Consider the following 102,138-nt stretch of genomic DNA (forward strand, 5'->3'; position numbering starts at 1 on the left):
TGGCCAGAAAGAATGGTGCGCCCGGCAAGGCTGCTTACTACTCGCTCATCCTCTACCACCCACCGCTTGATGCAGCCGACCCGCTTGCCAAGGGCGAAGACGCCATCTTCGTTGGCCCGACATTGCCCATGCAGCAGGACGCGGCCCCGTTATGGGAGTACATCCGCCGCTACATGGAATGCGGTCCTGGCCAGGAGGGCATCCCCGAACGAATAGAGCAGCAACACACTACCTATTGCGGCAAGCCCAGTCCCAGCCAGTACAGACTGGAACAACGTCCGGGCGTGATGGAAACCATGTATCACATGCTCAGTCAGGTGACCTGCTCGTGGCCCAGATTTCCGAAGGAATGGGAAAGCGACAGTGGAATGGGAGAACCTGAAGAGAAGCCCGTGCAAACGGGCGCCGTGATGACGGCGTTCGTCCATCGGGCCCAAGGCAAGCTGAGCAAGGCCGATGAGATCGAGTTCTTGCAGCGATGGGGAACGGCCGAAGCGGTACAGGAAGCAATGCCAAACAGGAAGTGAAGCAACTGCGAGCAGTTGCACATAGGCACGTCCTCGGTGCGAATCACCCTCGCTTGCTCACCACATGCTCCCGCCGAAAGTTGCGCGGCGTACTCCCCACCCACTGACGAAAGCGCCGGTTGAAATACGCCTCGTCGGTAAACCCGCACTGGTGCGCAATCTCCCGCACCAGCAGCGAGGTGGAGGACAGCAATTCTTTCGCCCGCTCGATGCGCCGCTCGGTAACCAGGTCGGTGAATGTGCGATCGGTTTCCTTGCGCAGCAGGTTGGCGAGGTAGTTGGGCGAGAGAAACGCAGCGGCCGCGGCATCGGTCAGCGACAGTGGCTTGTCGAGGTTGTCGCGCACGTAGCGCACCACGCGTTGCAACGCGTCCCGCTGCGAGGTTTTCCCGTTGTGCTGCAGCGAAAGGCGCATCAGCGCCTGCTCCTGCCGCATGCAGGCCAGGGCGATGATCTGCTGCACGATGCCACGCATCGCGATCTTGGCACCGAAGCTGCGGCCCGCGTTCAGCGCGTGCAGCTCGTCGAGCCAGCCGCGCACGCGGGCGAAGTCGGCCTCGTCGAAGGCGAAGTCGACGTACTCCTGGAACAGGAAGGGCGCGAGATCGGGGTAGCGCGCGAGCGACACGTCGTCGAGGTCGAGCGCGTCGACCTCGAGTTCGGGCCACAGGAAGCGCTGGTCGAAGTTGACGATGCAGTACAGCGCATCGGGCGGATGCGGAATCACGTGCACCCGGTACGGCAGCACGAAGCTCAGGTGGCGCGGGCCGAAGGGGCGCACCTCGCCGCCGATGGCCTGCTGCGAGCTGCCCTCGATGCCGATCTGGATCTGGAAGTACGCGTGCCGGTGCGGCAGCGTGAGCTCGTTGCGCGCACCCTGGAAGCGGATGTCGAAGTCGAGGTGGTCGGCACGCTCGTGCATGCCGTAGGTGCGGACGGACGTGGGGGGAGGAGAGGTGCGCATCGGAGAACGGGCGGGTCGGCAGGCGTCTGCCCGCGAGGGTACGCCAACTCGCGGTCCGGAAGGCCGGCCCGGCTCGATGCGCAGGCCGTCCTCAAGCTCAGACGACCGCGACGTCCAGCGCGCCCACGCCCGCCACCGTGCCGCGCATGCGGTCGCCCCGCTGCACGGCGGCGACGCCGGCCGGGGTGCCCGTGAAGATCAGGTCTCCGGGCTGCAGCGTGAACAGTGTCGACAGGTAGGCGATGGTGTCGGGCACGTTCCAGATCATGTCGGCAAGGTCGCCGACCTGGCGTTGCGTGCCGTTGACTTCGAGGCGGATCTCGCCGGTCGCGGGGTGGCCGGCATTGGCCACGGGCACGAGTTCGCCGCAGGGCGCGGAGCCGTCGAAGGCCTTGCCGGTGTCCCAGGGGCGGCCCATTTTCTTGGCCTCGCCCTGCAGGTCGCGGCGGGTCATGTCGAGGCCGACGGCGTAGCCATACACATGGCCGAGTGCGGCCGAGGCGGCGATGTTCGACCCGCCGGTCTTGAGCGCGACCACGAGTTCGATCTCGTGGTGCACGTCGTTCGACAGCGTCGGGTACGCGAACTCGTTGCCATCGGCCACGATGGCGCTGGCCGGCTTCATGAAAAAGAACGGCGGTTCGCGGTCGGGGTTGTGGCCCATCTCGCGGGCGTGCTCGGAGTAGTTGCGGCCCACGCAGAAGATGCGGTTGACCGGGAAGCGCGCGCGTTCGCCCTGGATGGGCAGCGAATGAACGGGCGCGGGGGGAATGGCGTAAAGAGTGTCGGTAGTCATTCGACGACTCTAGCCAGCACCGCCCTACGCCTTGGGGACGCATCTATGCGAGTCTTGGACTCAGCTACGGTTTCATCTCGGTTTTTTCCGGGGTGCGTGCACAGGCCACCGGGTACTCCCCTCCGCGAATGTCCCCCGGCCTGCGGCCTCCTCCTTTATTTCGCTGCGGGGAGCACCCGGTGCCCTGCGCACAGGGCACGCTCTGGGTGCACCGCTGATCAACGACCGCTCTGTCCAACGATCACGCCGATGGGGTGCCTTGCGCAGCGAAATAAAGGAGGAGCCCGAAGGGCGGGGACATTCGCGGAGCAAGGTGCCCCGTCGGCGGGATCGCGCCCTGAACAGCTACTGCACGATTTGCTACCCAGCCGCACCGAACCCCGTATCGAAGGTCCCCTTCACGTCGAGCGGCTGCTTGATAAGCCCGAACTGCCGGTAAAAGTCCGCCGTGCCCTGCTGGTCGGCGATGACCTGCGCGTCGATGGCCACCCACTTCTGCTGGCGGCGTTCGAACTGCAGCTTCGCCGCCTCGGGCGGAATGCCGACGATGCGCGCCAGCGAGGCCGAGTAGGCGTCGACGTTGCGGTACGACCAGAGCTGCGCCTTCACCACGCGCTGCAGAAAGTCCTGCAGCACGGGCCGCTTCGACACGATGGCGCTGTCGGTGGCCGCGAGATAGCTGAGCCCCGGCAGCAGGCCGCGCCCGCTGACGAGCACGCGCGCATGATGGCTGACCTCGGCCAATGCGGTGTACGGCTCCCACGTGGCCCAGGCGTCGACCGAGCCCTGCGTCAGTGCGAGCTTGGCGTCGGCGGGCGCGAGGAACCGGATGTTCACGTCCTCGGGCTTGAGGCCGGCCGAGGTGATGGCCTTCAGCGTGACGTAGTGGCCGATGGAGCCGCGGTTCGTCGCGATGCTCTTGCCCTTGAGGTCGGCGGCGGTCTTCAGCGGTGAGTCGGGCCGCACCAGCACGGCCGTGCCGTAGGAGTCGGAGCGGTTCGCGCCTATGGCCTTGACGCGCGTGCCCGCCGCCAGCGCGAAGATCAGCGGCGCGTCGCCGATGGGGCCCGAATCGACCGCAGCGGCATTGAGTGCTTCGGCCAACGGCGCCGCGGCCGGGAACTCCGACCACTGGATGTCGTAACCGAGGCCTTCGAGCCCGCCCGCCGCTTCGAGCAGCGCGCGCAGGCCGCCCTTCTGGTCGCCGGCCTTGAGCACCGGACGACCCTGTGCGGCAACCGCTCCCGGCAGAGCGACAGCGGCGGCAATCGATGCCCCCTGGACGAGAAACCGGCGGCGGGAACCGCGGACAATGGATGTGCTGAAGTTCATGGCATTGCCCGTCGTCACAGCAGGAGTTCGGGCTCGGCTTCGAGCAGGCCTTCGTAAAGGCTGTCGAAGGAATGGATCGCACCGTCGGGTCCGCCGATCTGGCTGTGCGTGTGGCGCGCGGTTTCTTCGTCGATGGGCTGCGGCTTGCCGGCGGCTTCGGCGAGCAGTTGCGTGTGGCAGGCGTTGTCGAGCGCGATGTACCACCACGCAGCGGCTTCCACCGTAGGCCCGGCCGTCAGGATGCCGTGGTTCCTGAGGATGGCCCCCTTGCGGTCGCCCAGCGCCTGGGCGATGCGGTCGCCCTCGCTGGTGTCGACCACCATGCCGGTGAAATCGTCGAACAGCGCCACGTCATCGTGGAACACGCAGCTGTCCTGCGTGAGGGTGTCGAGCTTGCGGCCCAGCGTGGACCAGGCCTTGCCGTAGGTCGAATGCGTGTGGGCAGCCGCAACGATCTTCGGGTTGTGCTCGTGGATCGCGGCGTGGATGGCAAAGGCGGCCTTGTTGAGCGGCCTGTCGCCAATGACGGTCTCGCCCTTCGAATTGACGAGCAGCAGGTCGGACACCTTGATGCGCGAGAAATGAACGCCGAGCGGGTTGACCCAGAAGTGGTCGCTCAGCTCGGGGTCGCGCGCGGTGATGTGGCCGGCCAGGCCCTGCGCAAAGCCGAAGCGCGCGAACAGGCGGAAGGCGCCGGCCAGGCGCTCCTGCCGATGGCGGCGCTCGGCCTGGACGGTGGGGCGCGCAGGGATGGGGTCGAACCAGTATTTCTGCTGCGGGTTCGGGTTGAGCTTCAGCGACGCGTGGCGGTCGATGGAAAGAACGGCACTCATGGGAGATTCCTTGGTGTTCGGTTTTGCTCCTTCCCCCTCTGGGGGAAGGTTGGGATGGGGGCTCGACGGCTTCGAAGCCATGACGGTGTTGAACGCCGCTTGCCCCCACCCCTGCCCTCCCCCAGGGGGGCGGGAGAAAGAAGAGTCAGGCGGCCTTGCGGGCGGAAGCCGAGCGCTGCGCCACCAACTCCCGCGTGCGCGGAATCAGCTCGCGCCCATAGTCCAGCGCATCCTCCAGCGGATCGAAGCCGCGGATCAGGAAGGTCGTCACGCCCAGGTCGTAGTAGTCGAGCAGCGCATCAGCCACCTGCTCCGGCGTGCCGACCAGCGCTGTGCTGTTCGAGCGGCCGCCGATCTCCTGTGCCACTGCGGTCCATAGCCGCTTGTCGAGCCGCGAGCCTTTCTCGGCCGCGGCCAGCAAACGCTTCGCGCCTTCGCTCTGCTGCGGACCGCCTCGGTTGTAGCCCTGCACCACGCGCAGGCGCTTGGTCTCCGCCAGGATGTTCTCCGCGCGCGCCCACGCGGCCTCTTCGGTCTGCGCCAGGATCGGACGGAACGACACCGAGAAGCGCACGCCGCGCCCATGCTTCGCCGCCTCGGCGCGCACGCGCGTGGTGAGCTCGCGCGCCTGGTCGAGCGACTCGCCCCACAGCGCGTACACGTCGGCGTACTTGCCCGCGACCGGAATCGCGGCCTCGGAAGCCCCGCCGAAATACACCGGCACGTGCGGCTTGCCGCTGCGCGTCTGCACCGGCTTGACTTCGGAGAAGGCGTTCTGGAAGCGGTAGTGCGCGCCCTCGTGGTCGAAGGGCTTGTCGGCCGTCCATACCTTGTGCAGCACCTCGAGGTATTCGTCGGTGCGGGCGTAGCGCTGGTCGTGATCGAGCCAGTCGCCGTCGCGGCGCTGTTCCTCATCGGAGCCGCCCGAGATGTAGTGCACGCCAAGCCGACCGCCGCTGAACTGGTCGAGCGAGGCAAACTGCCGCGCGGCCAGCGTGGGCGCGACGAAGCCGGGGCGGTGCGCGAGCATGAAGTGGATGCGCTCCGTGACCGAGGCGGCGTAAGCCACCGTGAGCGTGGCGTCGGGGCTGGTCGAGTGGTGCGGCACGAGCACGCGGTCGAAGCCGGCCTTCTCGTGGGCCTGCGCGAAGGCGCGCACGTAGTCGCGGTCGAGCGACGGTCCGTTGGCGGCGTGGATCTCCGAGACCTTCTGTCCCTGGATCATGCCGATGAATTCGACGCCGTCCTGGTGTTGCTGGCTCATGGTTCTTGTCCTCGTGAATGGAAAGTGGATGTCAGGCGGCGGGCAGGCGCAGCACGCTCTCGAAGCTGCGGTCCCACAGCGGTTTGACGTCGGCCGGACCGTCGAGCACGCCGATCTTCAGGAAGGTGTCGGCCACGTCCTGGTGGCTGCGCACGACCGCATCGCTGACGGGGCCGAGGCTGTACTCACCGCTGCGGCGGTTGAAGAGCTCGACGATGTCGCCCACGGGCACGCGCGTTTCGGCCGACTGCGCGCGGGCGTAGGCCAGGAAGTTGCCGTTGATCCACGCGAACGAGCGTTGCAGTCGCTGCAGCAGGTCGCCCAGCGCGGCACGGCGCAATGCATCGTCGAGCGCGCGCGGATTGGCGTAGATGGGGAAGTTGCCCGAGAGATACCCCACGCCGGTCTTGATGACCCGCGCGCCGTACTGCGTGCGTGCCAACTGGCCGTTGTAGCCATAGATGGCCCAGGCATCGAGGTCACCGCGCGCGAAGGCCGAGAGGCCGTCCGACGGCGTGAGACTCACGGCCTGGATGTCGCTGAACGACAGGCCCGCTTCGGCCAGTTGCCTGGCGAGGTAGTAGTGCGAAGTGGTGGCGCGCACGTAGCCTACGCGCTTGCCCTTGAAGTCGGCGATGCTGCGGATGGGTGCATCCTTGCGCGCCAGCGTGGCCTGGTTGTTCAGGTCTTCGTGCGTCACGGCCACCAGCTTCACGCTGGACTTCTGCCGCGCCGCGAACACCGGCGGAATCTCGCTGCCCGAGCCCAGGTCGAGTGCATCGCCGTTGATGGCCTCGATGTGCAGCACGCCGTTGTTGAGCTCGCGCCAATCGATCTTGTAGGGCGTGTCGGCCTGGCCCGAAGCGGTGAGCAGCGGCCGCCAGAGGCCCTTGTAGGTGCCCACGCGCAGCGTGACGCCCGACAGGTCGCGCGACGGCGACGCAGCCTGGGCCAGGCCCGCTGCTCCGGCGGTTGCAGCCGTGCCCCACGCGGCGGCGGCTTGCAGCAGGCGGCGCCGGTCGAAAAGGAAGTCTGTTTTCATCCACCGAACCGTAACCAGGCGGGCAGCGGAAGCGAACGCAGAAAAACGAGTTTGCATATGCGGGATGCGTCGTTTCCCGGCGGCAGGCGGCCCGCTAACGTCTGGGCACCATGAGTGCACTCCCCTTGCGCCGCGCGCCGGCCACGCCTGAAGAACCATCGCCTCCCCCACCCGCCACCGTCGATGCCGCGGTCCTGGCGCGGCTGTCGGCGCAGTTCGCCGCCACCGCGGCCGACCATGATCGCAGTGGCGCCTTTCCGCGCGAGAACTTCGCGGCGCTGCAGGCGCAGGGGCTCATCGGGCTCGTCGCCCCCGCCGAACACGGCGGCGGTGGCGCCACGCTGGCAACGGCACGGCGGGTGATCGCGGCCGTGGCGCGCGGCGAGCCAGCCACGGCGCTGATCCTCACGATGACCTATCTGCAGCACCACGCGCTGACGCGCACCGACAGCCGTTGGCCGCCGCAGCTGCGCGAACGCGTGGCGCGCGATGCGGTGGCGCACGGCGCGCTGATCAATGCGCTGCGGGTTGAGCCCGTACTGGGTTCGCCCGCCCGCGGCGGCTTGCCGGCCACGGTCGCGCGGCGCGAGGGCAGCGGCTGGAAAATCGATGGCCACAAGCTCTATACGACAGGCATCGAGGGCCTGAGCTGGCTCGCGGTGTGGGCCCGCACCGACGAGGCCACGCCGCGCACCGGCGTGTTCCTGGTGCCGCGCGAAGCACCCGGCGTGCGCGTGATTCCCAGCTGGGACCACCTGGGCCTGCGCGCCTCGGGCAGCCACGAGGTGGTGTTCGAGAACGTCGCCATCGGCCTCGACCATGCAGCAGACCTGCGCGCGCCGACCGACTGGGCGCCCGACGCGGGCAGCCAGACCGACATCGACGCCCATGCCACGCAACAGGCATGGATGACGGTGCTGCTCGGCAGCCTCTACGACGCGGTAGCGACGGCCGCGCGCGACTGGCTGGTGGGCTTCCTGAACCAGCGCGCGCCCGGCAGCCTCGGCGCGCCGCTGGCGAGCCTGCCGCGCGTGCAGGAGCACGTGGGCGAAATCGAGGCGCTGCTGCGAACCAACCGCGTGCTGCTCGACGACGCGGCCGCCGCTGTCGATCATGGCCATCCACCGACGGCCGCCGACAGCGGCCTGCTCAAGTACACGGTGACGGGCAACGCGGTCCGCGCGGTCGAGCTGGCCCTGCAGCTCAGCGGCAACCACGGCCTCACGCGGCAGAACCCGCTGGAGCGGCACTACCGCGACGTGCTGTGCAGCCGCATCCACACGCCGCAGAACGACGCAATCCTGGTCGCGGCGGGCAAGCGTGCGCTGCTGTCGCCGGGAGTCGCCGCATGACATCCCTGCCCTTCCCGAAAGCTTCGCGCCGCGATTGGTTCAAGCAAGGCGCCGCCCTCTCATTGGCTGCAGCCGGTTCGCTGCGCGCCCTCGCACAACCACAGACCACGCTGGTGCTCGGCGACCAGGCCGGCGGCCTGCGCTCGCTGTTCGAGGCCTCGCGCACGCTCGAAGGCGCACCCTTCGCCTACCGCTGGGCCAACTTCCAGGGCGCGGCGCCGCTGTTCGAGGCGCAGCGCAGCGCGGCGGTCGACACGGCCATGGCCGGCGACCTGCCCGTGCTGGCCGCGGCCGTCGGAAAGACGCCGCTGAAGATCGTCGCCACGCGCGTCGGCAAGGCCGACTCGCTGGGCATCGTGGTGCAGCCTGATTCGCCGCTGCGCAGCGTGGCCGACTTGCGCGGCAAGACGGTGATCGTCTCCTCGGCGCGCGGCAGCATCTCGCAGTACCAGCTGTACGGTGCGCTCGAAGAAGCCGGCGTGCCGCGCAGCGAGGTGACGGTGAAGTTCGTGCTGCCGACCGATGCGGCATCCGCCTTCGCGTCGAAGCAGATCGATGCGTGGGCCATCTTCGATCCGTACTACGCGATCGCCTTGCAGCAGGGCGGGCGCATCCTGCGCGACGGGCGCGGCATCAATACCGCCCTGGGCTTCATCACCGCGAGCGAACATTCGCTGGCAGACCCCGCCCGGCGCGCGGCCATCGTGCAGTTTCTGGACCGGCTGGCCCGCGCGGGCGACTGGGCGCTGGCCAACCCCGAGGCCTACGCGCAGGCCTACAGCCAGCTCACGCGGCTTCCGATCGAGTCCTCTCGCATCATCACGGCGCGGGCGTCCGTGGCGGGCCGGCCGGTGAGCGAGGCGGACATCGTCGCGCTGCAGGCTGTGGCCGACCGCTCGGCGCGCGACGGCATCCTGCCGGTGCGCGTCGACGTTCGCGCGATCACGGACACCAGCGTCTGGAAGCGCACGGCGTGATCGCGCCGCTGCGCGAATTCGTCGGTGCCTTCGGCCGGCTGCTCGACAGCGCGCCCGACGAGCCCCGCATTCTTTCGGAAGGCGGCACGCTGCTGCGCACGCTGGTGGCGCGCGACGACTGGCTGCCCGAGGCCTTTGCACAACCCGACCCGGTGCGCTACCAGCAATTCCTGCTGCACGCGGACAGCACCGAGCGCTTCTCGGTCGTGAGTTTCGTGTGGGGACCAGGGCAGGCCACGCCGGTGCACGACCACACGGTGTGGGGACTGATCGGCATGCTGCGCGGCGCGGAGTACAGCCAGGGCCATGCGCTCGACGCGCAGGGCCGTGCGCAGCCGCAAGGCGAAGCGGTGCGGCTCGATGCCGGTGACGTGGAAGCCGTGTCGCCCACCGTCGGCGACCTGCACCGCGTTCACAACGCGCATGCGGACCGCGTATCGATCAGCATCCACGTCTACGGCGCGAACATCGGCGCCGTGCGGCGGCATACTTACCCGGCGCAGGGCGGCCGCAAGCCCTTCGTCTCCGGATACTCCAATGCGCTGCTGCCCAACCTGTGGGACCGCTGCGCCGAACTCGGATCTTCTTCGACAACCGCATGACGACTGCCTCCTTTCCCACCCTTCCCTTCGCCGCCGTGCGCGCGCGGCTCATCGCACGCGAAGAAATCGCCCTGCTCGACGTGCGCGAGGAAGATCCGTTCGCACAGGAACACCCGCTGTGGGCTGCGAACCTGCCGCTCTCGCGCGTCGAGATAGAGGCCTGGCGGCGCATTCCGCGGCTCGACACGCTGATCGTGCTGTACGGCGAGCACGGCGGCGCCGACCTTGCCCCGCCGGCCGCGAACACGCTGGCCGCGCTGGGCTACACGAACGTGCACCTGCTCGAAGGCGGCCTCGAAGGCTGGCGCAAGGCGGGCGGCGAGCTGTATCGCGACGTGAACGTGCCGAGCAAGTCATTCGGCGAGCTGGTCGAGCACGAGCGGCACACGCCCTCGCTCTCTGCGCCCGAGGTGAAAGCGCTGGTCGATGCGAAGGCCAACGTGGTGGTGCTCGACGCGCGCCGCTTCGACGAATACCGGACGATGAGCATTCCCTCGGCCACCAGCGTGCCGGGCGCGGAGCTGGTGCTGCGCGTGCGCGAGCTGGCACCCGATCCGGCCACGCAGGTGATCGTGAATTGCGCGGGGCGCACGCGCAGCATCATCGGCACGCAGTCGCTGGTGAATGCGGGCATTCCGAACCCGGTGGCGGCGCTTCGCAATGGCACGATCGGATGGAAGCTCGCGGGACAGGTGCTGGACCATGGCGCGGACCGGCAGGCGCCCGTTGCGGTGTCGCCGGCGCATCGCGCGCAGGCGCAGGCCGATGCAAGGCGCGTGGCCGATCTGGCCGGCGTGCGCCGCATTGCACTCGACGCCCTGCAAACGCTCGAAACGCCCGGACGCACCGTGTACCGCTTCGACGTGCGCACGCCTGAGGAATATGCGGCGGGCCACCTGCCCGGCTTTGCCAGCGCACCCGGCGGACAACTGGTGCAGGAAACGGATCACCAGGTGCCGGTGCGCGGCGCGCGCATCGTGCTGGCGGACGACGATGGCGTGCGCGCTTCGATGAGCGCCTCATGGCTCGCGCAGATGGGGTGGGAGGCCTACGTGCCGGAAGTGGTGCCGACGGCTGCGGCGTTCACCGAAACAGCGGCACCGGCGAGCGCCTATCCAGCTGTCGCCGCTGCCGTGGGCGAGATCGCACCGAAGGAACTCGCGGTGTTGCTGCAGCAGCAAACCGGCACGGCGGTGATCGACGTGACCACCAGCGCGAACTACGTGAAGCGCCACATTCCGGGCGCCTGGTACGCGATCCGCGCACAACTCGCGCGGGCGCTCGACGCCGTCATTCCACCCGCCCAGCGCTACGTGCTGACCTGCGGCAGCAGCCTGCTCGCCCGCTATGCCGCAGCCGACCTGCGCGCCCTGCTCGACGCGCGCGGCGAGGGCGACGTCGAGGTGCGCGTGTTGGAGGGTGGCAACGCGGCCTGGTTCGCAGCAGGCCTCGAAGCGGAGACCGGCGAGACGCGCCTCGCGACCGCACGCACCGACCGCTATCGCCGCCCCTATGAGGGCACTGACGCCTCCGCCGAAGCGATGCAGGCCTACCTCGATTGGGAGTACGGCCTGGTCGCACAGCTGGGACGCGATGGCTCGCATCACTTCAACGTGATCTGACCCGCGAAAGAAAGCATTTTGAAAGGATTTCGACACGCCGGTGACACTGTGTCGCCAGGGTAAAGGCCGTCATCCGGCTAAGCGGCAAGGCGTTGGAGATTCATATCGACAACAACTCGTCCCAGGAGCTTTGCCATGAGATTTCCTGTTCTTGCCCTGTCCGCTGCCGCGCTGGCAGCCACCCTGACCGGCTGCGTGGTTGCGCCGGCTCAACCCGTCTATGCGGCGCCTCCGGGCGTGGCCTACGTCGCTCCGACGTACGTGTCGCCCGGCGTCGGGTTCACATGGGCCTACCACCCGCGCTACGGCTGGGGCTGGCGCCACCCGCAATACGGCTGGCACCGCGGATGGCGCTGAGCTGCGGCGGCTGACGCCGCTGCGCAGCCAGGCCAGCTAGCTCGGCTCGGCGCTCTTGAACAGCGCCGCGACCTTTCGCTTGGACTTGATGTTGCTGGAGATGCCGCGCGCGGGCGTGGCTGCCTTGGCGGCAGCTTCCCAGGCGGGCGTGGCGTCCGGCTCGCCGGGCTCGTAGGGCTTGTCGAAGAACGGATCGCGCGGCGCCGACGGCGCGCGGTGCGGGCGTCCACCGCCGCGGCGGGCTTCGGCTTCGCGGCGTTCGCGCGGCTGGTCGAGCACATCTCGTGCGTCGCCGGCTTCGCCTTCTTCGCGCCAGTGGCGGCGTCCGTCGTTGATGCGGCCGCGCGGGCGGTCTTCCTCGAATTCGACCGGCTCGAGTTCGATCTTCTTCTTGATCAGTTTCTCGATGTCGGCCACCAGGCGCGCATCGTTGCCACCGCTGGCAAAGCTCACGGCGAGGCCCGAAGCGCCGGCACGGCCGGTGCGGCCGATGCGGTGCACGTAGTCTTCGGCGTTGAACGGCACGTCGAAGTTGAAGACCGCCGGCACGTCCTTGATGTCGAGGCCGCGTGCCGCGACGTCGGTGCACACCAGCAGATCGACTTCGCCGGCCTTGAACGCGGCGAGGGCCTTCAGGCGTTCGTCCTGGCTCTTGTCGCCGTGCAGTGCGGTGGTGCGCAGGCCATCGCGCTCCAGCGAGCGTGCGAGGCGCGCGCAGCCGAGCTTGCTGTTGACGAACACGAAGGCCTGCGTGATGCCGCGCTGCTTCACGATCTGCTTGAGCGCACGGCGCTTGTCGTCGTCGCCCACGCTGTAGAAATGCTGCTCGACGGTGGAAGCCGTTTCGTTCGGCCGAGCCACTTCGATGGTGACGGGGTTCTGCAGGTAGCTGCTGGCGAGGCGCTTGATTTCAGGCGAGAACGTCGCCGAGAACAGCAGTGTGGTGCGCTGCTTGGGCAGGTAGCTCAGGATGCGCTGCAGGTCGGGCAGGAAGCCGATGTCGAGCATGCGGTCGGCTTCGTCGAGCACGACGTATTCGACCTGGTTGAGCACCGCGTTCTTGGCTTCGATGTGATCGAGCAGCCGGCCCGGCGTGGCCACCAGCACTTCGACGCCCTTCTTCAGTTCCAGCGTCTGCGGCTTCATGTCGATGCCGCCGAACACGACCGTGCTGCGCAGGTTGGTGTACTTGGCGTACAGCTTGACCTGTTGCGCGACCTGGTCCGCCAGTTCGCGCGTGGGCAGCAGCACGAGGGCCCGGACCGGGTGCCGCGCCGGAGAGGTCGAGGCGTTTTCATGCTTGAGCATGCGCTGCAGCAGCGGGAGCGAAAACGCCGCCGTCTTGCCGGTGCCTGTCTGGGCGGCGCCCATCACATCCTGGCCCGAGAGCACGACCGGAATGGCCTGCTCCTGGATCGGTGTCATGGTCTCGTAGCCCATTTCGGCCACGGCGCGCGCCAGCGGTTCCGCCAGCATCAAATTGGAGAAGGAGCTTGTCATTGAGCCCGCTATTGTCGCATTGCCGCAAAAAACGGCAGTGACTTCGGCATGACAACGCCCGCGCCCATGGAGTTGCTATTTATTCAATAGCAATCCAGCCAGCATCGACGGGGTATTCGGGGACATGCAACTCAAAGGCTGCGTGCATTGAAAGTGTCGCAGGTCTTGATGTCGCCGCTTTGATAGCCCGAGCCGAACCACCGTTGGCGCTGCGCGCTCGATCCGTGGGTGAAGCTGTCGGGCACCACCGCACGGCCCGCGGAACGCTGCAAAGCGTCGTCGCCGATCTTCTGCGCAGCATTCATCGCGGCCTCGATGTCGCCCGGGTCGAGCCATTTCTTCGACTCCTGCGAATGGTGGGCCCACACGCCCGCGAAGCAGTCGGCCTGCAGCTCGACGCGCACGCTCATCGCGTTGTTCTGCGTCTGGCTGAGTCGGCCGCGCATGCCGTCGACCTTGGCGGTGATGCCGAGTTCGTCCTGCACGTGATGGCCGACCTCGTGCGCAATGACGTACGCCTGCGCGAACTCGCCCGGCGCGCCGAGCTGGTTCTTCAGCGTGTCGTAGAAGCCGAGGTCGATGTAGACCTTCTGGTCGCCCGGGCAGTAGAACGGCCCCATCGCCGACTGCCCCGTGCCGCAGGCCGTGGGCGTGGCATCGCGGAACAGCACGAGGCGCGGTGCGTGGTAGGTGCCGCCGTTCTGCCGGAATACGGCCGTCCACACGACCTCGGTGTTCTTGAGCACCGTCGAGACGAACGCCGCTTCGCGGTCGCCGGACGGCGGCTTGGGCGCGGGTCCCTGCTGTTGTTGCTGCACCTGGGCCGGACCGCCACCGCCGCTGAGCAGGCTCAGTACCGTGAGCGGGTTGATGCCGAAGACCCAGCCCGCGATCAGCGCGACCGCGATGGTCCCGATGCCGATGCTGCGCCCGCCAATGAAGCCGCCCCCACCGCCGCCACCTTCACCGCGGCGGTCTTCGACGTTGTCCGATTGTTCGTTGCCTTCCCATCTCATCGCAGTCTCCTTGCCGGCCATTGCAGGAGGATTTGCCGGCGTTCGCAGGATGGTACTTGTCCCGGCGACCCCCAGGGTAACCGGCCGTCAGCGGCCGGCCGGCAATACGTCAGGTTTTTGGCAGAGTGACGCCGCGCTGGCCCTGGTACTTGCCGCCACGGTCCTTGTAGCTGGTCTCGCAGACCTCGTCGCTCTCGAAGAACAGCACCTGCGCGCAGCCCTCGCCCGCGTAGATCTTGGCGGGCAGCGGCGTGGTGTTGCTGAATTCGAGCGTCACGTAGCCTTCCCATTCGGGCTCGAACGGCGTGACGTTGACGATGATCCCGCAGCGCGCGTACGTGCTTTTGCCCAGGCAGATGGTCAGCACGTTGCGCGGGATGCGGAAGTACTCGACGGTGCGCGCCAGCGCGAAGCTGTTGGGCGGGATGATGCAGTAGTCGCCGTGCATGTCGACGAAGCTCTTCTCGTCGAAGTTCTTCGGGTCTACCACGGTGCTGTGGATGTTGGTGAAGACCTTGAATTCAGGCGCGCACCGGATGTCGTAGCCATAGCTCGAGGTGCCGTAGCTGATGATCTTGTGGCCTGCGGCCTCGCGCACCTGGCCGGGCTCGAAGGGCTCGATCATGCCGTTCTGCTCGGCCATGCGCCGGATCCATTTGTCGCTCTTAATAGACATTGAAAACACCCCAGTCTTCGCGCACTTCGTGTCGCTACGCCAACCCCTCAAGGGGCAACACCAGCGGCCCGGCAAAGCCGGTTCCGCGGTGTTCCTGGAAAAGGTTTCGCCGCGCTCGCTGGGTCGGCGATTGTGGCATGGGCGGGTTCGCCCTCTCAGGCCTCAGCCAGCCTGCGAAATCACCGTGCGCTCGACCAACCGGTCGTCGCCCAGCACGATCATCGCGAAGAGCATTTCTTCCAGCGTGTTCGCCAGCTTCGTCTTGCGCGCCAGCAGCGGCGTGGCCGCCGGATTGAGCACCAGGAAGTCGGCTTCGCAGCCCGGCTGCAGGTTGCCGACCACGCCGTCGAGCCCCAGCGCGCGCGCCGCGCCGCCGGTGTGGCGCCACCAGAGTTCCGAGGGCGCGATGCTCAGGCCGGCCTTGGTCTGGCCTTCACGGCCGACGTAGTAGGCCGCCATCATGGTGTGGAAGGGGCTGAAGCTGGTGCCGCCGCCCACGTCGCTGGCCAGGCCATAGGGATAGTCCACGCGGTCGGCCGCGCCGAAGTCGAAGAAGCCGCTGCCGAGGAACAGGTTGCTGGTCGGGCTCACGGCCGCGGCCGTCTTCGTCTCGCGCAGCAGCTCGCGGTCGGCCTCGTCGAGGTAGATGCAGTGCGCGTACACGGCGCGCTCGCGCATCAGGCCGAAGCCGGCGTACACGTCGAGGTAGGAACGCGCCTTCGGATACAGCTCGCGCACCCATTTCACTTCGTCGCGGTTCTCCGCCACGTGCGACTGAATCCAGGTGTCGGCGTACTTCGCGGCCAGTTCGCCCGCGCCGCGCAACTGGGCTTCGGTGCTCGCGGGCGCGAAGCGCGGCGTGATGGCATAGCCCAGGCGGTCGACGTTGTGCCACTTGCGGATCAGTGCCTCGGTATCGATCAGGCTCTGCTCGGTTTCGTCGCGCACGCCGTCGGGCGAGTTGCGGTCCTGCAGCACCTTGCCGGTGATCATGCGCAGGCCGCGGCGCTGGGCGCCTTCGAAGAAGGCGTCGACCGAGGCCACGTGCGAGGTCGCGAAGGTCAGCGAGGTGGTGACGCCGTTGCGCAGCAGTTCGTCGAAGAACACGTCGGCCACTTCGTTCGAATGTGCAGGGTCGGCGAATTTGCTTTCGGCCGGGAAGGTGTAGTTCTCGAGCCAGGGCAGCAACCCCGGCGAGGGCGAACCGATGATGTCGGTCTGCGGGAAGTGGATGTGCATGTCCACGAACCCCGGCGCGAGGATGCGCCCGGGCAGGTGGGTCGTGTGCGCATCGGGATGGCGCGGCTCGACGGCGGCATGGCTGCCGGCATCGAGCACGCGCTGGCGGCCGGTGCCGTCGGGGGCGACGACCAGCAGCCCGTCTTCATCGAAAACGGGCTGGCCGGCGGCATCGAATCGCAGGAGGGAGGCGCGGTAGGCTTTTTTCATCGTGGGTAGGGAGGGTAATCCAGCCCCGCCGGCCCACGATTTCCACGCGCGTATGAGTGCTATATGCGGAATGCACTCAGCGTGCTGGCAGTGCACGCGACTGGATGTCGAAGGGCACGCCGGTCGGCACAGGCCCGTCGCCGTCCTTGCGCTTGGTCAGCAGCGAATACTTCGACTCGATGAAATAGACGCGGTTGCCCCATACCGCGCCGGACGACGGGTCGTTGAGCCCCGCCACCACCGTCTGCAGGCCGAGCCTTGCACCGTCGACGCGCGCCACGGTGACCTGGCCGCCATAGGGGCCCTCGCCGAAGGCATTGCTTTCGAACAGCACGAGCCGGCCCGGCTTCCAGGCGCGGATCGCGTCGACGTTCTTCAGCACGCGCGGAGCTTCGATGCGCGTGACCTCCCCCGCATTGCCGTCGGCGCCCAGGCCGATGCGCAGCACGTAGGACGCCGCGGCCACGAGACTCACGTAGACATCGCGCCCGCCGTCGATGGCGATGCCGTTCAGCCCCTTGTAGGGCCCCGGGCCGGCCAGCGCCGGGTCTTCCTTCCAGACCGCGAGCGCGGCGGCGCCCGGCGCGAGCTTCAGCACGCGCGGGTGAAAGGAGTCGGTCACGTAGAGGTTGCCGCGCGCGTCCTGGGCGAGGTCGTTGCAGTAGCCGTTGTCGGGCATCGCATAGCTGGCATGCGGTGCGCCGGTGGCCAAGTCGTAGCGCTTGAGCGCGCTCGGCGTCTGCGGCACTGTGGTGAAGCCGCTGTTGCCAGAGCAGATCCACAACGCCCGCCGCTTCGCATCGACCAGCACGCCCTGCCCGTTCGCAAGCCCGTTGGCGCCGGGCTGCACCAGCACTTCGGCCTTCGGGGCGACGCCCGGCTTCAGCCGCGCGACCGCGCCCTCGCGCCAGCTGCCGACGTAGAACGCACCGTCGGGGCCGATGGCGACGCTTTCCGGATACCAGTCGTCGGGCAGGGCCTGTACGGCGGGCGGGGCGGCCGAGGCCGTCGCCGCGACGTACGCAAGCAACGCCCCGAGCAGCAGTGTGCGCGCCCGCGTCATTGCCACACGCGATATACGCGTCCCGTCTGCGGCCCTTCGACACTGCGGATGTAGGCCTGCGCAGCCTTCGCCGCCGACACCGACTCGAAACCCGGAAAGAACGACCCGTACAGCGGCAGCGACTCGGCCAGCACCGTCGGGCTCACCACGTTGATGCGGATGCCGCGCGGCAGTTCGATGGCAGCGCCGCGCACGAAGCCTTCAACCGCCGAGTTGACCGCCGTGGCATTCGCGCCGTGGCGGATCGGCTCGTCCGCCACGATGCCCGTGGTCAGCGTGATCGAGCCGCCGTCGGTCAGCACATGCTGGCCCAGCAGCGCGAGCCGCACCTGGCCGAGCAGCTTGTCCTGCAGGCCGACGTTGAAGTCGGCCGGCCGCATCTCGTTCAGCGGCCCGAAGAACAGCCCGCCCGCCGCCGACACGATGGCATCGACCCGACCGACCGCCGCATACAGCGCCTCGACGCTCGCGTCGCTCGTGATGTCGACCTGGTGATCGCCACGCGTGCGGCCTGCGCGAATCACCTCGTGGTGGCGCTCGGCCAGTGCCTGCACCACCGCACTGCCGATGGCGCCTGTCGCGCCCACAACCAGAACTCTCATGAAAACCTCGCCGGATTGAATGAACAGGCGGCCATTGTTTTGCGAACCATCAATTTGATAAATTGCCGTCCGGTTCGGTCATTCGAAACTTTAGGTTTTCAATATGGACAAGCTGCGCGCCATGGAAGTCTTCGTCGCCACGGTGGATGCCGGCAGCTTCGCTGCGGCCGCGGAGGCGCTCGACCTGTCGGCCGTGATGGTCGGCAAGCACATCCGCGCGCTCGAAGAACAGCTCGGCGCGCGCCTGCTGGAGCGCACCACGCGCCGCCATTCGCTCACGGAAATCGGCGCCGCCTATCTCGAGCGCTGCCGCGACGTGCTCTCCAGCGTGCACATCGCCGACGGCGTGGCCGAGTCGCTGCGCGCCATGCCGCAGGGCGTGCTGCGCGTGACCGCGCCGGTGGCGTATGGCGCGCACCGGCTCACGCCCGTGATCGGCGAGTACATCGCCGCCTATCCGCAGGTGAAGGTGGAGCTGAGCCTCAACGACCGCGTGGTCGATCTCGCGGAGGAAGGCTTCGACTGCGGCATCCGCTCGGGCGCCGCGGTCGACGAACGGCTCATTGCAAGGCCGCTGGCGCTGTCGCGCATGTACGCGGTGGCCAGCCCCGAATGGGTCGCACGCCACGGGCAACCCAAGCACCCATCCGACCTGGAGGCATTTCCGCTACTGGGCTTCGCAACCTGGGGGCCGGACCATGCATGGCGCTTCACGCGCAAGGGCAAGACGGTGCATGTGCCCGTGCGCGGCCCGCTCACCACCAACAACGGCCAGGCCCTGCTGGCCGCAGCCATGGCCGGCGTAGGCGTGATCGTGCAGGCCGACGCGCTGCTCGGGCCCGCCATCGCCTCGGGCCAGGTGGTGCGGCTGTTGCCCGGATGGGAACTGCCCACGCGGCAGGTGCACATCATGCGGCTGCCGGAAGCGCGGCCGAGTGCCAAGCTGCGGACCTTCGTGGACTTTGTGGTCGAGCGGCTGGGCTGAAGATCCGCGTTCTACTGATAAATGACGTCAGCGGTGACACCTGCGCCGCTTCGCCAGCGCATCAAGACCCTGTTGCGCCGAAGCTCCATCGCCACGGGCAACGCCGTCGGCCCGCAAGCCCGTTAACGGGCCACCCGCCCCTGCACACCCTCGACCAGCCAGTTCATCTTCAGGATCTGCTCGTCATTGAGCTGCGCGCCCTTGGCAACCACGACGTGGCCCTCGTTGTCGCGCACGTCGGCGGCCACCGCACGAAACGGCTGCAGCTTGCCGGCCGCGATGTCCTTCTGCCGCGCCAGCACCTCGTCCTGCACGGCCTTGGGCACCTTGGTGCCGAAGTCGCCGACGCGGATCATTCCTTCCCTCACGCCGCCCCAGAGGTTGCCGCTCTTCCAACTGCCTTCGAGCACGGCCTTCGCGCGCTGCGTGTAGTAGCCGCCCCACTGGTGCGTGACCGCGACGATCTGCGCGTCGGGCGCGATCTTGCGCATGTCGGAGTGATAGGCAACGGCCATCCTGCCGCGCTCCTGCGCCGCGGCCATCACGGCGGTGGAGCCGGTGTGGAAGGCCACCACGTCGGCGTTCCGGTCGAACAGCGCCATCGCGGCGTCGCGCTCCTTCGGCGGATCGAACCACTCGTTGAGCCACACCACGTGGACCTTCGCAGCCGGATTCACCGAGCGCATGCCGAGCGCGAAGGCGTTGATGCCCTGCAGCACCTCGGGAATCGGGAAGCCCGCGACGTAGCCGGCGATGTTGGTCTTCGTCATGCGGCCGGCCGCGATGCCCGCGAGGTAGCGGCCCTCGTAGTAGCGCGCATTGGCGGTCGCGACGTTGGGCGCGGTCTTGTAGCCGGTGATCGATTCGAACTTCACCTCGGGGAAGTCCTTCGCCACCTTCAGCGTCGGCTCCATGTAGCCGAAGCTCGGCGTGAAGATGAGCGTGTTGCCCTGTTGCGCGAGGTCGCGGATCACGCGCTCGGCGTCGGCGCCTTCGGCCACGTTCTCGACGTAGGTGGTCTGGACCTTGCCGCCCAGCGCCGCATCGACGGCCTTGCGGCCTTCCTCGTGCTGGCGCACCCAGCCGGCATCGGTGACGGGCGTGACGTAGACGAAGCCGATCTTCAGCGGCGCTTTGGGCGACTGCGTCTGCGAAAAGGCGGGAGAAAAGAAAAAACAGGCGGCAGCGCACGCCAGAACGGCGCGGCCAACGAGGTTTTTGTACATGGTGTTCCTCTACATGGCCCCGGAAAAGCACAACCCGCAGCCGGCCGGGACGCCCGGCTGCGGGGTTCGGATTTTAGTGCGGCCTTCGCGCGGCCGTTTTTCTACTCGAGCTGCACATGCTGGCGCACAGCCTCCAGCAACAGCGTGGCCAGCCGGCTCGCCGGGGCCTCGGAGTGGGCCTGCGCACGATAGAGCACGAGCGATATCTGCGGCAGCGCCGGCAGGGACAGCGTCGCGCGATCGATGGCGCGTACGTGCGAGGGCAGCCCGAAAGGCGTGCGCACCGTAAGACCCAGTCCGGCCGATGCGGCAGCCCACAGCGCCGCGAGGCTGGCACTGCCGAAAGCCCGGCGCCACGGCACGCCGGCGCGGTCGAGCGCGGTGATCACGATCTCGCGCAACGGGCACGGGGCGTCGAGCATGATCAGCGGCAGCGGCTCCTTGCTCCTGGCCTGGCGCGTACCGGCGCCGCGGCTCTCGCGCTCCGTCCACCAGGGTGCTTCGACCCTGTCGGGCGTCTTCGGGCCGATCCACAACAGCGGCAGGCGGGCGACGCGTTCGGCGTAGGGCGACAGGGGCTGGTCGCCCGCGTCCCACGCCAGTGCCAGGTCGAGCTGGCCGAGTTCGAGCCGCTCGCGCAGTTCGCCGCTGCGCGCCACGCAGGCCTCGATGCGCACCTTGGGATGTGCGCGCGCGAAGCGGCCAAGCACGGCGGGCAGCAGCGTCTCGCCGAAGTCTTCCTGCAGGCCCAGGCGCACCCAGCCCTGCAGGTCGGTGCCGCGCATGGCGGCGCCGGCTTCTTCATTCAGTTCGAGCATGCGGTGGGCATAGGTCAGCAGCGTCTCGCCTGCATCGGTGAGCTCCAACCCGCGGCCGGCCTTGCGGAACAGCACGGTGCCGGCCTGCGACTCCAGCTTCTTCAGCTGCGCGCTCACCGCCGAGGTCGAACGGCCCAGCCGGTCGGCCGCGCGCGCATAGCTGCCGAGCGCGATGCCGGTGGAGAAGGTGCGCAGCACGTCGAGATCGAACATCACCTGGCTCATGTCGGGTCCTTTTCTTATAGTCCTGATTTTTGGGACGATGGGCTCATTATTTTCTGATTTTCAAAACCTTTGCAGCGGCCGACACTGCCCTGCAACATGACCCCTTCACCCCACTCCTCTTCGTTTTCCCCACGCCACCGCTGGAAAGTGCTGGCTGCAGGCGTGGCCGCCAACGCGGCCTTTTCCGTGGCCTTCAGCGGCATTCCCATGACCGCCGTGCTGATGCGCACCGGCTACCAGCTCGACAACGCCACGCTCGGGCTGGTGCTGGGCCTCATGGGGCTGGGCATTGCCGTGAGCGAGCTGCCGTGGGGCCTGTTGACCGACCGCTGGGGCGACCGGCCCGTGCTGCTGACGGGCCTGGGCAGCACGGCCGTCGCGCTGGTGGCGATGGCGCTGTGGGCCGCGCCGGGCGCAGGGCACATTTCCGGCCTCGGCTGGCTCGGCGCCGGGCTGCTGCTGGTCGGCCTGCTGGGCGGCAGCGTCAACGGTGCCAGCGGCCGTGCGGTGATGACATGGTTCGACGCCGGCGAGCGCGGCCTCGCGATGAGCATCCGCCAGACGGCCGTGCCGATGGGCGGCGGCATCGGCGCGCTGGTGCTGCCCTTCGTCGCTCTGCACTTCGGCTTTGCCGCGCTCTACGGCCTGCTGGCCTTGCTGTGTGCGTTGAGCGCGGCCATGAGCTGGGCCTGGGTGCACGAGCCGCCTGTCGCGCCCCGTACCAAGGCCACGGCCGAAGCGCGTGCCGTGTCCAAGAGCGGCCCGCTACGCGACGCTCGCGTGTGGCGCATCGTGCTGGGCATCGGCATTCTCTGCGCGCCGCAGTTCGCGGTGCTGTCCTTCGGCACTGTGTTCCTGCACGACTTCGGACATGCGGGCCTGGCGACGATCACCGCTACGATGGTCTTCACGCAGGTCGGTGCGATGGTGATGCGCGTGTGGAGCGGCCGCTGGACCGACCGCCGCCGCAACCGGCCGGCCTACCTGCGCGCCTGCGGCGCGCTCAGCGTGCTGCTGTTCGCTGCACTCGCGGTGCTGGTGATGGCCGCCGGTACACATGTCGCCGATTCATTGGCGCTGCGGATCGCGCTGGTCGTGCTGCTGGGTGTGAGCGGTGTCTGCGTGTCGGCATGGCACGGCGTGGCCTACACCGAGCTCGCCACGCTGGCCGGCGCATCGCGTGCCGGCACGGCGCTGGGCATGGCGAACACCAGCGTGTTCCTGGTGTGCTTCATCACGCCCTTCTCTATTCCCCACCTGCTGGCGCTGCAGGGCTGGCCGCTGGTGTGGCTCGCGGCCAGCGCCTGTGCGCTGGTGGCAATGCCACTGCTGGTGCCGCGGCCCGATACCGCAGCCACTGCCAATCAGAAGGTCGCGAAGACCGCGTTGAGCCGGTCGACGTAAGCGCGCTTTGCGGCCGCGTCGATGAAGCTCCCCTCGAAGCTGTTCGCCGCGAGTTGCCAGGCCTGCTGCGCGTTGAGCCCGGTGGCCGCGAAGGTCTGCGTGAAGTTCTGGTTCATGTAGCCGCCGAAGTAGGCTGGGTCGTCCGAGTTGACAGTGGCGACCAGGCCCGCATCGAGCAGCGCGCCCAGGTTGTGCTGCGACAGGTCGGGGAACACGCAGAGCTTGAGGTTCGACAGCGGGCACACGGTGAGCGGGATGCGGTCTTGTGCGAGCCGCTTCATCAGCGCAGGGTCTTTGGTGCTTTGCACGCCGTGGTCGACGCGCTCGACCTTGAGCACGTCGAGCGCACTCCACACGTACTCGGGCGGGCCTTCTTCGCCCGCGTGCGCGACGAGGTGAAAACCCAATTCGCGGCAGCGCGCGAACACGCGCGCGAACTTTTCCGGTGGGTGGCCGACTTCACTCGAATCGAGCCCCACGCCGATGAACTTGTCCCGAAACGGCAGCGCCTGCTCCAGGGTCTCGAAAGCCTCTTCCTCGCTCAGGTGACGCAGGAAGCACAGGATGAGAGCCGCGCTCACGCCGAGCAACGGCTGCGCATCGACGCATGCGCGGTGCAGGCCGTTGACCACCGTTTCCATCGCCACGCCGCGCGCGGTGTGCGTCTGCGGGTCGAAGAACATCTCGGTGTGCACCACGTTGTCGGCCGCGGCGCGCTCCAGGTAGGCCCAGGCCATGTCGTAGAAATCTTGTTCCTTGAGCAGCACGCTGGCGCCGGCGTAGTAGATGTCCAGGAAGCTCTGCAGGTTGGTGAAGGCGTAGGCACGGCGCAGTTCCTCGACGCTGGCGTACGGAATGGACACGCCGTTGCGCTGTGCGAGCGCGAAGATGAGTTCGGGTTCGAGCGAGCCCTCGATGTGCATGTGCAGCTCGGCCTTGGGCATGGCGCGCAGCAGCGCAGGCAGGCGCTCGGCGGCGATGCGGTCGAAGCTCTTGTCGTAGGTGGGGCGGAAATCGGTCATGGTGGGTGCGAACTGCTGCTGCGTTGTGATCCCGCACAGCATAAGGGCACCCACCTGCCGGCGCGATGTCTGAAACCGTATAGGTGTCAGTCGATGCTGCGCGCCGAACTGGTGAGCGAGCGCGCGCAAAGCAGCAGCGTGGGCGCCAGCTTGCGCACCGCCTCCTCCAGCGTCCAGCGGCTGGTCGGCGCGACGATGTGCACCGATGCCACCGGCCTCCCCTGAGCGCCCAGCACGGGCGCGGCGATGGTCATGTCGCCGAGGAAAAGCTCCTCGGCATTGGTGGCGAAGCCCTGCTGCCGCGCCTGGCGCAGCTCCTGCAGGATCTCGTCCACGCCGGTGCGGGTGTGCATGGTGTGGGCCACGCGGTCGGAGGCTTCGATGAGCGCGCGCGCCTCGTCCTCGGGCAGCGCGCTCAGGAAGGCGCGCCCCGAAGCCGTGCAGTACATGGGAATGCGGCTGCCGATGGGCATGTGCACCGGCACGAACTGCGCGCTGACGAAGCGCGCCACGTAGACCATGTCCAGCCCGTCGGGCTCGGTGAGGCACGAGGTCTCGGTCGTCACCTTGGTGAGTTCCGACAGGAAGGGGTTGGCCACGTCGATCAGCGAATGGGCCGCGAGGTAGTTGAAGCCGATCTCCATGACCCTGGGCGTGAGCTGGTAGCGCCGCGTCTTCGGGTGCTTGCGCACGTAGCCCAGCTTCTCGAGCGTGAAGACCATGCGCTGCGCCGAACTCTTGGTGATATCGGTGGCCTCGGCCACGTCGGCCAGCGTCATGGTTCGGCGCCGGGCGCTGAAGGCGCGCAGCACGGCCAGGCCCTTCTCCAGCGACTGATTGAAAAGCAGGCTCTGGCCGTCTTCGGGGGCTGTGTCGGGTGTGGCGTCCATGGCGGTGGAGTATATCCACATTCCTTTGAAATATCGAATATCGATATTTTAGACTCGACTAGTGGTTTCTATTTATTGTTTAGAGATTCAAAAGAATCGATTATTGGCACGCATGTTGCATCGCGGGTGCCGCGCATCTTTTCCTTCCCTGTCTCTCTTTTCTTTCTTCTTCCTTCAACTTCCCTTGCTTCGAGGAGTGCTTCCATGAATCGCATCGTTCGCCGCCTTCATCGCCTGGCCCTGGGTCTTTGCATCGCCGGCGGCGCCTCGCTCGCGGCCGCGCAGGGCGCCGCGCCCACCTTCAACGTGGGCGCCACCGCCACGGGCGTACCCTTCACCTTCCTCGACGTGAAGACCAACAGCATCCAGGGAATGATGGTCGACACCGTCACCGCCGTGGGCAAGGCCGGCGGCTTCGGCGTCAACGTGCAGCAGACGGTGTTCTCGGCGTTGATCCCCTCGCTCACCGCACGCAAGATCGACATCGTCTCGGCCGCCATGCTCAAGACGCCGGCACGCCAGGAGGTGGTCGACTTCAGCGACCCGGTCTACTCGTACGGTGAAGGCCTGATCGTCAAGGCCGACGACGCCCGCGCATACGTCTCGCTCGACGAGCTCAAGGGCGAGGTGGTGGGCGCGCAGGTCGGCACGGTGTTCCTCGACATGCTGAACAAGAAGGGCATCTTCAAGGAGGTGCGCAGCTACGACTCGGTGGCCGACATGACGCGCGACCTCTCGCTCGGGCGCATCAAGGCGGGCCTCGGCGACCAGCCCATCATGGCCTACCAGATCCGCCAGAACACCTTCCCCGGCGTGAAGCTGGTCGACAGCTACAAGCCCGTGAACGTGGGCGACGTGTGCCTGGTGGTGCGCAAGGGCGACACCGAGACGCTGGCACGCATCAACAAGGCGATCGCGGCGATCAAGGCCGATGGCACGCTCGCCAAGATCGTCCAGAAGTGGGGGATCTGATGCACACCCCCAGGCTTCGCGCACTTCGTGTCGCTGCGCCACCCCCCTTGCAGGGGGCAACACCTGCGGCCCGGCAAAGCCGGTTCCGCGGTGTTCCCCGAATGGGCCTGACTACGTCGGCCGGTCGATTCGACGTGCCGCGCACCGCGCAACAGGACTGATGCAGATGGCTGCTTCCTCCTTCCTCCAGCACGCGCAGGACTTCCTGCCGATCCTCCTGCAGGGTGCCGTGGTCACCGTGCAGGTGACGGTGCTCTCCTTCCTGCTGAGCAGCGTGCTTGGCCTGGCGCTGGCGCTGATGAAGCTCTCGCCGGTGCGCGCGCTCTCGTGGGCCGCCACGGTGATCGTCAACGTGATCCGCGGGCTGCCGATCATCGTGCAGCTCTTCTACATCTACTTCGTGCTGCCGGAGTTCGGCGTGCAGCTCACGGCCTTCCAGGCCGGCGTGATCGGGCTGGGCATCGCCTACTCGGCCTACCAGGCCGAGAACTTCCGCGCCGGCATCGAGGCGGTCGACCCCGGCCAGCGCGAGGCGGCGCAGGCCATGGGCATGCGCTCGGCGCTGATCATGCGGCGGGTGATATTGCCGCAGGCCTTCCGCATCGCGCTGCCGCCCTACGGCAACACGCTGGTGATGATGCTGAAGGACTCCTCGCTGGTCTCGACCATCACCGTGGCCGAGATGACGCGCGCGGGCCAGCTCATCGCCTCGTCGACCTTCCAGAACATGACGGTCTATACGCTGGTCGCCCTGCTCTACCTGCTGATGAGCCTGCCGCTGGTCTGGGGCCTGCGTCGGCTCGAGAAGCGCTTCGCCGCAGGAAGGAAGCAGCCATGATCCACGTCGAGGGACTCGAAAAGCGCTTCGGCGCGCACCGCGTGCTGCAGGGCGTGAGCCTGCACGTGGACAAGGCCGAGGTGGTGTGCCTGATCGGCCCGTCGGGCTCGGGCAAGTCGACCGTGCTTCGCTGCATCAACGCGCTGGAGTCGTACGAGGGTGGCGAGATCCGCGCCTTCGGCGAGCGCGTGGACCGCAACGCGCCCGGCATCCACCGGCTGCGCAGCCGCATGGGCATGGTGTTCCAGCGCTTCAACCTGTTCCCGCACCGCACCGTGCTGGAGAACGTGATGGAAGGCCCCGTCTACGTGCTGCGCCAGAACGCCGCGCGGGCGCGCGAGGAAGCGATGGCGCTGCTGGCCAAGGTCGGGCTGGCCGAGAAGGCGCAGGCCTGGCCGGCACAGCTCTCGGGCGGGCAGCAGCAGCGCGTGGCGATCGCCCGCGCGCTCGCGATGAAGCCCGAGGCCATGCTGTTCGACGAGCCGACCTCGGCGCTCGACCCCGAGCTGGTCGGCGACGTGCTCGGCGTGATGCGTGCGCTGGCCGACGAGGGCATGACGATGATCGTGGTCACGCACGAGATGGGCTTCGCCCGCGAGGTGGCCGACCGCGTGTGCTTCCTGCACAGCGGCAGCATCGTCGAGGAAGGTCCGTCCGCGCAGGTGCTGGGCGCGCCGCGCCATGCGCGTACGCAGGACTTCCTGCGGCGCGTGCTGCATCCTTCCGGTGCGGCCGGCTCCGGGGAGGTGCGCGCATGAGCGTAGCCAGTGCCATGCCGCCATCGCTCTGGGCCGCCACCGCGCCGCCCGCCGCGCCGACGCCGCCGCTCGCCGAATCGCGCAAGGCCGACGTGCTGATCGTGGGCGGCGGCTTCACCGGCCTGTCTGCCGCGCTGCACCTGGCCGAGGCTGGCGTGCAGGTCTGCGTGCTCGAGGCACATGAGCCCGGCTGGGGTGCCTCGGGGCGCAACGGCGGGCAGGTGAACCCGACGCTCAAGCACGACCCCGACGAGCTCGTGCGGCTGTACGGCGCCGAGCGCGCCGAGCCGCTGATCGACGCGGTTTCGAACTCGGCCGACCTGGTGTTCGACCTGATCGCGCGCCACGGCATCGACTGCCAGCCGGTGCGTAACGGCTGGCTGCAGGTTTCCTACGCGGCGAAGGACGTGGTCGGCCTGCATGCGCGCGCCGAGCAATGGGCCAGGCGCGGCGTGAATACGCTGCCGCTCGACCGCGCGGCCGTCGCGGCACGGCTGGGCACCGATACCTTCGCCGGCGGCTGGCTCGACGGCCGCGCCGGCGGCATCCAGCCGCTGGCCTACACGCGCGGGCTGGTGCGCGCCGCGCAGGGCCTGGGCGTTGCCGTGCACGGCGGCACCGAGGTCACGGCGCTGGAGCGGCGCGGCTCGCACTGGCATGCGAGCACGTTGACGGGCGCCAGCGTCACCGCGGAGCAAGTCGTCATAGCGACCAACGGCTACACGGGCGCGCTATGGCCCGGGCTGAAGCGCACGGTGCTGGCGGCCAACAGCTTCATCGTGGCCACCGAGCCGCTGAAGGGCGCGGCGGCCGACGCGATCCTGCCGCGCGGCGAAACCGCCTCGACCTCGCAGCGCCTGCTGCTCTATTTCCGCAAGGACGCGCAGGGCCGCCTGCTGATGGGCGGGCGCGGCCATTTCGCCGACCCGGGCGGTCCCGCGGATTTCGCGCACCTGGAGCGCTCGCTGGAGCTGCTGTTCCCGCAGCTCGGGCCGCTGCGCTACGAGTACCGCTGGGCCGGCCGAATCGCCGTCACGCGCGACTTCATGCCGCACGTGCACACGCCGGCGCCGGGCATGACGATCGCGCTGGGCTACAACGGCCGGGGCATCGCGCTGGCCACGAGCATGGGCAAGCACTTGGCTGCGCGGCTGGTGGATGCGGGCGCGGATTTTCCGTACCCGGTGACGCCGATCCAGCCGATCCCGCTGCATGGCCTGCAGCGCTTCTACGTGGCCGGGGGCGTGGCCTGGTACAGCCTGCTCGACCGGCTGGCCTGACGAGTCGCCCAGGTGCCCGGGATGTCTTGCCATGTCGCACGCCTGTGCGTCAAATGCCGGGCATCCTACTCACCTCTTCAGCAGACACATGCCGATCGACACCCTCGCCACCTGGCACCGGCTCGTCAAGGAACGCGATGTGGCGGGGCTCGATGCCCTGCTCGACGACGAGGCCGTCTTCCATTCGCCGGTGGTGCACACGCCCCAGGTGGGCAAACGCATCACGCAGAAGTACCTGGCGGCGGCATTCCAGGTGTTCTTCAACGAGAGCTTCCGCTATGTGCGCGAGCTCAGGTCAGAGCACGATGCGGTGCTCGAATTCGCGCTCGAGCTGGACGGCATCCAGATCAATGGCGTCGACATGATGAAGTGGAACGACGCAGGCAGGATCACCGAGTTCAAGGTGATGCTGCGCCCGCTGAAGGCCGTGAACCTGATCCACCAGAAGATGGCGGCGCAGCTCCAGCCCCCGCAATCCTGACAGCGCCAATGCGCCCGGCACGCCACGGCGTTCGAACCGGCGCGCCCCCTTCGCGAGACACCGCGGAACCGGCTCCGCCGGGCCGCAGGTGTAGCCCCCCGGCGAGGGGGTTGGCGCAGCGACACGAAGTGCGCGTAGCCTGGGGGAGTATTTATTCAGCGACGACGTGCAGGCTGCCCTGCACGCTGTACGCCCGCACGCACATCCGGGTCAACTGCACGAGAAACCGAAACACGGCCGGCTCGCTCAGGCAATCCGGGGTGATCGCCATGATGTCCTTGCGGAACTCCATCAGCCCGTTGCCGGACATCGCCATCTCGGCGGAGGTGCCGTAGTAGTGCTTCCAGAAGTCCTGCAGCGGGCCGCGCTTCACCTCGTCGATCACCAGCGTATAGCCGCGCTCCCAGACCTCCTCGTCCATGGCCAGGCAATCGACGTTGGGGTCCTGCAGACGGGCGCCTGGGGGCACCAGGAACACGCGCCGCGTCGCTACCCGCTCAACGGCGGCTTGCTGTGGGCGCATTGCCTGACTCCGCAAGCTCGATTGAAGCGGCTGGCGAGGTGCAAGAATCGGTGAAGGTATGTTCTGCAGCATGGCGTGTGCTTCTCATGATGGGTGTCCTCGAGGAAACCAGGAGGTGTGACAGCTGAAAATTCAAACCGCGAGCAGCCGCAGGCGGCTCGCGTTGGAATGGGCCAGGCTCTTTGGCGGGTCCCAGGTTCCATTGGCGTTCAATGTGGTGGTCAGCGCGTAGACGCCGGCCGGATACGGCAACTCGAGTGGGTTGTTGATCGTGCTGACGTCGATCACATCGCCTTCCTCGTAGTCGCCATAGGCGATGAAGTAGCGGGGGCGCGGCGAGAAGGCCAGGTTCTGGTTGGGGCGTGCCTGCGCCGCATACACCGTGCTGCCTCCCATGGTCACGCCCACGGCAGCCGCGGACCTGCCCGGGACGCTGGCCGACTCGGCGAGATAGAACCGCGACCGATCGGGTCCCGGGATCGGGTTCACGAACCGGTAGGCACGGTCGTAGTCGAGCGTGATCTTGTTGTTCAGGCCGGTCGCGTCGTAGGTTTCCGTGGCGGTGAACTGGGTGCCGGGCTGCAGTTCGCCAGTTTCAGCCCAGGAGAAGCCGGTGTCGACGCTCCACTGGAACTTGACGCGCGAACTCGGGCCCGGGTTCGAGAACTCGGCGAACCAGGCCAGCGACAGCGCATTCGGCGCCCATTGCGTCGGGTCGTTCTGGAACACCATGAAATAAGCCGAATGACTCGCATGGTTGTTGACCGTGACTGAATAGATCATCCCCATGGCAACTCTCTTCCGGAAGTGATGGATCAGGCGGTTGGTGCCGCAACGGCACCGAGCTGGACCTCACTCTAGGGATCGCGAGTGGAGAATGAAATTACAGGCGATTACACGCGCTGTGCGCCACCCTGGATCTCGAAGGGATAGTTGCCGAGGCGCACGTTCCCGCGCCGTCGCTCGACCAGCGGCGGCTCGGCCAGCCGGGGCGCCAATGCATTGAGGATCTGGTGCTTCGCCCTGAAGATCTGGATGTTCACGTATGAGGGCTCCACGCCCAGCATGCGCGAGAGTTCGTCCAGCCCGATCCAGCCCTGGCTCTGCGGCGCAACGCCTTTTTGCGCGTCCTGCTGCCGCACGCGGGCGAGCGTGACGAGGGTGTAGTGATGAATGCGTTCGCCGAGCGACACCGATTTGCCGTTCGCCACCAGGCTCAGGCTCGTGTGCTCCTCGTTTTGGCTGACGTTGAAGTGCAGCGAAACCTCCGCCGAGGCCGGCGCCGAGGCTGCGATCGGGTTCTCGGAAGTGGACGCCAGGTCGTCGCCCAGCACGAACTCCCACGTGCTGCCCGAGGTGCGGACCACGACGCCATCGTTGAGGTACTCGATGCCGCCGATGTGCTCGAGCATCCATTTGCCTTCGTGGAAATACACGTTCACTTCAGGCTGCTGCTCGTCCGGCAGCAGGTTTTCGCGAAGGTTCAGCACCACGGCGGCGCCGCGCCCCTCGCTCGGAAAAAGGCAGGTGGCCGGCGGCGCGAGGTCGTCCGCGATCCAGACCGTTTCATCGCCCACGCCCATGCGGACTTCGGCGCCCGCGGGCAAGACGGTCCAGCGGCCGCCCGGCAGGCGCTCGCCGTTCAACGTGGTGCCGTTGCGGCTCTGGTCGACGATCTCCCATGCGCGGCTGTTCCATCGGACAAGCGCATGGACCTGTGACACGTCCGGCGCCTTCAGCACCGTCTGGCATGCCGAGGCGCGGCGGCCGAAGGCATGCACGGGCCGCAGCATGGTGGCGCGCCCGTCGAGCTTGTTCCTGAAAATAGCCATCGGTGCATTCTCTCTCGCGAGGTCAGACGTAGAGCGCCTGTGGATTGAGGTCGCCCTCGCTCATCGGAGTGTCGCGCCATCCCATGGCGACGGGCACCCTGTACAGGCGCGGGTTGCCCAGCTCCGGCCAGATGTGGCACAGGCCGGGCACGATCACCTTCACCGTGCACAGCGGGATGTCGGGGCGCGTGTGGTCGAGGACGATGGTCTCCATGCCGAGGGCAGCGGCAATGCCGACGCAGCGCTTGATTTCTTCCGCGATATCCGTCTGTGCGGCCGGCGCCGTCACGGCGTCGCTCACCTTCGACGGCATGAGAAAGCCGGCGCGCTGCATTGCAAAGGTCTTGCCGGCCACGATCAGCTGGCTCATTTCCGTGAGCGCGCGTTCGCAGGCCAGCGCGCGGTCGGTGCTGCAGCCGAAGCCGATGGCCCACTCGCCCGTTTGCCCGTGCCGGCCGACGGCAACCGCCACCGGGATGCCGAAGTCATGGGTGATGTCGAGCACCCAGCGCTCCCACTCAGGGCCGCAGGTGCGCTCGATGCGCAGGCGGATTTCGGCGCACAGGCCACCGAGGTCGATGGCCGGCCTGCGGATTTCGCCGTACCACCAGATGGCTGCGGCATCGCGCTCCACCAGTTCGAGAAAGCCCTGCAGAATGGCTTCCTCGCGCGTGTTCCCGGCGGCGCATCCGTTCGATGTCCAGCTGACGTGGCACTGGCTTGGCACCGGCGCATTCGCGAAGCAGAAAGCCAGCGGGAGGTAGCAGCGGGCATCGGAAGTCAGCGACCAGGCGGGCGTCCACCATGCGGGCTGACCCGGGGCTGCGGACGAGGTCGCCACGGCGTGCGGTGGCTTCTCCGTGTCGAACCGCGCGCGTTGCCGATCGCTGAACAGCGCCAGCGCCTGCGGCTGGACGCAGCGCGCGTCGAGGTCGGCGGCGAGCGCGACGACCGAGGCCTCGTCGCCCTGGTAGAAGGCGGCGTGGCGTTCGACCGCCTCGCACAAAGCGCTGGCACGGGACTGCGCCATCGACATGCCTTTGCCGAGGCAGACCTGGGTCAGCGGGCCGGGCAGCGCATCGCCGCCGGCCGGTGCAGTCCTGAAGATCTCGCTGCGATAGACCGTCAGCGCATCGTCGGATTCGGCGTTGAGCGGCCGCACCTGCGCGATCGCGCCGCACAGCGGACTGACGTGGCGCGCGAGCCGCTCCACCGTGGCCGAGGCAGGCACAGTGCGCCAGCCGCCATCGCGCCGGGCGGCGGGCAGGCCCGGCGCCAGCGCGATGCGTTCGCGTTGCCGCTGCGCCATGAGCCCCGGCGTTCCGCACTGCGGGCACTGGGGACGGCCGAAGACGAAATGCGGCTGCGGCGAATCCAGCGTGCGCACCTGCGCATCAGGGTGCGCGGCGAGTTGCCTGGCGATGGGGAGCAGTCGATCGAGGCGTTCGCCGACAAGCCCGTCGCCGGCGCGCACGGGCGGGCCGATGGCCATGCCGCCGTGGCGGTCCTGCCACCAGGCGCGCGCCGGCCGGTTCCCGAGCCAGCGGTGCGCGAGGCAATGCCAGCAGGGGCCGGCCGGCTTCCCGCGCGGCCTGAAGACCGGGCCGGCCATGGCCTGTTCGCCGGTCGGCTTGACCAGCAGCCATGGACGCCCCGAAGCGCGCTGCTGCGCATCGATCACGCCGAGCCGCGGGTCCAGGCAGTCGTCGCAGAACACGAGGGTGAGGCCAGCGCCGCCCGCCTCGGCGATCGCCAGCCCCCAGCGCCGTGCCGCGCCGTCGTTCACGGCCTGCGACAGCAGGACGAAATCGACGTGATCGGAGACGGCCGCACGCGCGGGTTCCACCGAGAAATCGGGCACGAGGTACGGCTCGCCGCCGTCCGTCGCGGCGGGTCGCACGAGCCCCTGGCGTGCCAATGCTTCGAGCGCATGCAGCATTTCCGCGAGCGGCGCGGCCGCGCCTTCGCTGCGGCAATAAGCCGCGAGGCTGACACGCTCGCGCAGCACGCGCTCGAGGGCCATGACGCCCGGCGAGCCGAGCACGAGAAGCTCGTTCTCGCTCAACAGCAGCAGGTTGTCCTTCAGCACGACCGGCGGCAGGTGCTTCTCGTGCCACCGGAAAACGTCGCCGAAGAAATCCGGTGCCGCGGCGCTACGCATCGTCTTGCGGGCCCAGCGCAAGGCGCACGACGGCATAGGGCCAGGCGCCTGTCGCGGCCTGGAACGCCGCTTCGAACAGCCGATGCTGTTCGGAGAATTGCGCATAGATGTGGTCTTCGGACAGCACCCGCATCGACGGATGCAGACGCGCGATCTGCACGGCGTCTTCGAAGCCCGACACCACCGGCAGCCGCATGCCGCCCACCGCCATGGGCTGGCGCGCGAGCACCGGGTGCACATGGTCGAGCACGACGGTGCACGGCGTCGCGCCGTGCTCGAAGCGCCCGGCCAAGCGGCACAGCAGGGCCTCCAGCGGCGCCTGCGGCAGGTAGGGGCAGACGCCCTCCAGCATCGCGAGCACGGGCCGCTCGCCGGGCAGGCTGGCGGCGTCGAGCCACGCGTCGTCGAGGATCGAGCAGGCGAGGTCGGTCTCGCCTTCGCCGCGCGCCATGTGCTGCGCCCGCAGGCCGATGGCGTCCGGCAGGTCGATGTTCAGCCAGCGGGAACCTGCCGCCACGGCCGCCCCGAGCCGGCTGCGCCGCGTGCAAAGGCCCGCGCCCAGCGTGATGCACAGGCCCCCCGGATGGATTGCGAGGAATTCGGCCGCGAAACGGTCGAACAGTGTGGCGCGCAGGACCACGCTCCTGACGAATGCCGCGTCCATTGCATAGGCCGAGAGGTCGAAGGGCAACGAGGCCGCGATGCGCTGCGCCTCGGGGTCGGAGAACGCCTGCGCATCGCCGCGCAGGCGGCTGGCCTCGGCGCGCGCGGCCAGTGTCAGCAGGAGCGTGGCCGTGGCGCCTTGCAGCGCGCCAGCGGCCAGCCCCCGATCGACCGCGGACTCAGCAGGTGAAGGGATAGGGGTCGCCCGTGTTGTTGTACGAGGTGAGCGCGATCGCCCGCATGCCCTCTTCCACCGGCGCGTTCGGGTAGTTGAGGAGGAGGCCGTTCTTGATCGGCGAGCCGTCGGCATTCTCCAGGTTCCATTCGCCGCGCGCCGTGTCCCACGTGAAGGCGGAATTGGTCGTGAACAGGATCTTGAAATTGAACGGATTGTTGTAGCCCAGCCATTGGCTCAGCACCGGCGCCTTGTCGGTGTCGGGGTCGCGCGTCAGGTCGAAAAGGAACTCCGGCGATTGCCATGCGAGCGCGATCGCGCGCAGCACCAGGCCACCGAACGCCAGCAGAGAACCTTCGCCGCCGCCGGGGATGCCAAGGCCCGTGGGCAGCGCGGCTTTCATCAGGCCGGCGGTGGACGCTTCGGGCGCCTCGAAGGCGACGGCGCCGCCCATGAAGTTCGGGAACACCTGGTAGTAGGCGGCCAGCGCCTCCGCGGCATGCGAGGAAGGCGCCTGCGGCAGCACGATGATGAAGGAATCGTCGGGGCCGACCCAGCCAGAAGTCAGCATCGGCTTCCATTCGGCGCGCATGTCCGGATCCGGATTCTGGAAGAGCCTGATGTCGACTTGCGGCCACATCGTCGGCAGGCCGAAGTCGCGGCGCAGCATGGGCTGAATGTCCTGCTGGTCGAGCAGTTCGCGGCGGTAGGCATCGTCCTGCCACGATCGGGCAACGCCTCGAAGATAGGCAAGGCGGAATTCGAGCAGCGGTTCGGCGCTTTGGCGTTGAGGGGTCATGGTCACTTCATCCTTGGTTCAAGAAACAAATGCATGCAGGGGCATGCGTGCAGACAACTCCGATCGCAGGCCGGCCAGCTCCTCCAGGCGTGCGGCCACGTCGCGGCCTTCAGGCGCCAGTGCCTGCAACGCCGCCAGGGCCTCGTACTCGGTCCTGTGCTTGGCCCCCTCGCGCGCCACTTCGGCGGCCTGCGCGAAGCAGGCGGCCACCGCCGCGCGCTCACCGCCGGCGGCCTGCAGGTAGCGGGCCTTCTGCAGATGGAGCTCGGACCTGTAGAGCCCTTCCTTGAGCTCGTCCGCCATGCGCAGGCACTCGTCGATGCGCTCGAGCGCTTCGCTCCAGCGCTGGTTGGCGGCCAGCGTGTCCGCGGCGAAGGCACGGTAGTAGGTCTGGCAATAGCGGCAGCCCATGCCCCACAGCGCCTGCACCCAGGCGTCGGCTTGCGCGATGCTGTCGACGTCACCGGTGGCCCAGCAGCGGATGATTTCCGCATACCCCTGGAACGCCGGCAGGCCATAGCGCGCGGTGATGCCGAGCAGTTCGCCCGTGCTGACCAGCGCCCGCGCCTTGTCGTTGCGGGCCTGGTGGCCCAGGCTCTGGTACAGCAGGGCCATGCTCAGCGACGGAATGTGCGACATCTCCCGCGCCCACCGGACGGCATTCGCGGCGTCGGTGCGGGCGGCCGCGTCGTGGCCCGCGAACCAGCGCACCAGCGCGCGCCCCGTGGTGGCCCATACGCGGGTGTCGAAGCCGAAGTCGGCAGCATGGTGCGCGTGCGCTTCGGGGCTGTAGCGCTCGATGGCGTCGGTCAGCGACTGCTCGCCGAGTTCGAACTGGCCGTCGGAATAGTGCGCGAGCCCAAGATAAGTCTGTGCCGCCACGAACACGCCCTGGTCCTGCTGCTGCACGGCATGGTCGAGCAACCGCTGGCTCAGCCGCTGCACCTCGGCGCGGTTGCTCGCGACGTGGTGGAAGGTGATCAGCGTCCACAGGTGCTGCACCTGCTTCTCGCGGGGCACGCTGTCGTCGAGCAGTTCCTGCGACAGGGCGATGCGGTCCACCACCTGCGCATGCGCCCAGCCGTACTTGTTCATCATCGCCTGCGTGACGTAGCTGTTCACGTCGAGGCGCGCCTCGCGCTGCGCAGCGCCATCCAGGCGCGCCATCCAGCCGTCGATGTGCTGGGCGTAGGAAATGGTTTCGTCGTTCAGCGAGCGATGCTGGGTAATGCGCAGCTGCTGCACCGCCAGCGCCATGGCCTGCGCGTGCTCGCCGGCATCCGCCCAGTGCTGGGCCACGCTGCCTGGCTCGTCCGCCACGCGCTGCGGCTGGCTGTCCAGCAGCGTCTGCGCCACGTTGCGGTGCTGCTGCTGGCGCTGCGCGACGAGCATGCACTCGTAGGCGGTGTCGCGGATCAGCGCGTGGCGGAAGATGAAGGCGCCCGGCGGCCCGGCCGGCGCCACGAGCCCCGCGTCGAGCAGCACGGCCATGTCCTTGTCCATGGCTTCGGGGAGCTTGCCCGAACAGGCGCACAGCAGCTCGGCATCGAATTGCCGCCCGATGGTGGCGGCCAGCTGCAGCAGGCCCTTGACGGGGCCCAGCCGGTCGAAGCGACTGACCAGCGAGTCGCGCAGCGTGACCGGAATGGCCGCTGGCTGCGCGGTGTCCTTGAAGACCCAGACGCCGTCCTTCTCCACCAGGTAGGCGTCGAGCAGCATGCGCGCCATTTCCTGGATGAACAGCGGCACGCCGTCGGTGCGCGCGACCACGTTGTGGATCACCTGCGGCGCGGCGATTCTCGGCGCCAGCGCCTGCCGGGCCAGTTCGGCCGCCTGCGCGTCTTCCAGACGGCGCACCTCGATGCACGCCGCCTGCAGTTCCGGCGGCTTCTCCCATTCCGGCCGCGCGGTCAGCACCAGCAGCACGCGCCGCTGCGGCAGCTGCGCGACCAGCTGCTCGAGAAACTCGATGCTCGTGGGGTCGGCCCAATGCACGTCCTCGAGCAGGAGCAGCAGCGGCGCCGCCTCGGCCATGTGCAACAGCCACTGCGCGATCGACTGCAGCAACAGCGCCTTCTGCATCGGGGGAGACATCTGGCTGGGCGCGCTGTCGCCCAGCGGCAGGGAAAGCCATGCGCAGAAGATCGGCAGCACCGCCTCGCCGTCGCAGCCGGCCGCATGCAGGGCCTCGCGCAACCGCTCGCGCCGGGCGTCTGGCGTGGCGGCGTCGGGCGCGGCGTCGAGCCGCTGGCGCAGCAGCGCCAGGAACGGCGTCAGCGCGTTGTTCTGGCTTTCGGGCTGGCACTGCGCACTGACGGTCTGCCACCCTTCCTGCGCCACCTGCTCGCGCAGCATGTCGGCGAGACACGACTTGCCGATGCCGGGCTCGCCGCGAATCCACACCGCGCCGCCTTGGCCTTGCCGGGCCTGGGCCCACGCCGCGCGCAGCTGTTGCAGTTCCGGCTCGCGGCCAATGCACGCCTCGTGCAGTGCCTGTTCCGCCGACTCGTGCAGCATGGACGCCTGCCGCTTGCTGCTGAGGCAATAGGTCTGGATGCCGCCGGACTGCCCCGGCAGGGCCACGCTGCCGGCCTTGTCGAAGCGCGCATGGCGCCCCAGCAGCCGGTAGCTGCTTTCGCTTGCCAGCAGCGTCCCGGTTTCGGCAACGCCCTCGAGTCGCACCGCGACATTGACGGCATGGCCCGACGGGATTTCTCCGGCGGCCACCACCGCCATGCCGGTGTGCATGCCCATGCGGATACCCAGATGAACGCCGTGCGCCTGCTCGATGGCGGCCGAGCGCTGGCGGCTCAACGCAATCAGCTCCAGCGCCGTCATGCCGGCCTGCCGCGCGTCGGTGTCGCTGGCATGCGGATAGCCGAACAGCACGATCATCCGGTCGCCCAGCGTGCCCGCCAGCAATCCGCCGCGCCGCGTGGCGGTCTCCGCGAACAGGGAGAGCTCGTTGCGCTGCAGCAGTTCCAGTTTTTCGATGTCCGAGGGCAAGGCATCGTCGGCACCCTCGGCGTCGGCGTCCGGCCAGACCGAGACGCTGCAGCACAGCACCGTGAGCTGGCGCTTCTCGGAGAAGCCGCGCGTCGTCACCACGGTATGGGCCAGCGCCTCGTCCTGCGCCTGCTTGGCCGAGCGCAGCACGCCCACGAGGTCGTCCAGCCGCAGGCGCCCGAGTTCGGCCAGCAGCGTGGCCGCGGAATCGCAGCGGTCGGCGGCCTTCTTCCTCAATGCCTGCCGCAGCACGGACGCCACCGGATGGCTGGCGATTTCCGAGGGCAGCGGCACTTCCTGCGGGCTCAGTTGCTGATGAAGAATCTCCGCCGCCGATGCGCCGCGGATGGCGGGCACGCCGGTCAGGCATTCGATGAACATCAGGCCCCAGGCATACAGATCGGACTTGACGCCGGGTGGCTCGCCGCGCAGCTGCTCGGGTGCGCTGTAGGCCGGCGTGCCCAGGGACTCTTCCGTCATCGTGAGCGTCAGGAATTCGGCGCCCCTGTTCGTGGGTATGACGGTGCTGATGCCGAAGTCCAGCACCTTCGCATGCGGGACGGCGCCGGTGAACGTGACCATCACGTTGTCCGGCTTCAGGTCGCGATGCACGATGCCCGCGGCATGCGCGCAGTCCAGCGCATCCAGCACTTCCGCCATGAGGTGGGCGGTTTCGGGGGCCGTCAAAGCGCCCTTGCGCCGGATCAGGCTGGTGAGCGTTTCTCCCGGCACGTACTCGAAGACGCCATAGACGCAGGCGCCCTGCTCGCCCTTGTCGAGCAGCTGAACGATGTGCGGATGGTGCAGCGCGGCGCAGAGCTTGGTCTCGCGGTGGAAACGCGCAACGCGCTGGCTGCCGACCTGCAGCTTGACGACCTTGATGGCGACCACGGTGCCCGTGCGCTGCTGCAGCGCACGATAGACGGTGCCGTAGCCGCCTGCGCCCAGTTCCTCCAGCAGGTCGTAGCCCGGAATCTCCAGCGATTCCGGCCATTGCGGTTGCAACGCTGTGTACGTGGGGTTGGTGGCGGCATCCTGCATTTCAGCCTCGTCGTGATGGAACGTTGATGGTCCTCCGGGACTTGCCTCGGCCGCGTCCCGCGCTGCGACGGTACGCAATAGTGACACTAATTGTTACTGTAGCGGACACAAGGACTTTTCAGGTAGGCAACACTCCAAAAAAAGAAAACCCGCAACAAGTGCGGGTTGTTAGAACTTTTCGGTGTATATGCTGCCGCCCGGCGCAGCCCGGGCTCCTTCGCGAACACCGCGGAACCGGCTTTGCCGGGCCGCTGGTGTTGCCCTCGGTAGGGGGAAGGCGTAGCGACACGAAGTGCGCGCAGCCTGGGTGCGAGCTTATTTCTTCTCGCCGCCCGGCACCTTGCCTTCGACGCCCTTGACGTAGAAGTTCACGCCCGAGAGGAACTTGTCGTCGGCCACCGCGTCCTTCGCGACCAGTTCCTTGCCGTCCTGGCCGAGGATCGGGCCCTTCCAGATCACGAAGCTGCCGTCCTTCAGGCCCTTCTTCACTGCCTCGACCTTGGCCTTGGTTTCGGCCGACACGTCATCGGCGATCGACACGAGGTCGATGGCACCTTCCTTCACGCCCCACCAGCTCTGGCCGGTGGTCCACTTGCCGTCCAGGGCTTCCTGGGTGGCCTTGATGTAGTACGGGGCCCAGTTGATGGTGGCCGAGGCCAGGTGGGCCTTGGGACCGTAGGCGGTCATGTCGGAGTCCCAGCCGAAGGCGCGCTTGCCTTTCTCTTGCGCGGTCTTGAGCACGGCCGGCGAGTCGGTGTTCTGGAACAGCACGTCGGCGCCGCCGTTGATGAGGGCGGTGGCGGCTTCGGTTTCCTTGGGCGGGCTGAACCACTCGTTGACCCACACGACCTTGGTCGTGATCTTCGGGTTGACCGACTGCGCGCCCAGCGTGAAGCTGTTGATGTTGCGCAGCACTTCGGGGATCGGCACCGAGCCGACCACGCCCAGCGTGTTGCTCTTGGTCATGGCGCCCGCGATCACGCCGGCCATGTACGCGCCCTCGTACGTGCGGCTGTCGTAGGTGCGCATGTTGTCGGAGGTCTTGTAGCCGGTCGCGTGCTCGAACTTCACGTCCTTGCTGTCTGCCGCGACCTTGAGCATGGGCTCCATGTAGCCGAAGGTGGTGCCGAAGATCAGCTTGTTGCCCTGGCTCACCATGTCGCGGAACACGCGCTCGGCGTCGGCGCCCTCGGGCACGCTTTCGACGAAGGTGGTCTTGATCTTGTCGCCGAATTCCTTTTCGAGCGCCTTGCGCGCGTTGTCGTGCGCAAAGGTCCAGCCGCCGTCGCCCACGGGTCCGACGTAGGCGAATGCGATGTTCAGCGGCGCTGCCGGAGCCGGTGCGGCAGCGGCGGGTGCCGGGGCCGGCGCGGGCGCCGCGGCCGGTGCTGCCGCTTCTTCTTTCTTGCCGCAGCCGATCAGGGCCGCCGAAGCGACCGCCGTGAGGGCGGCCAGCTTGAGCAGGGAGCGCTTGTTCAGATCATTCATTGTCGGAAATCCTCAAAAAGGACAGGTTGGCGGAAAAACGAAACACGATTATGAGCCGGGGTAGAACGGTTTCCCGATGGAGGCCGGCATGTTGGCGCGGATGAACGCCGGGTTGCGCGAGATCAGCGCCAGCACCACGATGGGCGCGATGTACTGCAGCATGCTGAGGAACTGCGCCGGCACGTCGACGCCGCTGCTCTGCAGGTGAAAGCCCAGCATCGACACGCCGCCGAACAGGTACGCGCCCAGCAGCACGCGCACCGGCCGCCAGGTGGCGAAGGTGGTGAGCGCCAGCGCGATCCAGCCGCGCCCAGCCACCATGCCCTCGACCCATAGCGGCGTGTACACGGTCGACAGATACGCGCCCGCCAGCCCGCACAACGCGCCGCCCGCGATCACCGCCATGAAGCGGATGCGCCGCACCGGGTAGCCCAGCGCATGCGCCGACTCGGGCGACTCGCCGACCGAGCGCAGCACCAGGCCGGCACGCGTGCGGTAGAGAAACCAGATCAGCGCGACGGTCAGCACCACCGCGAAGTACACCATCGGGTGGTGGCGGAACAGCGCCGGGCCGACGAGCGGGATGTCGCCCAGCACGGGGATGGCGTAGCTCACGCTCGCGGGCAGCTTGGCCTGCACGAAGTTGATGCCGGCAAAGGCCGAGAAGCCAACGCCGAACAGGCTGAGCGCGAGGCCGGTCGCGTACTGGTTGGTGTTGAGCCAGATCACCAGCACGCCGAAGAAGGCCGAGAGCAGCGCCCCGGCCGCCATGCCGGCGAGGAAGCCGAGCCAGGGGTTGTGCGTGGTGACCACCGTCGCGAAGCCCGCGATGGCGGCGCAGAGCATCAGGCCCTCGGCGCCGAGGTTGACGACGCCGGCCTTCTCGTTGATCAACAGGCCCAGCGCCGCGATGGCGAGGACCGTTCCGGCGCTCAGGGTGGAGCCCAGGAGGAGTGCGTAACTGTCCATTCAATTGCTCCGGCGCGGGTTGCTTGTGTTCGAGGGCTGATGTTCGGGGCGCTGTCGCTCAGGGCGCGTGCGCAGGACACCGGGTACTCCCCTGCGCGAATGTCCCCCGCCGGCGTGAGCGCCCCACGACACACGCGGCACTCGAATCGAAGCGAAGGCCTTCATTCAAAGTGCTCCTTCGTTCGGTCGCGCGACAGGCGCAGTGAGCGGTGTGCTCGCCTGCAGCGAACTCGTCGTCAAGCCCGCAGCCTTGACAGCCGCCTTGCGGCGAATGCGATAGGCAATGAGCGTGTCGCAGGCCAGCAGCGTGAACAGCAGCAGGCCCTGGAACACACCGGTGAGCGACTTGGGCAAGCCGAGACGCGACTGCGCCAGTTCACCGCCGATGTAGAACATGCTCATCAGGAGGGCCGAGAAGATCATGCCCACCGGATGCAGCCGCCCGACGAAGGCCACGATGATCGCCGCGAAGCCATAGCCCGCCGGCACGTAGGGCGTGAGCTGGCCGAGCGGCCCCGCCACTTCGAGCGCACCGGCGAGGCCGGCCGCGCCGCCCGAGGTCAGCAGCGCGATCCACACCGCGCGCCGCGCCGAGAAGCCCGCGTAGCGCGAGGCCGCCGGCGCCAGCCCGCCGACCTGCTGCGCAAAGCCCGCGCGCGTGCGGAACAGGAACACCCACAGCGCCCCCGCGCCCACCAGCGCGATGACCAGCCCGATGCTCACGCGCGAGCCCTTGAACAGGCGCGGGATCTGCGTGACCGCCTCGAAGGTCTTGGTCTGCGGGAAGTTGTAGCCGTTCGGATCCTTCCACGGCCCGTAGACCATGTAGCCCAGCAGCAGCGTCGCCACGTAGACCAGCATCAGGCTCACCAGGATCTCGTTGGCGTTGCACTTGTCGCGCAGGAACGCGACGATGCCCGCCCACACCATGCCGCCGAGGACACCCGCGACCAGGATGGCGGCCACGATCCACTGCCCCGTGCTCTTGTCGGCCAGCAGCGCCACGCCACCGGCCGCAATGGCGCCGAACACGAACTGCCCTTCGGCGCCGATGTTCCACACGTTCGAGCGGAAGCACACGGCCAGCCCCAGCGCAATGATCAGCAGCGGCGTGGCCTTGACCATCAGCTCGCCGATGGCATAGCCGCTCTTGATGGGTTCGTAGAAGAACACCAGCAGGCCCTTGACCGGGTCCTTGCCGAGCGCCGCGAACAGCGCCACGCCGATCAGCACGGTGATCGCCAGCGCCAATATCGGCGAGGCATAGCTCCAGAAGCGCGAAAGCTCCGGACGGGGTTCGAGCTTAAACATGGGCCGCCTCCTTCTTCCACAGGCCGCTCATCCATTCGCCGATCTGCGGCAGCGTCGCGGCCGCGCGGTCGATGGAGGGCGACAGCCGGCCCTTGGCGATCACGTGCAGCCGGTCGCAGATGTTGAACAGCTCGTCGAGCTCCTCGCTGATCACCAGCACCGCACAGCCGGCATCGCGCAGCGCGAGGATCTCGGCATGGATCAGCGCGGCCGCGCCCACGTCCACGCCCCAGGTCGGCTGCGAGACGATGAAGAGCTTCGGGTTGGCGTCGATCTCGCGCCCGACGATGAATTTCTGCAGGTTGCCGCCCGACAGCGACCGCGCCGCCGCGCGAGGGCCTCCTGCCTTGACCTTGAAGCGCTCGATGATGGCTTTCGCCTGCCGCTCGAGCGCGCCGGTGCGGATCCATCCGCCCCGGCCCACCGCATCGCCGCGCGTGAGCAGCAGGTTGTGCGCGAGCCCCAGCGTGGGCACCGCCCCGCGGCCCAGCCGTTCCTCGGGCACGAAGTGCAGGCCAAGCGCGCGGCGCGCGCGCGGGCGCAGCCGGCCGGCGGGCTGGTCGAACACCCGGACCATCGGCGCCTCGGCGCGCACGTCCTCGCCCGACAGCGTGTAGAGCAGCTCCTTCTGGCCGTTACCGGAGACACCGGCGATGCCGACCACTTCACCCGCGCGAACCTCGAACGAAATGCCCTCGAGGTCCATGCCGAACTGGTCTTCGCGCGCCAGCGTCAGCCCCTGCACGCGCAGCGCCACCGCGCCCGCATGCACCGGCCGGTGCTGCAGCGGCGGCGGCTCGCTGCCGATCATCAGCCGCGACAGCGACTGGGTGCTTTCGTTCTGCGGATTGCACACGCCCGTGACCTTGCCGCCGCGCAGCACGGTGCAGGCGCTGCACAGCTCCTGGATCTCGTGCAGCTTGTGGCTGATGTAGAGAATGCTGCAGCCCTCGGAGGCCAGCTTGTTCAGCACGTGGAAGAGCTTGACCACCGCCTGCGGCGTCAGCACCGAGGTCGGCTCGTCGAGGATCAGCAGCTTGGGGTTGGTGAGCAGCGCGCGGATGATTTCGACCCGCTGCATCTCGCCCACCGACAGCGTGTGCACCGGCCGCGCCGGGTCGATGTCGAGCCCGTATTCGCCCGCCTTGGCCGTGATGCTGCGCGCCACCTCGGCCAGTTGCAGCGACTTGTCGAGTCCCAGCCAGACGTTCTCGGCCACCGTGAGCGTGTCGAACAGGCTGAAGTGCTGGAACACCATGCTGATGCCCAGCGCCCTCGCCTGTTGCGGGTTGCGCAGGTTCACGGCCTGGCCGTCGAACATGACGGTTCCTTCGTCGGGCTTGACCGAGCCGTAGATGATCTTCATCAGGGTCGATTTGCCGGCGCCGTTCTCGCCGAGCACGGCGTGGATCTCGCCGGGCTGCACGGCCAGGGAAATGTCGCTGTTGGCGACCACCGCGGGATATCGTTTGGTGATGTTCGCCAGTTGGAGTCTTGGGGTTGTCATGCCGGGTTTCGTGGATTTTTGTCTCGTCAACAGCAACAAAGCGGAAACGGCTATCAGTTTAATAACGTCCCCGCGACCATCGGCGCCCGACGGCGCTTTGCTCAGTTCAAGTCAGTGTCCGCCGATATAGGCGAACTTGAACAGGAACACGGCGGCGATGACCCAGACCATCGCATGCACTTCCCGTGCCCGGCCGGTGCAGAGCTTCAGCACGGCGTATGTGATGAAGCCGAAGGCCAAGCCGTTGGCGATGGAGTAGGTGAAGGGCATCGTGAGCGCGGTGACGGCGGCCGGGATCACCTCGGTCGTGTCTTCCCAGTCGAGCTCGACCAGGTCGCGCAGCATCAGGCAGCCCACGAAGAGCAGCGCCGGCGCGGTGGCGTAGGCCGGCACAGATCCCGCGAGCGGCGAGATCATCAGGCAGGCCAGGAACAGCAGCGCCACCACCACGGCCGTGAGGCCGGTGCGTCCGCCCGCCTGCACGCCGGCCGCGCTCTCCACATAGGCCGTGGTGCTCGAGGTGCCGAGCAACGAGCCCGCGAAGATCGCGCCGCTGTCGGCCAGCAGCGCCTTGTTCATGCGCTCCATCTTGCCCGGCACCAGCAGGCCGGCGCGCTTGGCCACGCCCATCAGCGTGCCGGTGGCGTCGAACATCTCGACCAGGAAGAACACCAGCACCACGTTCAGGATGCCGCCCTTGAGCGCGCCCAGGATGTCGAGCTGCATGAAGGTGGGCGCGATGGACGGCGGCGCGTCGAACACGCCGTGGAACTTGTTGCCGCCGAAGAAGAACGAGAGCACCGTCACCGTGACGATCCCGATCAGGATCGCGCCGCGCACCTTGAGCTTGTCGAGCGCCACGATGATGAGGAAGCCCAGCGTGGCCAGGATCACCGGCGCCGAGTGCAGGTCGCCCAGCGTGACGAAGGTGGCCGGCGAAGCCGCGACGACGCCAGCGCTCTTCAATGCGATGAGCGCCAGGAACATGCCGATGCCCACCGTGATCGCCGTTCGCAGCGACTGCGGTATGCCCTGTATGAACAGCTCCCGCAACCCCGTGACCGTGACGATCAGGAACAGGCAGCCCGAGATGAACACCGCGCCCAGCGCAACCTGCCACGTGTAGCCCATGCCGAGCACCACCACGTAGGCGAAGTAGGCGTTCAGCCCCATGCCCGGCGCCATGGCGATCGGGTAGTTGGCGTACAGGCCCATGATCAGCGTGCCCAGCGCCGCAATGAGGCAGGTGGCCACGAAGACCGAGCCCTTCGGCATGCCCGCGTCACCCAGGATCGAGGGGTTCACGAAGATGATGTAGGCCATCGTCAGGAAGGTGGTCAGCCCCGCGATGACTTCGGTGCGCACCGTGGTGTTGTGCGCGCTGAGCTTGAACACGCGTTCAAGCAGGCCCGGGCCGCTTGCACCGCTCACGGCCGCACGCGCACGCGCGGACTCGACATGCCCCGGCGTGCGGGGATCGGCGCCCTGCGGCGCCTGTTCGAACGTACTCATTTCGCTTGTCTCCAGCTGTTGTAGTGGCGGTTGCTTCATCGTTGCCCCGCTCACGACGCCGGCGCGAACGGGGATCTCTCAGGGATCGAAGGTTTCAGGCGCGGCGGGCAGGCGCGTTGCGGCGCCGGATACACCGGACAGGGCGGAAACCGTTGGACGCAGCGACGCCGCCACGTCCTTGATGCATTCGCGCAGCCAGCGCGCCGAGCTCGACGAATGGGTGCGTTCGTGCCAGAGCTGGTAGTACATGAGGCGCGGCAGCGCCACGGGGCAATCGAGAATTTTCAGCGGCAGCCGCGACGCGAAGCGCTCGCAGTACTGGCGCCCGGTGGTCAACACCAGCAGGCTCGAGGCCACCATGTCCGGGATGAGGCTGAAGTGCGCGCAGCGCGCCGTGATGTTGCGCTGCCGCCCCAGCTCGTCGAGCATCTGGTCGATGATGCCGCGCCCGCCCGGATGCATGGGCGTGGGCGCGATGTGCTCGGCCGCGAGCCAGGTCTCCAGGTCCCAGCCGCGGCGCACCGCCGGATGGTCCTTGTTGACCAGGGACACCACCTCGTCGCCGAAGAGCCGCGCCATGTGCAGGTCTTCCGGCGGCTTGAGCCAGTTGCCGATGACGAGGTCGACCTGGCCGAGCGCGAGGTGGCCGTGGTAGTCCGAGTCGGGTGTGAGCGCGTGGATCTCGATCTGGCACAGCGGTGCCTCGCGCTTCACGTGCGCCACCAGCATCGGCAGGAACAGCGGGTCCATGTAGTCGCTGGCCGCGATGCGGAAGGTGGTGGCCGCCGACTGCGGCTCGAAGCCGCGCGCGTCGGAGAACAGCATCTCGGCCGCACGCAGGATGCTGGCGGCCGGCTCGATCATGCGCAGCCCCGCATCGGTCGGCACCATGCCCGAGCCCGAGCGCACCAGCAGCGGGTCGCCCGACAGCTCGCGCAGGCGCTTCAGCGCGGCCGACACGGCCGGCTGGTACATGCCCAGCCGGATGGCGGCGCGCGAGACGCTGCGGTCGGTCAGCACGGTGTGAAGCACCCGGATCAGGTGGAGATCGATCTTGTCGAAAAGTGCCTGGTCACGCATGTGACGTCCCCCCAGTCTTCGCGCACTTCGTGTCGCTTCGCCAACCCCCTGCCGGGGGCAACACCAGCGGCCCGGCAAAGCCGGTTCCGCGGTGTTTCGCGAAGGGGATCAGGAGGTAGGGCATTGGGAGAACTTTGGACATGCGCCAAAGTCTACGAGTGACTATGCGGACTGGACAGCGGTAATGGCACGAAGGATCGACTCGCTCGTGGCCGGCGCCTTCAGCGGCGGATCGATGCGGTGGCCGCCCGCGGCAGACACCGCATCGCGGATCGCGAAGAACACCGAGAACGGCAGCAAGAGCGGCGGCTCGCCCACGGCCTTGCTGCGGTGGATCGAGTCCTCGAAGTTCTGGCCTTCGAACAGGCGCACGTTGAACACCGGCGGGCAGTCGTTGGCCGTCGGAATCTTGTAGGTGCTGGGCGCGTGCGTGGTGAGCATGCCGCTTTGCGGGTGCCACACCAGCTCCTCGGTGGTGAGCCAGCCCATGCCCTGGATGAAGGCGCCCTCGACCTGGCCGATGTCCACCGCCGGGTTCAGCGACTTGCCCGCGTCGTGCAGGATGTCGGCGCGCAATAACTTCCACTCGCCGGTGAGCGTGTCGACGATCACCTCGCTCACGGCCGCACCGTAGGCGTAGTAGTAGAACGGGCGGCCCTGCATCCTGTCCTTGTCCCAGCTCAGGCCGGGCGTGGCGTAGAAACCATCGGACCACAGCTGCTTGCGGTCGAGGTACGCCTCGCCCACCACGGTGCTGAAGGCCAGCGAGCGGCCATTGACCTCGACCTTGTCGTTCGCAAAGCGTACCTCGCCGGCCTTGCCGCCGTGGCGCTCGGCCGCGCATTCGGCAAGGCGCTCGCGGATCTGGCGCGCCGCGTCCTGCGCGGCCTTGCCGTTCAGGTCGGCGCCGGTCGATGCTGCCGTGGCCGAGGTGTTCGCCACCTTGGTGGTGTCGGTGGCGGTGACCCGCACGCGCTCGAAGCTCACGCCCAGCTCGTGCGCCACCACCTGCGCCACCTTGGTGTTCAGGCCCTGCCCCATCTCGGTGCCGCCGTGGTTCACGAGGATCGAGCCGTCGGTGTACACGTGCACCAGCGCGCCGGCCTGGTTGAAGTGCTTCACGTTGAACGAGATGCCGAACTTCAGCGGCGCCAGCGCGAGGCCGCGCTTGAGCACCACGCTCGCCTTGTTGAAGGCCGCGATGTCTTCGCGCCGCGCGCGGTRGCCGCTGCTGGCTTCCAGCTCGGCCACGAGTTCATGGACGATGTTGTCGGTCACGGTCTGGCGGTACGGCGTGACGTTGTTGTCGGTCTTGCCGTAGAAGTTGACGCGCCGCACGTCGAGCGGGTCGCGCTTCAGTTCGCGCGCCACCGAGTCCATGATGTTCTCGATGGCGATGGCGCCCTGCGGACCGCCGAAGCCGCGGAACGCCGTGTTGCTCTGCGTGTTGGTCTTGCCCGAGAAGCCGTGCATGGCCACGTTGGGCAGCCAATAGGCGTTGTCGAAGTGGCACAGCGCGCGCGTCATCACCGGACCCGACAGGTCGGCCGAGTGGCCGGCGCGCGAGACCATGGTGATCTCGGCGCCGAGGATGCGGCCCTCGTCGTCGTAGCCCACCTCGTACTCGTACCAGAAGCAGTGGCGCCGGCCGGTGATCATGAAGTCGTCGTCGCGATCGAGCCGCAGCTTGACCGGGCGCTGCAACTGGCGCGCCGCGATGGCCGCCACGCAGGCGAACAGCGCCGACTGCGATTCCTTGCCGCCGAAGCCGCCGCCCATGCGCCGGCATTCGACATGCACTTCGTTCGACTGCAGGTGCAGCGCATGCGCCACCAGGTGCTGCATTTCGCTCGGGTGCTGCGTCGAGCAGTGGATGTGCAGCGCGCCGCCTTCCTTCGGAATGGCATAGCTGATCTGGCCTTCCAGGTAGAACTGCTCCTGCCCGCCCACGTCGAGCGTGGCTTTGTGGCGATGCGGCGCCTTGGCGATGGCGGCGCGCACTGCGGCCTCGTCGCCCTCGTTGGCGCTGCCTCCGCTGCGCACGATGTGCATCGGCGGCACCACGTACTGGCCGCGCGCATGGGCGTCCTGCGGTGTGATCACCGGCGGCTGCGCGTCGATGGTCAACGCGTCCTTGGCTTTCGCAGCGGCGCGGCGCGCTGCATCGCGCGTCTCGGCGATCACGGCGAATACGGGTTGTCCGAGGTAGCGGATCTCGCCGCCGTGGTTCACGGGCAGCAGGATCGGGTCGTCGTGAATGATCGAACCGCAGTCGTTGCTGCCGGGAATGTCGTCGGCCGTGAGCACCGCGACCACGCCGGGCATCGCACGGATCGCGTCGAGCGACAGCGCCGTGACGCGGCCGTTGGCGGCCGGCGACAGGCCCAGCGCGCAGTGCAGCGTGCCGGCGAGTTCGGGAATGTCGTCGATGTAGGTCGCTTCGCCGGCCACGTGCAGGTGGGCCGACTCGTGCGGCCGGCTGATGCCGACACGCGCGCCAAGATCGTGCGCGAGCGCTTCGGCACCGACGTCGATGCGCGCGGCGGTGTTGGCCAGGTAATCGGCAAAGGCCTCGGCGGGCTGCAGCAGGCGGGCGTCGATGGGCTTGTTCATGGTCAGACTCCTTCGGCGGCGGCCTTGGTGGCATGGGGCATCACGCTCCATACGCTGGTTTCTTCCAGCGACAGGGCGTCTTCGGCGCGGGTCTCGAGCCAGAGCCGCTGGATCAGGTTCTGCGCCACCTGCAGCCGGTAGTCGGCCGAAGCGCGCATATCCGACAGCGGCTTGAAGTCCTGTGCCAGCGCGAGCTTGGCGGTGGCAACGCTGGCCTGCGTCCATGGCTTGCCGACCAGCGCCGCCTCCGCGTTCGCGGCGCGCTTGACGATGGCGGCCATGCCGCCGAAGGCCAGGCGCGCGGCCTTGACCGTGTCGCTGCCGGCTTCGAGTTCGATGGCGAAGCCCGCGCACAGCGCCGAGATGTCGCAGTCGAAGCGCTTGCTGATCTTGTAGGCGCGCACCTGGCGGCGCAGCGCAGCGTGCGGAACGGCCAGCCCCTGGACGAACTCGCCCGGCTGCAGCTGGTTCTTCATGTAGTCGAGATAGAACTCGGACAGCGGCATGCGGCGCACCGCATCGCCGCGGCGCAACTCGATCTGTGCATCAAGCGACATCAGCACCGGCGGCGAATCGCCGATGGGCGAGCCGTTGGCGACGTTGCCGCCCATGGTGCCGGCATGGCGGATCGGCGGCGAGGCGAAGCGCAGCCATACGTCGGAGAGGCTCGGCACGCGCTGGACCAGCGCGGCAAAGGCGGATTCGAGCGAGGCGCCGGCGCCGATGTAGAGCTCCTCCTTGCGGTCTTCGATGGTCTTCATTTCGGCCACGTCGCCCACGTAGATGATGTCGCCCAGGTCGCGGAACTGCTTGTTGACCCAAAGGCCGACGTCGGTCGAACCGGCCAGCAGCTGGGCGCGTGGCTTCTGCTCGCGCAGCGCGGCGAGCTGCGCCAGGGTCTTCGGCGCATGGAAGTGGTCGACGCGGGCGCCGAGCGGGGCGGCATAGTCAAGGCCGTCGTTCTGCAGCGCGGTGAGGGCCGCGACCACCGGTTTCGTGTCGAGCCGCACGGCCGGCAGGTCGAACATGCGCTGCCCGGCATCGAGGATCGGGCGGTAGCCGGTGCAGCGGCACAGGTTGCCCGAGAGTTCGTCGGCCAGCTGCTGGCGGGTGGGTTGCGTGCCTTCGGCCTGGTGGTGCTCGTAGGTGGACCACAGCGACATCACGAAGCCGGGCGTGCAGAAACCGCACTGGGAGCCGTGGCAGTCGACCAGCGCCTGCTGGACAGGGTGCAGCGTGTGCACGGCATGCTGCTTCTTTTCAGCGGCCTCCCGGGTCTTGCATTGGCTCTTCAGGTCCTCGACCATGAACAGCGCCTTGCCATGCAGCGTGGGAAGAAACTGGATGCAGGCATTCACGGTCTGCAGGTTCAACCCGTCGATGGTGCCTTCGGCATCGGGGTCGGTGGCGAGTTCGCCGATGACGACGGTGCAGGCGCCGCAGTCACCCTCGTTGCAACCTTCCTTGGTGCCGGTGCAGCGGGCGTCCTCGCGCAGCCAGTCGAGCACGGAGCGGGTCGGGTGGACGCCGGTGACGTCGACGATCCTTCCGCGATGGAAGAAGCGGATCGGTTGAATCTGGCTGCTGGTGCTGCTGTCGGTGCTCATGCTTTTGGGCTCGTGGGAGACCCGTCGTGGGTCAGTCATGGACGTTAGCGGCTTGTCCGGGGTCTTGCATACGGGGGCGCCCATAACGCGTATGTGGGGGTCGGTATGCCACGTACGGGGAAACCCTTGCGCGCATGCTGCAATTCCCGGGCCACGCGAAGGCCCCGTCGGCGGTCAGCTGTGCGCGATGGCCACCCACGCCGTGGCGACCAGCGTGCAACCCGCCGCCGCGAGCAGGCCGCCGACCAGCCATTTGAGCGTGCGCGGCTGCAGCCTGTTCGGCAGCCGGTGGTGCAGCCGCGTCGCGCCGTAGACGACCGGCATCGCGCAGCCGGCCAGCAGCGCCGCGCGCCACGAGAAATGCCCCGTCGGCACCACGATGACGAGCCGCACCAGCGAGTTGAACGCGAACATCAGCAGCAGCGCGCGGCGCGCCAGCTCGCGGTCCAGCGGCTGGCGGTACATGTGGAAGACGATCGGCGGCCCCGAGCTCGAGAACAGCCCGCCCAGGACGCCCGACAACCCGCCGACGACGGCGAAGCTCGCGCGGCCCGACACCGCCGGCAGCGGTCTGGCCTGCAGCACCAGCAGCACCGCGCAGCCCAGGATCGACACGCCCAGCAACCCGCGCAGCCAGTCGACCGCGTCGCCGCTGAGCCAGTTCAGCAGCACGAGCCCGACAATCACGCCGACCGTACTGCCATTGAGCGCCGGCTTCATGAGCTGCCAGGGCACCACGCCGGGCCGGGCGCGGAAGTACGTCCATGCGTTGATCAGGCTCAGCACCGTGGCGGCGTTGGCCGTGTCGCTCACGCTGGCGACGTGGAACACCGACACCAGCCCGAGCAGGATCAGGCTGAATGCGAAGCCCGTGAGGTTCTGCGCATAGGTGGCGAGCGCGACGCAGGCCATGAAGACCAGCACCGGGCCGGCCTCGGAAAGAATCGCTTGCACGGGTCCGGTCTCAGCGCACCATGTCCCAGCCCATCATCAGGGCCGCGAATCCCATCAGGGCGGTGCCGCCCCAGCCGAGCCACCGGGTCCGGCGCCCGGAGGTGAACACGCCCATCACCTTCTCCCGCGTCACGAGAACCATCATGGCCGCCATGATCGGAACCGCGACCACCCCGTTGATGACCGCGCTCCAATAAAGCGCCTTCATGGGGTCGATGGGCGTGAAGTCCAGCGCCGTGCCGACCAGCGTGGCCACGGCGATGATCCCGTAGAACTCCTTGGCCTCCCGCCAGTGCCGCTCCAGTCCTTCTTCCCAGCCGAAGGCCTCGGCCACCGCATAAGCCGCGGAAGACGCGAGCACGGGCACGGCCAGCAGGCCGGTGGCGATGATGCCGCCGGCAAACAGCCAGAAGGCGAAATCGCCGGCCAGCGGGCGCAGCGCCTCGGCCGCCTGCGCCGCGGAGGTCACGTCGTGCACCCCGGCCGTGTACAGCACCGATGCGCCCACCACCATCACGAAGAAGGCGATGAGGTTGGAGAAGGTCATGCCCACCCAGGTGTCCAGGCGCACGCGCCGCAGGTCGTGCTGCACCTGCTCGTCCGTCCCGCGCCGCCCGCCCTTGAGCCGGAGCTCCTCGACTTCCTGCGACGCCTGCCAGAAGAACAGGTAGGGCGAGATCGTGGTGCCCAGGAGCGCCACGATCATCATCCAGTAGTCGCCGCTCCATTGCAGCCTGGGCACCACGAGGTCGTGCAGCACCCGCCCCCATTCCACCTGCACCGCGAGCACCGCAGCAACGTAGGCGAACAGCGTGAGCGTCAGCCACTTGAGGATATGGGCCAGCTTGCGGTAGGGCACGAATACCTGCAGCAGCACCGTCACCACGCCGAAGGCCAGCGCATGGAAATGCGCCCCGCCACCCACCACCAACTGCAGCGCCTCCCCCATCGCCGCAATGTCAGCCGCGATGTTGATGGTGTTCGCCACCACCAGCAGAAAAACCAGCGCGACCAGGAAGCTGCGCGGCATGTGCTCGCGCAGGTTGGCCGCCACGCCCTTGCCGGTCACGCGCCCGATGCGCGCCGACACCAGCTGGATCGCCACCATGAACGGCAGCGACAGGAACACCGTCCACAGCAGCCCGGTGCCGAACTGCGCGCCGGCCTGGGTGTAGGTCGCGATGCCCGACGGATCGTCGTCGGCCGCGCCGGTGACGACGCCCGGGCCGACGTGGCGCAGGAAGGAGGGAATGCGTTTTTTCATGTTCGCCCGATGGTGGCATGCCGAGCCTGACCAGTACATGAACCGCGCGCAGGCCCATGGCTTCTCATGACGCCTTCTCCGAGAACAGCGCCGTAATGACCTGCCGCAGCCAGCGGTTGCCCGGGTCGGCCTCGAAGCGCTTGCTCCAGTGCAGCGACACCGTGAAGTCGCGCAGCGGAAACGGCGGCTCGACGATGGCATGGCCGCCCTCCCCGGCAAAGCCGCGCGCGATGTTGCGCGGCATCACCACCGCCAGGTCGGTCGCGCGCACGATGGCCGGCAGCACCATGAAGTGCTCGGTCGTCAGCCGCACCCGGTCCTCGAGGTTCAGCAGTTGCAGGATGCGCAGGGTGTCGGCGTGTGTGCGCACGGCCACGTAGTCGAGCTCCTGCAGCGCATCGAGCAATGCCTGGCCGCTGCGCCGGCGCTTCAGGAAGGGATGGTCCTTGCGCAACAGCACGATGTAGCGGTCCTTCAGCAGCTGCGTGCGCTGCGTGTCCTTCACGCGGGGCAAAAAACCGAAGGCGAAGTCGACCTTGCCGCTGTCCAGCGCAGTGGTGATCTCGCCCGCCGCCAGCGGCATGGTCTCGACCCGCAGGCCCGGCGCCAGCTCGCGCAGCCGCGCCATCAGCGGCGGCAGGAAGCGCCCCTCGCCGATGTCGCTCATGTGGATTCGGAACAGCTTGCGGGAGGCCGCCGGGTCGAAGCGCTCGGGCTCGCTCAGCGCCTGCTGCAGGGTGGCCAGCGCCGACTGCACCGACACCGCCAGCCGCTCGGCGCGCGGCGTCGGCGCCACGCCGCCGGGGGTGCGTGTGAAGAGTGCGTCGCCCAGCAGCAGGCGCAGCCGGGTCAGGCCGTGGCTGGCGGCCGGCTGCGTCAGGCCCAGGGCCTCGGCCGCGCGGCTCACGTTGCGGGTCCGGTAGACCGCATCGAAGAGCCGCAGCAGGTTGAGGTCCACCTCATCGATATGCACTGAGTTCATATTGGATAGCTGGATTATTTTATTGAAGTATGGCGCCGCAACCACCACACTGCCGCGTTCCCCCTCACGACCAGAACACGGCGAGACACGATGGAAGTTTCATTCAGCAAGGAAGTGGAAATGCTGCGCCTCGGCGCAGGCGACACCTTCCACGGCGAGGGCATCCTCGCGATCACCAAGGGCCTGCTGCAGTCGGGCGTGGCCTACGTCGGCGGCTACCAGGGGGCGCCGGTGTCGCACCTGCTCGACGTCATGGTCCAGGGCAAGGCCTACATGGACGAGCTGGGCGTGCACGTGGAGGCCTGTTCGAACGAGGCCTCGGCCGCCGCGATGCTCGGCGCGTCCATTCACTACCCGCTGCGCGGCGCGGTCACCTGGAAGTCGATAGTCGGCACCAACGTGGCGGCCGATGCGCTCTCCAACCTCTCTTCGCCGGGCGTCACGGGCGGCGTACTGGTAGTGGTGGGCGAGGACTACGGCGAAGGCGCCAGCGTGATCCAGGAGCGCACGCATGCCTATGCGCTCAAGTCGAGCATGTGCCTGCTCGACCCGCGGCCCGACCTCGGCGTGATGGTGCGCATGGTGGAAGAAGGCTTCCGCCTGTCCGAGAGCTCGAACATGCCCTGCCTGATGGAGCTGCGCATCCGCACCTGCCACGTGCGCGGCAGCTTCGAGTGCAAGGACAACATCGCGCCTGCCGTATCGACCCGCGCGCTGATGACCGAGCCCGCGGGCTTCGACTACATGCGGCTCGCGCACCCGCCCGTCACCTTCCGCCACGAGAAGCTCAAGGGCGACGAACGCATGCCGGCGGCGCGCCGCTACATCGTCGAGCACGGCCTCAACGAGCTGATGCCCGGCGGGCGCCACGCGGACCTCGGCATCGTGGTGCAGGGCGGCCTCTACAACGCGCTGATCCGCAGCCTGCAGCAGCAGGGGCTGGCCGATGCCTTCGGCGAGACGGACATTCCGATCCTCGTGCTCAACGTGACCTATCCGCTGGTGCCGGAGCAGGTCGCCGACTTCTGCGTGGGCAAGCGCGCGGTGCTGGTGGTGGAGGAAGGCCAGCCCGAGTACATCGAGCAGGACATCGCCACGCTGCTGCGCCGGCGCGACATCCAGACGCCGCTGCACGGCAAGGACATGCTGCCGTCGGCGGGCGAGTACGGCGTCGAAGTGCTGTCGGGCGGCATCGGCGCCTTTGCCGCGAAGTACGTCGCGGCGAGCGAGGCCTTGTCTTCAGCGCAGGCCTGGCTGGCCGGCAATCGCGAACGCCGCGAAGCGGTGGCGCGGCAACTGGCCACACCGCTGCCCAACCGGCCGCCAAGCTTCTGCATCGGCTGCCCGGAGCGGCCCGTGTTCTCGGCCCTCAAGCTCGCGCAGCAGGAAACAGGGCCGGTACACATCGCGGCCGACATCGGCTGCCATGCCTTCGGCACCTTCGAGCCCTTCTCGATGGGCCACTCGATCCTGGGCTACGGCATGAGCCTCGCGAGCCGTGCGGGCGTGGCGCCGATGATGAACCGCCGCACGCTCTCGATCATGGGCGACGGCGGCTTCTGGCACAACGGCCTGCTCACCGGCGTGCAGAGCGCGCTGTTCAACGGCGACGACGCGGTGCTGCTGATCTTCAAGAACGGCTACACCTCGGCCACCGGCACGCAGGACATCATCTCCACGCCCGACAACGAGACGAAAGAGCGCGCCGTCGACAAGCAGCAGAGCCTGGTCGACAAGAACCAGACCATCGAGGACACGCTCAAGGGCCTGGGCGTGAAATGGATGCGCACCGTCACCACCTACGACGTGGAGCGCATGCGCAAGACGCTCACCGAAGCGCTCACCAGCGACTTCAACGGCCTGAAGGTGGTGATCGCCGAGGGCGAATGCCAGCTCGAGCGCCAGCGCCGCATCAAGCCGTGGCTCGCCGGCCTGCTTCAGCGCGGCGAACGCGTGGTGCGCGTGAAGTACGGCGTCGACGAGGACGTGTGCAACGGCGACCACGCCTGCATCCGCCTGTCGGGCTGCCCGACGCTCACGCTCAAGGACAACCCCGATCCGCTCAAGGTCGACCCCGTGGCCACCGTGATCGACGGCTGCGTGGGCTGCGGGCTGTGCGGCGCGAATGCGCACGCGGCCACGCTGTGCCCGAGCTTCTACCGCGCCGAGGTGGTGCAGAACCCGAGGTGGCATGAACGCCTGCTGCACGGGTTGCGCGGCGCGGTCGTTCGCGCGCTTCAACCGGCATGAGGAGCGAAGTCATGGAGAACAACCGCCCCATCACCCTGCTCGTCTGCGCCCTCGGCGGCGAAGGCGGCGGCGTGCTCACCGAATGGCTGGTCGACATCGCGCGCCACGCCGGCTACGCCGCGCAGAGCACGTCGATCCCCGGCGTGGCACAGCGCACCGGCGCCACCACCTACTACATCGAGGTGTTCCCCGTGCCGCTCGCGCAGCTCGGCGGCAGGCGCCCGGTGTTCAGCCTGAGCCCGGTGCCGGGCACGCTCGATGCGATCGTGTCGTCGGAGCTGCTCGAGACCGCGCGCCAGATCGGCAACGGCATGAGCGCGCCGCTGCGCACGCTGGTCATCAGTTCGTCGGCGCGCATCCTCACGACGGCCGAACGCATGGAGCCCGGCGACGGCCGCGCCGATGCGCAGCGCCTCGTCGACGTGGTAAAGGCCTTCAGCCGCGAGCACCATGTGTTCGACATGAATGCCATCGCGCGCGACAGTGGCACGGTGGTCAGCGCGGTGATGCTCGGCGCCATCGCGGGCAGCGGGTTGTTCCCGTTCCCACGTGAAGCCTATGAACACGTGGTGCGCGGCGGCGATACCAGCGCACCCGGCAAGCTCGGCAAGATGGCGGCCGCCAGCCTGCGCGGCTTTGCGGCGGCTTTCGACGCGGTGAGTGCGCCGCGCGTGCAGGCCGCGTTCGTCAGCAGCGTGCTCGCCGGCGACACCAACGACGCGCCACCGCCGGCCAGCGCCCTGCCCGCCGACCTCGCAGGGCGCTTCCCGCCCGCCGTGCACGACATGCTCGCGCTCGGCCATGCCCGCGTGCTCGACTACCAGGACGCCGCCTACGCCGCGCTCTACGCCGACCGGCTGGCCCGCGTGCTCGACGCCGAGCGCGCCGCCGACCCGGCCGGCACGCAGGGCTTCGCCATCACCCGGGAGATGGCGCGCTGGCTCGCGCTGTGGATGGCCTTCGACGACATCGTGCGCGTGGCCGCACTCAAGGGCCGTGCGAGCCGCGCACAGCGGGTGCGGCAAGAGGTGCGGGCCGGCGACGACGACATCGTGAAGGTCTACGACCACTTCAAGCCCGGCGCCGCCGAGTTCGCGGCGCTGCTGCCTCCTTCGCTGTCACGCCGCGTGACAACCTGGGACCGGGGCCGGCAGGCGCGCGGCCTCGCGCCGTGGGCGCTGCCGCTGAAAGTGGGCAGCCATTCGGTGTTCGGCATGGCCTCGCTGCGGCTGCTGGCTTCGCTGCGCTGGCTGCGCCGCCGCGGCAGCCGCTTTGCCGAGGAGCAGGCGTTGATCGAACGCTGGCTCGCCGCCGTGGAGGCGGGCACGCGCGAAGCGTGGGCCCTGGGCCACGAGCTGGCGCTGTGCGGGCGGCTCATCAAGGGTTACGGCAGCACCAACGAACGCGGCAAGGAGAACCTGCTGCACATGACGGACCACCTCGCCGCACAGTCCGGCATTGCGCCGGCCGAGCGAACGCGGGCCGTCGCCGCCGCGCGCACGGCCGCACTGGCCGACGACGCAGGCAAGGCACTCGATGCGGCGCTGGTGGAACACGGCGCGCCCGCCCGCCCCGTCAAGGCGCAGCCCATCCGCTGGATGAAGCGCAAGCCCGTCGGCGGCGCCTGAGACAGAAAGAAGAAGGCACCTGCGATGGCACTGCTGCTCAATGTCGAGGACTACCGGCGCCGTGCCCGGCGCGTTCTGCCGCGCCTGGTGTTCGACTATGTCGACGGCGGCGCGGAAGACGAACGCTGCCTCCGGCGCAACCGCGATGCGCTGGAGGCATTGCCGCTGATCCCGGAGTGTCTGCGCGACACGAGCATGTTGGACATCGGCATCGAACTCTTCGGCAGCCGCTGGCGCGCCCCCTTCGCGGTCGCACCCATCGGGCTGGCCGGCATCGTGCGCCCGCATGCCGATGCGTTGCTGGCCCGCGCCGCACAGGCCGCGCGCGTGCCCTTCATCCTCTCGACGGCATCGAACACCCGCATCGAGGACGTTCGCACCGCCGCCCCCAATGCCACGCTGTGGATGCAGCTCTACGTGATGGGCGAGCGGGCCATCGCCGAGCGCATCGTGCACCGTGCGCGCGCCGCCGGCTTCGAGGCATTGGTGCTCACGGTGGACGTGCCCGTCGGCGGCCTGCGCGAACGCGACCTGCGCCACGGCTTCCGCGTGCCGATGCGGCTCACGCCCGGCACGGTGCTTGACATGGCGAGGCGCCCCGCATGGCTGCTGCGGCTCGCGCGCAGTGGCATGCCGCGGTTCGCCAACCTGCTGCCCGACGACGACGGCGCCCCCATCTCCCCGCAAGCCCAGGCCGCGCTGCTCTCGCGCACCATGGACCGCACGCTGACCTGGGAAAGCCTGGCGTGGCTGCGCCGGCTCTGGGACGGCCCGCTGCTCGTCAAGGGCCTGCTGGGCGCGGAAGACGCCCGGCGTGCCGTGCGGCACGGCGCGGACGGCATCGTGGTCTCGAACCACGGCGGACGCCAGCTCGACGCGGCACCGGCCAGCATCGCAGCGCTTCCCGCCATTGCCGATGCGGTCGGCGGCCGCATTCCCGTGCTCGTGGATGGCGGCATCCGGCGCGGCAGCGACGTCGCGAAGGCGCTCGCACTGGGCGCTTGCGCGGTCCTCCTTGGCCGTGCGCCGCTCTATGGACTGGCCTGCGACGGCGGGCAGGGCGCGCTGTCGGTGCTGCAGTTGCTGGCGCAGGAGACCGAACGCACGATGACGCTGCTCGGCGCGGCGCATCCGCGCGAACTCGGGCCGCGCCACGTCGACCAGCCCGCACCGCGTTCGCCCGACGCACAGAACGGCTTCGCGCAACAGCCTCTGGAAGGCACGCGCGGGAAACCCTCCATTTACCCCGCACGCGCGCCTGCCTAGGCTCGCCCCAGCTCGACGATTCACGCCATCCATAACGAAGGAGACCATGAAAGCCAATCGCCATTCCCGCCGCCGCGGCACGCGTCCGCAACGCATCGCCCGCATCCGCCCCCTCGCCCTGCTCGCAGCCTGCGCCGCGCTCGTCGCGGGCACGCCCGCCGTGCAGGCGCAAGACAAGCCGGTGCAGCTCAAGCTGTCGAGCTGGGTGCCCGCGCAACACCCGCTCAACCCCGCGCTGCAGGCCTGGGCCGACGACATCAAGAAGGAATCGGGCGGCACCATCACCGCGATCCTGTTTCCGTCGGAACAGCTCGGCAAGGCCTTCGACCACTACGACATGGCGCGCGACGGCATCGCGGACTTCTCGTACGTGAACCCCGGCTACCAGCCCGGCCGCTTCCCGGTGATGGCGGGTGCGTCGCTGCCCTTCCTTTTCGCCAACGGCAAGGAAGGCTCTGCCGCCATCGACGCCTGGTACCGCAACTACGCGGCCAAGGAGATGAAGGACGTCAAGTACTGCTTCGCGTTCGTGCACGACCCCGGCACCTTCCACTCTCGCAAGAAGATCACCGTGCCCACCGACATCAAGGGCATGAAGGTGCGCCCGGCCACCAGCACCGTGGGCCAGCTCATCACCTCGCTGGGCGGCACCAACGTACAGGCCTCCGCGCCCGAATCGCGCGACATGCTGGAGCGCGGCGTGGCCGACGCCATCACCTTTCCGTGGGGCTCCATCGGCCTGTTCGGGATCGACAAGGTGGTGAAGTACCACATGGACGTGCCGCTGTACGTCACGCCCTTCGTGTGGGTGATGAACAAGGGCAAGTACGACGCCATGTCCACCGCGCAGAAGAAGGTGATCGACGGCCATTGCACCAGCGAATGGGCACAGAAGGTGGCCGGTCCGTGGGCGGACTTCGAGTTCGCGGGGCACGCCAAGATGGCCGCGCTGCCGGGCCACGAGATCTACAAGCTCACGCCTGAGCAGCTCGATGCATGGCGCAAGGCGGCCGCGCCGTCGGAAGCGCAATGGGCCGAGAGCGTGAAGAAGGTGGGTGAAGACCCGAAGGCCATCATGGACGCACTGAAGGCCAGCCTCGTCAAGTACAAATCGGCGCTCTGAGCGATGGCTACACGGTCCGCCAGCTACATGGACCGCGCGATCAGCACGATTGAGTGGCTTGCCGCCATCTTCGTGGGGATCGTCGCGCTCAACATCTTCGTGGCCGTGGTGCTGCGCAAGTTCTTCGACACCTCGATTCCCGATGCGTACGACTTCGGCCGCATGCTGCTGGGCATCCTGATCTTCTGGGGCATCGCAGCCACCAGCTACCGGGGCGGCCACATCACCGTCGACCTGGTGTGGACGGCGGCGAGCCCGCGCATGAAGCGCGTGATCGACGTGTTCGCCACGCTGGTACTGCTGTTCGTGGTGGCGGTGCAGACCATCATGCTGTTCGACAAGGTGCGCGGCACCTACGTCGACAACGTGCAGACCTACGACCTCAACATCCCGACCTGGCCCTTCTACGCCGTGGCCTGGACGGGCGACGTGTGCGCGGTGCTGCTGATCGCCATCCGCACCTACCGCCTGATCTTCCATCCGGAGCAGCTCGAAGAACTCCACGCTGAACAGAAAGCCGACGAATGAGCCCCGATGCAGTTGCAGTCCTGGGCTTCGTCGCCCTCTTTGTCCTGATGCTGTTGCGCGTGCCGGTCGGCATGGCGATGGGGCTGGTGGGTGTGGTCGGCTACAGCTACCTCGTCGGCCCCGGCCCCGCGCTGAAACTGGTCGGCCAGACCTCCATGCGCACCGTGACCGACTACACCTTCGGCGTGATCCCGATGTTCATGCTGATGGGCGCGCTGGTGTCGGTGTCGGGCGTGAGCCGCGAGCTCTTCAAGGCCGCGAACTCGATGATCGGCCACCTGCGCGGCGGGCTCGGCGTCGCCACCGTGGTGGCGTGCGGCGGCTTCGCGGCGATCTGCGGATCGTCGGTGGCCACGGCCGCCACGTTCTCGGCGGTGGCGTACCCGGAGATGCGGCGCTTCAACTATCCGCAGTCGTTCTCCACCGGCGTGATCGCCGCGGGCGGCACGCTGGGCGCGATCCTGCCGCCATCGACGGTGCTCGCGGTGTACGCCATCCTCACGCAGCAGGACATCGGCAAGCTCTTCATGGCGGGCATCGTGCCCGGCGTTCTCGCGATGGCGATGTACGTGATGACCATTGCCATCATCGTCAAGCTGCGGCCCGACTGGCTGCCCGGCGGCGAGGTCAAGCCGTGGCCGGAGCGCTTCAAGGACCTGAAGAACGTGTGGGCGCCGCTGGTGCTGTTCGTGTTCGTCATCGGCGGCCTGTATGGCGGCTTCTTCACGCCGACCGAGGCGGGCGGCGTGGGCGCGAGCGGCGCGTTCATCCTCGGGCTGGTGCGGCGCAAGCTCGACGGCCCGAAGATCCGCGAGGCGCTGCTCTCGGCCACGCGCACGGCGGCGGCGGTGTTCACGGTGCTGATCGGCGCGCTGCTGTTCGGCTACTTCCTCACCATCACGCAGAGCCCGCAGAAGCTCACCGAATTCCTCACCGGCCTGGGCATCGGCCGCTACGGCGTGCTCGCGCTCATCATGCTGATGTACCTGGTGCTCGGCTGCCTGATGGACGCGATGGCCATGATCATCCTGACCGTGCCCATCATCTATCCGGTGATCGTGCACCTGGGCTTCGACCCGATCTGGTTCGGCGTGATCATCGTGATGACGGTGGAGCTGGGGCTGATCCATCCGCCGGTGGGCATGAACGTGTTCGTCATCAAGAGCGTGGTGAAGGACGTGAGCTTCACTACCATCTTCAAGGGCGTGCTGCCGTTCATCGTGACCGACATCGTGCGGCTTGTGATCCTGATCGCGTTCCCCATCATTGCCCTGTGGCTACCGACGAGAATGGGCTGATGAGCAACAGCGACAAAGAAATCGTCTACACCGTGCGCATCGAATTCGGCGACTGCGACCCGGCCGGCATCGTCTGGTTTCCCAATTTCTTCCGCTGGATCGATGCGGCCTCGCGGCATTTCTTTGCCGAATGCGGCGTGCCGCGCTGGGAAGAAGCGACGGGCACGCTCGGCGTGATCGGCACGCCGCTGGTCGACACGCACACGCGCTTCGTGAAGGCGGCGACCTACGGCGACACGCTGCGCATCGCAGTGCGCATCACCGAGTGGCGCGAGAAGAGCTTCGTGCAGACGTACCGGGCGACGCGCGGGGACGAGCTGATCCTCGAATGCGAGGAGGTGCGGATCTTCGCTGCGAAGCGTGAGGGCGGCGGCATTCGCGCGGTGCAGATTCCGCCATCGATTCGCGCGCTCTGCGAATAAGTCGCGTCGCGAGAAGACCTTGCACCGCATCGTGGAACGCCGTCCCAAGGGTTGACTCGCCGCATGCCGCAGTGCAACAATCCGGAATCTTCATTTCGGAGCCCCGTGCGTGGACAGTGCCAGTTGGATCAGTGACAAGACGCGTGCCTCGGCAGGCGTGACACACCCGGCTCTCTAGCGCAGGCTCCCCCGCGCTGCGTTGCCGGTGTGCACACAGCGTGACTCTCTTGCCTTGCGGCAAGCGGCTCCCTCCTCCCGATTCCCGTCGTTCTCGTTACTGACTTTTTCAGTCAGCTTGCGTGCGTCCGTGCGCGAGGCCCTTCAACGCGAAGGAGCCTTGTCATGCGTCACTTTCATCTTTGTCGTCAACCGCACGAACAGCGCGTCCGCTCGTCGGCGCAGGAGCCTGCGCGCACCGTCGATGCTGCCGCAGCGCCGGCCGTCGATGCGGCGCTGGACCAGGCCGCCGCGTTGTGGACCACACGCCGCATCCGCAGCTTTCTCGTGCTCCAGCCGACCTGCACGCGCCGCCGCTGAGCCGCTCCACGCGCCCGTCCTTCCTCGACCTGCCAGCAATACAGGAGCACCCCATGGACCCAGCCTCTCGTTGGCGCCGTAGCGCGCCCCCTTCGCTTCGATCGATTACAGCACCAACAACGCGGCCCGCCGCCGCGCTTCGCAAAGGGTTGCCCCTGGCTCGTTGAGGCCGGTGGTTCTCCCCGGGGCGGGCGGCGGCCGCCCCGAAGGAGAACCCCATGAAAAACGTCCTGAAGTCTTTCTTCGAAAGCTTCCTGCGCAGCCGCCACATGCTGCATCACTTCGAGCGCTGGCAGACGCTGCTGGGCTCGAAGCCCGTCGGCACCGGCTCCTCCGTCAGCATGCCGCCCGACATCGCGAAGGCACTGGGCGCCGCCTCGCGCACCGATGCCGGCGAGATGCTCGTCAAGCTCAACAGCTCGCCGCGCGGCCTGAGCGAAGGCCATGCGCAGGTTCTGCGCAAGCGCCTCGGTAGCAACGAGGTGCGCCATGAGCAGCCACTGCCCTGGTGGCAGCACCTGTGGCAGTGCTACCGCAATCCGTTCAACCTGCTGCTGACGGTGCTGGCGTTGGTTTCCTATGTCACCGAGGACATGAAGGCCACGCTCGTGATCGGCAGCATGGTCGTGCTGTCGACGGTGCTGCGCTTCCTGCAGGAGTCGCGCTCCAACAAGGCGGCCGACCGGCTCAAGGCGATGGTGAGCAACACCTCGACCGTGCTGCGACCCGAGCCGGGCTACAAGGCGGGCGTGGCCGGCATCGAGGGCTTCGACGCCACGCACGCCGGCACGGTGCGCGTCGAGGTGCCGATGCGCGACCTGGTGCCGGGCGAAGTCATCGCGCTGTCGGCCGGCGACATGATCCCGGCCGACTGCCGCCTGCTCACCGCCAAGGACCTGTTCATCAGCCAGTCCGCGCTGACGGGCGAGGCCATGCCGGTCGAGAAATTCGTGGTCGACCGCGGCGACCAATCAGCGGGCGTGCTAGAGCGCGAGAACCTGCTCTTCATGGGCACCAACGTGATCAGCGGCACGGCCACCGCGCTCATCGTGCACACCGGCGACCGCACCTTCTTCGGCGCGCTGGCCCAGCGCGTGACGGCCACCGACCGCGGAACCAGCGCCTTCCAGGCCGGCATCAACCGCGTGAGCTGGGTGCTGATCCGCTTCATGCTGGTGATGGCACCGCTGGTGCTGGTGATCAACGGCGTGGCCAAGGGCGACTGGTGGGAGGCGGCGCTGTTCGCGCTGTCGATCGCGGTCGGCCTCACGCCCGAGATGCTGCCGATGATCGTGACGGCCACGCTGGCCAAGGGCGCGGTCGTGATGTCGCGCCAGAAGGTGATCGTGAAGCGGCTCGAAGCGATCCACAACTTCGGCGCGATGGACGTGCTGTGCACCGACAAGACCGGCACGCTGACGCAGGACCGCATCGTGCTCGAGCGCCATACCAACGCCTGGGGCGAGGAGTCGGACCATGTGCTGCAGCTGGCCTACCTCAACAGCTTTCACCAGACGGGGCTGAAGAACCTGCTCGACAAGGCCGTGCTGAGCCACGCCGAGATGCAGCTCGAGACGCGCCTGCAGACGGCCTGGCGCAAGATCGACGAAGTGCCCTTCGATTTCTCGCGCCGCCGCATGTCGGTGGTGGTGGCCAACGGCGGCAGCGAGCACCTGCTGATCTGCAAGGGTGCGCTGGAGGAGATCCTGTCGGTGTGCACCTCGGTCGAGCGCGGCGCCGAGGTGCTGGCGCTCGATGCCGAGGTGTTGGCGCGCATCCATCGCGTGGCGTCGGAGCTCAATGCACAGGGCCTGCGCGTGGTGGCCGTGGCGAGCCGCGCGCTGGCGGCCGGGGCACAGAAGCCGGCTTACGGCGTGGCCGACGAATCGGGGCTCACGCTGCTCGGCTACGTGGCCTTTCTCGATCCGCCGAAGGAATCGACCGCGCCGGCGCTGCGCGCATTGGCCGAGCATGGCGTGTCGGTGAAGGTGCTGACCGGCGACAACGAGCTGGTCACGCGCAAGGTCTGCGCCGACGTGGGACTGGAGGTCGGCCGCATGGTGCTCGGCCGCGAGATCGAAGAGCTGGACGACGCCCACCTGCGCACGCTGGTGGAACAGCACCAGGTGTTCGCCAAGCTCACGCCCGCGCACAAGGAGCGCATCGTGCACGCGCTGCATGCCAACGGGCACGTTGTCGGCTTCATGGGCGACGGCATCAACGACGCACCCGCGCTGCGCGCCGCGGACATCGGCATCTCGGTGGACGGCGCGGTGGACGTGGCCAAGGAGTCGGCCGACATCATCCTGCTGGAGAAGAGCCTGATGGTGCTGGAGCAAGGCGTGGTGCAGGGGCGCCGCACTTTCGCGAACATGCTCAAGTACATCAAGCTCACGGCGAGCTCGAACTTCGGCAATGTGTTCTCGGTGCTGGTGGCGAGTGCGTTCCTTCCGTTCCTGCCGATGCTGCCGCTGCATCTGCTGGTGCAGAACCTGCTGTACGACGTGTCGCAGATCGCGATTCCGTTCGACAACGTGGACGATGAATTCCTGAAGGCACCGCAGCGCTGGAATCCGGCGGATCTGGGGCGCTTCATGGTGTTCTTCGGGCCGCTGAGCTCGGTGTTCGACATCCTCACGTTCACGGTGATGTGGTTCGTGTTCGCGGCCAACACGGTGGGCCACCAGACGCTCTTTCAGTCAGGCTGGTTCGTCGAAGGGCTGCTGTCGCAGACGCTGATCGTGCACCTGATCCGCACGCGCAAGATCCCGTTCCTGCAAAGCCGCGCGGCATGGCCGCTGCTGATCATGGGTGCGGCGATCGCGGCCGTAGGCATCTGGCTGCCGATGGGGCCGCTGGCGCACTACTTCAAGCTGCAGGCGCTGCCGCTGATGTACTTCCCTTGGCTGGTCGCGATGCTGCTCGGGTATGCGCTGCTGACGCAGGGTGTGAAGGGGTGGTACGCGCGGCGGTATGGGTGGCAGTGATCTTTCCGCTGAGTGTTCGGGGCGTGAACACCCCCCGAACAGCAGCCTCCCGAACGCCCCGTGACACGCACATGACACCCGGCCCCCACAAACTGCACACCGAAATCACAACAAGAAAGGGATCCATCCAATGCAAGCCATCCAGAACATCAACTTGCACTCGCTGCTCGACACCTTCGTCAGCGTAGCGGCGGCCTTCATCCTCGGCTCGCTGATCGGCCTGGAGCGCCAGGTTCGGCAACGCACTGCAGGCTTGCGAACGAACACACTGGTGGCAGTAGGTGCTGCGGTATTCGTCGATCTGGCGAACCGGCTCGACGGCAGCGGCGGCGCAGTGCGCGTGGTGGCCTACGTGGTGTCGGGCATCGGCTTCCTGGGCGCGGGCGCGATCATGAAGGAAGGCGCCAACGTCACGGGGCTGAACACGGCGGCAACGCTGTGGGGGTCGGCCGCGGTGGGCGCCTGCGCGGGCGCGAACCTGCTGGGGGAAGCGCTGATCGCGGCGCTGTTCGTGCTGGCGAGCAACACGCTGCTGCGGCCCGTGGTGAACCGCATCAACCGGCAGCCGATCAGCGAGGAAGCGAGCGAGGCGACGTACGTGGTGCGCGTGATCTGTTCACGCGCGGCACGTCCCGAGGTGATGGACCAGCTGCTGCTGTTGCTCGAAGCCGCGAACTATCCGGTGCGCGATGTCGACCAGCATCCGTTCGGGCCGGCCGACACCGAGATCGGTGCGACGCTCTATGCGACAGCGGTCGAGCCCGCGGAGCTCGACCGTGTCATTGAAGATCTCGAATCGCTCGACGGCGTGCAGCAAGCCTTCTGGAATGCCACCGCCGAGGAGTGAGCCGACTCAAACGCCGAGGATCGAAACAGCCTTGGTATTCAGATAAGCCTCGAGCGCTTCCGGGCCGCCTTCCGAACCGTAGCCCGAATCCTTCACGCCGCCGAACGGCATTTCCGGCGAAGGCGTGGCGGGCTGGTTGATCCACAGCATGCCGAGCTCGAGCTTCTGGCTCAGCAGGTGCGCGCTCTTGATCGACTTGGTGAAGGCATAGCCGGCCAGGCCGAACGGCAGGCGGTTGGCTTCGGCGATGGCCTCCTCGAGCGTGTCGAAGCCGCGGATGGCGGCGATGGGGCCGAAGGGCTCGTTGTTGAACACGTCGGCGTCCAGCGGCACGTCGGTCAGCACGGTGGGGGCGAAGAAGTTGCCCGTGTCGCCCACGCGTTCGCCGCCGGCCGCCACGGTGGCGCCCTTCTTGCGCGCGTCTTCCAGCACATGGGCCATTGCGGTGAGGCGACGCGCGTTGGCGAGCGGGCCGATGGTCGTGCCTTCGGCGAGGCCGTCGCCGAGCTTCAGGCCTTCGGTGTACTTGACCAGCGTGCGGGCGAATTCTTCGCGCAGGCTGTTGTGCACCAGGAAGCGGGTCGGCGAGATGCAGACTTGGCCCGCATTGCGGAACTTGGCGGCGCCCGCGGCCTTGACGGCCAGCGCAACGTCGGCGTCTTCGGCCACGATCACCGGGGCGTGGCCGCCCAGTTCCATCGTGACGCGCTTCATGTGCGAACCGGCCAACGCGGCCAGTTGCTTGCCGACCGGGGTGGAGCCGGTGAACGTGACCTTGCGGATGATCGGGTGCGAGATCAGGTAGTTCGAGATCTCGGCGGGGTTGCCGAACACGAGGCCGACGGTGCCGGGAGGGATGCCGGCGTCGACAAAAGCCTGCAGCAGCGCGGCGGGCGATGCGGGGGTTTCTTCAGGCGCCTTCACCAGGAACGAGCAGCCGGTGGCCAGCGCGGCGCCGAGCTTGCGCACGATCTGGTTGATCGGGAAGTTCCACGGCGTGAATGCTGCGACGGGGCCGAGCGGCTCCTTCAGCACGAGCTGCTGCGCGGCCAGGTTGCGCGAGGGAACGATGCGGCCGTACACGCGGCGGCCTTCGTCGGCGAACCACTCGATGATGTCGGCGGCGGCCAGCGTCTCGCCCTTGGCTTCGGCCAGCGGCTTGCCCTGCTCTTGCGTCAGCAGCTTGGCGATGTCGCCGGCGCGTTCGCGGATCAGGCCCGCGGCGCGGCGCATCACGGCGGCCCGCTCGTTGGCGGGGGTGTTGCGCCACTTGTCGAAGCCGCGCTGGGCGGCGGCCAGGGCGCGGTCGAGGTCGGCGATGCTGGCGTGCGCCACCTTGCCGATGGCCTTGCCGGTGGCCGGATTCACGACGTCCAGCGTCTTGCCGCCGACGGCGTCGACCCATTCGTTGTCGATCAGCAGGCGGGTGTCGGTGTAGGTGGCGGTCATGGCGAACTTTTCCTTCGGGACTGGATGATGAAAGGAGGAATGGGAAATCTGGATGTGCGACGCGGCACCCGCAAGGGTGCGCCGGCGACAACGGCAGCCACAGGCCGCCGGGGGGCATAGATTAACCCGAGTTCGCAAACCCCGCCCACCACCGGTCACGGGCCGGGCATGGGGCAGTCATGCGCGCCGAACATAATCCCCGCCAAACCAACACACAGAGGACCGAGGGAAATCCATGCACGCAGCGCTCAGCAACAACCTGTTCTTCATCAAGGAACACGTCGGCATATTCAAGGCCGCCAACAACTACGACATCTTCGATCCGCACTCGCAGCAGAAGATCCTGGAATGCCGCGAGCCGAACCTCGGCTTTTTCAGCAAGCTGCTGCGCTTCACCGACTACAAGCGCTTCACGCCCTTCGACGTGGTCGTGTCCACGCCCGAGGGGCAGAAGGTGCTGTCGGTCAAGCGCGGCGTGTCCATCTTCCTGTCGAAGGTGCAGGTGCTCGACGGCAACGACCGGGTCGTCGGCTCGTTCAAGCAGAAGCTCTTCTCCATCGGCGGCAAGTTCGATGTGCTCGACGCACAGGAGCGGATCGCCTGCACGCTCAGGGGCAAGTGGACCAGCTGGGATTTCCGCTTCGTGCAGGACAGCACCGAGTTCGCCGCCGTGTCCAAGAAGTGGGCCGGGCTGGGCAAGGAACTGTTCACCACCGCCGACAACTACATGCTGTCGATCGATCCGGGCGTGCCGGCCAACGACGCCCGCCGCCTGCTGATCGTGGCGGCGGTGATGTGCATCGACATGGTCCTCAAGGAGTGAGGCGTTTCCTGCCTACAGCACCAGCAGGGCGCGGAAGTCGTTGACGTTGGTGTGCGTCGGGCCCGTCACGAACAGGTCGCCGATGGCGTCGAAGTAGCCGTACGCGTCGTTGCGGTCGAGGTGGTCCGACAGCTTCTTGCCAGCGGCCGTGGCGCGCGCCAGCGTGTCGGGCGTAACGAAGGCGCCGGCGTTGTCTTCCACGCCGTCGATGCCGTCGGTATCGGCGGCCAGCGCCCACACCTGCGCTTGGCCCATGAGCGCGCCGGCCAGGCCCATGCAGAACTCGCCGGCCCGGCCGCCGCGGCCCTTGGCCTGGCCGGGCTGGCGCGGGCGGATCGTGACTGTCGTCTCGCCGCCGGAAAGGATGACGCAGGGCCGCGCGAACGGCTCGCCGCGGTGCGCGACGGCGCGGGCCAGCGCGGCATGCACCTTGCCGACTTCGCGCGACTCGCCTTCCATTTCGTCGCTGAGGATGTGCGCCTCGATACCGGCCTCGCGCGCCGCCCTGGCCGCCGCTTCGAGCGACTGCTGCGGCGTTGCGATCATGTGGGTTGCGTGGCCCTGGAACACGGCATCGTCCGGCTTGGGCGTTTCGAGTTCGCCGCTTTCGAGCCGGGCGCGCACCGGCGCAGGCACCTCGATGCCGTAGCGGTCGAGGATCGCGAGCGCGTCGGCGCAGGTGCTCGCATCGGGCACGGTTGGGCCGCTCGCGATGACAGCCGCGTCATCGCCGGGCACGTCGCTGATCGTCAGTGTCACCACGCGGGCCGGCGCGCATGCGGCCGCCAGCCGGCCGCCCTTGATGCGCGACAGGTGCTTGCGCACGCAGTTCATCTCGCCGATGCCCGCGCCGCTTTCGAGCAGTTGCTTGTTGATGCGCTGCTTGTCGGCCAGCGTCAGGCCCTCGGCCGGCAGCACCAGCAATGACGAGCCGCCGCCCGAGATCAGGCACAGCACGAGGTCGTCGGCCGTCAGCCCCTGCGTCAGCGCGAGGATGCGTTCGGCGGCCTGCTGGCCGGCCGCGTCGGGCACGGGGTGCGCGGCCTCGACGATCTCGATGCGTTGCGGCACGCCTTCGGGCCGCGGCGGAATGTGGTCGTAGCGCGTGACGACGAGCCCCGACAGCGGCGCATCGGCCGGCCACAGGGCTTCGAGCGCCTGCACCATCGAGCCGCCGGCCTTGCCGGCGCCCAGCACCAGCGTGCGGCCCTTGGGCGGGGGCGGCAGGTGGGCCCCCAAGGTGGAAAGCGGCAGTGCGCGGTCCACCGCCACGCGGTAGATGTGTTCGAGGAAGGCGCGCGGGGCCTCGCGCGGATCGGGGGCGGGGCCGAAGGATGCATTCGATGTGGTCATGGCTTTGCTTATCTCCAACCGGCGATTGTGCGGGCCACGGCGCCCTGCACTCTTGATCCCGGTCTAGTTTGTCTTGGCGCCAGCCTGGAACCAGCGGCTGACGAGGGCCCGCTCTTCGTCGGTGATGCCCGTGGCGTTGTTCATAGGCATGATCTTCGTGACCACCACCTGCTGGTAGATCGCCTGCGCATTCGCGGCCACCTGTTCGGGCGAATCTACACGCACGTTCTTCATCTGCGTGGCCGCGCCGTGGCACATGTAGCAGCGCTGCTCGAGCACCTTCTGCACGTCCTTGAACGGCACCGCGGGCGCGGCTGCAGCCACGGCGGGCGCGGCCGCGGGTTCGGGCTTCATCCAGACGATGGTCAGGCCCAGCACCACGATGCCGATCAGCGCGTAGGGCAGCGGGTTGCCCGCGTTGCTCAGCTTGAAGCGGTGGCGCACCACGAAGAACTGCCGGATCGCCGCGCCGCCGAGCATGATCAGCAGCAGCACGATCCAGTTGTACTTGTGCGTGTAGGTGAAGCTGTAGTGGTTGCTCAGCATCGCGAACAGCACCGGCAGCGTGAAGTAGGTGTTGTGCACGCTGCGCTGCTTGCCGCGCTGGCCGTGCACCGGGTCAACCGGGCGGCCTTCGCGCAGGGCCTGCACGTTCTTGCGCTGGCCGGGGATGATCCAGAAGAACACGTTGCCGCTCATGGTCGTGGCCATCATGGCGCCCACCAGCAGGAAGGCCGCGCGGCCCGCGAACCACTGGCAGGCCAGCCAGGTCGCGAAGACGATGAAGAGCGCGATCAGCACGCCGACAATGGTGTCGCCGTTCTTGCGCCGGCCAAAGACTTGGCAGATGCCGTCGTAGACCATCCAGAACACGACGAAGAAGGCCAGCGCCACGCCGATGGCGGCGCCGGGCTGCCAGTCCATCTTCGATTTGTCGATCAGGTAGGTGCTCGCATTCCACAGGTACGACATGGTGAAGAGCGAGAAACCCGTGATCCAGGTCGAATAGCTCTCCCAGTACGACCAGTGCAGGTGGTCCGGCAGCTTCTTCGGCGCCAGCGCGTACTTCTGCATGTTGTAGAAGCCGCCGCCGTGCACGGCCCATTGCTCGCCGCCCACGCCCTTGTCGAGCGATTCCTGGTCTTGCGGCTTCTCGAGGCTGTTGTCCAGCATCACGAAGTAGAAGGAGGCGCCGATCCAGGCGATGGCTGTGATGACGTGGACCCAGCGCAGCAGCAGGTTGGCCCAGTCGAGGTAGTAGCTTTCCATGTGCTCTCTCTCAGCCCTTTCGGCGCGTGGAGACGCCGCCAAAGGGTTTCAGCCTGCTCACCACCGCGGGCGCTGTAAGCAGAGAAAGTGCCGCGAACGCAGGCGCCATGAAATGGGCCTCGCTCCGCTGCGGCTTGTTGTGGACCGAAAGTGTATACAGTTTTGACACGAGGCGGGTTGGTTTTTTGAGCGTCGCCGCCGGGGAAAACCCTGTTCAGCCCAGCGATTGCAACAACTGTGCCGCCACCGCGACGGCAATCACCTCGGGCTCCTTGCCGGTGATGCCGGGCACGCCGATGGGGCAGGTGATGCGCGCCAGTTCGTCGGCCGTGAAGCCACGCGCCTCGAGCCGGTGGCTGAAGGTGGCCCACTTGGTCTTGCTGCCGATCAGGCCGATGTACGGCAGGTCGTTGCGCTCGCGCAGGCGCTTGAGGCAGGCGATGACGATGTCGAGGTCTTCGGCATGGCTGAAGCTCATGATCAGCACGCGGCTGCCCGGCGCGAGCGCGGCCACGGCGTCCTGCACGGGCTCGGAATGCTCGGTGTCGATCTGTGCCGGCAGCTCTTCGGGGAATACGCCGTCGCGGCTGTCGATCCAGCGCACCGCGAACGGCAGCGCGGCCAGCAGGCGCGCCAGCGCGGCGCCCACGTGACCGCCGCCGAACAGCGCCACGGGCTTGAGTTGCGCGACCAGTTCGCGCTGCAGCCTCGGCGCATCGGCCGCCGTGATGCGCTGGTACGACAGGAACATCACGCCACCGCAGCACTGCCCCAGGCTGGGCCCGAGCGGATAGCGCTGGATGCCGTCGAAGGGGGCGCGCATGCCGGCCAGCAGTTCGCGCGCTTCCTTCGTGGCCTGGAATTCGAGTTGCCCGCCGCCGATGGTGGCCGTGAGCGCATCGGCCCACACCGCCATCCAGGTGCCGGCCTCGCGCGGCGCCGAGCCCTGCGTCGACTCGACGCGCACCAGCACCGCGTCTTCGCGGGCAAGACGGGCCAGCAGCTGATCGACCATGCCGTTCATTTCCGACACCTTCGGTTGCGAGGTTGCACGAGACTCACGGTATAAACCTGCGATGAACCGTCAGCTTACGCCGCGCCACCTTGCCCTGGTGGCATCCGTCATTTCCGCACTCTGGCTCGCCGGCTGCGCAGGCCCCGGGGCCGTGCCCGGCCAATTGAGCGAGGCCAAGACCGAACGGAGTGCGGCGGGCGCCGCGCCGCGCACCTCGAATGCGGCCACCGCGCGCGAGTACCGCCGCGATGCGGCACGCCACATCTACGACGCCAACAAGTCCCGCGTCTACAGCGGCCAGCTGCCGCCCATGCTCTACGCCGTCGGCACACTGCAGGTCAACCTCGATGCCGGCGGCAAGGTGGTGTCGCTGCATTGGATGCGCGCGCCCAAGCATGCACCCGAGGTCATCGCCGAGATCGAGCGCATGGTGCTGAAGGCCGCGCCCTTCCCCGCCGCCCCCCGCCTCGGCGCGGTCACCTGGACCGATACCTGGCTGTGGGACAAGAGCGGGCGCTTCCAGCTCGACACCCTGACTGAAGGCCAACAGCAAGGGGACTGAAGACACACCCGGAGGCATTTGCGCGGGGGCCGCCGCGCACGGCCGCCCGAAGCGGCCGGCCCGCCCCCGGTAGGGGGTTGGCGAAGCGACACGAAGTGCGCGAAGCCTGGGGGCGAGCATCAAGACCCGCGGTAGGTCGAGTAGCTCCACGGGCTCACCAGCAGCGGCACGTGGTAGTGCTGGTCGGTGTGCGCCACGCCGAAGTCCAGCGACACCTTGTTCAGGAAATTCGGCTCGGGCAGCTTCACGCCGCGGGCCTTGAAGTAGCCCGCAACGTCGAACACCAGCCGGTAGGTGCCGGCCTTCAGCGAGTTGTTGTCGTACAGCGGCCCGTCGCTGCGGCCGTCCGAATTCAGCGTGAAGCGCTTCACCAGCGTGGCGGCGTCGCCGTCGGTGGTGTACAGCGCCACCTCCATGCCGGCCGCCGGGCCGCCGTGCATCGTGTCCAGTACGTGAGTGCTCAGGCCCATGGGGCGCTCCTTCGAATGTCGAATCGGGTGCGGGAAATTCCGGTGGACAAAAGTGTATACAGTTACCGGCTTTGGGTCTATCATGAAAAACATGGAGTCCTCCACCACCCGTTCGATCGTCGATGCCCTCACGAAGGCCATCGTCGAGCACCGGCTTCAGCCCGGCACCAAGCTGGCTGAGCAGAAGCTGGCCGATCATTTCGGCGTGTCGCGCACGCTGGTGCGCCAGGCGCTGTTCCAGCTGTCTCAGAACAAGCTCATCCGCCTCGAACCCGCGCGCGGCGCCTTCGTGGCCGCGCCCGCGGTCGACGAGGCCAGGCAAGTGTTCGCTGTGCGCCGCATGCTCGAGGCCGAGATGACGCGCGAGTTCGTGCGCACCGTCACGCCAGCCAAGATCAAGGCGCTGAAGGAACACGTCGCGCTCGAAAAGTCCGCCGTGTCGGGCGAGGACATCTCGGGCCGCACCGAGCTGCTCGGCGACTTCCACGTGCGCATGGCCGAGCTCATGGGCAATCAGGTGCTGGCGCAGATCCTCGGCGAACTCATCTCTCGCTGTGCCCTCATCACGCTGATGTACCAGAGCGCCAGCGCTGCCGAGCACTCCAACGACGAGCACGCCGACATCGTGAAGGCGCTGGCCGCGCGCGACGAGGAACGCGCCGTGCGCCTCATGACCGAACACCTGGAGCACGTCGAGGCCAACCTCACGTTCGACCGCAAGGTCCCCACCAACGACATCTCGCTCGCCCTGGCCTGAACATCCATGACCGTCTACGACACCACCCTGCCCTACCCGCGCGACCTCGTCGGCTACGGCCGCAACCCGCCGCACGCCCAGTGGCCGGGCGGCGCGCGCATCGCGGTGCAGTTCGTCCTCAACTACGAAGAGGGCGGCGAGAACGCCACGCTGCACGGTGACGCGGGCTCCGAGCAGTTCCTCTCCGAGATGTTCAACCCGGCGAGTTTTCCCGACCGGCACATCAGCATGGAAGGCATCTACGAATACGGTTCGCGCGCCGGCGTGTGGCGCATCCTGCGCGAGTTCGAGAAGCGCGGCCTGCCGCTGACCGTGTTCGGCGTGGGCATGGCGCTGGAGCGCTACCCCGAGCTCACGGCTGCGTTCAAGGAACTCGGCCACGAGATCGCCTGCCACGGCTGGCGCTGGATTCATTACCAGAACCTCGACGAAGCCACCGAGCGCGAGCACATGCGCCTGGGCATGGAAGCCATCGAGAAGCTCACCGGCGAGCGGGCGCTTGGCTGGTACACCGGCCGCGACAGCCCGCGCACGCGCCGCCTCGTGGCCGACTACGGCGGCTTCGAATACGACAGCGACTACTACGGCGACGACCTGCCCTTCTGGATGAAGGTACAGAAGACCGACGGCAGCGTGGTGCCCCAGCTCATCGTGCCCTACACGCTCGACTGCAACGACATGCGCTTCGCGCTGCCGCAGGGCTACTCGCACGCCGATCCGTTCTTCCAGTACATGAAGGACAGCTTCGATGCGCTCTATGCCGAGGGCGACCCGAATGGCGACAACAGCCCGAAGATGATGAGCATCGGCATGCACTGCCGGCTGCTCGGGCGGCCCGGCCGCATCACGGCACTGCAGCGCTTTCTCGATCACATCGCCAAGCACGACAAGGTGTGGGTCTGCCGCCGCGTCGACATCGCGCGCCACTGGAAGCACGCGCATCCTTTCGAAGCCGGAGCCGCATCATGAGCCTCACCATCGCCCAACTCAACGCCGCGGTGCCGGCCGAAGCCGTCGCACTGCTCGACGGCATCTACGAGCACTCGCCCTGGATCGCGCAGCGCGCGCTCGCCGCGCGCCCCTTCCGCTCGCTCGCACACCTGAAGCATTCGATGGTGCAGGCGCTGGCCGCGTCGTCGACCGACGAGCAGATCGGCCTCATCCGCGCCCACCCCGAGCTCGCTGGCAAGGCCATGGTCAGCAAGACGCTGACGGCCGAATCGACCAACGAGCAGAGCAAGGCCGGCCTGACCGGCTGCACGCCCGAGGAGTTCGCGAAGATCCAGCAGCTCAACGCCGACTACAACGCGAAGTTCGGCTTTCCGTTCATCCTCGCGGTGCGCGGCCCGCGCGGCACCGGGCTGACCAAGCGCGAGATCATCGACACCTTCGAGCGCCGGCTGTACAACCACCCGGGGTTCGAACTCGGTGAGGCGCTGCGCAACATCCATCGCATCGCCGAGATCCGCCTGGACGACAAGTTCGCCGCCGACATCACGCTCGGTAACGACGTGTGGGACTGGCAGGAGCAGCTCTCGGTGCACACCGACCCGGGCTATGCCGAGAAGGGCCAGCTCACCGTCACCTACCTGACGGATGCGCACCGTGCCTGCGCCGCGCAGATCTCCACGTGGATGCGCGAGTGCGGCTTCGACTCGGTGGACATCGATGCGGTCGGCAACGTAGTGGGTCGCTATGAAGGCAGCACGCCCGACGCGAAGACGCTGCTCACCGGTTCGCACTACGACACCGTGCGCAACGGCGGCAAGTACGACGGCCGCCTCGGCATCTTCGTGCCCATGGCCTGCGTGCGCGAACTCAAGCGGCAAGGCAGGCGCCTGCCCTTCGCCTTCGAGGTGGTGGGCTTCGCGGAAGAAGAAGGCCAGCGCTACAAGGCGACCTTCCTGGGCTCGGGCGCGCTCATCGGCCATTTCGACCCGCGCTGGCTCGACCAGAAGGATGCCGACGGCATCACCATGCGCGAGGCCATGCAGCACGCGGGCCTGAAGCAGGAAGACATTCCGAAGATCCAGCGCGACCCGGCCCGCTACCTCGGCTTCGTCGAAGTGCACATCGAGCAGGGCCCGGTGCTGACCGAGCTCGACCTGCCGCTGGGCATCGTCACCTCCATCAACGGCAGCGTGCGCTACGTGGGCGAGGTCATCGGCATGGCCAGCCACGCCGGCACCACGCCGATGGACCGCCGCCGCGACGCAGCAGCGGCCGTGGCCGAGCTGATCCTCTACACCGAGCAGCGCGCCGCGAAGGACGGGGACTCGGTCGGCACTGTCGGCATGCTCGAAGTGCCCAGCGGCTCGATCAACGTGGTGCCGGGGCGCTGCAAGTTCAGCCTCGACCTGCGCGCGCCCAACAATGCGCAGCGCGACGCGCTGGCCAACGACGTGGTCAACGCACTGAAGGACATCTGCGAGCGCCGCGGCGTTCGCTACGAGCTCGAGGAGACGATGCGCGCCGCCGCCGCGCCCAGCGCACCGGCCTGGCAGCAGCGATGGGAAAAAGCGGTCGATGCCCTCGGCATTCCGCTCTTCCGCATGCCCAGCGGCGCCGGCCACGACGCGATGAAGTTGCACGAGGTGATGCCGCAGGCCATGCTCTTCGTGCGCGGCATCAACTCGGGCATCAGCCACAACCCGCTCGAATCGAGCACCAACGACGATATTCAATTGGCGGTGCAAGCATTCCAGCTCCTGCTGGACAACCTCGCCACCGAGCAAGCCCACTGACCGACCACAGAAGAACAACCATGACCGACTACGCCAAACTCGACGCCTGGATCGACGCCCACTTCGACGAGGAAGTGCAGTTCCTGCAGCAACTGGTGCGCGTGCCCACCGACACGCCGCCCGGCAACAACGCGCCGCACGCCGAACGCACCGCCGAACTGCTGAAGGACTTCGGCCTCGACGCCGAGAAGCACGCCGTGCCCGCGCAGGATGTGAAGGAGTACGGCCTCGAATCGATCACCAACCTGATCGTGCGCCGCAAGTACGGCAGCGAAGGCCGTACCGTCGCGCTGAATGCCCACGGCGACGTGGTGCCGCCCGGCGAAGGCTGGACGCACGACCCGTACGGCGGCGAGATCGCCGACGGCAGCCTCTACGGCCGCGCCGCCGCGGTCAGCAAGAGCGACTTCGCGAGCTTCACCTTCGCGCTGCGCGCGCTCGAAGCGGTAGCAAAACCGGCCAAGGGCAGCGTCGAGCTGCACTTCACCTACGACGAAGAATTCGGCGGCATCCTCGGCCCGGGCTGGCTGCTCAAGAACGGCCTGACCAAGCCCGACCTGATGATCGCGGCCGGCTTCAGCTACGAAGTGGTCACCGCGCACAACGGCTGCCTGCAGATGGAAGTGACGGTGCACGGCAAGATGGCACATGCCGCCATTCCGACCACCGGCGTCGATGCGCTGCAGGGCGCCACGAAGATCCTCAACGCGCTCTATGCGCAGAACATGCTCTACCAGCAGGTGACGTCGAAGGTCGAGGGCATCACGCACCCGTACCTCAACGTCGGCCGCATCGAGGGCGGCACCAACACCAACGTGGTTCCGGGCAAGGTGGTGTTCAAGCTCGACCGCCGCATGATCCCCGAGGAGAACCCGGTCGAGGTCGAAGCCACGATCCGCAAGGTGATCGCCGATGCCGCCGCCGAAAGCGCGGGCATCACGGTCGAGATCAAGCGCCTGCTGCTCGCCAACTCAATGCAGCCGCTGGCCGGCAACAAGCCGCTGGTCGATGCCATCCAGAAGCACGGCGGCGAGCTGTTCGGCGAGCCGATCAAGGCCATGGGCACGCCGCTGTACACCGACGTGCGCCTGTACGTCGAAGCCGGCATTCCTGGCGTGATCTACGGCGCCGGCCCGCGCACCGTGCTCGAGTCGCATGCCAAGCGCAGCGACGAGCGCGTGGTGCTCGAAGACCTGCGCCGCGCCACCAAGGTGATCGCGCGCACGCTCTGCGACCTGCTGGCCTGATCCGGCTCAGGCGCCCTTGGCGTGCGCCGGCAGCGCCCGCGAAGCCGCCCACGCCATCAGTTCGGACAGCGGCGCGGGCCGCGCCAGGTGGTAGCCCTGCACCAGCTTGCAGCCCAGCGCGCGCAGGGCCTCGAGCTCGTCCTGCGTTTCGACGCCTTCGGCCACGACCTGGATGTTCAGCGAACGGCCGAGCTGGACGATGGCATCCACCAGCACCACGTTGCCCGGTGAGGACGACAGGCCGAGCGTGAAGCTGCGGTCGATCTTCACCTGCCGCACGTGCTCGCTGCGCAGCGACGCCAGCGACGAATAGCCCACGCCGAAGTCGTCGACCACGATCGCCACGCCCGCGGCCGACAGCGTGCTCAACCGGCCGCGCGTGGCATGGGTGTCGAGCGCCACCTCTTCCGTTATCTCGATCTGCAGCCGGCGCGGCGCGATGCCGCGCTCCTTCAGCATGCCCAGCACGATGTCGTCGACCGCGAGCTGCGCCATCTCGCGTGGCGAGACGTTGATGGCGACCGGCGCTGCGGCCAGGCTGGAGCCCGCGGCCTCGAGCTGGCGCATGGCCAGGCAGGCCTCGTCGACCAGGTGCCGCAGCAGCGGCTCCGCCACGCCGGTGCTCGCGGCCGCGTAGATCACTTCCTCGGGAGCGATCTGGCCGTGGCGCGGGTGGTTCCAGCGCATCAACGCCTCGAGACTATGGACCTCGCAGCCGTCGCTGTTCATGATCGGCTGGAACCACACGCCGATGTCGCGCGCCTCGATGGCGCGCAGCAGGTCGCGCTCCACGTCCCGCCGCGTGGCCAGCCGCTGGTTGAGCGCGTTGTCGAAGAGCTGGCAGCGGTTGCGCCCGAGGCGCTTGGCCTCGTTGAGCGCCTCGTCGGCAAAGCTGATCATGTCGGCGATCTCGGCCTCGCCCGACACCGAGATGCCGATGCTCACGCCCAGGTGACCGCCGTAGTGCGCCGTGGCGAAAGAGACCGAACGGATCAGCCCCTGCGCGATGGCCGTGGGCGCCTGCCGCTCGTCCCACAGGCTGTAGAGCAGCGCGAATTCGTCGCCGCCCCAGCGCCCGAGGACCGCCTGCATGTCTGCGGTTTCCCGCTGCAGCCAGCGGGCCACGTCCTGCAGCACGCGGTCGCCGGCCTTGTGGCCGAAGGCGTCGTTCACCGCCTTGAAGCCGTCGAGGTCGAGCAGCAGCAGGCCGTGCTGGCGGCCATCGGTCGTGGCGATGCGCAGCGTCGCGGCCTCGGTGAAGCCCTCGCGGTTGAACAGGCCGGTAAGCGAATCGTGCGAGGCCCGGAAGGCCAGTTGCTGCGTTGCATCCAGCGAGAGCGCGTGCGCCAGCCGCAGCTGGGCGGCCATGGCGGTGGCTTCGTTGCGGATGCGGCTGCCTTCGCGGAAGGCCTTGTCGCTGTGCAGCGCGCCGCGCCCCAGCGCCCCGAGGTACAGCAGCACGAGCGCCGCCAGGCACAGGTTGTCGAAGCCGCCCGCATACGCCAGGCAGCCCGCCACCGACAGCAGCGCCGGCGTGATGAAGCCGATGGGCACGAGCGCATAGGCGATGCCATAGGTGACCGCCCCCGCGCAGATGCCGCACACCACCGTCAGGTAGAACACCGCCTGCGGCGAGGAGTAGCCGTCGCACAGCAGCGGAATAAGCGCCCACACACAGCCCGACACCGCGGCCAGGCCGGCTGTCAACCGCAGGTGCCATTCGACCGGGCGGGCGCTCGGCGATGTGGCGACGCTGCTGTCGGGCGTGGTGCCCGGCGACGGTGCGAACGGCCAGCGGCAGATGTAGCGGCGCAGTCCGTTCACCATGAGGGACAGCAGCAGCCAGCACAGCCCTTCGAACGCGCGGCCGGCGTTGACGGCGATCAGCGCCGCCGCGCAGCTCAGCACCACGTTGATCGGAATGGCCCGCAGCACGCTGCGGCGTATCGCCACGAGCTGGTCGGTGCGCACCGTGCGGGACAGCACCAGGTCGTCGACGGACGCAGTGAGCTCGGGAGAAGGCGCGCGGGGAATCATGAAAGGAGCACAGTTTAGGGCGCGGGCCGCGCCAGCGCCCCGACTGGTGCGCGGCAACAACGAACTTTCGTTCGACTTTCACCCGGATGTCATGGCTCCATCCCAGACTCGCGGCTTTCGCAGAGACGCGCGCTTCCAGTCCGCGTCGCTTTTTTCAAGCCAGCCATGTCCATCTTCCCGATTGCTCTACCGACCACCCCGCCGTTGCGCCGCAGCCTGCTCTCCACACTCGCCATCGGCACGCTCGCGCTTGCCGGTTGCGGTGGCGGAGGCGGCTCCAGCGCCCCGGCCTTCTTCCCCACGACACCCGGCACCCCGACTGCTGTGGCGCCCGCGCCCGCACCTGCTCCTGCGCAGCCGGCCGATCCCGCCCCGTCCGTGCCGCCCGGACGCTGGACCGTCGGCGACCTGCACATCCACACGATGCAGTCGGACGACACCCAGCAGATCTCCACGCTCGACCAGGTGCTGGCCAAGGCCTTCGACGAGTTCGGGCTCGACTGGGCCGCGCTGTCCGACCACCTGCGCCTGTCTTCCTACGACAACGATGGCAACAAGCTGGCCGCGCAGATTCCGTTCTCGGAAGGCATGGCCAAGTACCAAGTGCCGCGCATCAAGGCGCTGCAGGCCAGCGGCAAGTACGCCGACAAGACGATCTTCACGGCCTTCGAGTGGGACATGCCCTCGCACGACCACGGCAACGTCGGCATCCTGACCGACAACCCCATGTCGGGCGCCGCGCTCAAGGCGGCGAACCAGTTCGAGTACCTCTTCACCAACCGCGACCCCGCCCTCTTCCCGGCCGCCGACGTCGCCGCGTGGGGTCAGAAGGCCGGCACCGGCTACAACACGCACGCCGAGACGCTCGCAGCCATCGCCTGGCTCAAGAAGAACTATCCCGACACCAGCTACCTGCAGATCAACCACCCGTCGCGCAACCCCGGCAAGTATACGATCGCCCAGTTGCGCGAGATGAACGACCTCGCGCCGAACATCGTGTTCTCGCTCGAAGGCATGGTCGGCAACCAGATGGAGCCCGACCGTGGCGGCTACAACAGCGCCTATATCGCGGCCAACCTGCCCTCGCGCACCTATGGCGGCGTCGACTATCTCGTTGCCAAACTGGGCGGCACCTGGGACGCGCTGCTTTCCGAAGGCCGCCGCATCTGGAACGTGGCCGACTCCGACTACCACTTCACCGTCTCGCAGGGCCAGTACAGCAGCGGCTACGCGCCCGGCGAGTACGCCAGGAACCACCTGTGGGGAGACATCAAGGACCCGAAGTCGCTGCTCGCGGCCATGCGCACGGGCAAGCTCTTCGCGGTGAACGGCGGCCTGATCGACGCGCTCGACTTCAAGGTGCAAGGCGCCAAGGGAATAAGCGAGATGGGTTCGGAGCTGGGAGCAAAGCCGGGTGAAGACCTTAAGATCATCATCCGCTTCAAGAGCCCCGAGCGCAACAACTTCGAGTATCAGCTCGGCAGCGGCCGCTTCGCCAACGTGAAGCCGGTGGTCGATCACATCGACCTGATCGCGGGCGACGTGACCGGCCCCGAACTGCCGGGCACGCCGGGCTACTCGCGCGACACCAACCCGTCGACGCACGTGCTCAAGCGCTTCACCCGCAGCGACTGGAAGCTCGACGCCGACGGCTACTTCACCGTGAGCTACACGGTGAAGGCCGGCAACAACCAGTACTTCCGCCTGCGCGGCACCAACCTGGGCACCGACGTGCCCAACGAAACCGCCGGCGGCGAGCCGCTGCCCGATGCGCAGACCACGGGCACCGACAACGTGGCGCGCTTCAACGCGATCAACGCGCGCAACTACGGCGACCTCTGGTTCTATTCGAACCCGGTGTTCGTAAAGGTCTCCGCGCAGTAGGCAGTCGCTGCCGGTCAGCTCTTCGGGGCGCGCACCTCGGGCATCGCCGACGAGTGGTGATGCGCGATCAGCCACTGGCCGTTCACCCATTCGTAGACGTAGGTGTAGCGCGCATGCACCGTGCCGCCGTCCTTGAAGCGGAAGGTGTACGTGCCGACGTCCTGCGCCACATTGCAGCCGATCTTGATGACGCGCTGGTCGATCTTTCCTTGCGGCTCGCCCTTGAGGAATTTGACGAAGTAGTCGCGGATCTCGGCCGGGTTGGTGCGCGGCTGGTTCGACACGGTCGGCAGCAGCACGCCGTCGGCGGCGTAGTTGGCGACCACCTTGTCGGGGTCCAGCGTGCGCAGCGAGTTGTTCCAGCGGTCGAACAAGGCGCTGACCTGCGCCGCATCCACCGGCGTGCAGACGGCCGTACCCGATCCCTGGGCCAGCGCACCGGTGGCGAGCGAGAGAGAGAGGACGCCGAGGGCGGCGCTGGCGACGAGACTTTTCTTCACGGAGATGATTCCTTGTTGTGGAAGTTGTTGAAGCACCGGTTCAGGCCGGCGCTGCACCGCATTCGCGAGGCAGGAATCAAGTCTGCGGCGCGCTCATGAACACGACCCGTGCCGGGCCATGAATGCGAGTTGAAGCGCAGATGAACAACGGATGAACGGGCGCCCCGCGCGCGCTCAGGCCTCCTGCGCGTCGAGCCGGTAGCCGAAGCCGCGCACGGTCTTGAGCAGCGCGAGCGGATGGCCCTCGTCGATCTTGGCGCGCAGGCGGCGCACGTACACGTCGACCACGTTGGTCAGCGGGTCCTCGCTGGTGCCCCACACGTTCGAGAGGATGCGCTCGCGGCTGTACACGCGCCCGGGTGCGCTCATCAGCAGTTCCAGGAAGGCCAGCTCCTTCGCGGTCAGCGCGATCGGCTGGCCGGCCCGCGTGACCTGCATGCGCTCGCGGTCCAGAACGAGGTCGGCCACCTGCAGGCTGCTCGCCTTCACGCGCTGCTCGCGCCCGCGCCGCAGCAGCGCCTCGATGCGCGCGAGCAGTTCTTCGAAAGCGAAGGGTTTGGTGAGGTAGTCGTCCGCACCCAGCCGCAGGCCGTTGACCTTGGCCTCCAGCGAGCTCATGGCCGTGAGCATCAGCACGGGCACATGGTGGCCCTCGGCGCGCATCGTCTGGCACAGCTCCAGGCCGCTGAGGCCGGGCAGCATCAGGTCGAGGATGAGCAGCGCGGGCTCGCCGCCGCGCGCCAGCGCCAGGCCCTCGGTTCCGGTGCGGGCCAGCTGCACGCCATAGCCTTCGGCCCGCAGGCCGCGCTGAAGGAAGTCGGCCACGCGCGGATCGTCTTCGACCACCAGGATGTTGTTCATGCGGCCTCCGGCGCCGTGGGGAAATCGGTGCCGTCGAAACGCGGCAGCCGGATGCGGACCGTCGTGCCCACGAATGGCTCGCTCTCGATGTCGATGCGGCCTTCGTGCGCGGAAACGATCACCTGCGCGATCGACAGGCCGATGCCGGTGCCGTCGACGCGGTGCGCCCGGGCGCGCTGGCCACGCGTGAAGCGCTGGAACACCGTGGGCAGCTCGTCGGCGTCGATGCCGATGCCCTGGTCGCGCACGGCAATTTCCACGCATCCGTCGAGCTCGCGCCAACCGATGCGAACCGCGCCGCCGGCGCGCGAATAGCGCACCGCGTTGTCCAGCACGATCATCAGGGCCTGGCGCAGCCGATCGGCATCGGCGTGCACGTGGACAAGCGCCGGCTGTGCGTCGTGCGGCGCATCGAGGCGCACCCCCACGCCATGCAGCGCCCCCAGCGCCTCGGCCTGCTCGGCCGCATCGCCGACCAGCAGGCCCAGGTCCACCCGGTCCTGCCGAATGACGAGCTGGTCGGCCTCGGCGCGCGCGATCAGCATCAGGTCGTCGATCACCCGCGCGAGCTGCTCCACACCGCCAACGATGCGCGACAGCGTCAACTTGTATTCGGCCGGCGGCTTGTCGGCGCCGCGCAGTGCGATCTCGGCCTCGCCGCGGATGGCGGTGGCCGGCGTGCGCAGTTCGTGGCTCAGGTCGGCGAACAGCTGGCGGCGGCGCTGGTCGATGTTCTGCAGCGTGACGTGGGCGGACTGCAGCTCGGCCGTGCGCGCATCCACCGCCGCTTCGAGCTTGTGCCGCGCGGCTTCGGCATCGCTGCGGCGCTGCTGCAGCTCGGCGGCCATGGCATTGAAATGCTCTGCCACCTGGCCGAACTCGTCCCTCGACCCGACCTCCAGGCGATGGTCCATGCGGCCGGCCTGCAGGGCCTGCGTGCCGGCCAGCAGGCCGGCGATGGGCGCCTGCAGCCGCCGGTTCAGGCGAATGGCGATCAGCACCGCGGCCACCAGGGTCAGCACTGCGAGGCCGATGGCCTGCAGGCGCAGCACCTCGACGGCGCGTTCCGTGGCCTTGCGTGCCACCGGCACCGCCTCGCGCTGGCGCGCGATCGCACCGTTGACGAGTTCGCGCAGGTCGCGCCCGCGCGTCACGTCGAACACCTGGTTGAGCTGCTGCCACACCGATGAAAACTCCGCGCCCTCCTCCAACGGCTCCAGCCGCAGCAGGCGGGCCTGGACTTCGGCGATGTTGGCGTCGAGCAGGTCGATGCTGGCCGCCAGCTGGGTCGCCGCCTCGGGCACAGGCGTGCCGCGCGCCGAGGAAGCCTGGGTCCACCAGGCCAGGTCGCGCTGCGTCAGGTCGTGCAGGCTGGCCGCGCTGGTCCGCATGCCGGCCAGCCAGCGGTCGCGTGCCTCGATCGGCGCGTCGCCGTTCATCAGCCGCTGCGAGGCCCAGACCCGCAGCCGCTGCTTGTTGGTGGACAGCTCCAGCAGATCGGACAGGATGTCGCTCGCAAGCCGGCTGTGCTGCTTGGCGAAAGTAACGCGCTCGGAACCCAGGTAGATGAAACCGGCCTGGATGCACACCAGCGCAACGAGCGTTGCGAAGGCCAGCGAGAGCCGCGTGCGGAATTTGATGGAAGGCATCGATCGGTGCGGCGCGCTGGCGAACACTCGTTTTGAAGGGTTCGAAGAATAGCCCATGCCGCTCGACGGGTCGGCATTGATCACCTGCGATGATGCTTGGTTGACCCGAGCATCGATGTTTGCGATGCTTCCAGGGTGATCAACGAACTCAAGACCTTCATTGCGGTGTGCAAGCTCGGCACCTTCGCGGCGGCCGGCGATCGAATCGGGCTTACTCAATCGGCGGTGAGCAGCCAGATGAAGCGACTCGAAGAAGCCCTGGGGTTCGAGCTCTTCGACAGAACAGGCCGATCGGCCACCTTGAATGTCGCAGGCCAGACGACCTTGCCGCGGGCAGAAGAAATCTGCGCGCTGTTCGCCAAGCTCGGGGAGCTTCCTCACGACAACGCCACCCAGGGGCTTCTTCGCGTAGGTTCGATTGCCTCGGCGCAGCCCACGCTGCTGGCGCGCGCGCTTGAGCAACTGCGCAAATCCTTTCCTCTCGTGCGTGTCCATGTGTCGCCTGGCGTCTCGATGCGCCTGATGGACGACCTGGACGCCGGAAAGATCGATGCCGCGGTGATCATCCGCCCTCCGTTCGGCATGCCTGCCGACCTGACGTGGCAGCCACTGGTGCACGAGCCCTACGTGCTGGTGGTGCCCAAGGCCCTGCCGGTAACGAAGAATTGGCGCACGCTGATCCAGGAACAGCCATTCCTGCGCTATGACAGGGCTTCGTTCGGTGGGCGGATGGTCGAGGGGTTTCTGCGTCGGGAAGGCCTGGCGGTCAACGATGCGATCGAGGTCGACGAGATTCCCGGATTGATCCACTTGGCCTCCAGGGGCCTGGGCGTGGCGCTCGTGCCGCTGGTCGAGGCGCATCTGCCCTTGCCTGCGCAGGTGCGCATCGTCTCCTTGGGCGCGGTCACTTTCCAGCGCGAGATCGGCCTGCTCCAGCGAAAGCCCCGGGCCAGCCCGCCCATGGTTGCGCACTTCGCCCAATGCCTGCGCGATGCGGCTGAAGCGAAGCCGAACACATTGCCTGCGCGGAATGCCAGCCGCGCAAGGGCATCGATCCCGCGCCGTACCTGAAACCGGGGAGCGCCGCTCGATCGCCTCGCATGCGGGCCGGACTCGGCACCGCTGGTTCGCCGACTTTCCGCGCACCATCGGCAGTCAACGGGACTCGTAAGACTCCATCGGCTTGTCCGTGGGGTCGGCCCAGGCAGCCTTCGTCATGGCGTTTGCCGGCAGCCCCACCCTGGCGTTGTGAGGCGGAATCGGCTGCATGAACCACTTGTCGTAGATCCGTGCGACTTCGCCGCTCCTGGCCAATGCCACGACGCTGTCGTCGACCAGCTTCTTGAATGCAGGATCCCCCTTGCGGAACATGATCGCGAGCGGCTCGACGCTGAGAACCTGGTCCAGGAGCCTGTATTTTTCCGGCTCCTTGCTCTTCGAGATCAACGTCGCGAGGATCTGCCCGTCAGCGACGAATCCTTCGGTTCGGCCCGCCTCGAGGAGCAGGAATCCTTCGCTGTTGTCCTTGGCGAGCACCTCCTCGATACCGTTCGCGCCCTCACGCTTGAGTTTTCTCAGCGCCGGCACGGACGTGCTTCCTGTCGTGGCCGCCACGGTCTTGCCGGCCAGCTGCGCGGGGCGCGTGATGCCCGACGTGGCCTTGACCGCGATGCGAACGCCTTCGACATAGAGCGTCGGTGCAAAGGCAACCTCCTTCTGCCGCGCTGCATTGTTGGTCGTCGTGCCGCATTCGATATCCACCGTACCGTTTTGAACGAGGGGAATCCGGTTCTGTGGCGTCACGAGCTGGTACCTCACGTCGATCCTGTCGAGTTGAACTGCCTTCCTGATGTCGGCAATGATCCGCTCGCAGATCTCCACGTGAAAGCCGGTGTACCTGTTGGGCCCCAGGGTGAACGACATGGCACCCGACGCATCGCGGACACCCACGGAAATCGAGCCCGACTCCTTGACCTTCTTCAAGGTGTCGGTTTGCGCCGCCGCAGCCCCGCAGACGACGGCAAGCGCCGCTGCGAAGGCAAGGCTCCTTTTGCTGCTCTTGGTCATGCAGTTCTTTCAGCGTGCGAAGAGCGAGCTCAAGTCGGCGAACGACTTCATCTCGATCGCGTTGCCTGAGGGGTCCAGAAAGAACATCGTCGCTTGCTCGCCGGGCTCTCCTTTGAACCGGATGTAGGGCTCGATGACGAACTTTGTCTGGCGCGCCACGAGCTTGTCGGCCATGGCCTGCCATTGATCCATCGGAACGATCGCGCCGAAGTGGCGCACGGGTACGTCGTGACCGTCGACCGAACTGCTCTGGCGGTGGCCGCATTCGTCGGGTGCCAGGTGCGCCACGATCTGGTGGCCGTAGAAATCGAAGTCGACCCATTCAGGCGCGCTGCGGCCTTCAGGGCATCCAAGCAAGTCGCCGTAGAACGCGCGCGCCTCGGCGATGTCTCGCACCGGGAACGCAAGATGAAACGGGATGCGGGTGGCTGTGTTGCTCATGGGGCTTTCCATCGGGGGAGTGGGGATGGACCCGACTCTAAGCAGCACCTTTCACAATGGAAAACGATATATTTTCCATCTGAGCCATAAGAATTTCGATTAATCACCCACGGAGGTCCGGCGACCTGCCACCGTCGTGCCTGTGCGCCGTGGCCCAGCCGAACAACAGCGCCACACACATCAGGGAATCTACGGATATATGATTCCTCGAATGGCCTTGATTGCGTGCAGTTTTTGTATACAAATAACGCATCCGAAAAACCGGCGCTAAATTTGCGTCAAAACCGGGTCCCGATCCACCCACCCGCACGAGGAAAGACCATGAGCACAGTCGTCAGCCAGGCCCCCGCGGGGGCAAGCGAAGCCGGCATTGCGCCGCACGCGGAATCGAACGCCGTCATCAAGCCGGGCTACCACCCGCGCCTGACCAACGAAGACCTCGCTCCGCTGAAGAAGCAGACCTGGGGCCAATACAACATCTTTGCCTTCTGGATGTCCGACGTGCACAGCGTGGGCGGCTACATCACGGCCGGCAGCCTGTTCGCGCTGGGCCTGTCGAGCTGGCAGGTGCTGGTGTCGCTGCTGGTCGGCATCGTGATCGTGCAGTTCTTCTGCAACCTCGTGGCCAAGCCCAGCCAAATGACGGGCGTGCCCTACCCGGTGGTGTGCCGCGCGCCCTTCGGCGTGCTGGGCGCCAACATCCCGGCCATCATCCGCGGGCTGATCGCCGTGGCCTGGTACGGCGTGCAGACGTACCTCGCATCGGCCGCATTCATGGTGCTGGCGCTGCACATGGCGCCGGGCCTGGCGCCGTATGCCGATGTCGCGCAACACGGCTTCGTCGGCCTGTCGGCCCTCGGCTGGGTCGCGTTCATGGTCATGTGGGTGCTGCAGGCCTTCGTCTTCTGGCACGGCATGGACGCCATCCGCAAGTTCATCGACTGGGCCGGCCCGGCGGTGTACGTGGTCATGGCCGTGCTGTGCGGCTGGCTGGTGTGGAAGGCGGGCTGGAGCAAGATCGACCTGAACCTCGGCGGCGTCAAGTTCCAGGGCTGGGACGCGCTGCCCGTGATGCTCTCGGCCATTGCTCTGGTGGTGAGCTACTTCAGCGGCCCGATGCTCAACTTCGGCGACTTCTCGCGCTACGGCAAGAGCTTCGACGCGGTGAAGAAGGGCAACTTCTGGGGCCTGCCGGTGAACTTCGTGTTCTTCTCGCTGCTGACCGTCATCACCACCGCCGCCACGCTGCCCGTCTTTGGGGAACTGATCACCGATCCGGTGCACACCGTGGGCAAGATCGACAGCACCACCGCCGTCGTGCTGGGCGCGCTGACCTTCATGATCGCGACCATCGGCATCAACATCGTGGCCAACTTCGTGTCGCCGGCCTTCGACTTCTCGAACGTGGCACCGCAGCACATCAGCTGGCGCACGGGCGGCATGATCGCCGCGGTGGGCTCGGTGTTTCTCACGCCATGGAACCTCTACAACAGCCCCGAGGTCATTCACTACACGCTCGACGTGCTGGGTTCGTTCATCGGGCCGCTGTTCGGCATTCTGATTGCCGACTACTACATCGTGCGCAAGCAGCGCATCGACGTGGACGCGCTCTACAGCATGAGCCCGAAGGGCGAGTACTGGTACAGCGGCGGCTACAACCCGAAGGCGATCCAGGCGCTGGTGCCGGCGGCCATCGTGCCGATCCTGTGCGTGATGGTGCCGGCGCTGCGCGGTGGCGCGAACTATGCGTGGTTCATCGGCATGGGCCTGGGCTTCGTGCTCTATGCCGTGCTGAACCGCAACAGCAAGACTTGAACTGAAGAGAAAGGGAGCGCCGTGCGCATCAAGATCATCAACCCCAACACCACCTGGAGCATGACCGAGAAGATCGGTGCCTGCGCCCGCGCGGTGGCGCACGCCGGCACCGAGATCGTCGCCGTGAGCCCGGCCATGGGGCCGGTCTCCATCGAGAGCCACTACGACGAAGCGCTGGCCGTGCCGGGCCTGCTGCAGGAGATCGCGGCGGGCGAACGCGAGGGCAACATCGACGGCTACGTGATCGCCTGCTTCGGCGACCCGGGCCTGAAGGCCGCGCGCGAACTGGCACGCGGCCCCGTGGTGGGCATCGCCGAGGCGGCCATGCACCTGGCCAGCATGATCGGCAGCCGCTTCAGCGTGGTGACGACGCTGGGCCGCACCATGGGCCAGGCCTGGCACCTGGCCGAGATCTACGGCATGGAACGCTTCTGCGCCAACGTGCGCGCCTGCGAGCTGCCGGTGCTCGAACTCGAGGAGCCCGGCTCGCGTGCACGCGAACGCATCGTCGACGAATGCCGGCGCGCGCTCGAGGAAGACGGCTCCGACTGCATCGTGCTGGGCTGCGCCGGCATGACCGACCTGTGCGCGCATATCGAGCAAGTGCTCGGCGTGCCCGTGATCGACGGCGTGGCCGCGGGCACCAAGCTCATCGAGTCGCTCGTCGCCCTCAAGCTGCGCACCAGCAAGCGCGGGGAGCTGGCGAAGCCCTTGCCCAAGCCCATCGTTGGCGCACTGGAAAGCTTTACGCTTTCGAGCTAGGCCACAATCCGCGCATGCCCCGCGCCAGTTCCAAATCCTCCGCCCCCCCCGCCATCGCCGTTCCAGCCGAGAACGGCGCGGCCGCAGCCGACAAGAACAGCTCCATCGAAAGCATCGCCAACGACATCGCCACCGCGATCGTCGAGAAGCGCCTGCCGCCCGGCACCTGGCTGCGCGAAGAGGCGCTGGGCCGGGTCTATTCGGTCAGCCGAACCAAGGTGCGCGCCGCATTGCTGATGCTGTCGAAGGACAAGCTCATCGAGATGATTCCCGACAAGGGCGCGTTCGTCTGCCAGCCCTCGGTGGAAGAGGCCCGCGAGGTGTTCGCGGTGCGCCGCATTCTCGAAAGCGAGGTGGTGCGCCTGTTCGTCGCCGCCGCACGGCCGCGCGACTACCAGGTGCTGGAGCAGCACATCAAGTTCGAACGCACAGCGCTGCGCCAGACCACCACCACGGGCACCGTGCGCGAGAAGCTGCTGGGCGACTTCCATGTGGCGCTGGCCGAGGCCACGGGCAACCGCACGCTGGCCGAGCTGGTGCGCGAACTGGTGGCGCGCAGCTCGCTGATCGCCATGCTGTACCACTCGTCGAACGACCCGCACTGCTCGTCGGACGAGCACGCCGATTTCCTGCGCCTGTGCCGCAAGGGCGATGCCGAGGCCGCCGTGAAGAGCATGAATGACCACCTGGAGCGCATCGAGGCGAGCCTCGAACTGGGCACCGAGAAGCCTGACCGGCAGCTCGATCTGGTGAAGGCGCTGCTCGCCTAGGGAGGGTCTGCAGGACAGCCTGAAGGTGTCCTGGGCACCCGGGTGCGATTCAGCGCCGAGCTTTCTTCGCAGCGCGCTTCCTGGGCTCGCGCGAAGAGGAGTCGGCCGGTGCGACAGCTGCAGTTCCCAGGCATTCCGCACTTGCGATCAGTCCGCGCAGGAACACCATGATCAGCCGGCCCGAGGGATCCGGGCGCGTGCTCATCCGCTGCAGTGCCAGCCCATGCGAGAGTGCCATGAAGGCCGCGGCCAGTTCGTCCGGTGCGGCAGGGGGCGAGCGCCCGAGCTTGTCGAACAACAGGCCGATCACGCCGCCGATCTCGGACCGGTGTTTGTCCCACACCTTCCGGTACTCCGCAGCGAACGCCGGGCTGCGGTTGGCATGCAACTGCAGTTCGATGGAAAGCATGCACCAGTCGGCATCGTGATTGAGCGTGGAAGCCCAGGCTTCCAGTTCGGCCAGCATCTGTTCGGGCTGTTGCGCGTCGTTGCCCAAGACCGTGGAAAGCTGCGTCGCTTCCGCTTCCATGTGCCGTCGCAGCAACTCCAGCAGGACGTCTTCCTTGCTCGAGAAGTTCGAATAGAAAGCGCCTTGGGAGTAGCCCGCCTTGTCCGCGATGTCGCGGATCGACGCGCCCCCATAGCCGTTCGACACGAACAGGTGCTGCGCGGTGTCGATCAGGCGCTCGCGAGTCTGCGCCCGGCTTTCCTCACGGGTCAGGCGCCTTCTTGCTGTCGTGGGACTCATGCCTCAAAAGATATCACATGAACTTTGGATGTCGACCGGCGGGCGCGTGCTTCCGGAGGCAAGGCTGGACACCTCTTCAAATATCACTTGATATTTCAAAATGCCGAAGGTAAATTCAAAACTCATTTGATCTTTGACATTCAATCGATATGGAAAAATCCAAGAGCCCGGGGTCCGCATTTGTCACCGGCGCCACCGGCCTTCTCGGCAACAACCTTGTGCGCGAGCTGGTCGCGCGTGGCGTCTCCGTCAAGGCCCTCGCCCGCTCGAAGACCAAAGGTCAGCAGCAGTTTGCGGGGATGAAAGGCGTCGAATTGGTGCTGGGCGACATGGCGGATGTACCCGCTTTCTCCAGGGCACTGCAAGGATGCGACGTGGTGTTCCACACCGCCGCCTTCTTCCGGGACAACTTCAAGGGCGGCAGCCACTGGGAAGAGCTCAAACGCATCAATGTGGACGGCACGCAGCAGCTCATCGAGCGGGCATACGACGCCGGCATTCGGCGCTTCGTTCAGACCTCGTCCATCGCGGTGCTGAATGGCGAGCCGGGCATGCCCATCGACGAGACCTCTCTGCGTGACCTGGCAGATGCCGACGACGACTACTACCGCAGCAAGATTCTGGCCGATCAAGTCGTGTCGGCCTTTCTTGCAGCGCACCCGGACATGCACGCGAGCTTTGTCTTGCCAGGGTGGATGTGGGGGCCGGCCGATATTGGCCCCACCTCGTCAGGACAATTTGTCAACGATGTGGTGCTTGGAAAATTGCCTGGGTTGCTGCCTGGGAGCTTTTCCGTTGTCGATGCCCGCGATGTGGCGAGGGCGCAGATTTCGGCCGCGGAGCACGGGCAGCGCGGCGAACGCTATCTGGCTGCCGGCCGCCACATGACGATGCAGGAACTGGTGCCCTTGATGGGGAAGATCGCGGGCATCAAGACGCCGACACGCAACTTGCCCTTCCCGCTCCTGTATCTCCTGGCGGCGGCACAGGAGCTCTATGCGCGGATCAGCGGCAAACCCATCCTGCTCAGCCTGGCGACGGTGCGGCTGATGCGCAAGGAGGCGGGGCGCAGCCATTTCAATCACACGAAGAGCGAGCAGAAACTTCAACTGAAGTTTCGCCCGATCGAGCAAACCGTTGCCGATACGGTCGCCTGGTATCGCGGCAATGGCTGGCTGCCCAGTGCGTCGCCCCGATAGCGCCAAGCAAATCGCTTTTTCGCCCTTGCGACGGGCCCGAGCCGCCCAACCCGATAAAGGAAAGACCGTGACGAACAAATTGATCTTGAAACTCTTGACGGCCTTCGGAGCCGTCCTTCTTGTCGCGGCAGCGCCGCACGAATCCGCGGCACAGGGCATCCCCTCGGCCAGGGCGGCGGACAGCATGGCCGAGTTCTGCAGGAAAGGACAGGCGGAGTACCCGGGAGGCATCGCTCGCATGCATCCTTCGTTCAAATTCAACATCTGTTGGTGGCTCGAGGATGCCGGAATCGAAGCAAGCACGTTCGACGACGTCGTTGGAACGCTGCCGGAACATGCCGGGCCGTCGCAGGCGGCCTGGCAAGCGACTTTCAGCAAGCCCGCCCAGGTGCATCTGGAACGAGCCCGCGTGGCCGAAGAGAGGGGCGACAGCGCGGCCGCATCGGCCGAATACAAGAAGGCCGCTTTCTATCTGCGGATGAATCGGCTGCCCAAGCGTGTCCCCGCCGCGGATCTGCAGGCGACCGAACGAGCCTATGCGGTCCTGGGAAAGCCGCTCCAGCGGATCACATTCAAGACCGGAGAGAAAGAATTCATTGGCTACTTCCGAGCCCCGTCGGCACGACGCGGCAGCAACGAGAAGCTGCCGGTGCTGGTCATCCTCGGCGGCCTCGACAACCTGAAGACGGAGATGATCCGGCACAGCGACTACTTCATGGGCCGCGGGTTCGCAACCCTCATTGTGGAAAATCCGGACACTGGGGAGAACCAGTTGGGATTCCGTCCGGAGTCCTCCGCGATGCTTGACACGGTTGCGGACTACATCAAGAGCCGCACCGACCTGGACGCGAGCCGAGTGGCCGTGTACGGCTGGAGCATGGGAGGCTACTTGGGAACGCTTGGCGGGCTGAGGAACGACTTCTACAAGGCGATCGTCAACATAGGCGGCCCCAGCGATTCGAGCTTCGGACAAGCGCATTGCAAGACGGCGCCTGCATGGATCGTCGCGCCCTACACCGTGTTTGCCAACATGAATCCGCAGACGACACCCCGTCAGGCGATGTGCGAATACTACGAAGCATTCCAACTCTCACGTCAATTGAAGATGCCAACCGCGGTGCAGTTGCACAAACCCATTCTCATGGTGAACGGCGCCCGCGAAGATCTCGTCTCCAGAGATGAACCTGCGTCCCTTGCGGCTCTTGGCTTCAATGTGACGCAACTGGTATTTGGGGAGGATGGCCACACGGCGGAGTCGAACATGCGAGAGCACTTCGAGTTCACCGCGAACTGGCTCATGCGGCGGCTGAAATTGGAAAACTGATCGTCTTCGCCCAGGGCCCGCGATGCGGGTTTTCCTGCATCCGGATTGCCGCATAAATTGTATACAGTTTGGCGTACACACCAGGTGGACGCCACGGAACACCGCGCCGTTCACGCCTCTCTCCCCTTGCTGCGCCAGGAGATACACGATGACGGCCGAGACCTCTTCCACTGTTCCGACAGTCCATCCCGTGGACCAGCGCCTGCCTTCTGGCAAGCTCGCGGCCCTTGGCCTGCAGCACGTGCTGGTGATGTATGCGGGCGCGGTCGCGGTGCCGCTCATCGTCGGGCGCGCGCTCAAGCTCTCGCCCGACGAGGTCGCCCTGCTGATCTCGGCCGACCTGTTCTGCTGCGGCATCGCCACGCTGATCCAGGCGCTGGGTGCCACGCAGTTCTTCGGCATCAAGCTGCCCGTGATGATGGGTGTCACCTTCGCGTCGGTGGCGCCAATGGTCGCCATCGCCAACGCCAACCCGGGCCAGAACGGCGCGCAGCTGCTGTTCGGCGCCATCATCGGCGCGGGCATCGTATCGATACTGATCGCGCCGCTGGTGAGCCGCATGCTGCGCTTCTTTCCGCCGGTGGTCACGGGCACCATCATCGCGGTCATCGGCATCAGCCTGATGCGCGTGGGCATCAACTGGATCTTCGGCAACCCCGTGGGCCCGACGGCGCCCGCGCTGGTCGACCCGGTGTATGCGAAGTGGCTGGCCGAGGTCACCTCGCCCGGCAGTTCCATTCCCGCGGTGCCCAAGGGCTTCGCGATCATGCCCACGGTGCCCAACCCCAAGTACGCGGACCTCTCTGGCTTCGGCGTGGCGGCGCTGGTGCTGGTGTCGATCCTGCTGATCGTCAAGTACGCCAAGGGCTTCATCGCCAACATCTCGGTGCTGCTGGGCATCGTGATCGGTGCGGTGGTGGCCTCGGTCACCGGCCTCATGACCTACGAGAAGGTGGGCAAGGCCGCCTGGGTCGACATCGTGCTGCCCTTTCACTTCGGCATGCCGCAGTTCGACCCGATCCTGATCCTCACGATGACGCTGATCATGATCGTGGTGATGATCGAATCGACCGGCATGTTCCTCGCGCTCGGCGAAATGACCGACCGCAAGATCAGCCAGAAGGACCTGGCGCGCGGCCTGCGCACCGACGGCCTGGGCACGCTGATCGGCGGCATCTTCAACACCTTCCCGTACACCAGCTTCTCGCAGAACGTGGGTCTCGTGGCCGTCACGGGCATCAAGAGCCGCTACGTGTGCGTGGCCGGCGGCGTGATCCTGATCGTGCTGGGCCTGCTCCCGAAGATGGCCGCGCTGGTGGAATCGTTGCCCACCGTGGTGCTCGGCGGCGCGGGCCTCGTGATGTTCGGCATGGTGGCGGCCACGGGCATCCGCATTCTCTCGGGCGTGGATTTCAAGACCAACCGCCACAACGCGATGATCGTCGCGGTGTCCATCGGCATCGGCATGATTCCGCTGATCGCGCCCAACTTCAAGCAATGGATGCCGCACGCGATCCACTCGCTGATCGAGTCGGGCATTCTGCTGGCGTCGATCGCGGCCGTGCTTCTCAACCTGTTCCTCAACGGCGCGAAGCACGACGAGCAGGCTGTGATCGCCGCGGCCAAGCAGGCCGAGGCGCACTGATCCTTCTTTCTTCTTCTCAGATCATTGCCAGCGGCGTCTTGCGCCGCGGCGGTGGATGCAGGCGGTCCAGCTCGGCCAGGGTCGCCGCATCGAGCTGCAGATCGGCGGCAGCCAGGTTCTCCTTCAGGTGCGCGCTGCGCACCGCCTTCGGAATCGCGGCCACGCCGGGCCGTGCGACGACGGCGGCCAGTGCAAGCTGCGCAGCCGTCACGCCGAGCCGGCCGGCCAGTTCGCTCAGCCCATCGTCTTCGGCCAGCGCCCCCTGGTCGATCGGGCTGTAGGCCATCAGCGGCATGCCGCGTTCGCGCTGCCAGGGCAGCAGGCTGAACTCGGGGCCGCGCTCGCCGAGCGACAGGTACACCTGGTTCGCCGCACAGCCCGGCCCGTCGCCCACGGCCTGCATCAGCTCTTCCATGTCGTCGGTGTCGAAGTTGCTCACGCCCCAGTGGCCGATGCGTCCGTCCGCCACCAGCGACTGCATCGCGGCGACGGTCTCGCGCAGCGGATGGTTGCCGCGCCAGTGCAGCAGGTAGAGGTCGATGGCGTCGAGGCCAAGCCGCTTCAGGCTGCGCTCGCAGGCGTCGCGCGTGCCGCGCCGGCTGGCGTTGTGCGGATAAACCTTGCTGACGACGAAGAGCTCTTCACGCCGTGCATCGCCCGCGCGCAGGGCCTCGGCAATGGCCTGGCCCACCACTGTTTCGGCCCCGCCTTCGCCGTACATCTCGGCCGTGTCGATGAGCCGGTAGCCGAGGGCGATGGCCTCGCGCACGGCTTTCACCTCCGCCGCACGATGACCCGCGTTTTCGCCCATGCGCCAGGTGCCCAGGCCGAGGACGGGCATCTCGCCGCCGGTGGGAAGTTGGAGTGTTCGCATCGGGCCATGGTACGAGGGACATAAGGTCGTGTCAGCCCTCCGGCGACGACTTTCCCGGTGCTCCGTGCAGCAGCACGGCGTTCGCCCGGGGCGCCTCCAGCCTTCTAATTTTTCGAAATCGAAGTCGATTTCGTGACATTGAATTGACAAGCTCCTCTATGAAATCTCGACGCTTCGCCTTCTGATCTTGTCAAGGCGGTTTGAGTGCCAACCCCCACCGCACCCCCACCCCTCGCTCCTAGAATTTTTCAACAGCCCCAGCGTCGCAGGCGCCGGCCCCCGAACGCAACGAACTTGGAACAGGTTGAGTCAATGCAGAAGAAGCACAGGATTGCCGTCATTCCCGGAGACGGCATCGGCGTCGAGGTCATGCCCGAAGGGTTGCGCGTGCTCGACGCGGTGGGTCGCCGCTTCGGCATCGACTTCTCCTACGACCATTTCGACTGGGGTTCCGACCACTACGTGCGCACCGGCCTGATGATGCCGGCCGACTGGGCCGACAAGATCCAGGGCCACGACGCCATCTACTTCGGCGCGGTGGGCGCCCCCGACAAGGTGCCCGATCACATCGCCGTGTGGGGCCTGCTCATCAAGATCCGCCGCGACTTCGACCAGTACGTCAACCTGCGCCCCGTGCGCCTGATGCCCGGCGTGCCCGGTCCGCTGGCGCACCGCAAGCCCGGCGACATCGACTTCCTGGTGGTGCGCGAGAACACCGAAGGCGAATACACCTCCGTGGGCGGCCGCCTGTTCGAAGGCACGCCGCGCGAAATGGCGATCCAGGAAGCCGTGTTCACCCGCACCGGCGTGGACCGCATCATCGACTACGCGTTCAAGCTCGCCAGCCGCCGCAAGCGCAAGAGCCTGACGGCCGCCACCAAGTCGAACGGCATCTCGATCACCATGCCCTACTGGGACGAACGCCTGGCCGAAATCGCCACGCGCTACCCCGACGTGGCGACGAACAAGTTCCACATCGACATCCTGTGTGCGCACTTCGTGCAGCACCCCGACTGGTTCGACGTGGTCGTGGCCTCCAACCTCTTCGGCGACATCCTGTCCGACCTGGGCCCGGCCTGCACCGGCACCATCGGCATCGCGCCCTCGGCCAACCTGAATCCGGAGCGCAAGTTCCCGTCGCTGTTCGAGCCCGTGCATGGCTCGGCGCCCGACATCGCGGGCAAGGGCATCGCCAATCCCATCGGCCAGATCTGGTCGGCCGCGCTGATGCTGGACCATCTCGGGGGCGACGACCCGGTCTACGCGCAGGCTTCCGCCGCCGTGCTCTCGGCCATCGAGACCGTGCTGAGTGAAGGCCCGCGCACCCGTGACATGGGCGGCACGGCCAACACCGTGGACGTGGGTCGCGCGATCGCCGAATGCATTTCTGCATGACGAATCTGGAAGCCAGGGGTCGGTACGGAGTGCGTCGTTCGCGGTGCGCTCACGCCAACGGGGTGCCTTGCTCCGCGAATGTCCTCCGGCCTTCGGCCTCCCCCTTTATTTCGCTGCGCAAGGCACCCCGCCGGCGTGAGCGTTCAGCAGAGCGGTTGAACTGCCGGCACGAGCGCCGCGTCCATCGTGCACAGGGCATCGGGCGCTCCCCGCAGCGAAATAAAGGAGGAGGCCGCAGGCCGGGGGACATTCGCGCAGGGGAGTACCCGATGGCCTGTGCACGCACCCCGAACACACCGCAACACAACACCACGCAGCGGAGTCACTGACATGGGCCTCTTCCTGCTCAAGCGCACGCTGACGCTGATCGGCACGCTGATCGGCGCGTCCATCATCGTGTTCCTCGTTCTGGAAATTCTCCCGGGCAACGCCGCGCAGATGCTCATGGGTCCCGACGCCTCGCCCGAAGCCGTCGCCGCCCTGGCCACCAAGCTCGGCCTCGACCAGCCCGCGTGGACGCGCTACTGGCACTGGATCGGCGGCTTGCTGACMGGCMACCTCGGCGACAGCTACGCCTACAGCTCGCCCGTGCTCGACCTGATCCTCGAACGCCTCGCGCTCACCGTGCCGCTGGCCATGATGGCGATGGCCCTGACCGTCGTGATCGCGCTGCTGGTGGGCGTRACGGCCGCCGCGCGCCACAACAAGCTCGGCGACGTCGGCCTCATGGGCATGGCYCAGGTCGGCATCGCGATTCCGAACTTCTGGTTCGCCATCCTGCTGATCCTCGTGTTCTCGGTGCAACTGCAGTGGTTCTCCGCCGGGGGCTTCGAGGGCTGGGGCGAAGGCATCTTCGCGGGCATCAAGTCGCTGCTGCTGCCTGCGCTGTCGCTGGCGGTGGTGCAGGCCGCGATCCTCGCGCGCATCACGCGTTCGGCGGTGCTGGAGGTGATGCGGGAAGACTTCGTTCGCACCGCGCGTGCCAAGGGTGTGTCGCAACGAGCCGTGCTGTGGACCCACGTGCTGCGCAACGCCATGATCCCGGTCATCACGGTCATGGGCATGCAGTTCTCCGAGCTGCTGGCCGGCACCATCGTGGTGGAGAACGTGTTCTATCTGCCGGGCCTGGGCCGCCTCATCTTCCAGGCCATCAGCAACCGCGACCTGATCGTGGTGCGCAACTGCGTGATGCTGCTGGCGGCCATGGTGGTGATCGTGAACTTCGTGGTCGACGTGCTGTATGCCGTGATCGATCGGGCGCGACGTGGCTTCGCTGCTGCTGGTTGGTGCCCGCGCATCCATCCTCGTGGGTGTGATCGCAGTCGGTATCGGCCTGGTGGTCGGCACCGCCTTGGGCCTGCTCGCGGCTGCAAAACGCGGTTGGGTCGAAGAAGCGGTGATGCGGCTGTCGGACTTCACGCTGGCCTTCCCCGCGATCCTCTCGGCCATCATGATGACCGCCGTGTTCGGCGCCGGCATCGTCAACGCGATCATTGCCATCGGCATCTACAACATCCCGACCTTCGCGCGCATCACGCGCGCCTCGGCCAACGCCATCTGGTCGCGCGAGTACGTGGCCGCCGCGCGCGCCTGCGGCAAGGGCAGCTTCGCGATCACGATGCAGCACGTGCTGCCGAACATCTCGGCCGTGCTGATCGTGCAGATCACGATCCGCTTCGCCATCGCGATCCTTGCAGAGGCCGCCCTCTCCTACCTGGGCCTGGGCACGCAGCCGCCGCAACCTTCGTGGGGCCGCATGCTCAGCGAGGCGCAGACCCTCATGTTCCAGCAGCCGCTGCTGGCCGTCTTCCCCGGCATGGCGATCGCCTTCGCTGTGCTCGGGCTGAACCTTCTTGGCGACGGGTTGCGCGACTTGCTCGACCCGCGCCTGGCCAGAGCCCGGTAAGCGCCATGCCCCTCCTCGAAGTCAACAACCTCCAGATCGGCCTGCAAACCCAGCGCGGGCCGGCGCAGGCCGTGCGCGGCATTTCGTTCTCGCTGGAGCGCGGCGAAACGCTGGGCATCGTCGGCGAATCGGGCTGCGGCAAGTCGATCACGGTGATGTCGCTGATGGGCCTGCTGCCGTCGAGCGCCAAGGTCACGGGCAGCATCAAGCTCGACGGGCAGGAACTCGTCGGCCTGCCCGAGAAGCAGATGTGCCATATCCGCGGCAACCGCATCGGCATGATCTTCCAGGAGCCGATGACTGCGCTGAACCCGGTGCACACCATCGCGCGCCAGGTGGGCGAGCCTCTGCGGCTGCACCGCGGCCTGACCAAGGAACAGGCCCGCAAGGAGGCGTTGAGCCTGCTCGACCGCGTGGGCATCCCCGACGCGGCCTCGCGCCTCGATGCCTATCCGCACCAGTTCTCCGGCGGCCAGCGCCAGCGCATCGGCATCGCGATGGCGCTCGCCTGCGGGCCCGACCTGCTGATCGCCGACGAGCCCACCACTGCACTCGACGTGACGATCCAGAAGCAGGTGCTCGACCTGATCCAGGGCCTGGTCAAGGAAATGGGCATGGCGCTGATCCTGATCTCGCACGACCTCGGCGTGATTTCCAACAGCGTGAAGCGCATGCTCGTGATGTATGGCGGCAGCGCGGTCGAGAGCGGCCCGACGGACGTGGTCTTTGCCGGTCGCGCACATCCCTACACGCGCGGCCTGTTCGCGGCGCGCCCCGCCATCGGCGCGGTGCGCGCGGGCCGGCTGCCGACCATCCAGGGCAGTGTGCCCGAGCTGGTCGACATGCCCCGGGGCTGCGCCTTCTCGGGCCGCTGCGCCCACACCATCGACCTCTGCCAGAGCACGCGGCCACGCGCCACCATGCTGCCGAACGACCATGCCGTGAGCTGCCTGCGGCTGGGCGAAATCGCCGCGTCGAACACCAGGGCGGCCACCGCATGAGCCAGCCACCCAGCACCGCCGCCGGCCAGCCCCTGCTGGCCGTGAACAACCTCTATCGCCACTACGCGCTGCCGCGCGAGAAGCTCTTCGGCCCGCCACCGACCGTGAAGGCGCTCAATGGCGTGAGCTTCGAGGTGCGCGCCGGCAAGAGCGTCGGCATCGTCGGCGAATCGGGTTCGGGCAAGTCGACCATCGCGCGTCTCGTGATGGCGCTGGACACGCCGACTTCGGGCAGCGTGCGCCTCGAAGGCCGCGACCTGCACACGCTGTCGAAGGCCGAGCTGCGCACCGCGCGGCGCGATTTCCAGATGGTGTTCCAGGACCC

At 67.5% G+C, this 102,138-nt stretch carries 87 protein-coding genes and 3 pseudogenes; 42 read left to right on the forward strand and 48 right to left on the reverse strand.

The window, feature by feature from the left end:
• Positions 1 to 527: pseudogene (locus tag AC1DFC_RS22065) on the forward strand (hypothetical protein); the annotation flags it as partial.
• Positions 528 to 570: 43 nt separating this feature from the next.
• Here AC1DFC_RS22065 and AC1DFC_RS22070 read toward each other — a convergent pair.
• The 6 genes from AC1DFC_RS22070 to AC1DFC_RS22095 all read right to left on the reverse strand — a co-directional run bounded on the left by AC1DFC_RS22070 (position 571) and on the right by AC1DFC_RS22095 (position 6,758).
• Complete coding sequence (locus tag AC1DFC_RS22070) at positions 571 to 1,491, reverse strand: helix-turn-helix transcriptional regulator (protein ID WP_007837300.1); 921 nt, start codon at positions 1,489 to 1,491, stop codon at positions 571 to 573.
• 97 nt (positions 1,492 to 1,588) lie between these two features.
• Complete coding sequence (locus AC1DFC_RS22075) at positions 1,589 to 2,287, reverse strand: fumarylacetoacetate hydrolase family protein (RefSeq protein ID WP_413331941.1); 699 nt, start codon at positions 2,285 to 2,287, stop codon at positions 1,589 to 1,591.
• Positions 2,288 to 2,647: 360 nt separating this feature from the next.
• A complete protein-coding gene (locus tag AC1DFC_RS22080) occupies positions 2,648 to 3,619 on the reverse strand; it encodes an ABC transporter substrate-binding protein (protein WP_478179997.1) in 972 nt (323 codons plus the stop codon).
• A 14-nt stretch (positions 3,620 to 3,633) separates the two neighbouring features.
• Positions 3,634 to 4,452, reverse strand: a complete 819-nt coding sequence (locus AC1DFC_RS22085) for a class II aldolase/adducin family protein (RefSeq protein ID WP_007837307.1) — start codon at positions 4,450 to 4,452, stop codon at positions 3,634 to 3,636.
• Positions 4,453 to 4,597: 145 nt separating this feature from the next.
• Positions 4,598 to 5,716, reverse strand: coding sequence for an LLM class flavin-dependent oxidoreductase (locus AC1DFC_RS22090; RefSeq protein ID WP_007837309.1), 1,119 nt, complete (start codon positions 5,714 to 5,716; stop codon positions 4,598 to 4,600).
• Positions 5,717 to 5,747: 31 nt separating this feature from the next.
• Complete coding sequence (locus tag AC1DFC_RS22095; protein WP_478179998.1) at positions 5,748 to 6,758, reverse strand: ABC transporter substrate-binding protein; 1,011 nt, start codon at positions 6,756 to 6,758, stop codon at positions 5,748 to 5,750.
• Between the two features lie 110 nt (positions 6,759 to 6,868).
• Here AC1DFC_RS22095 and AC1DFC_RS22100 point away from each other — a divergent pair, with 110 nt between their 5' ends.
• The 5 genes from AC1DFC_RS22100 (at position 6,869) to AC1DFC_RS22120 (ending at position 11,668) form a co-directional block, all read left to right on the forward strand.
• A complete protein-coding gene (locus tag AC1DFC_RS22100) occupies positions 6,869 to 8,110 on the forward strand; it encodes an acyl-CoA dehydrogenase family protein (RefSeq protein ID WP_478179999.1) in 1,242 nt (413 codons plus the stop codon).
• Positions 8,107 to 9,087, forward strand: a complete 981-nt coding sequence (locus AC1DFC_RS22105) for an ABC transporter substrate-binding protein (protein WP_478180000.1) — start codon at positions 8,107 to 8,109, stop codon at positions 9,085 to 9,087. The genes AC1DFC_RS22100 and AC1DFC_RS22105 overlap by 4 nt, the downstream gene beginning before the upstream one ends.
• Positions 9,084 to 9,689 (forward strand): cysteine dioxygenase family protein, encoded by a 606-nt coding sequence (locus tag AC1DFC_RS22110; RefSeq protein WP_478180001.1) that lies wholly within the window; start codon positions 9,084 to 9,086, stop codon positions 9,687 to 9,689. The genes AC1DFC_RS22105 and AC1DFC_RS22110 overlap by 4 nt, the downstream gene beginning before the upstream one ends.
• Complete coding sequence (locus AC1DFC_RS22115) at positions 9,686 to 11,311, forward strand: rhodanese-related sulfurtransferase (protein ID WP_478180002.1); 1,626 nt, start codon at positions 9,686 to 9,688, stop codon at positions 11,309 to 11,311. Before AC1DFC_RS22110 ends, AC1DFC_RS22115 begins: the two co-directional genes overlap by 4 nt.
• A 135-nt stretch (positions 11,312 to 11,446) precedes the next feature.
• On the forward strand, positions 11,447 to 11,668 hold the full coding sequence (locus AC1DFC_RS22120) for a hypothetical protein (protein ID WP_007837319.1): 222 nt from the start codon (positions 11,447 to 11,449) through the stop codon (positions 11,666 to 11,668).
• Between the two features lie 36 nt (positions 11,669 to 11,704).
• Here the strand turns inward: AC1DFC_RS22120 and AC1DFC_RS22125 are convergent, their stop codons facing one another.
• The 6 genes from AC1DFC_RS22125 to AC1DFC_RS22150 form a co-directional block, all read right to left on the reverse strand.
• Positions 11,705 to 13,168, reverse strand: a complete 1,464-nt coding sequence (locus AC1DFC_RS22125; RefSeq protein ID WP_007837321.1) for a DEAD/DEAH box helicase — start codon at positions 13,166 to 13,168, stop codon at positions 11,705 to 11,707.
• A 131-nt stretch (positions 13,169 to 13,299) separates the two neighbouring features.
• Positions 13,300 to 14,184 carry a KPN_02809 family neutral zinc metallopeptidase gene (gene ypfJ, locus AC1DFC_RS22130; protein WP_478180003.1) on the reverse strand — a complete coding sequence of 295 codons (885 nt, stop codon included), beginning with the start codon at positions 14,182 to 14,184 and terminating at the stop codon, positions 13,300 to 13,302.
• A 109-nt stretch (positions 14,185 to 14,293) separates the two neighbouring features.
• On the reverse strand, positions 14,294 to 14,860 hold the full coding sequence (gene dcd, locus AC1DFC_RS22135) for a dCTP deaminase (protein ID WP_015866656.1): 567 nt from the start codon (positions 14,858 to 14,860) through the stop codon (positions 14,294 to 14,296).
• Positions 14,861 to 15,022: 162 nt separating this feature from the next.
• On the reverse strand, positions 15,023 to 16,309 hold the full coding sequence (gene guaD, locus AC1DFC_RS22140; protein ID WP_478180004.1) for a guanine deaminase: 1,287 nt from the start codon (positions 16,307 to 16,309) through the stop codon (positions 15,023 to 15,025).
• Between the two features lie 76 nt (positions 16,310 to 16,385).
• Positions 16,386 to 17,372 (reverse strand): NHL repeat-containing protein, encoded by a 987-nt coding sequence (locus tag AC1DFC_RS22145; protein ID WP_007832797.1) that lies wholly within the window; start codon positions 17,370 to 17,372, stop codon positions 16,386 to 16,388.
• On the reverse strand, positions 17,369 to 17,974 hold the full coding sequence (locus AC1DFC_RS22150) for a short chain dehydrogenase (RefSeq protein WP_007832795.1): 606 nt from the start codon (positions 17,972 to 17,974) through the stop codon (positions 17,369 to 17,371). Before AC1DFC_RS22150 ends, AC1DFC_RS22145 begins: the two co-directional genes overlap by 4 nt.
• 103 nt (positions 17,975 to 18,077) lie before the next feature.
• On the opposite strand from AC1DFC_RS22150, the gene AC1DFC_RS22155 reads away from it, so the two are divergent.
• Positions 18,078 to 18,959: a LysR family transcriptional regulator gene (locus AC1DFC_RS22155; RefSeq protein WP_413331933.1), complete on the forward strand. Its 882-nt coding sequence runs from the start codon at positions 18,078 to 18,080 to the stop codon at positions 18,957 to 18,959.
• 122 nt (positions 18,960 to 19,081) lie between these two features.
• Here the strand turns inward: AC1DFC_RS22155 and AC1DFC_RS22160 are convergent, their stop codons facing one another.
• Together AC1DFC_RS22160 and AC1DFC_RS22165 are read right to left on the reverse strand one after the other, a co-directional pair.
• The gene (locus AC1DFC_RS22160) at positions 19,082 to 20,185 is read right to left on the reverse strand and encodes a BMP family ABC transporter substrate-binding protein (protein WP_478180005.1); all 1,104 of its coding nucleotides are present in this window, start codon (positions 20,183 to 20,185) and stop codon (positions 19,082 to 19,084) included.
• A gap of 101 nt (positions 20,186 to 20,286) precedes the next feature.
• Positions 20,287 to 21,228, reverse strand: a complete 942-nt coding sequence (locus AC1DFC_RS22165; RefSeq protein ID WP_007832790.1) for a LysR substrate-binding domain-containing protein — start codon at positions 21,226 to 21,228, stop codon at positions 20,287 to 20,289.
• Between the two features lie 96 nt (positions 21,229 to 21,324).
• Between AC1DFC_RS22165 and AC1DFC_RS22170 the strand changes: the two genes are divergently transcribed.
• Entirely contained in the window at positions 21,325 to 22,632 is a 1,308-nt protein-coding gene (locus AC1DFC_RS22170; protein ID WP_478180006.1) for an MFS transporter, read from the forward strand.
• On the opposite strand, the gene AC1DFC_RS22175 is transcribed toward AC1DFC_RS22170, so the two are convergent.
• From AC1DFC_RS22175 to AC1DFC_RS22185, 3 genes are all read right to left on the reverse strand, one after another.
• Complete coding sequence (locus tag AC1DFC_RS22175; RefSeq protein ID WP_157632187.1) at positions 22,593 to 23,654, reverse strand: adenosine deaminase; 1,062 nt, start codon at positions 23,652 to 23,654, stop codon at positions 22,593 to 22,595. The two genes, AC1DFC_RS22170 and AC1DFC_RS22175, sit on opposite strands and share 40 nt — an antisense overlap.
• 86 nt (positions 23,655 to 23,740) lie before the next feature.
• On the reverse strand, positions 23,741 to 24,544 hold the full coding sequence (locus AC1DFC_RS22180; RefSeq protein WP_042673296.1) for an IclR family transcriptional regulator: 804 nt from the start codon (positions 24,542 to 24,544) through the stop codon (positions 23,741 to 23,743).
• 68 nt (positions 24,545 to 24,612) lie between these two features.
• Positions 24,613 to 24,750, reverse strand: a complete 138-nt coding sequence (locus tag AC1DFC_RS22185; protein WP_478180007.1) for a hypothetical protein — start codon at positions 24,748 to 24,750, stop codon at positions 24,613 to 24,615.
• Between AC1DFC_RS22185 and AC1DFC_RS22190 the strand changes: the two genes are divergently transcribed.
• From AC1DFC_RS22190 to AC1DFC_RS22210, 5 genes are all read left to right on the forward strand, one after another.
• Positions 24,749 to 25,516 (forward strand): ABC transporter substrate-binding protein, encoded by a 768-nt coding sequence (locus tag AC1DFC_RS22190; protein ID WP_413331930.1) that lies wholly within the window; start codon positions 24,749 to 24,751, stop codon positions 25,514 to 25,516. The genes AC1DFC_RS22185 and AC1DFC_RS22190 overlap by 2 nt on opposite strands.
• A 166-nt stretch (positions 25,517 to 25,682) precedes the next feature.
• Complete coding sequence (gene ehuD / locus AC1DFC_RS22195; protein WP_478180008.1) at positions 25,683 to 26,354, forward strand: ectoine/hydroxyectoine ABC transporter permease subunit EhuD; 672 nt, start codon at positions 25,683 to 25,685, stop codon at positions 26,352 to 26,354.
• Entirely contained in the window at positions 26,351 to 27,112 is a 762-nt protein-coding gene (locus AC1DFC_RS22200; RefSeq protein WP_478180009.1) for an amino acid ABC transporter ATP-binding protein, read from the forward strand. The genes ehuD and AC1DFC_RS22200 overlap by 4 nt, the downstream gene beginning before the upstream one ends.
• Complete coding sequence (locus AC1DFC_RS22205; protein ID WP_478180010.1) at positions 27,109 to 28,392, forward strand: NAD(P)/FAD-dependent oxidoreductase; 1,284 nt, start codon at positions 27,109 to 27,111, stop codon at positions 28,390 to 28,392. The genes AC1DFC_RS22200 and AC1DFC_RS22205 overlap by 4 nt, the downstream gene beginning before the upstream one ends.
• 88 nt (positions 28,393 to 28,480) lie before the next feature.
• On the forward strand, positions 28,481 to 28,873 hold the full coding sequence (locus AC1DFC_RS22210; protein WP_007832776.1) for a nuclear transport factor 2 family protein: 393 nt from the start codon (positions 28,481 to 28,483) through the stop codon (positions 28,871 to 28,873).
• A 151-nt stretch (positions 28,874 to 29,024) separates the two neighbouring features.
• On the opposite strand, the gene AC1DFC_RS22215 is transcribed toward AC1DFC_RS22210, so the two are convergent.
• The 18 genes from AC1DFC_RS22215 to AC1DFC_RS22300 form a co-directional block, all read right to left on the reverse strand.
• Positions 29,025 to 29,396: a hypothetical protein gene (locus AC1DFC_RS22215; RefSeq protein WP_007832770.1), complete on the reverse strand. Its 372-nt coding sequence runs from the start codon at positions 29,394 to 29,396 to the stop codon at positions 29,025 to 29,027.
• 132 nt (positions 29,397 to 29,528) lie between these two features.
• Positions 29,529 to 30,185, reverse strand: coding sequence for a hypothetical protein (locus AC1DFC_RS22220; RefSeq protein WP_413331926.1), 657 nt, complete (start codon positions 30,183 to 30,185; stop codon positions 29,529 to 29,531).
• A 104-nt stretch (positions 30,186 to 30,289) separates the two neighbouring features.
• Positions 30,290 to 31,228, reverse strand: coding sequence for an FHA domain-containing protein (locus AC1DFC_RS22225; RefSeq protein WP_478180011.1), 939 nt, complete (start codon positions 31,226 to 31,228; stop codon positions 30,290 to 30,292).
• A gap of 22 nt (positions 31,229 to 31,250) precedes the next feature.
• Positions 31,251 to 33,389 carry a TOMM precursor leader peptide-binding protein gene (locus AC1DFC_RS22230; RefSeq protein WP_478180012.1) on the reverse strand — a complete coding sequence of 713 codons (2,139 nt, stop codon included), beginning with the start codon at positions 33,387 to 33,389 and terminating at the stop codon, positions 31,251 to 31,253.
• Entirely contained in the window at positions 33,382 to 34,212 is an 831-nt protein-coding gene (locus AC1DFC_RS22235; protein WP_478180030.1) for a class I SAM-dependent methyltransferase, read from the reverse strand. The genes AC1DFC_RS22230 and AC1DFC_RS22235 overlap by 8 nt, the downstream gene beginning before the upstream one ends.
• 19 nt (positions 34,213 to 34,231) lie before the next feature.
• Positions 34,232 to 35,026, reverse strand: a complete 795-nt coding sequence (locus AC1DFC_RS22240) for a BMA_0021/BMA_0022 family TOMM bacteriocin (RefSeq protein WP_007832759.1) — start codon at positions 35,024 to 35,026, stop codon at positions 34,232 to 34,234.
• Positions 35,027 to 35,044: 18 nt separating this feature from the next.
• Complete coding sequence (locus AC1DFC_RS22245; RefSeq protein WP_478180013.1) at positions 35,045 to 39,073, reverse strand: TOMM system kinase/cyclase fusion protein; 4,029 nt, start codon at positions 39,071 to 39,073, stop codon at positions 35,045 to 35,047.
• A gap of 315 nt (positions 39,074 to 39,388) precedes the next feature.
• Complete coding sequence (locus AC1DFC_RS22250) at positions 39,389 to 40,561, reverse strand: BMP family ABC transporter substrate-binding protein (RefSeq protein ID WP_478180014.1); 1,173 nt, start codon at positions 40,559 to 40,561, stop codon at positions 39,389 to 39,391.
• Between the two features lie 48 nt (positions 40,562 to 40,609).
• Positions 40,610 to 41,530: an ABC transporter permease gene (locus tag AC1DFC_RS22255; RefSeq protein ID WP_413314613.1), complete on the reverse strand. Its 921-nt coding sequence runs from the start codon at positions 41,528 to 41,530 to the stop codon at positions 40,610 to 40,612.
• A gap of 165 nt (positions 41,531 to 41,695) precedes the next feature.
• Entirely contained in the window at positions 41,696 to 42,841 is a 1,146-nt protein-coding gene (locus AC1DFC_RS22260) for an ABC transporter permease (protein ID WP_413314614.1), read from the reverse strand.
• Positions 42,834 to 44,348, reverse strand: coding sequence for an ABC transporter ATP-binding protein (locus tag AC1DFC_RS22265; RefSeq protein ID WP_007838605.1), 1,515 nt, complete (start codon positions 44,346 to 44,348; stop codon positions 42,834 to 42,836). Before AC1DFC_RS22265 ends, AC1DFC_RS22260 begins: the two co-directional genes overlap by 8 nt.
• Positions 44,349 to 44,459: 111 nt before the next feature.
• The gene (locus tag AC1DFC_RS22270; protein ID WP_007838606.1) at positions 44,460 to 45,860 is read right to left on the reverse strand and encodes an NCS2 family permease; all 1,401 of its coding nucleotides are present in this window, start codon (positions 45,858 to 45,860) and stop codon (positions 44,460 to 44,462) included.
• A gap of 78 nt (positions 45,861 to 45,938) precedes the next feature.
• Positions 45,939 to 46,940, reverse strand: a complete 1,002-nt coding sequence (locus AC1DFC_RS22275) for a LysR family transcriptional regulator (RefSeq protein ID WP_007838608.1) — start codon at positions 46,938 to 46,940, stop codon at positions 45,939 to 45,941.
• A 162-nt stretch (positions 46,941 to 47,102) separates the two neighbouring features.
• Positions 47,103 to 49,553, reverse strand: a complete 2,451-nt coding sequence (gene xdhB / locus AC1DFC_RS22280; RefSeq protein ID WP_478180015.1) for a xanthine dehydrogenase molybdopterin binding subunit — start codon at positions 49,551 to 49,553, stop codon at positions 47,103 to 47,105.
• Between the two features lie 2 nt (positions 49,554 to 49,555).
• On the reverse strand, positions 49,556 to 51,160 hold the full coding sequence (gene xdhA / locus AC1DFC_RS22285) for a xanthine dehydrogenase small subunit (RefSeq protein ID WP_478180016.1): 1,605 nt from the start codon (positions 51,158 to 51,160) through the stop codon (positions 49,556 to 49,558).
• 174 nt (positions 51,161 to 51,334) lie between these two features.
• Complete coding sequence (locus AC1DFC_RS22290; RefSeq protein WP_478180017.1) at positions 51,335 to 52,114, reverse strand: sulfite exporter TauE/SafE family protein; 780 nt, start codon at positions 52,112 to 52,114, stop codon at positions 51,335 to 51,337.
• 10 nt (positions 52,115 to 52,124) lie between these two features.
• Positions 52,125 to 53,378, reverse strand: coding sequence for an Nramp family divalent metal transporter (locus AC1DFC_RS22295; protein WP_413314618.1), 1,254 nt, complete (start codon positions 53,376 to 53,378; stop codon positions 52,125 to 52,127).
• A 64-nt stretch (positions 53,379 to 53,442) separates the two neighbouring features.
• Positions 53,443 to 54,360, reverse strand: a complete 918-nt coding sequence (locus AC1DFC_RS22300; RefSeq protein WP_007830581.1) for a LysR family transcriptional regulator — start codon at positions 54,358 to 54,360, stop codon at positions 53,443 to 53,445.
• Between the two features lie 90 nt (positions 54,361 to 54,450).
• Between AC1DFC_RS22300 and AC1DFC_RS22305 the strand changes: the two genes are divergently transcribed.
• The 10 genes from AC1DFC_RS22305 to AC1DFC_RS22350 all read left to right on the forward strand — a co-directional run bounded on the left by AC1DFC_RS22305 (position 54,451) and on the right by AC1DFC_RS22350 (position 67,246).
• Positions 54,451 to 56,610, forward strand: coding sequence for a thiamine pyrophosphate-dependent enzyme (locus tag AC1DFC_RS22305; protein ID WP_413331921.1), 2,160 nt, complete (start codon positions 54,451 to 54,453; stop codon positions 56,608 to 56,610).
• A gap of 11 nt (positions 56,611 to 56,621) precedes the next feature.
• Positions 56,622 to 58,238, forward strand: a complete 1,617-nt coding sequence (locus AC1DFC_RS22310) for an indolepyruvate oxidoreductase subunit beta family protein (protein ID WP_478180018.1) — start codon at positions 56,622 to 56,624, stop codon at positions 58,236 to 58,238.
• Positions 58,239 to 58,262: 24 nt separating this feature from the next.
• Positions 58,263 to 59,504: an alpha-hydroxy acid oxidase gene (locus AC1DFC_RS22315; RefSeq protein ID WP_478180019.1), complete on the forward strand. Its 1,242-nt coding sequence runs from the start codon at positions 58,263 to 58,265 to the stop codon at positions 59,502 to 59,504.
• 46 nt (positions 59,505 to 59,550) lie between these two features.
• Positions 59,551 to 60,627, forward strand: coding sequence for a TRAP transporter substrate-binding protein (locus AC1DFC_RS22320; protein ID WP_413314624.1), 1,077 nt, complete (start codon positions 59,551 to 59,553; stop codon positions 60,625 to 60,627).
• Between the two features lie 3 nt (positions 60,628 to 60,630).
• Entirely contained in the window at positions 60,631 to 61,155 is a 525-nt protein-coding gene (locus tag AC1DFC_RS22325) for a TRAP transporter small permease (RefSeq protein ID WP_237726055.1), read from the forward strand.
• Complete coding sequence (locus AC1DFC_RS22330; protein WP_007830589.1) at positions 61,152 to 62,453, forward strand: TRAP transporter large permease; 1,302 nt, start codon at positions 61,152 to 61,154, stop codon at positions 62,451 to 62,453. The genes AC1DFC_RS22325 and AC1DFC_RS22330 overlap by 4 nt, the downstream gene beginning before the upstream one ends.
• Positions 62,453 to 62,875 carry an acyl-CoA thioesterase gene (locus AC1DFC_RS22335; RefSeq protein ID WP_007830591.1) on the forward strand — a complete coding sequence of 141 codons (423 nt, stop codon included), beginning with the start codon at positions 62,453 to 62,455 and terminating at the stop codon, positions 62,873 to 62,875. Before AC1DFC_RS22330 ends, AC1DFC_RS22335 begins: the two co-directional genes overlap by 1 nt.
• Before the next feature lie 342 nt (positions 62,876 to 63,217).
• Positions 63,218 to 63,412, forward strand: coding sequence for a hypothetical protein (locus AC1DFC_RS22340; RefSeq protein WP_007830596.1), 195 nt, complete (start codon positions 63,218 to 63,220; stop codon positions 63,410 to 63,412).
• A gap of 218 nt (positions 63,413 to 63,630) precedes the next feature.
• Positions 63,631 to 66,399: a magnesium-translocating P-type ATPase gene (mgtA, locus tag AC1DFC_RS22345; RefSeq protein WP_007830597.1), complete on the forward strand. Its 2,769-nt coding sequence runs from the start codon at positions 63,631 to 63,633 to the stop codon at positions 66,397 to 66,399.
• Positions 66,400 to 66,529: 130 nt separating this feature from the next.
• Complete coding sequence (locus AC1DFC_RS22350; RefSeq protein ID WP_007830598.1) at positions 66,530 to 67,246, forward strand: MgtC/SapB family protein; 717 nt, start codon at positions 66,530 to 66,532, stop codon at positions 67,244 to 67,246.
• 6 nt (positions 67,247 to 67,252) lie between these two features.
• Here AC1DFC_RS22350 and AC1DFC_RS22355 read toward each other — a convergent pair whose 3' ends face one another.
• Entirely contained in the window at positions 67,253 to 68,695 is a 1,443-nt protein-coding gene (locus AC1DFC_RS22355) for an NAD-dependent succinate-semialdehyde dehydrogenase (protein WP_413314628.1), read from the reverse strand.
• A 235-nt stretch (positions 68,696 to 68,930) separates the two neighbouring features.
• Here AC1DFC_RS22355 and AC1DFC_RS22360 point away from each other — a divergent pair, with 235 nt between their 5' ends.
• Positions 68,931 to 69,518, forward strand: a complete 588-nt coding sequence (locus tag AC1DFC_RS22360; protein ID WP_007830600.1) for an LURP-one-related family protein — start codon at positions 68,931 to 68,933, stop codon at positions 69,516 to 69,518.
• A gap of 12 nt (positions 69,519 to 69,530) precedes the next feature.
• Here AC1DFC_RS22360 and AC1DFC_RS22365 read toward each other — a convergent pair whose 3' ends face one another.
• The 3 genes from AC1DFC_RS22365 to xdhC form a co-directional block, all read right to left on the reverse strand.
• Positions 69,531 to 70,871, reverse strand: a complete 1,341-nt coding sequence (locus AC1DFC_RS22365; RefSeq protein ID WP_478180020.1) for a glycerate kinase type-2 family protein — start codon at positions 70,869 to 70,871, stop codon at positions 69,531 to 69,533.
• A gap of 63 nt (positions 70,872 to 70,934) precedes the next feature.
• A complete protein-coding gene (locus AC1DFC_RS22370) occupies positions 70,935 to 72,140 on the reverse strand; it encodes a urate hydroxylase PuuD (RefSeq protein WP_478180021.1) in 1,206 nt (401 codons plus the stop codon).
• Positions 72,141 to 72,354: 214 nt separating this feature from the next.
• The gene (gene xdhC, locus AC1DFC_RS22375; protein WP_007830607.1) at positions 72,355 to 73,164 is read right to left on the reverse strand and encodes a xanthine dehydrogenase accessory protein XdhC; all 810 of its coding nucleotides are present in this window, start codon (positions 73,162 to 73,164) and stop codon (positions 72,355 to 72,357) included.
• A 52-nt stretch (positions 73,165 to 73,216) separates the two neighbouring features.
• Here xdhC and AC1DFC_RS22380 point away from each other — a divergent pair, with 52 nt between their 5' ends.
• Positions 73,217 to 73,717, forward strand: coding sequence for a hypothetical protein (locus tag AC1DFC_RS22380; protein ID WP_007830609.1), 501 nt, complete (start codon positions 73,217 to 73,219; stop codon positions 73,715 to 73,717).
• Positions 73,718 to 73,836: 119 nt separating this feature from the next.
• Here AC1DFC_RS22380 and uraH read toward each other — a convergent pair whose 3' ends face one another.
• Positions 73,837 to 74,187, reverse strand: coding sequence for a hydroxyisourate hydrolase (uraH, locus tag AC1DFC_RS22385; RefSeq protein ID WP_007838349.1), 351 nt, complete (start codon positions 74,185 to 74,187; stop codon positions 73,837 to 73,839).
• An 82-nt stretch (positions 74,188 to 74,269) separates the two neighbouring features.
• Between uraH and AC1DFC_RS22390 the strand changes: the two genes are divergently transcribed.
• The 4 genes from AC1DFC_RS22390 to AC1DFC_RS22405 are packed head-to-tail and all read left to right on the forward strand — an operon-like array spanning position 74,270 to position 78,935.
• Complete coding sequence (locus AC1DFC_RS22390) at positions 74,270 to 74,944, forward strand: GntR family transcriptional regulator (RefSeq protein WP_007838350.1); 675 nt, start codon at positions 74,270 to 74,272, stop codon at positions 74,942 to 74,944.
• Positions 74,945 to 74,950: 6 nt separating this feature from the next.
• Entirely contained in the window at positions 74,951 to 75,913 is a 963-nt protein-coding gene (puuE, locus tag AC1DFC_RS22395) for an allantoinase PuuE (RefSeq protein WP_478180022.1), read from the forward strand.
• On the forward strand, positions 75,910 to 77,688 hold the full coding sequence (gene uraD / locus AC1DFC_RS22400) for a 2-oxo-4-hydroxy-4-carboxy-5-ureidoimidazoline decarboxylase (protein WP_413331915.1): 1,779 nt from the start codon (positions 75,910 to 75,912) through the stop codon (positions 77,686 to 77,688). The genes puuE and uraD overlap by 4 nt, the downstream gene beginning before the upstream one ends.
• 20 nt (positions 77,689 to 77,708) lie before the next feature.
• A complete protein-coding gene (locus tag AC1DFC_RS22405) occupies positions 77,709 to 78,935 on the forward strand; it encodes a M20 family metallopeptidase (RefSeq protein ID WP_413314636.1) in 1,227 nt (408 codons plus the stop codon).
• 6 nt (positions 78,936 to 78,941) lie between these two features.
• Here AC1DFC_RS22405 and AC1DFC_RS22410 read toward each other — a convergent pair whose 3' ends face one another.
• Entirely contained in the window at positions 78,942 to 80,972 is a 2,031-nt protein-coding gene (locus AC1DFC_RS22410) for a putative bifunctional diguanylate cyclase/phosphodiesterase (protein WP_007838355.1), read from the reverse strand.
• Positions 80,973 to 81,137: 165 nt separating this feature from the next.
• On the opposite strand from AC1DFC_RS22410, the gene AC1DFC_RS22415 reads away from it, so the two are divergent.
• Positions 81,138 to 82,856, forward strand: coding sequence for a CehA/McbA family metallohydrolase domain-containing protein (locus AC1DFC_RS22415; protein WP_413331914.1), 1,719 nt, complete (start codon positions 81,138 to 81,140; stop codon positions 82,854 to 82,856).
• A gap of 14 nt (positions 82,857 to 82,870) precedes the next feature.
• Here AC1DFC_RS22415 and AC1DFC_RS22420 read toward each other — a convergent pair whose 3' ends face one another.
• From AC1DFC_RS22420 to AC1DFC_RS22430, 3 genes are all read right to left on the reverse strand, one after another.
• Complete coding sequence (locus AC1DFC_RS22420) at positions 82,871 to 83,356, reverse strand: SgcJ/EcaC family oxidoreductase (RefSeq protein ID WP_007838358.1); 486 nt, start codon at positions 83,354 to 83,356, stop codon at positions 82,871 to 82,873.
• Positions 83,357 to 83,530: 174 nt separating this feature from the next.
• Entirely contained in the window at positions 83,531 to 84,217 is a 687-nt protein-coding gene (locus tag AC1DFC_RS22425) for a response regulator transcription factor (RefSeq protein ID WP_007838360.1), read from the reverse strand.
• Positions 84,214 to 85,866 (reverse strand): sensor histidine kinase, encoded by a 1,653-nt coding sequence (locus AC1DFC_RS22430; protein WP_007838362.1) that lies wholly within the window; start codon positions 85,864 to 85,866, stop codon positions 84,214 to 84,216. Before AC1DFC_RS22430 ends, AC1DFC_RS22425 begins: the two co-directional genes overlap by 4 nt.
• A gap of 135 nt (positions 85,867 to 86,001) precedes the next feature.
• Here AC1DFC_RS22430 and AC1DFC_RS22435 point away from each other — a divergent pair, with 135 nt between their 5' ends.
• Positions 86,002 to 86,937, forward strand: coding sequence for a LysR family transcriptional regulator (locus AC1DFC_RS22435; RefSeq protein WP_478180023.1), 936 nt, complete (start codon positions 86,002 to 86,004; stop codon positions 86,935 to 86,937).
• Between the two features lie 84 nt (positions 86,938 to 87,021).
• Here AC1DFC_RS22435 and AC1DFC_RS22440 read toward each other — a convergent pair whose 3' ends face one another.
• Together AC1DFC_RS22440 and AC1DFC_RS22445 are read right to left on the reverse strand one after the other, a co-directional pair.
• A complete protein-coding gene (locus tag AC1DFC_RS22440) occupies positions 87,022 to 87,933 on the reverse strand; it encodes an amino acid ABC transporter substrate-binding protein (protein ID WP_007838366.1) in 912 nt (303 codons plus the stop codon).
• A 9-nt stretch (positions 87,934 to 87,942) separates the two neighbouring features.
• The gene (locus tag AC1DFC_RS22445) at positions 87,943 to 88,329 is read right to left on the reverse strand and encodes a VOC family protein (RefSeq protein ID WP_413315623.1); all 387 of its coding nucleotides are present in this window, start codon (positions 88,327 to 88,329) and stop codon (positions 87,943 to 87,945) included.
• Between the two features lie 366 nt (positions 88,330 to 88,695).
• On the opposite strand from AC1DFC_RS22445, the gene AC1DFC_RS22450 reads away from it, so the two are divergent.
• The 3 genes from AC1DFC_RS22450 to AC1DFC_RS22460 are packed head-to-tail and all read left to right on the forward strand — an operon-like array spanning position 88,696 to position 91,721.
• On the forward strand, positions 88,696 to 90,189 hold the full coding sequence (locus AC1DFC_RS22450; protein WP_478180024.1) for an NCS1 family nucleobase:cation symporter-1: 1,494 nt from the start codon (positions 88,696 to 88,698) through the stop codon (positions 90,187 to 90,189).
• A gap of 21 nt (positions 90,190 to 90,210) precedes the next feature.
• Positions 90,211 to 90,951: an aspartate/glutamate racemase family protein gene (locus AC1DFC_RS22455; RefSeq protein WP_478180025.1), complete on the forward strand. Its 741-nt coding sequence runs from the start codon at positions 90,211 to 90,213 to the stop codon at positions 90,949 to 90,951.
• Positions 90,952 to 90,965: 14 nt separating this feature from the next.
• Entirely contained in the window at positions 90,966 to 91,721 is a 756-nt protein-coding gene (locus AC1DFC_RS22460; protein ID WP_478180026.1) for a GntR family transcriptional regulator, read from the forward strand.
• Between the two features lie 49 nt (positions 91,722 to 91,770).
• Here the strand turns inward: AC1DFC_RS22460 and AC1DFC_RS22465 are convergent, their stop codons facing one another.
• Positions 91,771 to 92,469 carry a TetR/AcrR family transcriptional regulator gene (locus tag AC1DFC_RS22465; RefSeq protein WP_007838374.1) on the reverse strand — a complete coding sequence of 233 codons (699 nt, stop codon included), beginning with the start codon at positions 92,467 to 92,469 and terminating at the stop codon, positions 91,771 to 91,773.
• Between the two features lie 149 nt (positions 92,470 to 92,618).
• Between AC1DFC_RS22465 and AC1DFC_RS22470 the strand changes: the two genes are divergently transcribed.
• The 3 genes from AC1DFC_RS22470 to AC1DFC_RS22480 all read left to right on the forward strand — a co-directional run bounded on the left by AC1DFC_RS22470 (position 92,619) and on the right by AC1DFC_RS22480 (position 96,637).
• On the forward strand, positions 92,619 to 93,668 hold the full coding sequence (locus AC1DFC_RS22470; protein ID WP_478180027.1) for an SDR family oxidoreductase: 1,050 nt from the start codon (positions 92,619 to 92,621) through the stop codon (positions 93,666 to 93,668).
• Between the two features lie 67 nt (positions 93,669 to 93,735).
• Positions 93,736 to 94,992 carry an alpha/beta hydrolase family protein gene (locus tag AC1DFC_RS22475; RefSeq protein WP_478180028.1) on the forward strand — a complete coding sequence of 419 codons (1,257 nt, stop codon included), beginning with the start codon at positions 93,736 to 93,738 and terminating at the stop codon, positions 94,990 to 94,992.
• Positions 94,993 to 95,140: 148 nt separating this feature from the next.
• Positions 95,141 to 96,637, forward strand: a complete 1,497-nt coding sequence (locus AC1DFC_RS22480) for a nucleobase:cation symporter-2 family protein (protein WP_007838380.1) — start codon at positions 95,141 to 95,143, stop codon at positions 96,635 to 96,637.
• Between the two features lie 16 nt (positions 96,638 to 96,653).
• On the opposite strand, the gene AC1DFC_RS22485 is transcribed toward AC1DFC_RS22480, so the two are convergent.
• Positions 96,654 to 97,511 carry an aldo/keto reductase gene (locus AC1DFC_RS22485; RefSeq protein ID WP_413315598.1) on the reverse strand — a complete coding sequence of 286 codons (858 nt, stop codon included), beginning with the start codon at positions 97,509 to 97,511 and terminating at the stop codon, positions 96,654 to 96,656.
• A gap of 312 nt (positions 97,512 to 97,823) precedes the next feature.
• On the opposite strand from AC1DFC_RS22485, the gene AC1DFC_RS22490 reads away from it, so the two are divergent.
• The 5 genes and pseudogenes from AC1DFC_RS22490 to AC1DFC_RS22510 form a co-directional block, all read left to right on the forward strand.
• Positions 97,824 to 98,906 carry a tartrate dehydrogenase gene (locus AC1DFC_RS22490; RefSeq protein ID WP_157609097.1) on the forward strand — a complete coding sequence of 361 codons (1,083 nt, stop codon included), beginning with the start codon at positions 97,824 to 97,826 and terminating at the stop codon, positions 98,904 to 98,906.
• Between the two features lie 330 nt (positions 98,907 to 99,236).
• Positions 99,237 to 100,160 (forward strand): annotated as a pseudogene (locus AC1DFC_RS22495) (ABC transporter permease); the annotation flags it as partial.
• Positions 100,156 to 100,812 (forward strand): annotated as a pseudogene (locus AC1DFC_RS22500) (ABC transporter permease); the annotation flags it as partial. The pseudogenes AC1DFC_RS22495 and AC1DFC_RS22500, both read left to right, overlap by 5 nt.
• Positions 100,813 to 100,817: 5 nt before the next feature.
• On the forward strand, positions 100,818 to 101,813 hold the full coding sequence (locus AC1DFC_RS22505; RefSeq protein ID WP_413335640.1) for an ABC transporter ATP-binding protein: 996 nt from the start codon (positions 100,818 to 100,820) through the stop codon (positions 101,811 to 101,813).
• The coding region (locus AC1DFC_RS22510) for an ATP-binding cassette domain-containing protein (protein WP_478180029.1) at positions 101,810 to 102,138 on the forward strand (329 nt) is incomplete at its 3' end. The genes AC1DFC_RS22505 and AC1DFC_RS22510, both read left to right, overlap by 4 nt.

The sequence above is a fragment of the Variovorax sp. 10L421 genome (assembly GCF_056395365.1).

What these genes read in the sequence shown, in the direction of transcription:
- AC1DFC_RS22070 (WP_007837300.1), bottom strand. Translation starts at nt 1,491, where the DNA reads ATGCGCACCTCTCCTCCCCCCACGTCCGTCCGCACCTACGGCATGCAC.
- AC1DFC_RS22075 (WP_413331941.1), bottom strand. Translation starts at nt 2,287, where the DNA reads ATGACTACCGACACTCTTTACGCCATTCCCCCCGCGCCCGTTCATTCG.
- AC1DFC_RS22080 (WP_478179997.1), bottom strand. Translation starts at nt 3,619, where the DNA reads ATGAACTTCAGCACATCCATTGTCCGCGGTTCCCGCCGCCGGTTTCTC.
- AC1DFC_RS22085 (WP_007837307.1), bottom strand. Translation starts at nt 4,452, where the DNA reads ATGAGTGCCGTTCTTTCCATCGACCGCCACGCGTCGCTGAAGCTCAAC.
- AC1DFC_RS22090 (WP_007837309.1), bottom strand. Translation starts at nt 5,716, where the DNA reads ATGAGCCAGCAACACCAGGACGGCGTCGAATTCATCGGCATGATCCAG.
- AC1DFC_RS22095 (WP_478179998.1), bottom strand. Translation starts at nt 6,758, where the DNA reads ATGAAAACAGACTTCCTTTTCGACCGGCGCCGCCTGCTGCAAGCCGCC.
- AC1DFC_RS22100 (WP_478179999.1), top strand. Translation starts at nt 6,869, where the DNA reads ATGAGTGCACTCCCCTTGCGCCGCGCGCCGGCCACGCCTGAAGAACCA.
- AC1DFC_RS22105 (WP_478180000.1), top strand. Translation starts at nt 8,107, where the DNA reads ATGACATCCCTGCCCTTCCCGAAAGCTTCGCGCCGCGATTGGTTCAAG.
- AC1DFC_RS22115 (WP_478180002.1), top strand. Translation starts at nt 9,686, where the DNA reads ATGACGACTGCCTCCTTTCCCACCCTTCCCTTCGCCGCCGTGCGCGCG.
- AC1DFC_RS22120 (WP_007837319.1), top strand. Translation starts at nt 11,447, where the DNA reads ATGAGATTTCCTGTTCTTGCCCTGTCCGCTGCCGCGCTGGCAGCCACC.
- AC1DFC_RS22125 (WP_007837321.1), bottom strand. Translation starts at nt 13,168, where the DNA reads ATGACAAGCTCCTTCTCCAATTTGATGCTGGCGGAACCGCTGGCGCGC.
- ypfJ (WP_478180003.1), bottom strand. Translation starts at nt 14,184, where the DNA reads ATGAGATGGGAAGGCAACGAACAATCGGACAACGTCGAAGACCGCCGC.
- dcd (WP_015866656.1), bottom strand. Translation starts at nt 14,860, where the DNA reads ATGTCTATTAAGAGCGACAAATGGATCCGGCGCATGGCCGAGCAGAAC.
- guaD (WP_478180004.1), bottom strand. Translation starts at nt 16,309, where the DNA reads ATGAAAAAAGCCTACCGCGCCTCCCTCCTGCGATTCGATGCCGCCGGC.
- AC1DFC_RS22145 (WP_007832797.1), bottom strand. Translation starts at nt 17,372, where the DNA reads ATGACGCGGGCGCGCACACTGCTGCTCGGGGCGTTGCTTGCGTACGTC.
- AC1DFC_RS22150 (WP_007832795.1), bottom strand. Translation starts at nt 17,974, where the DNA reads ATGAGAGTTCTGGTTGTGGGCGCGACAGGCGCCATCGGCAGTGCGGTG.
- AC1DFC_RS22155 (WP_413331933.1), top strand. Translation starts at nt 18,078, where the DNA reads ATGGACAAGCTGCGCGCCATGGAAGTCTTCGTCGCCACGGTGGATGCC.
- AC1DFC_RS22160 (WP_478180005.1), bottom strand. Translation starts at nt 20,185, where the DNA reads ATGTACAAAAACCTCGTTGGCCGCGCCGTTCTGGCGTGCGCTGCCGCC.
- AC1DFC_RS22165 (WP_007832790.1), bottom strand. Translation starts at nt 21,228, where the DNA reads ATGAGCCAGGTGATGTTCGATCTCGACGTGCTGCGCACCTTCTCCACC.
- AC1DFC_RS22170 (WP_478180006.1), top strand. Translation starts at nt 21,325, where the DNA reads ATGACCCCTTCACCCCACTCCTCTTCGTTTTCCCCACGCCACCGCTGG.
- AC1DFC_RS22175 (WP_157632187.1), bottom strand. Translation starts at nt 23,654, where the DNA reads ATGACCGATTTCCGCCCCACCTACGACAAGAGCTTCGACCGCATCGCC.
- AC1DFC_RS22180 (WP_042673296.1), bottom strand. Translation starts at nt 24,544, where the DNA reads ATGGACGCCACACCCGACACAGCCCCCGAAGACGGCCAGAGCCTGCTT.
- AC1DFC_RS22190 (WP_413331930.1), top strand. Translation starts at nt 24,749, where the DNA reads ATGAATCGCATCGTTCGCCGCCTTCATCGCCTGGCCCTGGGTCTTTGC.
- AC1DFC_RS22185 (WP_478180007.1), bottom strand. Translation starts at nt 24,750, where the DNA reads ATGGAAGCACTCCTCGAAGCAAGGGAAGTTGAAGGAAGAAGAAAGAAA.
- ehuD (WP_478180008.1), top strand. Translation starts at nt 25,683, where the DNA reads ATGGCTGCTTCCTCCTTCCTCCAGCACGCGCAGGACTTCCTGCCGATC.
- AC1DFC_RS22200 (WP_478180009.1), top strand. Translation starts at nt 26,351, where the DNA reads ATGATCCACGTCGAGGGACTCGAAAAGCGCTTCGGCGCGCACCGCGTG.
- AC1DFC_RS22205 (WP_478180010.1), top strand. Translation starts at nt 27,109, where the DNA reads ATGAGCGTAGCCAGTGCCATGCCGCCATCGCTCTGGGCCGCCACCGCG.
- AC1DFC_RS22210 (WP_007832776.1), top strand. Translation starts at nt 28,481, where the DNA reads ATGCCGATCGACACCCTCGCCACCTGGCACCGGCTCGTCAAGGAACGC.
- AC1DFC_RS22215 (WP_007832770.1), bottom strand. Translation starts at nt 29,396, where the DNA reads ATGCGCCCACAGCAAGCCGCCGTTGAGCGGGTAGCGACGCGGCGCGTG.
- AC1DFC_RS22220 (WP_413331926.1), bottom strand. Translation starts at nt 30,185, where the DNA reads ATGGGGATGATCTATTCAGTCACGGTCAACAACCATGCGAGTCATTCG.
- AC1DFC_RS22225 (WP_478180011.1), bottom strand. Translation starts at nt 31,228, where the DNA reads ATGGCTATTTTCAGGAACAAGCTCGACGGGCGCGCCACCATGCTGCGG.
- AC1DFC_RS22230 (WP_478180012.1), bottom strand. Translation starts at nt 33,389, where the DNA reads ATGCGTAGCGCCGCGGCACCGGATTTCTTCGGCGACGTTTTCCGGTGG.
- AC1DFC_RS22240 (WP_007832759.1), bottom strand. Translation starts at nt 35,026, where the DNA reads ATGACCCCTCAACGCCAAAGCGCCGAACCGCTGCTCGAATTCCGCCTT.
- AC1DFC_RS22245 (WP_478180013.1), bottom strand. Translation starts at nt 39,073, where the DNA reads ATGCAGGATGCCGCCACCAACCCCACGTACACAGCGTTGCAACCGCAA.
- AC1DFC_RS22250 (WP_478180014.1), bottom strand. Translation starts at nt 40,561, where the DNA reads ATGAATGATCTGAACAAGCGCTCCCTGCTCAAGCTGGCCGCCCTCACG.
- AC1DFC_RS22255 (WP_413314613.1), bottom strand. Translation starts at nt 41,530, where the DNA reads ATGGACAGTTACGCACTCCTCCTGGGCTCCACCCTGAGCGCCGGAACG.
- AC1DFC_RS22260 (WP_413314614.1), bottom strand. Translation starts at nt 42,841, where the DNA reads ATGTTTAAGCTCGAACCCCGTCCGGAGCTTTCGCGCTTCTGGAGCTAT.
- AC1DFC_RS22265 (WP_007838605.1), bottom strand. Translation starts at nt 44,348, where the DNA reads ATGACAACCCCAAGACTCCAACTGGCGAACATCACCAAACGATATCCC.
- AC1DFC_RS22270 (WP_007838606.1), bottom strand. Translation starts at nt 45,860, where the DNA reads ATGAGTACGTTCGAACAGGCGCCGCAGGGCGCCGATCCCCGCACGCCG.
- AC1DFC_RS22275 (WP_007838608.1), bottom strand. Translation starts at nt 46,940, where the DNA reads ATGCGTGACCAGGCACTTTTCGACAAGATCGATCTCCACCTGATCCGG.
- xdhA (WP_478180016.1), bottom strand. Translation starts at nt 51,160, where the DNA reads ATGAGCACCGACAGCAGCACCAGCAGCCAGATTCAACCGATCCGCTTC.
- AC1DFC_RS22295 (WP_413314618.1), bottom strand. Translation starts at nt 53,378, where the DNA reads ATGAAAAAACGCATTCCCTCCTTCCTGCGCCACGTCGGCCCGGGCGTC.
- AC1DFC_RS22300 (WP_007830581.1), bottom strand. Translation starts at nt 54,360, where the DNA reads ATGAACTCAGTGCATATCGATGAGGTGGACCTCAACCTGCTGCGGCTC.
- AC1DFC_RS22305 (WP_413331921.1), top strand. Translation starts at nt 54,451, where the DNA reads ATGGAAGTTTCATTCAGCAAGGAAGTGGAAATGCTGCGCCTCGGCGCA.
- AC1DFC_RS22310 (WP_478180018.1), top strand. Translation starts at nt 56,622, where the DNA reads ATGGAGAACAACCGCCCCATCACCCTGCTCGTCTGCGCCCTCGGCGGC.
- AC1DFC_RS22315 (WP_478180019.1), top strand. Translation starts at nt 58,263, where the DNA reads ATGGCACTGCTGCTCAATGTCGAGGACTACCGGCGCCGTGCCCGGCGC.
- AC1DFC_RS22320 (WP_413314624.1), top strand. Translation starts at nt 59,551, where the DNA reads ATGAAAGCCAATCGCCATTCCCGCCGCCGCGGCACGCGTCCGCAACGC.
- AC1DFC_RS22325 (WP_237726055.1), top strand. Translation starts at nt 60,631, where the DNA reads ATGGCTACACGGTCCGCCAGCTACATGGACCGCGCGATCAGCACGATT.
- AC1DFC_RS22330 (WP_007830589.1), top strand. Translation starts at nt 61,152, where the DNA reads ATGAGCCCCGATGCAGTTGCAGTCCTGGGCTTCGTCGCCCTCTTTGTC.
- AC1DFC_RS22335 (WP_007830591.1), top strand. Translation starts at nt 62,453, where the DNA reads ATGAGCAACAGCGACAAAGAAATCGTCTACACCGTGCGCATCGAATTC.
- AC1DFC_RS22340 (WP_007830596.1), top strand. Translation starts at nt 63,218, where the DNA reads ATGCGTCACTTTCATCTTTGTCGTCAACCGCACGAACAGCGCGTCCGC.
- mgtA (WP_007830597.1), top strand. Translation starts at nt 63,631, where the DNA reads ATGAAAAACGTCCTGAAGTCTTTCTTCGAAAGCTTCCTGCGCAGCCGC.
- AC1DFC_RS22350 (WP_007830598.1), top strand. Translation starts at nt 66,530, where the DNA reads ATGCAAGCCATCCAGAACATCAACTTGCACTCGCTGCTCGACACCTTC.
- AC1DFC_RS22355 (WP_413314628.1), bottom strand. Translation starts at nt 68,695, where the DNA reads ATGACCGCCACCTACACCGACACCCGCCTGCTGATCGACAACGAATGG.
- AC1DFC_RS22360 (WP_007830600.1), top strand. Translation starts at nt 68,931, where the DNA reads ATGCACGCAGCGCTCAGCAACAACCTGTTCTTCATCAAGGAACACGTC.
- AC1DFC_RS22365 (WP_478180020.1), bottom strand. Translation starts at nt 70,871, where the DNA reads ATGACCACATCGAATGCATCCTTCGGCCCCGCCCCCGATCCGCGCGAG.
- AC1DFC_RS22370 (WP_478180021.1), bottom strand. Translation starts at nt 72,140, where the DNA reads ATGGAAAGCTACTACCTCGACTGGGCCAACCTGCTGCTGCGCTGGGTC.
- xdhC (WP_007830607.1), bottom strand. Translation starts at nt 73,164, where the DNA reads ATGAACGGCATGGTCGATCAGCTGCTGGCCCGTCTTGCCCGCGAAGAC.
- AC1DFC_RS22380 (WP_007830609.1), top strand. Translation starts at nt 73,217, where the DNA reads ATGAACCGTCAGCTTACGCCGCGCCACCTTGCCCTGGTGGCATCCGTC.
- uraH (WP_007838349.1), bottom strand. Translation starts at nt 74,187, where the DNA reads ATGGGCCTGAGCACTCACGTACTGGACACGATGCACGGCGGCCCGGCG.
- AC1DFC_RS22390 (WP_007838350.1), top strand. Translation starts at nt 74,270, where the DNA reads ATGAAAAACATGGAGTCCTCCACCACCCGTTCGATCGTCGATGCCCTC.
- puuE (WP_478180022.1), top strand. Translation starts at nt 74,951, where the DNA reads ATGACCGTCTACGACACCACCCTGCCCTACCCGCGCGACCTCGTCGGC.
- uraD (WP_413331915.1), top strand. Translation starts at nt 75,910, where the DNA reads ATGAGCCTCACCATCGCCCAACTCAACGCCGCGGTGCCGGCCGAAGCC.
- AC1DFC_RS22405 (WP_413314636.1), top strand. Translation starts at nt 77,709, where the DNA reads ATGACCGACTACGCCAAACTCGACGCCTGGATCGACGCCCACTTCGAC.
- AC1DFC_RS22410 (WP_007838355.1), bottom strand. Translation starts at nt 80,972, where the DNA reads ATGATTCCCCGCGCGCCTTCTCCCGAGCTCACTGCGTCCGTCGACGAC.
- AC1DFC_RS22415 (WP_413331914.1), top strand. Translation starts at nt 81,138, where the DNA reads ATGTCCATCTTCCCGATTGCTCTACCGACCACCCCGCCGTTGCGCCGC.
- AC1DFC_RS22425 (WP_007838360.1), bottom strand. Translation starts at nt 84,217, where the DNA reads ATGAACAACATCCTGGTGGTCGAAGACGATCCGCGCGTGGCCGACTTC.
- AC1DFC_RS22430 (WP_007838362.1), bottom strand. Translation starts at nt 85,866, where the DNA reads ATGCCTTCCATCAAATTCCGCACGCGGCTCTCGCTGGCCTTCGCAACG.
- AC1DFC_RS22440 (WP_007838366.1), bottom strand. Translation starts at nt 87,933, where the DNA reads ATGACCAAGAGCAGCAAAAGGAGCCTTGCCTTCGCAGCGGCGCTTGCC.
- AC1DFC_RS22450 (WP_478180024.1), top strand. Translation starts at nt 88,696, where the DNA reads ATGAGCACAGTCGTCAGCCAGGCCCCCGCGGGGGCAAGCGAAGCCGGC.
- AC1DFC_RS22460 (WP_478180026.1), top strand. Translation starts at nt 90,966, where the DNA reads ATGCCCCGCGCCAGTTCCAAATCCTCCGCCCCCCCCGCCATCGCCGTT.
- AC1DFC_RS22465 (WP_007838374.1), bottom strand. Translation starts at nt 92,469, where the DNA reads ATGAGTCCCACGACAGCAAGAAGGCGCCTGACCCGTGAGGAAAGCCGG.
- AC1DFC_RS22470 (WP_478180027.1), top strand. Translation starts at nt 92,619, where the DNA reads ATGGAAAAATCCAAGAGCCCGGGGTCCGCATTTGTCACCGGCGCCACC.
- AC1DFC_RS22480 (WP_007838380.1), top strand. Translation starts at nt 95,141, where the DNA reads ATGACGGCCGAGACCTCTTCCACTGTTCCGACAGTCCATCCCGTGGAC.
- AC1DFC_RS22485 (WP_413315598.1), bottom strand. Translation starts at nt 97,511, where the DNA reads ATGCGAACACTCCAACTTCCCACCGGCGGCGAGATGCCCGTCCTCGGC.
- AC1DFC_RS22490 (WP_157609097.1), top strand. Translation starts at nt 97,824, where the DNA reads ATGCAGAAGAAGCACAGGATTGCCGTCATTCCCGGAGACGGCATCGGC.
- AC1DFC_RS22505 (WP_413335640.1), top strand. Translation starts at nt 100,818, where the DNA reads ATGCCCCTCCTCGAAGTCAACAACCTCCAGATCGGCCTGCAAACCCAG.